A 113,815-nucleotide genomic window follows, 5' to 3' on the forward strand; every position below is an offset into this window, starting at 1 on the left:
TACGACATGGGCGTACGCCCCGGCACGGTCGTCGCCTGGCAGCTCCCCACCCGCCTCGAGACGGCCGTGCTGACCTTCGCGCTGGCCCGGCTGGGCGCCGTGCAGAGCCCGGTCATCCCGTTCTACCGGGACCGCGAGGTCGGCTTCGCGCTGCGCGAGTCCAAGGCGGAGTACTTCGCCGTGCCCGGTGTGTGGCGGGGCTTCGACCACGGCGAGATGGCGCGCCGCCTGGGCGCGAAGGGCGTCTTCGAGGCCTACGACGACCTGCCCGAGGGCGATCCGGCCGTGCTGCCCGCCCCGCCCCGCGACGGCACATCCGTACGCTGGATCTACTGGACCTCGGGGACGACCTCCGACCCCAAGGGCGTGCTGCACACCGACCGTTCGCTGATCGCGGGCGGCTCCTGCCTCGCCCACGCGCTGCGCCTCACCGCCGGCGACGTCGGCTCGATGGCCTTCCCGTACGCGCACATCGCCGGCCCCGACTACACGGTCATGCTGCTGCTGTACGGCTTCCCGGCGGTGATGTTCGAGCAGTTCGCGATGCCGGACGCGCTGGCGGAGTACCGGCGGCACGGGGTGACGGTGGCGGGCGGCTCCACGGCGTTCTACTCGATGTTCCTGGCCGAGCAGCGCAAGCGGCCCGGCGACCCGGTGATCCCCTCGCTGCGGCTGCTCGCGGGCGGGGGCGCGCCCAAGCCGCCGGAGCTGTACCACGCCGTCGTCCGCGAGATGGGCGTCCAGCTCACCCACGGGTACGGGATGACCGAGGTGCCGATGATCACCATGGGCTCGCCCGACGACACCCCGGAGAACCTGGCGACGACGGAGGGACGGCCGCCGAGCGGCATGGAGATACGGATCGCGCCCGACGGGGAGGTGCGGCTGCGCGGGGAGGCGGTCTGCCGGGGCTACCTCGACCCCGCCCAGACGGCCGAGGCCTTCGACGAGGAGGGCTTCCTGCGCACCGGCGACCTGGGGCGGGTGACCGGCAGCGGCCATCTCGTGCTCACCGGCCGGCTGAAGGACGTGATCATCCGCAAGGGGGAGAACGTGTCGGCCAAGGAGATCGAGGACCTGCTGCACACCCACCCGGCCGTGGGCGACGTGGCGGTGATCGGGCTGCCGGACCCCGAACGCGGGGAGCGGGTGTGCGCGGTGGTCGAACCGGCGGCGGACCGGGCGACGGACGCGGGGGCGCTGACCCTGGAGTCAGTGACGGCGCACCTGCGCGCGGAAGGGCTGTCGCCGCACAAGCTGCCCGAGCAACTGGAGGTCGTGGACGCCCTGCCGCGCAACGAGACGCTGCGCAAGGTGCTGAAGTACAAGCTGCGGGAGCGGTTCTCGGCCGCGCCGCCCACGCCGTGAAGAAGGGGCCCTGCGTCCGGGGCTACTCGGGCACCGTGAAGTAGCGGGCGAAGGCCGGGACGACGTCCGTCTCCAGGACACGGCCGTCGGCGTCCGCGTCCAGGGCGGCGGCGACGGCGCGCGCGGCCTGTCCGGGCACGCCCAGGCAGGTCAGCACCCGCACGGTGTCCTCCACGGTGACCGCTCCGTCGGCGCCGGCCACGGCCAGGGCCGCGTGCAGGAACGGGCGGGCGATCTCGCCGAACCGGTCGGGGTTGTCGCGCAGTCGCTTGACCGCGCCGCCGACGAACTCCTCGCGCGTGATGCGCTGGTCGCCGTCGCGGTCCGCCATCCCCGCCATGCCCTGCCAGAACGCCTCGGCGCCGGCGTACAGGGCCTGCCCCTTGTCCGAGCGGGCCGGGGTGTCGAACTCGGTGAGCAGCGCCTGGGCCGCCGCCGCGAAGTCCTCGCGGCTGATGTAGCCGTTGCCGTCCTGGTCGAAGGTGGCGAACCGGCCGGCGATCCTGCGCTCGTACTCGCTGCTGACCATCTCTTCTCGGGCCGCCTTACGTCGTCGCGTGCGGGTGCTTGTCGGCAGGGAGCGTACGACGCCGGCGACGCCCCGGGGGCGGAAAGGCGGCGGTTGTGCCTGAACCGGGGTGAATTCGGGACAAACGTATGGCGTCGACGTGAGGTGACTCACCGTCGGGCGCGAGGACCCTGAGGCGCGCGTCAGGCGGACAGGGGCTCGGTTCCGTCGTCCACGGCCGCCGGGACGTCGCCGTACACGTCGAAGAGGCGGCGCACCCCCAGCGCGCCGAGCACCCGGTTGACGTGGGAGTGCTCCTCGGCTCCGCGCGCCGGAAGGATCAGGCGCAGCCTGCCCCGGCAGGAACGGATGAGGCGGCGGGAGGCGATCAGGACACCGACGCCGCTCGAGTCGCAGAAATGCACCTCGGAGAGGTCGAGGACGAGACTGTGCCGGCCCTCGGCCACTTCGTCGTGCACCCGCTGACGCAGCACCGGTGACGTCACCAGGTCCAGCTCACCGGAAACATGGAGCACGGCCCATCCGCCGCGCTCGACGCCGATCACTTTGAAAGCCACCACCACGCCCTTCAGTCGCCGAAACGGAAGCTGTCCCTTCGCTTCCTCGCAGCGCGGCTGCCCAGCGGCCGTTCCCCGAAACTCCGCACAGAAAACTGCCCAGGAAGAAAAGAGGCCTGATTCAGTCGCTTTCGGTCTCACTTGAACGTACTGCAACAAGATCGTTCGAACTCGATCACGGGCGGAACGGACCGGCCCGGCGGCTGACGCCCCTTTACCACCCCCGGCGCGACGGGGGGCGCACATTGCGACAAAGGGGCGTGCGCCGACCGGTGTGCCGACTACATTCGAGCCGACGGGGGACGCACGCTGGACAAGGACACAGGTCGGCGAGGACGCCGAACGGAGCAGGGGCGAGGGGGTCGCAGGGTGGAAAAGGACACACTGCCCCGCTGGGACCGCACGATGCAGCAGCGACTCGCCCACGGGGAGGCCGCCGCCCTCGGTGAGCTTTATGACCGGTTCGCTTCGCTCGTGCACGGACTCGCCCACCGCGTGCTCGGAGACGAACGGGCCGCCGACGGCATCACCCGCGAGGTCTTCGCCCACGTCTGGGAACACCCCGACGCCTACGACCCCCAGCAGGGCCCCCTGCGCACCTGGGTGGCCTCCCTGACCCACCGCCTCGCCGTGCGGCGGCTGCGCGCCACCGAGACCGAGGCCCTCGGCGACGGCGGCCCCCGCACCGCCGAGCAGCGGGAGGACCTGGAGAACAAGGTCCGGCACGCCTCCGTCGCCGCCCGCGCCGACTACATCGTCCAGTCCATGCCGGCCCCGCTGCGCGCCGCCCTGGAACTGGCCTACTTCCAGCGCCGCGACTACCAACAGACCGCCGCCGACCTCGGCGTCACCGATGACGAGGCCCGCCGCCGCCTCCGCCTCGGCCTGCAACTGCTGTCCACCGCGCACGACGTGACCGCCCCGGACGCAACCGCCCCCGGGGCGCCGCCCGGATACGGGGGCGCGGCATGACCGCCCCGCACGGCGACCGGCACGACGGCACGGACCACGACCCGTACGACGACCCGCGCCACGACCCGGACGGCCCGGCGTCGCCGCCTCCGCCGCTGGAGCACCCGGTGCTGAAGTCGATGCTGGGCGCCTGGGCGCTGGCGGCCTGCTCGGCGGAGGAGACCGCGGCCGTCGAGGAGCACCTCGGCGAGTGCGGGCCCTGCGCCGACGAGGCGCTGCGGCTGCGCGAGGCGGTCGGCCTGCTCCAGCGCCCCGAGAGCCTCGACCTCGACCCCGCCCTGCGCACCCGCGTCCTCGACGCCTGCCTGGACCGGCGCCCGCCCCGCGTCCCGGTGCCCGTCTGGGCGTCGTCGTACGACGCGGAGACCGCGCGCCTGGACGCGCTGCTGCAGGACTTCGGGGACGCCGAGTGGCACGCGCCCGTGCGGCTGCGCTGGTTCCGCGGCGAGGGAGCGACCAGCCGCCGCACGACCGTCGCCGGGGTCATCGCCCATCTGATCGCCGTGGACGGACTGGTCGCCGCCGCGCTCGGCCTGGAGGACCCGCTGCGCTCGGGCGGCGGCCCGGGCCACGACCGCGGGACGGCGGCGGCCGCGAGGGACGACGCGGGCGCCGGCCGCGCGCCGACGGCCGTCCGCACCCCGGCCGCGCGGACCGAGGCCTTCTGGGAGGCCTCGCACTTCCCGCCGACGCGTTCGGTGCGCGGGCCGTGGCGGGAGCAGACCCACGCCGTCGTGCGCACCGTCTCTTTCTCCGGACCGACCCCCGGCGCGCTGCCCGTGTCGTACGGCCACTTCGAACTGCCCATCCGTGACGCACTGCTGGACCGGGCCTTCGAGTGCTGGGTGCACGCCGAGGACATCGCCGACGCCGTCGACTACCCGTACGCCCCGCCCGCACCGCGCCATCTGCACGGCATGATCGATCTCGCGGCGCGGATGCTGCCCAAGGCCCTCGCCGCGCGCCGCCGGGCGGGACTTGCGGCTCCCGGCGCCCGACGGCACCTGGTGAGCGCCGGCAGTCCCGGCCGCAGTCTCCGCCTGGAGATCGAGGGCGAGGGCGGCGGGCAGTGGCTGATCCCGCTGGACTCCCCCGGAGCGGTGGGCTCCGCCGACCACGAGGTGGCCCACGTGGCGCTGGACGACGTGGAGTTCTGCCGGCTGGCGGCGGGTCATGTGCCGCCGGAGGAGGCGGCGGCGGGGCAGTTGGGGGACCGCTCGGCGATCAGGGACGTGCTGTTCGCCGCGGCGAGCCTGAGCCGGATGTAGGACGGGCCGCCCACCGGCCGTCACCGCCGAAGTGAAGGCCGGGCGTTGGGCGGGGCGTCAGGCGAACACCACCGTGCGACGGCCGTTGAGGAGGATGCGCCGCTCCGCGTGCCACTTCACGGCCCGCGCCAGCGCCTGGCACTCCACGTCCCGCCCCACCGCGACCAGCTGGTCCGGGGTCACGTCGTGGCCCACCCGCTCGACCTCCTGCTCGATGATCGGCCCCTCGTCGAGATCGGCCGTCACATAGTGCGCCGTCGCGCCGATGAGCTTCACGCCCCGCGCGTGCGCCTGGTGGTACGGCTTCGCACCCTTGAAGCTCGGCAGGAAGGAGTGGTGGATGTTGATGATCCGCCCGCTCAGCTGCTTGCACAGGTCGTCCGACAGCACCTGCATGTACCGGGCGAGGACGACCAGCTCGACGTTCTCCCCGCGGACGATCTCCAGAAGCTGGGCCTCCGCCTCGGACTTGTTCTCCCGCGTCACCGCGATGTGATGGAAGGGAATGTCGTACGAGGCCACCAGTTCGGCGAAGTCGGTGTGGTTGGACACCACCGCCGCGATCTCCACCGGCAGCGCGCCGATGCGCGCGCGGAACAGCAGGTCGTTCAGACAGTGCCCGAACTTGCTGACCATCAGGACGACGCGCATCTTCTCGTCGGCCCGGTTGATCTTCCAGTCCATGTGGAAGGAGTCGCCGATCGCCGCGAAGCTCGCCCGGAGCTTGTCCACCGTCACCGGCGCCTCCGCCGAGAAGTGGACGCGCATGAAGAACAGTCCCGTGTCATGGTCGCCGAACTGCTGGCTGTCCTCGATGTTGCAGCCGGTCATGAAGAGGTAGCTCGACACGGCGTGCACGATGCCCTGCTTGTCGGGGCAGGACAGGGTGAGGACGTACTGGTCGGCGAGGCTCGCCGAGGCTCGGGTGGACTGCTCACTCATGCAGCACAGGGTCTCACGACGGCCCGCGCGGCCCGGCATCCGTCCGCAGGGCGAGCAGGAAGCACGGGACGGACCGGGTGTTCCGGACGAACCTCGGGTGGACCCGGCAGAACAGACGAACCGGGCAGCGCTATGCCGACCTGGTCAGGATGCGCAGCACCTCGAGCGTGCGCGGGGGCGCGTCCGCGTCCTCGCCGTCGGCCGCCGCCATCCGGACGTGCGCGTCGCGCGCCGCCCGCACCGCCTCCGGCCAGCCGGGGTGGTCGACGTACGCGGAGACCGGCGCGTCCGGCCCGACCTGGTGCATGATCCGCAGCACGCGCAGCACCGCGGTGTCGACGAGCGCCGCCTCCTGGGAGTCACGGAAGATCGTGCCGACGTACTTCTCGGCGGACCAGTTGTCCAGCCAGGTGTCCTCGACCAGGCGGTACACGGCGTCGGTGACGTCACCGTAGCCGTCCACCCCGGCCAGCCAGACGTCCCGCTGGAACACCGGGTCGGAGAGCATGTGCAGCGCGGAGCGCACATTGCTGCGCCAGCGCCACCACGGCATGTCGTTCAGTGGCATGCCGCCCATGGTGGAGGAGCGACGGCCGCGACGGGAAGAGTTCTCCGAACCTTGTTGCACGGTCGTCGATCGTACGTTCTCCGTCCCGCGCGCCTCGCAGGCCCCTGTAATTCACCTCCGCGTCACCAAACGTCGACCAAGGGTCACTCCAGGGTTGGCCGTGTGACGGAATCGTGTGGAGCCATGACCGGCAGGCGACGCACGCGAAGCACCTTCCTCCCCAGGCTCCTCCGCTGCACCGGCTCCACCAGGGCCGCCGTCCTCGCGGCGGGCGCACTGGCGTGCTGTGCGTCGCTCCTCGCCGGCTGCGGGGTCGTCCCCGGTACCACGGGGGGTTCCGGGGACGGCCCGGTCGTCGTCATGACCTGGGCGCCCGAGGGCACCGGCGCGACCAACAAGCCCGGCATGCCCGCCTTCGCCCTCGCCTACGCCCGCTGGGTCAACGCGAACGGCGGCATCGGCGGCCGCAAGCTCACCGTCCTGACCTGCAACGACCACAACACCGCCGTGGACGCGGCGAAGTGCGCCCGGCGGGCCGTCAAGGAGGGGGCGGTGGCCGTCGTCGGCTCCTACAGCCAGCACTCCGACTCCTTCTTCCCGCACCTGGAAGGCGCCGGCATCCCCTACATCGGCGGCTACGGCGTCACCAACGCCGAGTTCACCAGCCCGCTGTCCTACCCGGTCAACGGCGGCCAGCCCGCGCTGCTCGCCGGGCTCGGCAAGGAACTCGCCGGGAACTGCGGTCCGGTCGCGCTGGTCCGCCCCGACACCATCGCGGGCGACGCCCTGCCGCCCATGCTCGACGCCGGCCTGACCACGGGCGGGCACGACTCGGCCGAGGACCAGCGGGCCCCCGAGGACTCCGCCGAGTACTCCGCGCAGGCCGAGAAGGCGCTGAAGGAGGCGACCGGCGACCAGAAGGAGAAGGGCTGCGTGATCCCCGCCCTCGGCGACCGCACCGCCACCTTCATGGACTCCTTCCGCCGCACCCGCGACGACTACGCCGACGTGCGCACCGCCACCGTGCTCGGCAGCGTCGACCAGACGGTCGTCGACTCCACCGGCGGCGCGTCCAGCGCGTTCGAGGGGGCCTACGTCACCGGCTGGTACCCGGTGGCGAGCGATCCGCGCTGGGACGGGATGAAGAAGGTGATCAGCGAGAGCGCCTTCTCCGACACCCGGATCGACGCGGCGGACACCGGCGTGCAGACCACCTGGATCGCGTACGCGGTGCTGCGCACGGCCGTGGAGTCGCTCGGCGACGGCGAGGTGAGCGCCACCACCGTACGGGGCGCCCTGGACGACGGGCTGAGGATCGACACCGGCGAGCTCACGCCGACGCTGCGCTGGCAGTTCAGCGACAAGCTCGCCTCGATCGGCCTTCCGCGCCTGGTCAACGCCCATGTGACCCTGCAGAAGGTGCGGCGGGGCCGGCTGGTCGCGGCGAAGCCCGGCTTCGTGGACGTGACGCGGACGATGGAGAAGGCCGAGGTGGACTGAGGGGCCGCCGAGGTGGGCTGAAGGGCGCTCGCCCCTTGAGCCCGTGGGCGCCGGCAGGCAAGAGCTCCCGCCGGCGTCGCGACCGTCGAGCCGTCAGAGCTGGACGGGCTGGCGCTCCGTCAGGCCGTACTTCCGCGCGATCTCGTTCCACACCTTCGCGGCCCGCGTCTTCTGGGTGCTGGCGGTGCCGCTCGCCTGGTTGCCGGCCTGCGTCTGGGGCGTGCTGCGGGCCTGCCCCTTCTTGCAGTTGCGCTTCTTGTCGCCGGCGACCTGGTCGGCCCAGGCCGCGTAGTGGTCGTCGGCCGACGCCGACGCCTGCCACGCCTTGGTCAGGGCGTCGGTCAGCTCGGCGTGGTTCGGCAGCTGGTCCAGACTCAGGGCGGACAGCTTGGTCACCAGCTGGTTGCGCTGCTGCGCCGCGCCCCGCAGATCGGTGGCCGCCTGCGCCAGATCGGTGCACGCCTTTACGTCGGCCACCGCGCTGATCACCGTGGCCCGGCTGCTGCCGCTGTCCGAGAGCAGCTTGTCCAGCGCGATCGCCTGCTGTTCGGCCCCGTCGGCGGACGCCGAGGCGGAGCCCTCGGTGGCGGGCGCGGACGCGGCGACGGTCTTGTTGTCGTCGCCCTTGTCGCCGCCGTCGCCGCCGGCCCCGAGCAGCGCGCCCGCGCCGACCCCGACGACGGCGATGCCCACGCCGATCGCCGCGATCATCGGCAGCCGCGAGCCGGTACGGCTGTCACGGCCGCGCCCGTGGTCGTCGTCCCGCCGGCCTCGCCGGCCGCCGGAGCCGTCGCCGGGCGGGGTGTAGGACGGCTGGGGGGCGGCGGGGTGGCCGTGCCCGGCGCCCTCGCGCTCGGAGATGCGGGGCATCTGCTGCGTGGAGCCGTCGGCCGGGCCGTCGCCGGCCGGGCCTTCGCGGAAGAGGTTCTCGAACCCGGCGGGCGGCTGTCGGTCCGCGCCGCCCGCGCCCGGACCGTACGGCCCCTGGTCGGTGACGGGCGGAATGTACTGAGTGGCCTCGGCGTCCGGGGAGGCCGCCGCGCGGCCCAGGTAGTGGGTGGACTCCGCCGGCGTCTCGGGCGGCAGCGCGCCGGGACGGACCGGCGGGATGTACTGCGTCGCGCCGTCGTCGCCGGGGCCGGACGGGACGGGCGGTATGTACTGCGTCGCGCCTTCATCGGCGGAGCCCGACGGGACGGGCGGTATGTACTGCGTCGCGCCTTCATCGGCGGAGCCCGACGGGACGGGCGGTATGTACTGCGTCGCGCCGTCGTCGGCCGCAGGGGGCTGCGGGTAGGAGGTGTGGTGATCACCGCCCGGGACCGGGGGCATGTACTGCGTCGCGCCCTCGTCGGCGGAGGCGGGCGGCGGGAAGGAGGCGGGGTGGCCGCCGCCGTGGCCGGACGGGACCGGCGGTATGTACTGCGTCGCCCCCTCGTCGCCGGAGGCGGGCGGAAGTGGGGCTCCGGGCATGCCGTGGCCGTAGGACGGGGCCGGGGCGCCTTCCGGGGGCAGGGGGCCCGCGCCGGCCGGGCGGGGAGCGCCGGCACCGTCGGGGGACTGCTGCGTCCACGCGTCGGGGCTCGCGCCCTGCGGCGCACCCCACTGCTGCTGGTCCGCCGGGAGCGGCCAGCCCTGCCCGGGCTGCTGCTGCTCCGGGCCCCAGGGCTGGCCCCAGGTCTGACCGCCGCCCGGGGCGGACGCCGAGGGCTGCTGCTCGTGCGGGCGGGGTCTGGAATAGGAAGCGTTCGTCATGCCCGGCAGCAGGGGCTCCCCGCCGTCGGAGGGCAGCACGATGCCTTCGTGCGCGGGCCGCGCCGAGGGCTCCTCGCCCTGTCCACTCTGCGTCACCGGGACTCCTACGAATGGGGGACCTTCGTCAATCGTCGGCTCACGCTACCGGGTTCCCCGAATACCGTGCCACGCAGCTCAGGACGTGACGTGCCTCCCAGTGACGTCGGTAACAGAACCGGAGCGCCGTGCGCTGCGTCCGCCGCACACCGCGCGACGAAGGGCCGCTTCCGCTTGTGGCGAGGACCCGTTCACGCCACGGCGCCCCGTCCGTTCAGGCGGCGGTCTGCAGGTCCAGACGTGCTCCGAACTCCCTGACCACCGCCTCCTCCCGGAACGGCTCCAGCCGCTGCTGGAGGTCCTCCAGGTACTCCGCGCCCCGGTTGGAGCGGAGCGTCTCGAGCAGTTCCACGGCCTTCAGGCCGGTCGCGCAGGCCTCCTCGACCTCGCGCTTTTGCACCTGCGCGGTGGCCAACAGCACATAGCCGATGGCCCGGCGGCGGGCCCGGCTCTCCGGATGCCCGGCCAGGGACTGCTCCGCGCAGCGCGCCGCCGCCTCGGCCTGGCCGAGGTCCCGGTGGCAGTGCGCCAACTCGTCGGCCAGGTAGGCCTGGTCGAAGTGCGCGATCCAGGGCGGGTCGTCCCCCGACCCCGGATCGGCCGCGTCCAGCGCCGACACCGCCCGCGCGGACGCCGTCTGGGCCGCCCGTACGTCGCCCATCAGCGCGTGCCCGCGGGCCTCGGCGGCGTGGAACATCGCCTCCGCGCGCGGGGTGACCCGCCCGCGTGCGCCCTCCTGCGCCGCCCTCGCCAGCTGGGCGATCTCCCGCGGGTTCCCGAGCTGCGCGGCGAGGTGGCTCATGGAGGCGGCGAGCACGTAGCCGCCGTAGCCGCGGTCGCCGGCGGCCTGCGCGAGACGCAGGGCCTGGATGTAGTAGCGCTGGGCGAGGCCGGGTTGGCCGGTGTCGACGGCCATGTAGCCGGCCAGCTCCGTCAACCTGGCCACGGCGGCGAAGAGTTCACGCCCGACGGCCTCCCGGTAGGAGCCGGCGAGGAGCCCCGAGACGACGCTGTTGAGGTAGTGCACGACGACCGGGCGCACATGCCCGCTGCCGTACTGGTGGTCGAGGTCGACGAGCGCCTGGGTCGTCGCCCGTACCGCCGCCACGTCGGACAGGCCCACCCGCGGGCCCGCCGTACGCGCCACCTGGGCGTCGGCGGACGAGATCAGCCAGTCCCGGCTGGGCTCGACGAGCGCCGAGGCGGCCACGGACGAACCGGACAGGAAGTCCCGGCGGCCCACGTCGCTGCGCCACAGTTCGCAGACCTGCTCGATGGCGCCCAGCACCGTGGGGGAGAACTGGAGGCCGACGCCGGACGCGAGGTTCTTGCCGTTGGCCATCCCGATCTCGTCGATCGTGACCGTGCGGCCGAGTTTGCGGCCCAGCGCCTCGGCGATGATCGCGGGCGCGCGGCCCCGCGGTTGCTGCCCGCGCAGCCAACGGGCCACGGACGTCTTGTCGTAGCGCAGGTCGAGGCCGTGTTCCGCACCGCACATGTTGACGCGGCGGGCGAGTCCGGCGTTCGAGCACCCCGCCTCCTGGATGAGCGCCTGCAGCCGTTCGTTCGGCTGCCGTGCGACGAGAGGCCTTGCGGCCATGGGCACTACCCCCTGCTGTCTTGGCGGCTCGCGTGCGGCGGCGGCGCCTTACCGCGTTCCGAGTTGACGTCTCTTCCACCGGATGTTTCCGGCCGTGAAGATCGATGCCCCGCTCGCACGGCGAAAATGCGAGGCATGTGAGGATTGCCGGGTGCGGGGCCCTTTCGGATGGAAGCCGACCCCCGAACGTCACTACCCGCTTCCGCGCCCGTTCCTGCCGCGCGCCCCCGCACATGCACCTGTGCGCCCCGAACGGGGGGCCGGTGCTCCTCCCCCGCGCACACGGGCGGGCGTAACCCCTGGTGACGCCCGGAGTTGTGCTCGTCGTGGAAGAGACCATCGCGGGCGCCGAAGCCACCCAGATCCCGAAGCAGCGCGGAGAATCGCTGCTGGAGACCGCAGTTCGCTACGTCGAGGAGCGTCACTGGGAGGTGGTCCCCGGCGTCTGGCTGGAAGCCGTCGACGGGGTGCAGCGCTGTTCCTGCGACGACACCGCGTGTCCGGCGCCCGGCGCGCACCCCGCGCGGCCCGACTGGGCGGCCCAGGCGACGGGCAGCGCGACCGTCGCCCGGCGCATGTGGCAGCAGCAGCCGTCGGCGTCGATCCTGCTTCCCACGGGGCGGACCTTCGACGCGATCTCCGTGCCGGAGACGGCCGGGTTCCTGGCACTGGCGCGCATGGAGCGGATGGAGTCGACGCTGGGGCCGGTGACGCTGACGCCCGACCGGCGGATGCAGTTCTTCGTCCTGCCGGGTACGTCGGCGAAGGTGCCGGGGCTGGTCCGCGCGCTGGGCTGGTCCCCGGCCTCGCTCGATCTCCTCGCGTGGGGCGAGGGTGCGTACGTGGCCGCGCCGCCCACCCGGTTCGGGTCCCGCGGGGCCGTGCAGTGGGCGTGCCGTCCGACGCCGGCGAACCGATGGCTGCCGGACGCGGAGGAGTTGATCTCGCCGCTCGCCTACGCGTGCGGGCGGGAGCGCTGAGGGCGCCTTCGGGTCCACTGAAGTCGGCTGTCACAGCCTAGAGTTCTGGCATGACCTCCGATGCAGTCGTCGCCGGTGCCGCTGTCCGTGTGCGCGGGCTCTGGAAGCGGTTCGGGCAGCAGGTCGCCGTGGCCGGGATCGATCTCGACCTGCCCGCCGGGAAGTTCATCGGGCTGGTCGGCCCCAACGGAGCCGGGAAGACCACCACGCTCTCCATGGTCACCGGGCTGCTGCGGCCCGACCAGGGAAGCGTCGAGGTCGTCGGACACGACGTGTGGCGCGATCCGGTCGAGGTGAAGGCCAGGATCGGCGTGCTGCCCGAGGGACTTCGGCTGTTCGAGCGACTGTCCGGGAGCGAACTGCTCGGCTACAGCGGCCGGTTGCGCGGCCTGCCGGGCGCCGAGGTGGACAAGCGGGCCGGTCAGTTGCTCGACGTCCTCGACCTCGCCGGGGCCCGGCACAAGCTCGTCGTGGACTACTCGACGGGCATGCGGAAGAAGATCGGGCTCGCGGCGGCGCTGCTGCACAACCCCGAAGTGCTCTTCCTGGACGAGCCGTTCGAAGGCGTGGACCCGGTGTCCGCGCAGACCATCCGGGGTGTGCTGGAGCGCTACACCGCCTCCGGCGCGACCGTGGTGTTCTCCTCCCATGTCATGGAACTCGTCGAGTCGCTGTGCGACTGGGTGGCCGTGATGGCGGCGGGACGGATCCGCGCCCACGGCCCGCTGGCGGAGGTGCGCGGCTCTGCCCCCTCGCTCCAGCAGGCGTTCCTCGAACTCGTCGGCGCACACGGCCGGGACGCCGTCGCCGACCTCGACTGGCTGGGCGGCGGCGCCCGGTGACCGGCGTGACCGGCGTCGTCGTACGGCTGAAGCTGTCGCTGGTGCGCAACGGGCTGCGGCAGTCCGGGGGCCGGCGGGCCGTGTACGTCGCCTCCGCGGTCGTCACGCTGCTGTTCGCCGTGCTCCAGTTCGTCGGGCTGGTCGCGCTGCGCGGGCACGCGCACGCGGCGTCGCTCGGGGTGTCGCTGGTGGCCGTGCTGGGGCTCGGCTGGGCGGTGGTGCCGCTGTTCTTCCCCAGCGGCGACGAGACGCTCGACCCGACCCGGCTGGTGATGCTGCCGCTGCGGCCGCGCCCCCTGGTGCGGGCGCTGCTCGCGGCATCCCTGTTGGGCGTCGGGCCGCTGTTCACGGCGTTGACGCTGCTGGGCTCGGCGATCGCCGTGGCGCACGGGGCGGTGGCGTACGGGACGGCCGTGCTCGGCGTCGTACTGGGGCTGCTGGTGTGCGTGGCGCTGGCGCGGGCCGTCGCCGCGGCGAACATCCGGCTGCTGACCAGCCGCAAGGGCCGCGATCTGGCCGTGCTGAGCGGGCTGGTGATCGCGATCGGGGCGCAGGTCGTCAACTTCGGCGCGCAGCGGCTCGGCACGGCCGGGCTCGGGCCGCTCGATCCGGTGGCGCGGGTGCTGGCCTGGGCGCCGCCCGCCTCCGCGATCGGTGCGGTGGACGCGGCGAGCCAGGGCTCGTACGGCGTCGCCGCGGCGCGGCTCGTGGTGACCGCGGGCGCGCTGGCGGCTCTGGTGGCGCTGTGGGCGCGGAGCCTGACCCGGCTGATGACCGCGCCCGACGGCTCCACCCTCCAGGCCGCCGAGCCGTCGGCCGAGGGCCGGCGGTCCGGGCGGGCCCTGGGGGCGCGGCGGCTGCTGCCGGACGGGCGCACCGGCGCGGTCATGGAACGCGGGCTGCGCTACGTCTGGCGCGACCCCAAGACGAAGGCGGCGTGGGTGTCCTCGCTGGCCATCGGGCTGATCGTGCCCGTCTTCAACGCGGTCCAGGGCACCGGCTCGATCTACTTCGCCTGCTTCGCCGCCGGGATGCTCGGCATCCAGATGTACAACCAGTTCGGGCAGGACACGTCCGCGTTCTGGATGATCGCGACGACCGTGTCCTCGACCCGGGACGCGTACGTCGAGCTGCGCGCGCGTGCCCTCGCGCTGCTGGTGATCACCTTGCCGTACGCGACGCTCGTGACCGCCCTGACGACGGCGCTGCTCGGCGACTGGGCGAGGCTGCCCGAGGCGCTCGGGCTGTCGTTCGCGCTGCTGGGCGCGATGCTGGCGACCGGGGCATGGACCTCCGCCCGCTTCCCGTACTCCATCCCCCAGGAGGGCTACAAGAACGTGGCCCCCGGGCAGGCGGGCCTGGCCTGGATCGCCGTCTTCGGCGGCATGGTCGCCGCCGCACTGCTGTGCACCCCGGTCATCGCGCTGACGATCTGGCTGAACGTCAGCGCCGGCGGTGAGGCGTGGACCTGGACCCTGCTGCCGACAGGCGCGGCCTACGGAACGGCGCTCACCCTGCTGGGCCTGCGCTTGGCAGCCCCCCACACGGCGACCCACCTACCGGAGATCCTCACAGCGGTGAGCAAGGGCTGAACCCGGGAACGGGAAGTCGCCACGGGGCCGCCGAAGGCCGCCCCCCCCCACCCCGGTACTCGGGCTCACTTCCGACAAAGGCCAAGCCCAGCCCACCGAGGGGCGCGGGAACTGCGCGACCGGCCCCCCACAACCCGCACCCGCCCACAACCGCCCCGCACCCGGGACCACTTCCGACAAGGGGCACGCCCAGCCAACCCAGGGGCGCGGGAACTGCGCGACCGGCCCCCCACAACCCGCACCGCACCCGCCCACGAGAAGGCCCCCGGCGCTACCGAGCGAGCACCCCTTCCAGGAACGGTTCGATCGCCGACCGCCAGGCCGCCGGCTGGTCATAGTGGACGAGATGCCCCGCGTCGGCGACCTCGGCGTACTCCCCGCGCGGCAGCACCCGCACCATCTCCTGCGCCTCCGCCCGCCCCAGCTCACCGTCGAGCCCGCGCACCACGAGGGCCGGGCACTGCACCTGAGTGAGCTCCTCCCAGTGCGCGTCGAGCACCCACGTCTCACGGGACTTCAGCATCTGCTCGGGCTCGAACACCGGCTCCCAGCCGTCGGCGGACTCGCGCATCACCTCGGCGTAGAACTCGCCCCGCGCCGGATTGGGGCGCTCCACCCAGGGATCGTCCTCGCCGAACCACTTGCGGACGTCGGCGAGGGTGGCGAAGGGAACGGGCCAGGACTTGAACCAGTCGGCCCACTCCCGCTGCGAGGCCGCGCCGAGCGCGGAGGCCCGCATGTCGCAGATGACCACGCCGGCGACGAGATCGGGCCGCTTGGCGGCGAGCTGCCAGGCGGTCAGCGCCCCCATGGCGTGGCCGATGAGGACCGCGGGGGCGAGACCGAGCTGTTCGAGAGCGGCCTCGGCGTCCTCGACATACGCCTCACGGGTGTAGGCGGCGGCCTGCGGGGGCTTCTCGCTCCGGCCGTGACCGCGCTGGTCGAGGGCGATGGCCCGATGCCGTTCGGCCAGCCAGCGGGCGGTGGACGCCCAGTGCGAGGCACGGCCCATCAGACCGTGCAGTAACAGGACGCCGGAGCCCGCCCCCGCCCCCTTGCCCGCGCCTGCCGCGGCCGGCGACTGGGCCGGGATCATGATGTCCGGCGCGTGGTCCGGGGGGTCTCCCTTGGGCGGGTCACCGAACTCCCAGGCGGCCAGGCGTACGCCGTCCGCTCCGGTCACGTCGATGCGTCGCGCCATACGTTCTGGCACCCCCCTAGCTCCGCTGTGCTGCCGCTACCGCTGCCTACCCTCACGCATCACCCTGCGCGCCGTCATTCACTCCGACACTCGCACATTATCGAACTCTTATTCGAGAATTGGTTCTTCCGCGGGCAACACCCCTCGTTCGAGTGACCTCGCTCAAGGATTGATCGCCCCGACCGAGGGGAGATCTTCAGCGGGGGGCGGACCGCTCGGGGAAAACGGTCCGCGGGGAATGACCCTGAGAGCTCGGGGCTCCGGGTCAGAACAGGGGAGGACAGGCCCCGGCGCCACACGGCGCCGGGGCCCTCCTGTCGACTACGGCACACCATCCCGCCCCCCTCACAGGTCATGCCTCACGCGACAGGGTGGCACGCGCGGCGGCGATGCGCTGGGATTCGACACAGGGAATCCCCGATCCGATGACATCCACCCGCGCCTCAACAGCCCCTGTGGTGCCCGGGATTGAAAAGGCCCAGCACTGGCCGAGCACCCGGCGTCGGCGGCGCCTCAGCGCTTGGCGACGAACACGTGGGAGGCGACGTCCGACGCCAGCTCGGCCGCCTCGCCGCCGCTGCCCACGAGGACACCGCCGGCCGACTCCGTCACGCTCACCACCGAGCCGGGCTGCACTCCGGCGCGGCGCAGCGTGTACATCAGCTGCGCGTCCGTCTGGATGGGCTCGCCGATCCGGCGCACGACGACGTTCTTGCCCTCCGTGCCGGGGTCGAGGTCGGCGAGGGACACCATCCCCTCGTCCAGGAACGGGTCGGCGCCGTCCTTCTCGCCCAGCTCCTCGAGCCCCGGGATGGGGTTGCCGTAGGGCGACTCGGTGGGGTGCCGGAGCAGTTCGAGCACACGGCGCTCGACGGCCTCGCTCATCACGTGCTCCCAGCGACAGGCCTCGGCGTGGACCTGCTCCCACTCCAGGCCGATCACGTCGACGAGGAGGCACTCGGCGAGGCGGTGCTTGCGCATCACGCGCGTGGCCAGCCGCCGGCCCTCGTCGGTCAGCTCCAGGTGCCGGTCGCTGGCCACGGAGACCAGGCCGTCGCGCTCCATGCGCGCCACCGTCTGGCTGACGGTCGGCCCGCTCTGGTCGAGCCGCTCGGCGATCCGGGCGCGCATGGGGACCACACCTTCCTCCTCCAGCTCGAGGATGGTGCGGAGATACATCTCCGTGGTGTCGATCAGTCCGGACATACGTGCCCCTCGATTAGCTCTGCCGAAGGCCGGCCGGCTCCGGCGCGTGCGCTGGCCCTGACTTCAATTCTGCCGGATACCACTGACAACCGTGCCGCCCCGCCCGAATGAGCAGCCCCCGAGGGCTGCGCCGTATTGACACCGCACTGGTCCAGACCGCACCGTGATCCGCGACGGCGGACGGGCGCCGACCGCCGTCCACGCGCCTGGCACCTCTCGCATGGCCACGCACCACCTCGCACCCACCCGACACGGCAAGGGGGCCCTTCGGATGAGCGACCGCACGCCCGCCGCACAGTTCTTCGACGCGGCGATCGCGCTGCTCCACCGCGTCCGTGACGAAAACTCGGCGGACATCCAGGCCGCCGGCGCCCTCCTCGCCGACACCGTCGCCTCCGGCGGCCGCCTTTTCGCCTTCGGCGCGGGCCACTCCTCCCTGGCCGCCCAGGACGTCGTCTACCGTGCCGGCGGCCTCGCCCTGATGAACCTGCTCGCCGTCCCGGGCACCGTGGGCGTCGACGTCACCCCCGCCACGCTCGGCTCGGCCCTGGAGCGCGTCGACGGCCTCGCGGCCGCCGTGCTCGACACCTCGCCGGTCCGCGCGGGCGACGCCCTGGTGATCATCTCCCTGTCCGGCCGCAACGCCCTGCCCGTGGAGATGGCCCTCAACGCGCGCGCCCTGGGCGTGAAGGTCATCGGCGTGACCTCTGTGGCGTACACCGAGGAGACGAAGTCCCGGCACGCCTCGGGGACGTTCCTGAAGGACCACTGCGACGTCGTCCTGGACTCGAAGATCGCGGTCGGGGACGCCGAGCTGACCTACGACACCGTCCCGGCGCCCTTCGCGCCCGCCTCCACGGTCGTCACGACAGCCCTGCTCCAGGCCGTCATGGCCACGGCGGCCACGGCCCTGGCCGACCGCGGCGTCGAGCCCCCGCTGCTGCGCTCCGGCAACGTGGACGGCGGCCACGAGTGGAACGGCCGGGTGATGGAGCAGTACCGCGACCGGATCTTCTACCGTCACTGAGCCCGCGCCCCTCGGCAGTCGCCCCGGCAAGACCGGCCGACCGCTCGGGGCCGTGCACAGCCCGACGCGTCAGGCGATCCCGCCCTCGACGCCCCCCGCCGCTCCCTGGGCGCCCGCTTCCGTCGCCGCCGCGAGGTCCAGCGACCCCGCTATGCGCACGGCCACGTCCTCCGCGTACGTCGCGTCGGAGCGTTCGAAGGGGCTGCGGCCCGCGCCCCGGAGGAACGTCACGACGCCCAGGGTGCGCCCTCGGCTGCGCAGCACCGCGCACAGTGCGTGGACGGTGTCCTCGGGCCACTGCCGCGCGCGTGCCCACTCGCGTGCCTCATCCGCCGCCACCGTCCCCGCCGACGCCCGCACCGAGCCGGCCCGCGCCACGCACTGGAGGGCAGGGTGGCCGTCGGCGTAGCGCACGGGCAGCCCCGCGTGGCCGGTGAGCGCGCTCGGGCCGGGCCCGCCCGAGGGAGTGGCCGCGACCTGCACCAGCCGCCGGGCCCCGCTCCCGCCGCCGCTCGCCTCGCCGTCGGCCGCGGGCGGCCCCTCGACGCGGTCGATCACGGCGTGGTCGGCGAACCCGGCGAGCGCGAAGTCGAGGTGCACGGTGGCCGCCTCCGCCGGGTCCTCGCACTCGGCGGCCGCGCGGGACGCCCGGTGCAGCTGGTTGGCGCGGAACCGCAGCAGCGCGGCCTCCTGCTCGCCCAGCTTGGTCTCGGTGACGTCCTGGAACAGCCAGGCCACCCCGAGCGGCACCGGTTCCTCGGTGAGCGGTGACGCCAGCCTCAGGAAGCCGCTCCGCCAGCAGCGCCGCTTCTCGCCGTCCGGTGAGCGCACCCCCACCCACATCTCGGCGGGGGCGGGCGGGGCGCCCTCGGCGAGGACGTGCGTCAGCGCGTTCTCCAGCTCCTCCACGCCCCGCGTGAGCAGTTCGCCCAGCGGGCGGCCCAGGACGGTCGTACGGCCCGTGCCGAGCGCGCGGGCGGCGTGCGCGTTGACGACGGCGGGACGCAGGTCGGCGTCGACGAGGACGACGCCCCAGGACGCGTCCTCGAGCAGCGCCTCGCTGAGCGCGATGGAACGCTCCAGGTCGATCTGCGCGTGCACCTCGCTGAACGCGCAGTAGAGTCCGGCGGGCTTGCCGTCGGTGCCGTGGACGGCGGCGGACTGGGTGCGGACGAGGACCCGGCCGCCGTCCTTGGTCAGCAGCGCGAACTCGTGCACCTGGCGGCCCGGCGCGTGCATCGCGGACGTCAGACGGCTCTCGACCTCCGGGGCGTCCGCCTCCCGGACCGCCCAGCCGGCGAAGCCGCGACGGCCCACGGCCTCCTGCGCGCTCCAGCCGAGGATGCGTTCGGCCTCGCGGTTCCAGTGGGTGACGACCCCGTCGGCGTCGAAGGCGCACAGGGCCGCGTCCATCCCGTCGAGGAGGGCGGCGAGCAGGTCGGAGCCGTCCGGGCCGGGCCGCTCGGGCTCGTCCGGTCCCAACTCGTCGGTGGTCCCACTACGCCGGGAAGCACTCACCTGAACCCCCTGCAGGTTCGCTCACGTGCCCTCATTCAACTTGAACGTGACGCAGCGCACATATGGTTCCCGCAAGTTCGCGGAGGACAAGTTCCTCGGGGAGGAATCGCCGCCGCCGGGAGGAGGGCCGCCACGTCCGCGTCCCGCGCTACCCGGCCAGCCTCAGGTCGACCCACACGTCGCTCTCGCCGTCGAGCGTGTACCGCTCGGTCTCGGCGAACCCGCGCGCCAGCGCGAACCGCAGGCCGTCCTCGTTGGCGGCCAGCACACACGTCTCGACCGCCTCGGTGCCGAGCTCGCGCGCGTGGGCGAGCGCGCGGTCGTAGAGGGCGGCGCCGTAGCCGCGCCGGCGGTACGGGGGCAGCACGCGCGCGATGACGGTGGCCACGGCCTCCTCGACGCCGGCCGCGGGCGGGCGGACGGTCGTGCAGCCGACGAGGACGTCGCCGGCGTAGGCGTTCTCCAGCCGGTAGCGCTCGGCACGCGCGCGTACCTCGTCCAGGGTCAGGGCGGCGGGCGGCACGATCAGATTGTGGACGTGCCGCCACTGCTCGAGCATGGCCTCGCCCTCGACAGGCTCCACGCGCAGGACATCGCTTCGAAGATCGGTCACCCCGGCAGGGAACCGCGCCGCGCCCCGCACGTCAACGCGTTCGGCCACGCCGGGCGGGCGACGGAGGGCGTCGCCGTCGACTTCTCGAAAAAAGACTTGAAGCGGCACCGGGCGCTTTTTAGTGTGGTCGCACCGAGGAAAGGAGGTGGTTCGGAGCATGTATGCACACCGGACGTCGGAGGTGGCTGCGGGCTAGCGGCCCGTCGCCCCGCTTCAGTGCGGTGCCGGACCAGCGCGTGTGAGACGCGCGCAGCCGGCCAGTTCCACGCAGTCACCCGACCCGCGAGTCGCCGGTACGTCCGGCCGGCCCTCCCAAGGGAGGACCAGACTCGCGGGTCGTCTGCGTTCCAGGGGGCGTCGGCCCGCTAGTGGGCGATGTCTCCGTAGCCCTCGATCTCCTGGGGGCCGCGGGCGCCAGGGCCTGTGTAGCGGGCCGAGGGGCGGACCAGGCGGCCCGTGCGCTTCTGTTCGAGGATGTGCGCCGACCAGCCGGCCGTGCGGGCGCAGGTGAACATCGAGGTGAACATGTGCGCCGGGACCTCGGCGAAGTCCAGGATGATCGCGGCCCAGAACTCGACGTTCGTCGCGAGCACCCGGTCGGGCCTGCGGGCGTGGAGCTCCGCCAGGGCGGCCTTCTCCAGGGCCTCGGCGATCTCGAAGCGCGGGGCGCCCAGTTCGCGGGCGGTGCGGCGCAGCACGCGCGCGCGGGGGTCCTCGGCGCGGTAGACGCGGTGGCCGAAGCCCATGAGGCGTTCGCCCTTGTCGAGGGCCTGCTTGACGTAGGCCTCGGCGTCGCCCGTGCGTTCGATCTCCTCGATCATGCCGAGGACGCGGGAGGGCGCGCCGCCGTGGAGCGGGCCGGACATGGCGCCGACGGCCCCGGAGAGGGCGGCGGCGACGTCGGCGCCCGTCGAGGCGATGACGCGGGCCGTGAAGGTGGACGCGTTCATGCCGTGTTCGGCGGCGGAGGTCCAGTAGGCGTCGACGGCGGCGACGTGCTTGGGGTCGGGTTCGCCGCGCCAGCGGATCATGAAGCGTTCGACGACGGACTGCGCCTTGTCGATCTCCCGCTGCGGCACCATGGGGCGGCCCTGGCCGCGGGCCGACTGGGCGACGTAGGACAGGGCCATGACGGCGGCGCGGGCGAGGTCCTCGCGGGCTTGCTCGGCGTCGATGTCGAGGAGCGGCTTCAGTCCCCACACGGGGGCGAGCATGGCCAGCGCGGACTGGACGTCGACGCGGATGTCGCCGGAGTGGACGGGGATGGGGAAGGGCTCGGCGGGCGGCAGGCCGGGGTTGAAGGCGCCGTCGACGAGGAGACCCCAGACGTTGCCGAACGAGACGTGGCCGACCAGGTCCTCGATGTCGACGCCCCGGTAACGGAGGGCGCCGCCCTCCTTGTCCGGTTCGGCGATCTCCGTCTCGAACGCGACGACTCCTTCGAGCCCGGGTACGAAGTCGGACATCAGGCGGCTCCTCGTGATGTGGACGGCTCTTTTTTTTGCGGTGACGGCAGTGCGACGACGGTACGGACGGTGTGCGCGGCATGGGGGTGTGCGCGACGGCGGCGCCGACGGATCCACGGTCCCGTGCGGGGCTCGCGGTCCAGGGCGGTCACCCCGGTGTTGCCCCGTGCGCCGTCGGGTCACCCCACCGGGGCGGCATCTGCACCATATCCCCGAGTGTCACCTTTGGGGAGCCCCTACGGCACTCAGTGCCACCTCCTGTGGCGCGGCCGGTCATACGGCAGGATGACCATGTGAACGCAGCAGACGCCGCCTCCCCCGATCCCGCCTCCATGCGCAAGCAGTACCGGGCCGAGGGCCTGGCCGAGGCCGATCTGGCCGCCACGCCCGTGGAGCAGTTCGCGCGCTGGTTCAAGCAGGCGGCGGCCGAGGCCCACCTGTTCGAGCCGAACGCCATGGTGGTCTCCACCGCGGACGCCGAGGGCCGGCCCAGCTCCCGCACGGTGCTGCTGAAGACCTTCGACGAACAGGGCTTCGTCTTCTACACCAACTACGACTCCCGCAAGGGCCGCGAGCTGGCGGAGAACCCGTACGTCTCACTGCTCTTCCCGTGGCATCCGATGGCCCGGCAGGTCATCGTGCGAGGCGTGGCACGGCGCACGGGGCGGGACGAGACCGCCGCCTACTTCCGCACCCGGCCGCACGGCTCCCAGCTGGGCGCGTGGGCCAGCGCCCAGTCCTCGGTGATCGACGGCCGCGCCGGTCTGGACGCCGCGTACGCCGAGCTGGCGGCCCGCTATCCCGAGGGAGAGCAGGTGCCGGTGCCGCCGCACTGGGGCGGCTTCCGGGTGGCGCCGGAGTCGGTGGAGTTCTGGCAGGGCCGCGAGAACCGCCTGCACGACCGCCTGCGGTACGTCGCGGAGGCGGACGGCAGCTGGCGGCTGGAGCGGCTCAGCCCCTGAGCATCCGCGGCGGCCCGTTCAGCGCAGCGCCTCCTCAAGCAGCGCCGCCCACTGCGCCACCACCCGTTCGCGGCGGGCGCTGTCGTCGGTGAGGAGGTTGGCGAGGCCGAGGCCGCGGGCCATGTCCAGGAGGCCCTGGACGGTCTCGCGCACGCCTGGGCGGGACTCGTCCGCGTCGAGGAGCTGGACGGCGATCCGATGGGTCTCGCGGCCGACGCGGGCCTCCAGTTCGGTCACCCGGGGCCGCAGCGGCTCCTCGTCGGAGGCGGCGACCCACAGGTGGAGGGCGGCGCGGAAGAGCGGGCCGGTGTAGAGGTCGACGAGGGCGGCCACGACGGCCTGGCGATCCCCTGCCGCGCCCTCGGGGAACAAGGCACGCAGGGCGGTGGAGCGTTCCTCGGCGACGTACTCGACGGCGGCGGTGAAGAGGTCCTCGCGGGTGGGGAAGTGGTGCTGGGTGGCGCCGCGGGAGACGCCGGCGCGCTCGGCGACGACGGAGACCGTGGAGCCCGCCCAGCCGTGTTCGGCGAGGCAGGCCACGGCGGCCTCCAGGAGCCGCTGCCGGGTCGCGCGGCTGCGGTCCTGTTTGGGGGCGCGGTCGCCCGGGACACGGTCGGCCGTGCTCACAGCACCCATGCGGGATCCCGTCGTTCGAGGAAGGCCGTCATCCCCTCGCGTGCGTCGGGCTGGGAGAACAGCGAGGCCGTGAGCCGGCTCATCCCGCCCGCGTCCTCGGCGAAGGCCTCCAGCACCTTAACCGTGAGCAGCTCCTTCGTCCTGGCCAGGGCTTGTGGGGCGGCCCGGCGCAGGCCGTCGAGGACGGGGGCGAGTGCCTCGTCCGGGCCCTCCTCGCCCGCGGCGGCGGTGACCAGGCCGATGCGGGCCGCCTCCCGTGCGTCGAACCGTTCGCCGGTGAGGCAGTAGCGGGCCAGGGCGCGCGGGTCGACACGGGGCCGCAGCGGCAGCGCGATGACGGCGGGGGCGACGCCGACGCGGACCTCGGTGAACGCGAACGTCGCTTCGGCGGAGGCGACGGACAGGTCGCAGGTGCCGAGCAGTCCGAGACCGCCCGCCCGGACGTGGCCGTCGACGCGGGCCACGACGGGCTTGGGAAGGCGGACGATCAGCTCCAGCAGGCCGGTGAACGCCTCGGCGGGCGGCGGGTCGCGCAGGTCGGCGCCCGCGCAGAAGGTGTTCCCGCTGTGGGTGAGCAGGACGGCCCGTGCACCGGGGTCGTCGCCGCACCGCTCCAGGGCGTCGGTCAGTTCGGCCACGAGCGCGCGGGAGAGGGCGTTGCGGGTGTGCGGGGAGTCGAGGCTGAGGGTTTCGACGCCTCGCGCGCGGGTGCGGCCGATCAGCGGTGTCATGCGTGTTCCTCCCTGAGCTGCCGGCGCCGCGGCCGGCGCGGCTGCGAGCTGGTCAGTACGACTTGGGCAGGCCCAGGGTCTGGTGGGAGACGTAGTTGAGGATCATCTCCCGGCTCACCGGGGCGATACGAGCCACGCGCGCGGCCGATATCAGCCGGGCGAGGCCGAACTCGCGTGTGAGGCCGTTGCCGCCGAGGGTGTGCACGGCCTGGTCGACCGCCTTCACACAGGCCTCCCCGGCCGCGTACTTCGCCATGTTGGCGGCCTCGCCCGCACCGGCGTCGTCGCCCGCGTCGTACAGACGGGCCGCCTTCTGCATCATCAGGCGGGCCAGTTCCAGTTCGATGTGGGCCTGCGCGAGGGGGTGGGCGATGGCCTGGTGGGCGCCGATGGGGGCGTTCCAGACGGTGCGTTCGCGCGCGTAGCCGACCGCCTTGGCGAGGGCGTGGCGGCCCATGCCGATCGCGAAGGCGGCCGTCATGATCCGCTCCGGGTTGAGGCCGGCGAACAGCTGGAGCAGGCCCGCGTCCTCGTCGCCGACGAGGGCGTCGGCGGGCAGCCGGACCTCGTCGAGGATCAGCTCGAACTGCTTCTCCTCGCTGTGCAGTTCCATGTCGATCATGCGGCGGGTGAAGCCGGGCGCGTCTCGCGGGACGATGAACAGGCAGGGCTTGAGCCTGCCGGTGCGGGCGTCCTCGGTGCGGCCGACGACGAGGGTCGCGTCCGCGATGTCCACGCCGGAGACGAACACCTTGCGGCCGGTGAGCAGCCAGTCCGTGCCGTCGCGGCGGGCCGTGGTGGTGATGCGGTGGCTGTTGGAGCCGGCGTCGGGCTCCGTGATGCCGAAGGCCATCAGGCGGGAGCCGTCCGCGAGTGCGGGCAGCCACTGCTGTTTCTGGGCTTCGGTGCCGAAGCGGGCGATGACCGTGCCGCAGATCGCCGGGGAGACGATCATCATCAGGAGGGGGTTGCCCGCGGCGCCGAGCTCTTCGAGGACGAGCGAGAGTTCGGTGATGCCGCCGCCGCCTCCTCCGTACGTCTCGGGGAGGTTGACGCCGATGTAGCCGAGCTCGGCCGCCTCCCGCCAGAGGGTCCGGTTTCCCGCGTCGGGGTGGTCCTCGGCGAAGGACGCGACGGCCTTGCGGAGGGCTTGGTGCTCTTCGGACTCGATGAGGTCGGTCACTATGGCTCCTTCGTGTGCGGCGTCGTCGTGGCTGGTCGGGCTCGCGCGGCGGAGCCGCATGTCGATACGGCCCCGCGCCCCTAGGGTTCGTTGCTGTCGACCACCGCCAAGAGGGCGCCGACCTCGACCTGCTGCCCTGCCGTCACTTGCAGGGCTGTCACCGTGCCCGTTGTCGGGGATGCGATGACGTGTTGCATCTTCATCGCTTCGAGCCAGATCAGCGGTTCGCCGGTGCGGACACTCGATCCGGTGATGAGACCGTCCGCGACCTTGACGACCGTGCCCGGCATGGGGGCCAGCAGGGAGCCGGGGGCGCGTTCGGCGGTCGGGGCGGGGAAGCGGGGCAGGGCCGTGAGGGTCGTGGCGTTGACGTTGACCTGGTCGCCGTAGCGCGCCACCTCGAACCTGCGCCGGACGCCGTCGGCTTCCAGGACCACCAGGTCCGCGCCGGCGTGCACGACGCGCACGCCGTCCGCCGCCAGGCCGTCCCGGGTGTGGTGGTAGCGGACCTCGTGCTCCTCGCCGCCCAGCGCGTACCGCTTGATCTGCGGCTGTGACGGCAGGTTGCGCCAGCCGCCGAAGCGGGAGCGGCCGTGGGCTTCGGCGAGGGCCGCCGCGAGCGGGGCGTACGGGTCGGGGACCGGCTCGGTGAGCGAGGTGAGGTGGCGGTCGTAGAAGCCCGTGTTCATGCGGGCGGAGGTGAACTCCTCGTGACGCAGGGAGCGGACGAGCAGGTCGCGGTTGGTCACCGGGCCGTGGATCGTGGCCCGCTCCAGCGCCCCCGCCAGGGTGCGGACGGCCTCCGCGCGCGTGGGGGCGTGCGCGACGACCTTGGCGAGCATCGGGTCGTAGTGGACGCCGATCGTGTCGCCGTCCGCGTAGCCGGTGTCCAGGCGGACGGCGTCGGGGACGGCGAGGCGGTGCAGCACTCCGGTCTGGGGCGTCCAGCCGGTCGCCGGGTCCTCGGCGTAGAGGCGGGCCTCGACGGCGTGGCCACGCGCGTGTGGTGGCTCGGGGGCGAGGGCGTGTCCTTCGGCGACGCGGATCTGCTCGGCGACCAGGTCCAGCCCGAACACGGCCTCCGTGACGGGGTGCTCGACCTGGAGGCGGGTGTTCATCTCCAGGAAGTGCGCCCTGCCGTCGGCGACGAGGAACTCGACGGTTCCCGCGCCGACGTAGTCCACCGCGCGCGCCGCCCGGACGGCGAGGGCGCCGAGCTCCCGCGTGAGCGCGTCGGAGAGGCCGGGCGCCGGTGCCTCCTCGATCACCTTCTGGTGGCGGCGCTGGAGCGAGCAGTCGCGCGTGCCGAGCGTCCACACCGTGCCGTGCGTGTCGGCGAGGATCTGCACCTCCACATGGCGGCCGTCGACGACGTACGGCTCGACGAACACCTCGCCGTCGCCGAAGGCGCTTGCGGCCTCCGTGCGCGCCGCTTCAAGGGCGCCGTGAAGGTCCTCCGTGCGGCGTACGACGCGCATGCCGCGGCCGCCGCCGCCGGCGGCCGCCTTCACCAGCACCGGGAGGTCGGCGTCCGTCAGCGCGTCCGCACTCAGCGGGGGCAGGCCCATGAGCGCCTTGGCGCGCGTCTTGGAGGCCATCGCCTCGATCGCCTCGGGCGGCGGCCCGATCCAGACCAGGCCGGCGTCCAGGACCGCGCGCGCGAAGCCGGCGTTCTCCGAGAGGAAGCCGTACCCGGGGTGCACGGCGTCCGCGCCCGCCGCCACGGCCGCCTTCACGATCAGGTCGGCCCGCAGATAGGTGTCGGCGGGCGCCGAGCCCGGCAGACGTACGGCCGCGTCGGCCACGCGTGTGTGCAGGGCGTCGTCGTCGGCGTCCGAGTGCACGGCGACCGTCCGGATGCCCTGCTCCCGGCAGGTGCGGAAGACGCGGCAGGCGATCTCGCCCCGGTTGGCGACCAGCAGAGAAGCGATCACTGGAGTTCCCCTCACATCCGGAAGACGCCGAAGCCGCCGCGCGCGCCCTCGAAGGGCGCGGTGTGGACGGCGGACAGGCACAGCCCGAGGACGGTGCGGGTGTCGCGCGGGTCGATGACGCCGTCGTCGTACAGCCGTCCCGACAGGAACATCGGCAGCGACTCCGACTCGATCTGCTGCTCCACCATGGCGCGCAGGGCGGCGTCGCCGTCCTCGTCGTAGGGCTGTCCCTTCGCCGCGGCCGACTGGCGGGCGACGATGGACAACACCCCGGCGAGTTGCTGCGGGCCCATGACGGCCGACTTGGCGCTGGGCCAGGCGAACAGGAAACGCGGGTCGTAGGCCCGCCCGCACATGCCGTAGTGTCCGGCGCCGTACGAGGCGCCCATGAGCACGGACAGGTGCGGCACGCGCGAGTTGGACACCGCGTTGATCATCATCGCGCCGTGCTTGATGATGCCGCCCTGCTCGTACTCCCTGCCGACCATGTAGCCGGTGGTGTTGTGCAGGAACAGCAGCGGGATGTCGCGCTGGTTGGCGAGCTGGATGAACTGGGCGGCCTTCTGCGACTCCTCGCTGAACAGCACGCCCCGGGCGTTCGCCAGGATCCCGACGGGATAGCCGTGCAGGGTCGCCCAGCCGGTGACCAGGCTCGTCCCGTACAGGGGCTTGAACTCGTCGAAGTCGGAGGCGTCGACGATCCGGGCGATCACCTCGCGCGGGTCGAAGGGTGTGCGCAGGTCGCCTGGGACGATCCCGAGGAGCTCCTCGGGGTCGTACTTCGGAGGGACGGCCGGGCCGGGATCCTCGTACGCCTTGCGGTGGTTGAGGCGGGCCACCACGCGGCGTGCCTGCCGCAGCGCGTCCGGCTCGTCGACGGCGAAGTGGTCGGCGAGGCCCGACACGCGCGCGTGCATCTCCGCGCCGCCCAGCGACTCGTCGTCGCTCTCCTCGCCGGTGGCCATCTTCACCAGCGGCGGCCCGCCGAGGAACACCTTCGCCCGCTCCTTGACCATGATCACGTGGTCGGACATGCCGGGGACGTACGCGCCCCCGGCGGTGGAGTTGCCGAAGACGACGGCGACGGTCGGGATGCCGGCGGCGGACAGCCGGGTCAGGTCGCGGAAGACGGCCCCGCCCGGGATGAAGATCTCCTTCTGGGAGGGCAGGTCGGCGCCGCCCGACTCGACCAGGCTGACGCAGGGCAGCCGGTTGGCGAGCGCGATGTCGTTCGCCCGCAGGGCCTTCTTCAGCGACCACGGGTTGCTCGCGCCGCCGCGCACGGTCGGGTCATTGGCCGTGATCACGCACTCCACGCCCTCGACGACCCCGATGCCGGTGACGAGCGACGCGCCGACGGCGTGGTCGCTGCCCCACGCGGCCAGCGGCGACAGTTCCAGGAACGGCGTGTCGGGGTCGAGGAGCAACTCGACGCGCTCCCGGGCGAGGAGCTTGCCGCGCGCGCGGTGCCGGGCGACGTACTTCTCGCCGCCGCCCGCGAGCGCCTTGGCGTGCTCGGCGGTCAGCTCGTCGAGTTTGGCGAGCATCGCCTCGCGGTGGGCGCGGAAGTCGGGGCCGTGGGGATCCAGCGCCGACGGCAGGACGGTCACAGCAGGACCTCCGGGATGTCCAGGTGGCGGGAGCGCAGCCATTCGCCGAGGGCCTTGGCCTGCGGGTCGAAGCGGTGCCGGGAGGCGGCGCCGGCGCCGAGGAGGCCCTCGACGACGAAGTTCAGGGCGCGCAGCTCGGGCAGGACGTGCCGGGTGACCGTCAGCCGGGCGCTCTCCGGGATCAGCTGCCGGAACCGGTCGACGGTCAGCGTGTGGACGAGCCACCGCCAGGCCTCGTCGGTGCGCACCCACACCCCGACGTTCGCGTCCCCGCCCTTGTCCCCGCTGCGAGCCCCGGCGACGAGCCCCAGGGGGGCCTTCCTCACGGGCCCGGCCGGGAGGGGGCCGGGCAGGGGCGGGCGCGGCACGGCGTCGAGGGCGAGGGTGACGGCCGGCGGGGGCACCGGGACGCGGCGTCCGTCGTCGAGGACGGCCGTGTGCTCCACCGTGTCCTGCGAGACGTAGGCGGCCTCGAACACCCCGTAGGGGGAGCCCCTTCCGGGCGGGGCGAGGACGTGGAAGCCGGGGTAGCTCGCCAGGGCCAGCTCGACGGCCGCGCCGGTCAGCGCGCGTCCGACGACGGCCTCGTCGGGGTCGCGGACGACGAGCCGCAGCAGCGCGCTCGCCCCCTCCTCGGTGTCGGCGTCGGCCCGGTCGGTGCGGACGAGCTCCCAGTCCACCTCCTGCGGGCGCGCCTTCTCGAACACATCCCCCATCTGCTGCCGCACCAGCGCCGCCTTCGCCTCGATGTCGAGGCCGGTGAGCACGAAGACGACCTCGTTGCGGTGGCCGCCGATCCGGCTGAGGCCGACCTTCAGGTCCGGCGGCGGGGCCTCGCCGCGCACGCCGTCGATCCGCACCCGGTCCGGCCCGTCCTGGGTGAGCCGTACGGTGTCCAGCCGCGCGGTGACGTCGGGACCCGCGTACCGGGCGCCGCCGGTCTCGTACAGGAGCTGGGCGGTCACCGTGCCGACGTCGACGAAGCCGCCCGTCCCCGGGTGCTTGGTGATGACGCAGCTGCCGTCGGCGTGGAGCTCGGCGAGCGGGAATCCGGGGCGGCGGACGTCGCCCGCGCGGAAGAAGGCGTGGTTGCCGCCGGTGGCCTGCGTGCCGCACTCCAGTACGTGCCCGGCGACGACGGCTCCCGCGAGCCGGTCGAAGTCGGTCGGAGCCCAGCCGAAGTGGGCGGCGGCCGGCCCTGTGACCAGCGCCGCGTCGGTCACCCGCCCGGTGACCACGATGTCGGCGCCTTCCTTCAGGCAGGCGGCGATGCCGAAGCCGCCGAGGTAGGCGTGGGCGGTGAGGCTGCCGGGGTGGCGGGCGCCGAGGTCGTCGCCCTCGACGTGGGCGACCCGCACCGGGACGCCGAGGCGGCCGGCGAGTTCGCGCACGGAGTCGGCGAGTCCGGCCGGGTTGAGGCCGCCGGCGTTGGTCACGATGCGGACGCGCCGGTCGTGCGCGAGGCCGAGGCACTCCTCCAGCTGGCGCAGGAAGGTGCGGGCGTACCCGGCGGAGGGGTCCTTCAGCCGGTCCCGGCCGAGGATCAGCATGGTGAGTTCGGCGAGGTAGTCGCCGGTGACGACGTCGAGTTCACCGCCGGTGAGCATCTCGCGCAGGGCGTCGAAGCGGTCGCCGTAGAAGCCCGAGGCGTTGCCCACGCGCAGCGGCGCGGTCACCGGACCGGGTCCTTCGCGCCGTCGCCGGACTTCGGCGGGCGGCCGGCGCCGGGCGGGCCCGCGAAGGCCTGCGCGACGTCCAGCCAGAGGTCGGCGTCGGGTCCGTCGGCGCGCAGGGCCAGGTCGGCGCGGTGGGCGCGTTGGGTGACCAGGAGGCAGAAGTCGAGGGCGGGGCCGGTGACGCGGTCGGCGGCGTCCTCGGGGCCGTACGTCCACAGCTCGCCTCCGGGGGCGAGGAGTTCGACGCGGAACTCCTCGAACGGCACGGACAGTCCGTGGACGCCGAAGGAGAAGTCACGGGTGCGGACGCCGAGGCGGACGATGTGCCGGAGCCGGTCGGTGGGTTCGGGTGTCGCGCCCAGCGCGTCCGCCACGTCCCGGGCGTGGGCCCAGGTCTCCATGAGCCGGGCGGTGGCCATGGAGGCGGCGGTCATCGGCGGGCCGTACCAGGGCAGACGCGCGCCCTCCGGAACCGCCGCCAGGGCGTCCTGGAGGGCCGCCCGCCCGTCCCGCCAGTCCGCGAGCAGCTGCGCGGGCGGTTTCCCGGCCCCTTCGTTCGCGCCGTTGTCCACGAAGTCGCCGGGTTCCGCCAGCGCCTTCTCCACCTCGCGGGCGAAGGCGGCCTGGTCGGTCACGGCCAGCACGGAGGAACGGTCGGTCCAGGCGAGGTGCGCGATCTGGTGGGCGACGGTCCAGCCGGGGGAGGGCGTCGGGAGCGCCCACTGATCGGACGTCAACTCTGCTACCAGAAGGTCGAGTTCGTCGCTCTCGGCACGCAGGTCGGCTAGCACGGGCGTGGGGTCGGCCATGGGGGGAGCATGGCAGCGGGGCTATAAACAAGCAAGCATGCTTGCATTATTTGCTGCACGGACACGCGCGCGTGCGGCACGCCGACAGGTGCCGGCCGTGTCGTAGGCACGCGTGACCGCCCGTCCGTACGCGCGCGTGTGGCGCGCCGGCAAGGACAGCCGCGCCTCACGCCTCCGGCACAGCCGTCTTGACGCGCCCCACCTGGGTCCGCACGGCGCCCATGCTCGCCGCGACGACGAGGGCGATCGCGGCGGCCTGCGCGGCGGAGAGCGTCTGGTCGAGGACGAGGAAGCCGGACAGGGCGGCGAGGGCGGGCTCCAGGCTCATCAGGACCGCGAAGGTGGAGGCGGGGAGGCGACGCAGGGCGAGGAGTTCGAGGGTGTACGGCAGGACGGAGGACAGCAGCGCCACCGCGGCCCCGAGCCCCAGCGTCACCGGGTCGAGGAGCCTGGCGCCGGACTCGGCGAGCCCCAGCGGCACGAAGAGCAGCGCGCCCACCGCCATGGCCAGCGCCAGACCGTCGGCCTGCGGGAAGCGGCGGCCCGTGCGGGCGCTGAAGACGATGTACGCCGCCCACATCACGCCCGCGCCCAGGGCGAACGCCGCCCCCACCGGGTCGAGGTCGCCGAATCCGCCGCCGCCGAGCAGGAAGACGCCCGCAAGGGCGAACGCGGCCCAGACGAGGTTGACGGCGCGGCGCGAGGCCAGGACGGACAGGGCGAGCGGGCCGAGGACTTCGAGGGTGACCGCCGGGCCCAGCGGAATGCGGGCGACCGCCTGATAGAAGAGGCCGTTCATCGCGGCCATGGTGACGCCGAAGACGACGACGGTGGCCCAGTCGGCCCGCGAGTGCCCGCGCAGCCGCGGCCGGCAGACGACGAGCAGCACGACGGCCGCCACCAGCAGCCGCAGCGCCACCACGCCCAGCGCGCCCGCCCTCGGCATCAAGGTCACCGCGAGCGCGCCGCCGAACTGCACGGACACGCCCCCGGCGAGCACGAGCCCGACGGGCCCGAGGGATCCCCGGCGACCGCCCGGACCGGCGCCCGCCCCCGTGGAGGCGGAGGCGGACCGGGACGACGAGGTCGACGTGGCGGCGGTGTCGGAGGTGCTCACGGGCGGTCCTGGATCTCGGCTCGGGAAGAGCGCCGACGCCGACGGCGACGACACGGGGCGACGAGGCGCATACGTTCAGCAAGATGTACTTTGCAGTCCACGATAATAGACCAGGACAGGAGTGTGAAGCGGATTAGCCACTGTCACTCCGTCATCTCAGATCCCGGACGCCCTGGACCCCCCGGATGCCCCGGACGCGTCGGACGTCTCCTCACCGGACGCCCCTTCCAACGCCTCCGCCAGCACCTCCGCCAGATGCCGCCCCCGCACCCCCGCCAGCTGTTCCATCTGGGTCCGGCAGGAGTAGCCGTCCGCCAGGACCGCCGCCCCCTGGGGAGCCTGGCGCACGGCGGGCAGGAGCTGCTCCTGCGCGCAGCGCTCGGAGACCTCGAAGTGCCCCTTCTCGAAGCCGAAGTCGCCGGCCAGGCCGCAGCAGCCGCCTGCCAGCTCGCCGGTGAGGCCGGCGGCCGCGCGCAGGCGGCGGTCGGGCGCGTCGCCCAGCACCGCGTGCTGGTGGCAGTGGGTCTGGCCGACCGCCGGGCGGTCCAGGCGCGGCGGAGTCCAGTCGGGGGCGTGGCGCTCCAGGGTCTCCGCGAAGGTGAGGACCCGGGCGGCGAGACGCGCCGCGCGCGGGTCGTCGGGCAACAGGTCCGGCAGGTCGGTGCGCAGAGCGGCCGCGCAGCTCGGCTCCAGGACGACGACCGGGGCCGCCGTCTCCAGCACCGGTTCCATCAGGTCGAGCGTGCGGCGCAGCACCGCGCGCGCGTGGTCGAGCTGCCCGGTGGAGACGTACGTCAGCCCGCAGCAGACGCGCCCCCGGCGGGCCGCCAGCAGCCGCAGGGCGGAGCGGGAGCGGGCGTCGCCGACGGGCCGTCCGCGCATCCGCAGCGTCGGCGGCAGAGCGACCCGCAGCCCCGCCGCCTCCAGCACCCGCACCGCCGCCCGTCCGACGGACGGTGAGAGATGCTCGGTGAACGTGTCCGGCCACAGCACGACGAGATCGCCCGTGCCGTCAGCGGGGCGCCTGCGCCGCCACCAGCGGCTGAACGTCTCCCGCGCGAGCCGTGGGATCGTCCGCTCCGGGGCGATCCCGCCCGTCCGTTTCACCGCCCACGCGACCGGCCCCGTCGAGGCCAGCGCGTTGAACAGCGCCACCGCGCGCGTGCGGCTCGCCCAGCGCAGCCACACCGGGAGCCGGCCCATGCTGTAGTGCGCGGCGGGGCGTCGCCGGCCCGCGTAGTGGTGGTGCAGGAACTCCGCCTTGTAGGTGGCCATGTCGACCCCGACCGGGCAGTCCGAGCGGCAGCCCTTGCAGGACAGGCACAGATCCAGCGCCTCCCGCACCTCCTCCGAGCGCCAGCCGTCGGTCACCAGCTCGCCCGCCAGCATCTCGTGCAGCAGTCGCGCACGCCCGCGCGTGGAGTGCTGTTCCTCGCCGGTGACGCGGAAGGACGGGCACATCACGGCGGGCCCGGAGGCCGTCGTCGTACGGCACTTGGCGACGCCGACGCAGCGCCGGACCGCCGCCGTGAAGTCGCCGCCGTCGTCGGGGTATCCGAAGGCCACGTCGACGGGTTCGCGGGGCAGGGCGGAGAAGCGCAGACCGGAGTCCAGGGGCGCGGGCCGCACCAGCATCCCCGGATTGAGCAGGTCGTCCGGGTCCCACACCCCCTTCGCCCGCTCGAAGAGGGCGACCATGTCCGTGCCGTACATCGCCGGCAGCAGTTCCGCCCGCGCCTGTCCGTCGCCGTGCTCGCCCGACAGCGAGCCGCCGTGAGCCGTGACCAGCTCGGCGAGTTCCTCCGAGAAGCGGCGGAAGCGCGCCACGCCCGCCGCGCCGAGCAGGTCGAAGTCGATGCGGACGTGGATGCAGCCGTCCCCGAAGTGACCGTACGGGGTGCCGCGCAGACCGTGCGCGGCGAGCAGCGCCCGGAAGTCGCGCAGATACGCGCCGAGCCGGGCCGGCGGGACCGCGCAGTCCTCCCAGCCGGGCCAGGCCTCCGAACCGTCCGGCATCCGGGTGGCGGTGCCGCTGGCGTCCTCGCGGACCCGCCACAGGGCCCGCTGCCCGGCCTCGTCCGTCACCACCACGGCGTCCACGACGTCCGCTCCGCGCACGACGGCTTCCGCACGCGCGCGTGCCTCGCCCGCCGAGTCCCCGCCCGTCTCCACGAACAGCCAGGCCCCGCCCCGCGGCAGCCCCGCAGGCGACGGCACCAGGTCGGCCGCCATGCCCTCGACCGTCAGCGGCCCGTACTGAAGCAGCCCGGCCGCGGCCTCGGCGGCGGCCGTCTCGTCGGCGTAGCCGAGCACCGCGAGCGCACGCGCGCGTGGCGCTTCGACGAGGCGGACGACGGCCTCCGTGAGCACGCCCAGCGTGCCTTCCGAGCCGCAGAAGGAGCGGGCCACGTCGGCGCCGTTCTCGGGCAGGAGGGCGTCCAGCGCGTACCCGGAGATACGGCGGGGCAGCTCGGGGAAGCCGGTGCGCAACCGGGCCAGCTCGCCGTCGACGAGTTCCCGCAAGCCGTCCGGCGCCCCGCTCCACCCCCGCCCGAGCCGCAGCCGTCCGCCCCGAGCGGTCACCACGTCCAGCTCGCGCACGCTGTCCGCCGTCGTCCCCCAGGCCACCGAGTGCGAACCGCAGGAGTTGTTGCCGATCATCCCGCCGAGCGTGCAGCGGCTGTGGGTGGACGGGTCGGGCCCGAAGCGCAGCCCGTGCGGCGCGGCGGCCTCCTGGAGCCGGTCGAGGACCAGCCCCGGCTGGACGACGGCGGTGCGCGCGCCCGGGTCCAGGGAGACCAGCCGGTTCATGTGCCGGGTGAAGTCCAGCACCACCCCGACGCCGGTGGCCTGCCCGGCGATCGACGTGCCCCCGCCGCGCGGCACCACGGGCACCCCGCGCTCCCGGCACACCTCCAGCACGGCCGCCACGTCGTCGGCGTCGCGCGGGGCGACGACGCCGACCGGCACGCGACGGTAGTTGGAGGCGTCCATGGTGACCAGCGCCCGGGAGGCGACGTCGAACCCGACGTCACCCCTGACGGCCTTGCGCAGTTCGTCCTCGAGATCCGACATCCGTCTCCGCCGATCAGCCCGTCCGCACCTGGGTTCCTTGGACTATGCCCGCCCCCTGATTCTCGTCTCACCCGACGGACGAGGTTTCGCCCGCGTTTACGGAAACGGCTACGCTCGCCTGCGTGGCTGAGATCCAGATTCCTGCTGACATCAAGCCCGCCGACGGTCGATTCGGCGCGGGCCCCTCCAAGGTGCGGATCGAGGCGCTGGACGCCCTGGCCGCCACCGGCACCTCACTCCTCGGCACCTCCCACCGCCAGGCCCCGGTCAAGAACCTGGTCGGCCAGGTGCGCGAGGGAATCTCCGAGCTGTTCCAGGTCCCGGACGGATACGAGGTGATCCTGGGCAACGGCGGCTCCACCGCCTTCTGGGACATCGCGACGCACGGCCTGATCGAGAACAAGTCGCAGCACCTCAGCTTCGGCGAGTTCAGCTCGAAGTTCGCCAAGGCCGCCAAGCTGGCCCCCTGGCTCGCCGAGCCCACCGTCATCTCCTCCGACCCGGGCACGCACCCCGAGCCCGAGGCCGAGGCCGGCGTCGACGTCTACGCCTTCACGCACAACGAGACCTCCACCGGCGTCGCCGCCCCCATCCGGCGGGTGCAGGGCGCCGACGAGGGCGCGCTGGTCCTCGTGGACGCCACCTCAGGCGCCGGCGGCCTCCCCGTCGACATCGCCGAGACGGACGTCTACTACTTCGCCCCGCAGAAGTGCTTCGCCTCCGACGGCGGCCTGTGGATCGGCGTCTTCTCCCCGGCGGCGATCGAGCGCGCCGAGCGCGTCCACGCCTCCGGCCGCCACGTCCCGGAGTTCTTCTCGCTCCCGACGGCGATCGACAACTCCCGCAAGAACCAGACGTACAACACCCCGGCCCTGTCGACCCTCTTCCTGCTGAACCAGCAGCTCGAGTGGATCAACGGCCAGGGCGGCCTGGACTGGTCGGTGCGCCGCACGGCGACCTCGGCCCGCACGCTCTACGGCTGGGCCGAGGACGTCAAGTACGCCGACCCGTTCGTCACCGACCCGGCCAAGCGCTCGGCCGTCATCGGCACGATCGACTTCACCGACGAGGTGGACGCCGCCGCCGTCGCCAAGGTACTGCGCGCCAACGGCATCGTCGACACCGAGCCCTACCGCAAGCTCGGCCGCAACCAGCTGCGCGTCGCGATGTTCCCGGCGATCGACCCGGCGGACGTCGAGGCCCTGACGAAGTGCGTCGACTACGTGATCGAACAGCTGTAGCCCAGTACGCAAGCACGACGAAGGGCGCTCGGTGACGGCACCGGGCGCCCTTCGCCGCGTCCGCGGGATCCTCTCGGCCCCCGCCTGCCCGCGTAGCGGGTCTATGTCGCCGTGCAGCTCACGCTCGGTACGCCTCCCCCGCCCGGCGCCCCGCCGAAGCCGAGGCTCGCCGAACCGCCCGCCGGGACGCTGCCGTTGTGCGCGGCGTTCGTCGCCGTCACCGTCGCACCGGTCTGGGTGTACGTCGCGTTCCACATGTTCGTCACCTTCTGGGCGCCGGGCCACGTCCAGGTGACCTTCCACGAACTCAGCTGCTTGGCACCGGAGTTGGTGACCTTCACCTCCGCGTTGAAACCGCCTCCCCAGTCGCTGCTGACGCTGTAGACGGCGGTGCAGGCGGGCGTGCCGCCACCCGGGTCACCGGGGTCGCCGGGGTCGCCGCCTCCGGGGCCGGGAGGGAAGCCCGGAGCCTTGACGCTCGCCAGGTAGCCGTCCTTCACGGTGTCCACGGTCGTCCAGTCGTCCTTCAGGATGCCCCCGGTGTCCCCGGAGTTGGGGTTCCATGACCAGAAGGTCCAGTGGAAGGAGTCGCTGCCGTACGCCGACGTCGAGCGCAGGTAGCTCACCAGGGCGGACAGCCAGCGCTGGTCGACGGTGGACTGGAGCGTCGTGCCGAACTCGCCGAGCCAGACCGGGGCGATGTTCTGCTTGAAGATGTAACCCCAGTACCGGTCCCAGATGCCCGGCATGTTCGCGGGGAACGAGGGGTCGCTGAACCAGGGCTGCTGGGCCACGCTGGTGGCGTAGTCGTGCGCGGAGTACACCAGCCGGTCGGCGACGTTCAGACGGACCGGGTACTGGGCGACGCCCATCAGGTTGCCGCCCCACCAGTTGGAGGAGCCGTTGAAGCTCTGCACGCCCTCCACGAAGATCAGCAGCTGCGGGTTGACGGACAGGACCGCGTTCCCGGCCCGCTCGGCGGCCAACCGCCAGTCCCTGGTCGTGTCGCCGCACCCCCAACAGGCCGGATCGTGCGGCTCGTTGTGCAGATCGACGCCGACGACGGCGGAGTTGCCGGCGTAACGGCCCGCCAGCGCCTTGAGGTTGGCGATCCACGTGGACTCGGGGACCGCCTGGGTGTACCAGAGCGCCGACTGGCCCGCCGAGTCCGGCCGGTGGCGGTCCAGGATGACCTTCAGGCCGGTCTGACCGGCGTAGCCGACGATCTTGTCCAGGACCTGCAGCGAGGTCAGGCCCTGGAGGTCGGCGTTCTTGCCGCCGGAGAAGTCGACGCCGACGGGCGTCGCCCCCGGCTTGAGGATGTCGTCGCTGTAGGGGATGCGGAGGGTGTTGTAACCCAGCGTCCGGATCTGGTCGACCATGCTCTTGTAGTCGCGGGTCCACAGGCCGTGGACGACCCGGTTGTCGGTCTCGAAGCCGAACCAGTTGATGCCGGCGACGCGGACCGGCTGACCGGCGGAGTCCAGGAGCCGGCGTCCACTGGTGTGCCAGTAGCCGGCTCCGGCGTCGGCGGAGCGGAGCCCGGCCGCCGCCGTCCCGGCTCCGGCCGCCACGTCGGCGGCGGTGTCGGCGGTGGCCCGCGTGCCGGCCGCCAGCGGTAACACGAGCGCGGCGACCACCGCGCACAGCGTCCTGCGCAAGCTGGTGCGGAACATGTGCCTGCTTCCTCTCGGGAGGTGCGGGCCGGAATCAGTGGGAGCGCTCCCACCCCGCTCTTCCATGGAAGTCAAGGCGCATGAACACGTCAAGATGCGGAACGCCGCGGACTCCGCTCCGCGCGCGATCAGGGGACGGCTCACCCCCCCCCGCCGCTCCCGGGTACCTCCGCCGGCCCCGGGAGAGCCTCCGCCGCCCCCGCTACCCCCGCCGCCGCAGTCGTCGCACGCCGAACACGGCCAGGCACAGCGCCGCCAGGGCCGCCGCGCCCAGCTTCACGGTCCTGCCCGTCCCCTCACCGGCCCCGTCTCCGCTCTTCGAGGACGCCGAACTCCCGCCTCCGGAAGCGGACTTGCCGCTCCCGCCGGCATCGCCGGGAGCGTCCTCGGCCTGCACCGGGCTCTGTTCGCCCTCCGTGCCGTACAGCAGCTTCGAGCCGTCGGCCGAGAAGCTGACGGACTCCCCCTGCCGCTGCAACGGCAGGTCGAGCCGCCCCAGCCGCTCGGGCCGGCCGTCGTTCCAGTCGTAGTCGATGCCGCCGAAGTAACCGCGCACGGCGAGACGCCGGCCGTCCGGGGAGAGGGCGGCGTCGGTGGCCCACAGGTCGATGGGGGCGACGGGCCTGAACACGTTGACGCCGGAGGCGGAGAGCCGGGCCGGACCCTCGTAGAGGTGCCCGCCCTCCTCCTGCTTGTCGATGATGTAGACACGGCCGGTCTTCGGGTGCACCACGAGCGACTCGGCGTCGCGCGGGCCGTCCTGGTACTTCACGACGTACTGCGTGGCGCGGACCTTCTGGTCCTTGAGTTCCTTCGGCTCGGGCAGCCGGTACACCCACACGTGGTCCCACTCGACGCCGTCGTTGTCGCCGATGTCGCCGACGTAGAGCCGGCCGTCCGGCCCGACGGCGATCGCCTCGACGTCGCGCGGGGTGCCCACGCCGGTCATGGTGATCGTCGCGACGGTGCGGCCGGTGGAGCTGTCCACCGCGTAGAGGAAGGCGCCCTTGTCCTGGTCGTTGTGCGTCCAGTAGATCCCGGGGTGCCGGCGGGAGGCGGCCAGGCCGCTGGACTCGGTGATGCGCGGGTCCTCGATCGTGAAGCTCCCGTCGCCGTCGGCGGCGGAGGCGGGCACGGTGAGGGCGCCCACGAGCAGGGCCCCGGCAAGGAGGGCGAACGGTCGACGCATGCCCCAAGACTGCCACCCCGCCCGGTCTTTGCGTCGTCCGTGGCAGGCCTCACACCCCACACGTCACCTTGATCCCTCATGATGAGCGGATGCTCAGGTTGATGCCCGTCGGCGACTCGATGACGATCGGCAGCGCGGGTGAGCACACCTGGCGCTACCGCCTGTGGCGACACCTGTGCGAGACGTACGGCGGCTCGTTCACCTTCGTCGGCCCGCGCGAGACGCTGTACGAGAAGGCAGCGGACGCCCCCACCTCGTACGCGTACGCCGAACCCGACTTCCCGCGCCGGCACCTGGCCGGGTGGGGCGAGGGCTGGCTGCACATGGCGCCGCTGGTCGGCGGGGCCGTGCGGGAGCAGCGGGCGGACGTCCTGCTGGTCTCCCTGGGCCTGATCGACCTCGGCTTCTACACGAACGCCGAGCAGACGGCGGACAACGTCCGCGCGTTCGTCGCCGAGGCGAGGACGGCCCGGCCCCGGGTGCGGGCGGTGCTGCTGCCGGTGATCCCCAACGTCCGCGCCGCGAACGACGCGCCCTTCGCCACGCAGGTCGCCCGCTTCAACGAACTGCTCGCCAAGACGGCCGCGGACCTCGACCAGCCCTCGTCGCCGCTGCTGATGGCGTCGGTCCCGGAGACCTGGGACATCCACACCGACACCTACGACGGCACCCACCCGAACGCGAGCGGCGAACACAAACTCGCCGGCGCGTTCGCGGACGCGCTGCACCAGGCGTGGGGCATGGGCGGCCCCTACGACCCGTAGGACCGGTAACACCCCCAAGGCCCGTACGGGGCGCAGAAGTTCGTAGGCCCGGAGCCCGGCCCCCTACGACCCCTACGCCCCTACAACCCGACGGCACAGCCGGCTGACGCTCAAGTCCTCACCAGGCGAAGGCCTCCGGGGACGGGCCCGGGCCGGGGAAGACCTCGTCCAGGCCGGCGAGGAGCTCCTCGGACAGCTCCAACTCCACCGCGCGGACCGCCGACTGGAGCTGCTCGGCGGTGCGGGGGCCGACGATCGGGCCGGTCACGCCGGGGCGGGTGAGCAGCCACGCCAGGGCGGCCTCGCCGGGCTCCAGGCCGTGCTTGTCGAGGAGGTTCTCGTAGGCCTGCACCTGTGCGCGGACGCCGTCGTCCTCCAGTGCGGCGGCGGCACGGCCGGAGGCGCGGCGGACGCCCTGCGCCTCCTTCTTGAGGACGCCGCCGAGCAGTCCGCCGTGCAGCGGGGACCAGGGGATCACCCCGAGCCCGTACTCCCGCGCGGCCGGGATGACCTCCATCTCGGCGCGCCGCTCGGCCAGGTTGTACAGGCACTGCTCGCTGACGAGCCCGATGGTGCCGCCGCGGCGGGCGGCGATCTCGTTGGCCTGGGCGATCTTGTAGCCGGGGAAGTTGCTTGACCCGGCGTAGAGGATCTTGCCCTGCTGCACGAGCACGTCGACGGCCTGCCAGATCTCCTCGAACGGGGTGTTCCGGTCGACGTGGTGGAACTGGTAGACGTCGATGTGGTCGGTCCCCAGCCGCTTGAGGCTGGCGTCGACCGCGCGCCGGATGTTCAGCGCGGAGAGCTTGTCGTGGTTGGGCCATGCGGCGCCGTCGCCGGCCATGTTGCCGTACACCTTCGTGGCGAGGACGACCTTGTCGCGCCGCTCGCCCCCCTTGGCGAACCAGCTGCCGATGATCTCCTCGGTGCGGCCCTTGTTCTCGCCCCACCCGTACACGTTCGCGGTGTCGACGAAGTTGATACCGGCGTCCAGCGCCGCGTCCATGATCGCGTGGCTGTCCGCTTCGTCCGTCTGCGGTCCGAAGTTCATGGTCCCCAGGACCAGTCGGCTGACCTTGAGTCCGGTACGTCCGAGCTGCGTGTACTCCATGGGGCCCCAGCCAACGCCTTGAAGCCCACTCGAAGCAAGCAAGCGCCCGCCTGCAGACGCCGCGAGGGCAACCCCCCGAGGGGCGCGGGGAACTGCACGACCAGCCCCCACAGACCCGCGGCCGACCGGCGACGGCAAGCACCCCGAGCCGCCCGACCAGCGGAGCTAGAGCGCCGCGGCCACCGCCACGACGACGAACATCAGCACCAGCACGGCGGCCATGATCCGGTTACGGGTTTTCGGGTCCACACCACGAGCCTAACCGGCCCCGTCCAGTGCCCACCGGCCGACCGGGTCGTAGCGGGGCTGCTCCCCCGGCGTCCCGGACCTGGGCAGGTTGCTGCGCACCAGCACCAGCTCGCCCACCGTCCACGTCCGGCCGGCGAAGGCGTCCAGCGTCTCGACGTAACGCCGGACGTCGACGGCGTCCCGGCTGCGGGCCAGCGTCAGATGGGCCTTGTAGCGGCGGTGCTCCCCCATGTCGAGGCCGGCCTTGCGCGCCGCGGCCTCCGCCCGCTCGGCGAGCCGCCGCAGCGCCGCCGTCTCACCGTCCGCCCCGGCCCACAACGCCCGCCCGTGCCCGAACTGCCCGCCGCCGCGCAGCGCGAGAGCGAAAGGCGCGGTGCGATGCGCGGCCCGCGCCAGCCGGGCCGACAGCTCCGATACGACGTCGTCGTCGACCTCGCCGTAGAAGGCGAGCGTGAAGTGCCAGCCGGGCCGTCCGGTCCAGCGCAACGCGTCCGCACCGGGCAGCTTCCGCAACGCGGCCACCTCGTCGGCGAGTTCGAGGGCGACGTCCTCGGGAGGCAGGACGGCGGCGAAGAGTCTCATACGGTCAGTCTGCCCCTGCTCCTGCCCCGGGTTCCGGGCGTGTGTCCCGGACGCCGTACGTATGGTTGTACTGCGCGGCTGCACCCGCCCACGGGACAGCCGGGGAGGAAGCGCCACGATGACCGTCGTCGACGACAGGATCGCCATGGCCGACGCGAACACCCAGCGCCTGGACGAGTGGTTCGAGCGGCTGGAGCAGATGCCCGTCCCCGAAGGATTCCGGGTCGAGATCGTCGGGGGCAGCGTCCACATGACACCTCAGAGGGCCACTCACTGGGAGATCATCTTCCAGATCGCCTTGGCTGTCCGCGAGAAGTCCGGGAAGGGCGTCAGGGTTCTCTCCGACGTCCGCATCGACTTCCCCGGTCAGGAGAACGGCTTCTGCCCGGACGTGGTCAAACTCCGCGACTCCGCCGAGGCTGACGACGAGGGCCGCTGGCGTCACGACGACGTCGAGTTCGTCGCCGAGGTGATCTCCAAGGGCACCGCCGCCAACGACTACGGCCCCAAGAAGACCGCCTACGCCGTCGCCGAGGTGCCCGTCTATCTCGTCGCCGACCCCTACCAGGGCAAGTGTCACCTCTACACGCAGCCCAAGGACGGCGAGTACCTCAGTGAACTGTCCGTGGTCTTCGGTACGGACGTCGACATGACCTCCACGCCCCTCGGCCTGACCCTCAAGACCGACAAGTTCCCCCGCGACTGAACCCGTGCGCGGCCGATCCTGAGGGCCCGCCGAACGTCGGACCGGGGGCTATGCCGCCGCGGCCAGCTCCTCCCGCTCCCGCGGCACGAACCGCACCGTCGGGTGCCCGTGGCGCCAGCCCACCGCGAGCCGCAGACCGCCGATGCGGGTGAGGATCAAGCCGATCGCGACGGCCGCGACGGCGGAGACGGCGCCGCCCGCCGCGAGGCCGGCGCGGACGCCGTACGCGTCGGTGATCCAGCCGGCGATCGGCGCGCCCACCGGGGAGCCGCCCAGGAAGACCATCATGTACAGGGCCATGACCCGGCCGCGCATGGCGGGGTCGGTGCCCATCTGAAGGCTGGTGTTGGCGGTGACGTTGAGCGTCATGCCGAACACCCCGATCGGGGCCATGAGCAAGGCGAACAGCCACAGGGACGGGGCGGCCGCCGCGACCAGCTCCAGCACGCCGAAGGCGATCCCCGCCGCGACCAGCACCCGGAGCCGGGCCGTGCCGCGCCGGGCCGCGAGCAGCGCGCCGATCAGCGAGCCGACGGCCATGAGTGTGTTGAAGAGGCTGTAGGAGCCCGCGCCGGCGTGGAAGACGTCGTCGGCGAAGGCGGTCAGGTAGACGGGGAAGTTGAAGCCGAAGGTGCCGACGAACCCGACCAGGACGATCGGCCAGATCAGGTCGGGGCGCCCGGCGACGTAGCGCAGGCCTTCCCGCAGCTGGCCCTTGCCGCGCGGGGCGCGCTCGACGACGTGCAGCTCGCGGGCGCGCATCAGCAGCAGACCGGTGATGGGCGCGACGAAGGACAGGCCGTTGGCGAGGAACGCCCAGCCGGTGCCCACACCGGTGATCATCAGGCCCGCGACGGCGGGGCCGACGAGCCGGGCGGACTGGAAGTTCGCGGAGTTCAGGCTGACCGCGTTCTGCAGTTGCGCCGGGCCGACCATCTCGGAGACGAAGGACTGGCGGGCGGGGTTGTCGAGCACGGTCGCCAGGCCCATGGCGAAGGCGGCGACGTAGACGTGCCAGACCTGGACGTGTCCGGAGAGGGTGAGCGCGGCGAGCGCGACGCCGGTGAGGCCCATCGCGGCCTGGGTGCCGAGCAGCGTGCGGCGCTTGGACAGCCGGTCGACGAGGACGCCGCCGTAGAGCCCGAAGAAGAGCATGGGCACGAACTGCAGGGCGGTGGTGACGCCGACGGCGGTGGCGGAGCCGGTGAGGCTGAGCACCAGCCAGTCCTGGGCGATGCGCTGCATCCAGGTGCCGATGTTGGAGACGACCTGGCCGGCGAAGAACAGCCGGTAGTTCCTGACCTTCAGGGAGCTGAACATCGAGGACTTGCGGGCGCCTGTGCCGAGCGGGGCCTTGGCGGCGTCGCCCGGTGAGGACGTGCGGGCGCCTTCGGCAGGCGCCGGTGGAACGGTGTCGTGGGTGGTCGGTGCGGGGGCGGAGTCTGCTCCGGGTCCCGAACTCAAACGGGTTCGCCTCCTTCTGGCGTCCTACAGTTGTGCGAGTTTCTCCAGCACGGGGGCGGCGGCGCGCAGCTTCGCCCACTCGTCGTCGTCGAGGCCGTCGACGAGGGTGGCCAGGAAGGCGTTCCGCTTGCGGCGGCTCTCCTCGAGCATGGTTTCGGCCTGCTCGGTCTTGGTGACGACCTTCTGGCGCCGGTCCTCGGGGTGCGGCTCCAGCCGGACCAGGCCCTTGGCCTCCAGCAGCGCCACGATGCGGGTCATCGAGGGCGGCTGCACGTGCTCCTTGCGGGCGAGTTCGCCCGGGGTGGCACTGCCGCACAGGGAGAGGGTGCCGAGCACCGACATCTCGGTGGGGCTCAGCGACTCGTCGACCCGCTGGTGCTTGAGCCGACGGGACAACCGCATCACGGCGGATCGCAGGGAGTTCACGGCGGCAGCGTCGTCGCCATGGGTAAGGTCCGGCATGTTCTTTAGCGTAACTCATTACCCTCGCTAAGGACCACCGCAGGGGTCCCCGAGTGCCCGTGACGCCCGCCACGCAACCTCACCTGTGCCCGAATGTCACTCATACGGGTGATACGTGCGCGGAATGCCTCCCACCGTCCCGATACGTGCCGCGACCCTCGTAGCCATGGGGACCAGTGTGCTCAGCCTGCGAATAGACCACGACCTGCTCGAACGGCTCCGGCACCATGCCGCCAGAAGCGGGATGAGCGTCCAGGACTACGTCGTCCAGACGCTCGTCCGCAACGACTTCGACGAGCGGTTCCAGATCGCAGTCGAGGAGACGGAAAAGTTCTACGGCCTCGCTTGAACCGCGTCGAGCGGATCACGCGAGGCCGCAGGGCTCACACATCGGCCGGCCCGAAGGCCGGGTTCACACCGGTCGGCTCACAGGCCCGTGAGCCCGCCGGCCGGCAGGCCTGTGGACCGGGCGGGACCGGCGGCCCGGCATCAGGTCAGTCCGAGAGCCGGCATCAGGTAGTAGAAGGCGAACACGGCGGCGACGACGTACATCGGCGTCGGCACCTCCCGACCCCGCCCCGCCGCAAGGCGCAGCACGGCGAAGGTGATGAAGCCCATGCCGATGCCGTTGGTGATCGAGTAGGTGAACGGCATCATCACCATCGTCACGAAGGCGGGGACGGCGATCGTGTAGTCCGCCCAGTCGATGTCCCTGACCGAGTTCGCGAGGATCAGGAAGCCGACCGCGACGAGGGCCGGGGTGGCCGCCTGGGAGGGGACCATCGTGGCGACGGGGGTCAGGAAGAGGGCGACGGCGAACAGGCCGCCGGTGACGAGGTTCGCGAAGCCGGTGCGCGCGCCCTCGCCGACGCCCGCCGTGGACTCCACGAAGGCGGTGGTGGCGGAGGAGGAGCTCGCGCCGCCCGCGGCGACGGCGATGCCGTCGACGAAGAGCACCTTGTTGATGCCGGGCATCTGCCCCTGGGCGTCGGTCAGCTTGGCCTCGTCACTGACGCCCATGATCGTGCCCATGGCGTCGAAGAAGCAGGACAGCAGGACCGTGAAGACGAACAGGACGCCGGTCAGCACGCCGACCTTCGAGAACCCGCCGAACAGGCTGAACTGGCCGATCAGGCCGAAGTCGGGGCTGGCCACGGGGTTGCCCGGCCACTCCGGGGTGGTCAGGCCCCAGGACGGCACGTCGGTGACGGCGTTGACGATCACCGCGAGGACGGTCATCGCGACGATCGAGATCAGGATCGCGCCGGGCACCTTGCGGACGATCAGCGCCAGCGTCAGCAGCGCGCCGAGGACGAAGACGAGCACCGGCCAGCCGGTGAGGTGACCGCCGGTGCCCAGCTGGAGCGGGACGGTGGTCTGGGCGACGTCCGGGATGCGGGTGACGAAACCGGCGTCCACCAGACCGATCAGCATGATGAACAGGCCGATGCCGATGGAGATCGCCTTGCGCAGCCCGAAGGGCACGGCGTTCATCACGCGCTCGCGCAGGCCGGTCGCCACGAGCAGCATCACGACGAGACCGGCGAGGACCACCATGCCCATCGCGTCCGGCCAGGACATCCGGGGCGCGAGCTGGAGGGCCACGACGGAGTTCACGCCGAGGCCGGCGGCGAGGGCGATGGGGACGTTGCCCACGACGCCCATCAGCAGCGTGGTGAACGCCGCGGTCAGGCAGGTCGCGGTCACCAACTGACCGTTGTCGAGCTGGTGACCGTACATGTCCTTCGCGCTGCCGAGAATGATCGGGTTCAGCACGATGATGTAGGCCATCGCGAAGAAGGTGGCGAAGCCGCCGCGGATCTCACGGGCGAGGCTGCTGCCGCGCTCGGAGATGCGGAAGTAACGGTCGAGAGCACCGTGCTCGGGCATACTGCCCGGCTCCTGCGGCGCGGGGTCCTTGGCAGTGGCCGAGGGCGACATTGGCGTTTCCTACGAACAGAAAGGGACAAAGACAAACCGTTTCAGTATGAACACATAGATGAAGCCACGCCATCTCCGCGCGTAGACCGACAGGCCTCGTAGGCTGTCCCCCATGGCCCCCTTCCTTACGGGAACTCCCAGACACGAGGCGCCGGAGCCCCTGGAGGGCCCCGTGGTCGGCACCGTCACCGGCGGCACCGTCATCTGGTTCGTCCTCTTCCTCGCCCAGCTCCCCTTCTACGGCTGGTACGAGGACCACGGCCATCTGTGGTGGCTGTGGACCTGCCTGGCCGGCGCGGGCCTCGGCCTCATCGGCATCTGGTACGTGCGCAAGCGGGACGCGGCGATCAAGCGGGAGGCCGCGAGGGCGGGAGACGCGGCGAACGCGACGCGCACCGGGGATGCGGCACACGGCGGAGACGCGACGGACGCGCCGCACACCGAGGGTGCGGTACACCGCGGGGACGCGAGGCACGCCGGGGACGCCGCGGACGCCGCCGGCCTGCGGGGCGTCGACGCGCGCCCCTCGGACAACCCGTAGGACCCGTAATACCGCCGCACGACGGTTGCCCTCCCCCCTCCTCCCAGGGTCGGATCTTTCGGACTTCCGGCGGGTGACCGCCCTGATCCGCACGTACCGTCGAACCCATGACCCACACCGACGCCGACGCCGAGCACGCCGCCACAGCCGCCCCGGCCCGCCCGGCGGTGACCGGACTCACCTCCGCCGAGGTCGCGGAGCGCGTCGAGCGCGGTGAGGTCAACGACATCCCCGTCCGCAGCAGCCGGTCCGTCGGAGAGATCGTCCGGGCGAACGTGTTCACCCGGTTCAACGCGATCATCGGCGTCCTGTGGCTGGTCATGCTGGCGGTCGCCCCGATCCAGGACAGCCTGTTCGGCTTCGTGATCCTCGCCAACACCGGCATCGGCATCATCCAGGAGTGGCGGGCGAAGAAGACCCTCGACTCCCTGGCCGTCATCGGCGAGTCCCGGCCGACCGTGCGGCGCGACGGCGTCGCCGTGCGGGTCGGCACCTCCGAGCTGGTCCTCGGCGACCTCATCGAGATCGGCCCCGGCGACAAGATCGTCGTCGACGGGACCTGCGCGGAGGCGGACGGGCTGGAGGTCGACGAGTCGCTGCTCACCGGCGAGGCCGATCCCGTCGTCAAACACCCCGGCGACGCGGTCATGTCCGGCAGCTTCGTCGTAGGGGGCAGCGGCGCGTTCCAGGCGACCAAGGTCGGCCGCGAGGCGTACGCGGCGCAGCTGGCCGAGGAGGCCTCCCGGTTCACGCTCGTCCACTCCGAGCTGCGTTCGGGCATCTCGACGATCCTCAAGTACGTGACATGGATGATGGTCCCGGCCGCGATCGGCCTGGTCGTCACCCAGCTGATCGTCAAGGAGAACGACCTCAAGGACTCCATCGCGCGGACCGTCGGCGGGATCATCCCGATGGTCCCGGAGGGTCTGGTCCTGCTCACCTCGGTCGCCTTCGCGATCGGCGTCATCCGGCTGGGCCGCCGGCAGTGCCTGGTCCAGGAGCTGCCCGCGATCGAGGGCCTCGCCCGCGTGGACACCGTGTGCCTGGACAAGACGGGCACCCTCACCGAGGGCGGGATGGACGTCACCGAGGTCCGCGCGCTCGACGGGGCCGACGACGCCTACGTACGCCGGGTGCTCGGCGCGCTCGGCGAGGCCGACCCGCGGCCCAACGCCTCACTCCAGGCGATCATCGACGCCTACCCGGACGACGCCGACGGCTGGCGCTGCACCGAGGCGCTCCCCTTCACCTCCGCGCGCAAGTTCAGCGGGGCCACGTTCAGTGAGGGCGACGGGGAGCGGAGCACCTGGCTGCTGGGCGCCCCCGACGTCCTGCTGGCCGCCGACGACCCGGCCCTCGCGGCGACCGAACGGCTCAACGAGCAGGGCCTGCGGGTCCTGCTGCTCGCCCGTGCCGCCGGCGACCTGTCCGACCCGGAGCCGGCCCGGGGCGCGCGGGCCACCGCCCTCGTCGTCCTGGAGCAGCGGCTGCGCCCGGACGCGGCCGACACCCTCGGCTACTTCGCCGAGCAGGACGTCCGCGCCAAGGTCATCTCCGGGGACAACGCGGTGTCCGTGGGCGCGGTCGCCGCCAAGCTCGGCCTGGACGCCCGTACCGTCGACGCGCGCGAGCTGCCCGACGGCCGGGACGACATGGGGCGGGAGCTGGACCGGGCGACCGTGTTCGGGCGGGTCACCCCGCAGCAGAAGCGGGACATGGTCGGCGCGCTCCAGTCCCGCGGGCACACCGTCGCGATGACCGGCGACGGCGTCAACGACGTGCTCGCGCTCAAGGACGCGGACATCGGCGTCGCGATGGGCTCGGGCTCCGAGGCGACCCGGGCGGTCGCGCAGATCGTGCTGCTGGACAACAGCTTCGCCACGCTGCCCTCGGTGGTGGCCGAGGGCCGACGGGTGATCGGGAACATCACCCGGGTGGCGACGCTCTTCCTGGTCAAGACGGTGTACTCGGTGCTGCTGGCGCTGCTGGTGGTGTGCTGGCAGGTGGAGTACCCCTTCCTGCCCCGTCATCTGACCCTGCTGTCGACGCTGACGATCGGCGTCCCGGCCTTCTTCCTCGCCCTCGCCCCGAACACCGAACGCGCCCGCCCGCACTTCGTGCGCCGTGTCATGCGGTACTCGATCCCGGGCGGGGTGCTGGCCGGGGCGGCGACCTTCACGACGTACCTGATCGCCCGCCACCATTACACCGGGCCGGGCGCGCTGGACGCGGAGACCAGCGCGGCGACGCTGACGCTGTTCCTGACCTCGATGTGGATCCTGGCAATCATCGCCCGCCCGTACACGTGGTGGCGGATCGCCCTGGTGGCGGCGCTGGGCGCGGCGTTCCTGGTGGTGCTGGTGGTGCCGTGGCTCCAGGACTTCTTCGCCCTGAAGCTGGTCGGGGTGTCGATGCCGTGGACGGCGGTCGCCGTCGCGGCGGCGGCGTCGGCGCTGCTGGAGCTGCTGTGGCGGTGGCTGGACCGGCGTACCCCGGAGTGATCTTACGCAAAAAGACCTCAAGCAGGTCATTGCACACAAAGGGGTCGTCGATCATAATCCGCGTGTCGGGCTCAAGCCCTGCCTCCGGCATCCTGCCGAACCCGCGATACCGCCGGCCGCCCGGGGAAGAGAGCTGACCAGGTGCTGAGCAGTGGTGGGTACTCGGCCGCGTCGAGGACCGCTGTGGCGGGACCGGCCAAGATGCGCGAGCGGCTTCAGCCGCCGCAAGCCAGGCTCAGCAGATCGCTTCCGCAAAGCGGACAGTGGAGCTCGCAGAAGCAGCCAAGAAGGCAGTCGAGGAGGTGCGCAAGGCCAAGGCAGGCGGAACGAACCCGGCCGACACCCCTGACAACGACAGCGTGCAGGGCGGCCTTCCCTGGTGGCAGGAAGGCGCGAGGTGGCTCGCTAACGCCACCAACTGGCTGAGCATCGGCACCGGTTTCATGTCTGCCATTCTCGGCGTCAGCGGCTTGGGCGCCGGCGTGGTCTTCCCGCCCGCTGTGCCGTACATAGAAGGTTTTGCAGCAGGTTTCGCCTACGCTTCGTTGGGCTTCGCGGGACTGAACACCCTCTTCACCGGGATCGGCTACGGATGGGGCAGCAGCGAGTTCAAGAGCTCCGTAGCTAGCACCGCGCTGGGTGTGCTCACCTTCGGCCAGTCAAAGTGGATCGGCACCCTCGGCGGCACGAAGGCGGCTACCAAGATCACGCAGTTCGGGCACGATCTCATATCACCCGTCACCGGTCTGCTGGGATCTCTATTCTGAACACTTGAAGACGACAGCCCTGCAGGGGGCCGGCGGCCGGCCGACGGCCCCCTGACTACCGATGGGACCTCTTGTGCTTGCCCGGCTTCCCCTGATTTACCCGATCATGATGGCCGCTTTCGCAACTTTACTGCTGTGCCTTGCAGTGGACAGATGGATGAAGGTGCGTAAGTTGACATTGATGCTCTTCGTCCTCTCCATCGCCTCCTGCCTCGGCATGATCGCGGCCGGCAAAGCTCAATGGCAGCACTGGAACGCCAGTCAAATGCTGATTCTGTACTCGTTCACATGGACGGGGCTGACGATTGGGTTTCTGCCATCTCGAACACTTTTACTCCAGTACGGCGAAGAATTTCGAAATGGGATCAAGAGGGAGCAATACCATTACCCTCGCAAATATCAGATATTCATGGTCTCCTCTGTCATCGTCATGTGCTTCCTGGCGTTCATTTTGGCCAACTGAACAATCACTGCGGAGCCCGGGAGATCGGGCTCATCAACGATGTCAGCTATCACCAGGTCGACCACATCCGGTTCATGCGCAAACTGCGCCAGCGCGGCGCACCACAACCAGGTGGCACTGAGCGTTTTCAGTGTTGACGCTCCAGGGCGAGGAGTATTTCCAGTACATGTGATCTGTGCCGACCATTCCTTCGCGACCGTTCGAAGATCAATCCCAGCCTTTGGGAATTAGGGCGTCTGCTGCACCACGACAAGCAGTAGCGTCGTCCACCCGGAGGCCGGGGCTCGCGGCGGCGATGGGGGCTCTCCCGCGCGAGTTCGCTTTGGGCGTGGGGAGCGTGCGATCGCAAGGCGGAAGGTCGCCCTCGTACTGGGCGTACGAGGGCGACCCCGGACAACGGCGAGCGCGCGTGCCAAGCGTTGCGAGCCTGGGGGTGCCTCCAACGCCCTTGAGGCAGTGGGGGAAGGACTTCAGAAACACGCCCTGGTTGCGTTGGTCACCCTTGTGACAGCGCCGCCCCTGCACCGGTCGGGAGACGCGGGGAACTGTGGGCATGTCCGACGAGCGGGGGCCGTCCGGCGGGACGGTCCCCGTCTTCAGTCGAACCAGCGGTCCCTCGCCAGTTCCTCCGTGCGGGACGGGTCTTCCAAAAGGGCTGCCACCTCGAAGCGGCGGGGCCATTGGGTTGTGGACCAGGCCAGGCCGGCGGCTACTCCTTCCAGGGTGGCGGCGTGGAGCACTCCGTCGGGGGTCAGGCGCCAGTCGATCTCCACGCCGTCGACGATCAGTTCCTCGTGTTCGACGTACGAGTGCGGTGTGCTCGGGCCGAGCAAGGTGCGTACCGACGCGGGGACCTCGTGTTCCGTGCCCTCGGAGTCGATCGCGGCCGTCACGGACTCGCTGAGGCGGCGGACCTGGAAGAGTTCCGCCAACTCGGCCGCACGGGAGGGGCGGACGGGGAGCAGGGGGATGCCCTGGGCGAAGGGGAGGAGGTCGGGTGAGTCGACCACCATCGCCTCGGTCGCGTCCACGATCCTCACCTCGCCGTCGACGACGGCCCGCAGGTCGTCGGGGAGGGTGACCTGCTCGGGGTCGAGGTCCGCCAACGCCGTGTACAGGCCGTGCAGTTGGGTCGCGGAGACCTCGCGGTCCGGGTCCGCCAGGCGGTCCAGGAGTTCGGCCGCGCCGCCCGGCTCGTCGAGGAGCGCGGACACCGACGTGCGGACGCCGAGCGCGCGCAGCACCTGCTCGTCGTCGAAGCCGGTCGCGTCCGCCTCGTCGTAGAGGCCGTGGAGCAGCGGGTCGCCGCCCGCGGCCAGCAGGCCTGCGGGGCGGCGGCCGTCGAGCACCGGGTTCCCGCGCAGCCACCACGCCGTGTACGGGCGTACGACCTCGTGGGTGCCGTCGTGGAGGAGGACGCGGACCGGCTGGGTGAGGGCGTCGCGCAGGGGCGGCCGGGCGAGCAGGGCGAGGGCCTCGGGCCACTTGTCGTCGTCGACGAGGTCGAGGTCGCGGACGGCGACGAGCTCGGTGGCGACGGGCGGCACCGGCGCGTCGGGGAACCGGTCGAGGACGTCCTCGCACCACACGTCCACCGCGTCCAGCAGCCCCACGTCGTCCGGCTCGGGGAAGTCGCTCTCGCGGGGCTCCAGTTCGTCCGGGTCGAGGACGACGTCCGTGGCGCGCACGAGCGCGAAGCCGGCCAGCACCCCGCAGGCGGCCAGCGGCTGTTCGCCCCACTTCTCCGCCAAGTCGGCGTCCACCATGCCGAGTTCGTCCTCGCGGATGATGGAGGCGAACGGGCTGCCGGGCAGGACGAGTTCACCGGCGGGGGCGAGCTCGCCGTCCTCGTCGGGCAGGGCGAGCGCCCCCAGCCAGGGTTCGTCGCCGGGCGCGAGGTCCGCGTCCCGGACCAACGCCAGGACGGTGTCGGCGAGTTCCTCGGCGTCCGGGGCGTCCTGGTCGTCGTAGAAGGCTCCGCCGTCGTCGTCCAGGGACGCGGCGACGGCCGCCCGCACCTGCGGGGTGGTGAGGACCGCGCGCGGCGTCGCGGGCAGCGCGCCGAGCTTCTCCAGGAGCGGGTGCGCGGCGTCGGGGTGGGCGACCTTGAGGCCGAGGCGGGCCAGGACGTCCGCGTCGACGCCGGTGGTGTCCGCGGTGGGCAGCAGCACCTGGCGGGGCCCGATGGTCGTGCGCCGGTCGGCCAGCGGCACGGGCAGGCCGGTCAGCCGGTCCGGGTCGACGCCCGCGAGGCTGTCGTAGAGCCGGTGCCACCAGTGCGGGTCCTTCTCAAGGCCCGCCAGCCGGTCGATCGCGTCGGCCAGCGGGATGCGGGGCACGCCGAGGGTGCGCAGCTCGACCCGCCGTTCCAGGCCGGCCGGCAGCAGTGTGGGCAGGACCTCCGCCAGCACGCGCACGGTGTCCGCGCCCGCGCCCTCCACGATCTCCGCGTCCCGTGGGCGCAGCGCCTGCGGAAGCTCGTCCTCCGGCGCCGGCGGTACCGCGGGCGGCAGGAAGGCGGTGCGCGGGAGCCGCTCCAGGATCGCCTGGCGCAGGGCGCCGTCCAGTTCGCCCTTGCCGAGCGGGCCCGGCACCAGGTCGATGATCCCCGCGCCCACCGGCCGCCACGCGGCGAGCAGCCCGGCGTAGGCGTCGGCGGCGCGCTGGACGAGGAAGTCGGTCAGCGGGCCGGGCGCCGCGTGCCGGCGGGTGGTGTCCAGCGGCAGCGAGGCGATGAGCAGCGCGGGCACGCCGAGGGGTTCGTCGCTGGGCGTGGGCGCGTGCACCACGGGACCGGTGCGTGGCCGCGCGGGTGCGCCGTCGCCGTCGACGGGGACGGCCCAGGTCACCGACCAGTACGGTCGCAGCCGTTCCTCCACCGGCCGGTCGGCCAGCAGGTCCGGCGTGAGCGGGCCGTCGGCGGCGGCGATCCGCCAGCGGGTGCTCCCGTCGCGGGAGTCCTCGACGACGGTCAGCTCGCCGTCGGCCGCGCGGCGCAGGGTGCGCGGCTCCTGGTCGTGCACCTCGACGACGACCTCGTGCAGGCCGGGCAGGGCGAGGAGCAGCGCGTCGTCCACAGCGGTCAGGAGCCGCTCGGCGAGGTCGGCGGCGGCCGGGTCGCGCAGGGGCAGGATGACGGCTGTGTCGTACGGGTCGGGCGCGGTGCCCTCGGCGGCGAACGGCAGCCTCAGCAGCGGGACGTGGCCGTCGCGGCGGCGGATCTCGTCGCCGAGGCCGGGGCTGTGGCGGGCGGTGTCCGAGGCCAGGTCGCGGGCCTCCGCGAGCGACCAGCGCACCCCGCCGTGGCGGCCGACGACGGCGGGTTCGTCGGTGACAGCGAGCACGGCTGCGAAGCCGACGCCGAACCGGCCCACCGCCGACTGCCGTGTGTCCCGCTTCGCCGAGGCGCGGAGCGTGGCGAGCGACTCGACGCCGGCCGCGTCCAGCGGGGCGCCGGTGTTCGCGGCGACGAGGACGCCCTCGCGGAGGGTGAGGCGCAGCCGGCCGGGGACGCCGGCCCGCGCCGCCGCGTCGGCCGCGTTCTGCGCCAGCTCGACGACGAGGCGGTCCCGGTAGCCGCCGAGGACGAGGTCCTCCTCGGCGTTGGCGTCCTCCCGGAAACGGGCGGGACTGGTCGCCCAGGCGTCCAGGACACCGCGGCGCAGACGGGCCGTGCCGAAGGGATCCGCTCCCTCGGGCGCCGGCCGCACGAACTTGCTCACGTCGGTTTCCCTCTCGTCGTCTGCGTGAGGAGAAGGTATCGCGCGAGGAAGGGGGTCAGCTTCCGGAGGAGTGCGGGACGCGGACGGCCGCTGTCGCCGGAAGGCGAAGCCGGAGCAGCACCACCGCCGGCGCGTACCGGCGCATGATCCCGCAGTTGCCCCGCCCCGACCCTCAACTCGCGCCGGTGAAAGCGGACTTCACAAGCGCACGAAACGAGCGCGCGAGCACTACGAGTGCCCCAGCTCCGCCGACTCCTCGTCCGTCGTCGCCGGCACCGACCCCGAGTCGGCGGACGGGCGCAGCGGGAAGGGGTCCACCCGTGTCTCGTCGATGACCGGCGGGGCAGGCTGCGGGGGCTTCGGCATGACCGCGGCCTCGGAGTGGCCGCCGCAGCCGTACGCCAGCGACACCACGCGGCCGTCCGCCGGGGAGAACTCGTTGGCGCAGACGCCGAAGGCCTGGCCGAGGGAGCCGCCGATGGGGGTGAGGAAGCCGCAGGTGGCGCAGGTTGCGGGGGCCGCCTGGGCCATGGGCGTCTTGGGGCCGTACGCCTCCTCCCAGCGGTCGGCGGCGGCGTGCAGGCCGTAGCGGGAGAGGACCCGGGCCCGGCGCATGCCGAGTTCCTCGGCGACGGCGGGGATGGAGCCGCGCGCCGGGGCGGACGGCAGCCGCGCGGGCGGGCCCTCCGTCACCTCGGCGTCCTCCGCCTCGACCAGTTCCGCCATCTCGTGCGAGACGGCCGAGTTCGGCGGCGGGGCGTCCTCGCCGGTGAAGCCAGGCTCGAGGCGCAGATCCTCCGCGTCGGTGGGCAGGAGGTCGCCGGGGCCCATGTCGCCGGGGCGCAGGCGCTCGCTCCACGGGACCCACTCGGGGGCGAGGACCGCGTCCGGGCCGGGCAGCAGCACCACCTCGTCGAGGGTGACGGTCTTCGCGCGGGAGGCCCGCGCCACCGTCGCCGCCCAGCGCCAGCCGCGGTACCCGAGTTCCTTGCACTCGAAGAAGTGCGTGACCACGCGGTCCCCGTCGGAGACCACCCCTACGTGCTCCCCGACGACGCCGGGGGCGGCGGCCTCCTCCGCCGCGGCGCGGGCGAGGTCGACGGCCTCGGCGCACAGGCGGTCGGGGGTGCGGCTTCGCGTGGTCGCTGCGCTCACAGGTATCGCTTCTCTCCTACGCCGTCTCTCGAGTGCGCCGGCCTGAAGGCGGGCGGGTGCGGACGGAGCGGACCTGAGGGCCGCGTCGACGTCCGCGCCCGATCGCGCTCGGACGCACCTGCTGTCATCCATTCTGCGGGATGGCCGGGAGGCGCGCGGCCGAGAACAATCGCCACGGCGCGCTACGCACGCTACCTGTTCAGCGCCGCTCGGCCTACACCGACGGGACGTTTCCCACCCTACGACGCCCGCGGGCCCGCTCCGCCACCCCGGCCCCCGCACGCCCATACGCGCGGTATCCGCACTACGTCCGCCCATCTCGGGGCACTATGACGGGGTGGCAACCGCGAGGACGCCCCATGACGCCGCCGGGACGGGCGGGGCCGAGGGGCACAAGGGGTCCGAGGAGGAGAGTCGGGTGAGCGGTTCGGGCCGGGTCGGAGGGTCCGTCCGCGCGGTGGGCCGTGCCCTGCACCTGCCGTTCACCGGCACCGCGCGCGGCATCCGCAAGGCCACCCACGCGCACGGCGCCGGCGAGTCCGGCCTCGGCAAGCTGATCGAACTGCACGGGGTGAACGGCGCCGGCGACGTCATGATCACCATCGCGCTCGCGTCGACCGTCTTCTTCTCGGTGCCGACCGACGAGGCCCGCGGCCGCGTGGCGCTCTACCTCGCCATCACCATGGCGCCGTTCACGGTGCTCGCGCCGGTGATCGGCCCCCTCCTGGACAAGGTGCCGCACGGCCGCCGGGCCGCCATGGCCGGTGCGATGGGCGCGCGGGCGCTGCTCGCGCTGGTGCTGTCGGGCGCCGTCGTCACCGGCAGCATCGAGATGTACCCGGCCGCCCTCGGCGTGCTCGTCGCGTCGAAGGCGTACGGCGTGGTCAGAAGCGCCGTCGTGCCGCGTCTGCTGCCGCCGCGCTTCTCCCTGGTGAAGGCCAACTCGCGCGTCACGCTGGGCGGGCTCCTCGCCACCGGGATCGCCGCGCCGGTCGGGGCCGGGTTGCAGGCGCTCGGCCCGCGCTATCCGCTCTACGGCGCGTTCGTCATCTTCGTCGTGGGGACGTTCCTGTCGTTCTCCCTGCCGCCGAAGGTGGACTCGGCGAAGGGTGAGGACACCGCCCTGCTCGCGGCGGACGAGCAGCATCTGCACGGCCCGCACCGGCAGCCGGTGAAGCGGCCGGGCCTGAGGACCGTCGGCATCGCCGTCACGCACGCGCTGGGGGCGAACACCGCGCTGCGCTGGCTGTCGGGGTTCCTGACGTTCTTCCTGGCGTTCCTGCTGCGCGAGCACCCGCTGACCGGGCAGAGCGCGGCGGTGTCGCTCGGCATGGTGGCCGTCGCGGCGGGCGCGGGCAACGCGCTCGGGACGGCGGTGGGGGCGTGGCTGCGGTCCCGGGCGCCGGAGCTGATCATCGTGACGGTGGTGGCGGTCGTCCTCGGCGCGGCGATCACGACGGCGGTGTTCTTCGGGGCGTTCCTGGTGGCGTGTCTGGCGGCGGTGGCGGGCTTCTCGCAGGCGCTGGCGAAGCTGTCCCTGGACGCGCTGATCCAGCGGGACGTGCCGGAGCTGGTGCGCACGTCGGCGTTCGCGCGTTCGGAGACGCTGCTGCAGATGTCGTGGGTGTTCGGCGGCGCGGTAGGCATCGCGATGCCGCTGAACGGCACGCTGGGCCTGTCGGTGGCGGCCGCGGTGGTCGCCCTCGGCTGGGTCACCACGGCCCGCGGCCTGCTCGTCTCCTCCCGCCACGGCGCCGGCCCACGCGCGCGCGTGGCGTGAACGACCCTGACACGCCGCACCCCACACGCCCCTGACACGCGGGCACGCCGTACCCCACGTAGAGAGACCTCGGGGCCTGCCAGATAGCCTTCCGCCATGACCACGATGCCCCGCGGCGGAGCCGCTGATGTTCACGGCGTTGTGCGACGCCGCCGCGCCGTCGCCGCCGCCGGCGCCGTTTGTGCCGGACTGCTCGTCCTGTCGGCCTGCGACAAGCCGACCCCGCTGTCCACGATCACCGTCGGCCAGTCCTCGGTCAGCGAGGAGGCCACCTGCGGCGGTGAGGGCAAGACGCTGACCACCGAGGCGCTCACGGCGTGCCTGAAGGACACGGACATCAAGTCGATCAAGGTCGACCCGGACGAGACGGTGCGCTTCGGCGTCGACCCGGACGTCGCCGAGAAGCGCTGGACGATCCTGATGAACGGTCAGCCGCTCGTCGAGGACAGCGACAAGACGTACCGCACGATCCCCGGCAGCGTCTTCTTCAACGCCCAGTACGGCGCGCAGGGCGACTCCACGCTCGTCTCCATCAAGGCGGGGGACGGCAAGAAGGAGAGCCAGGCGGTCACCGGGCTGTGGTCGTTCAAGCTGAAGAAGGACGACTGATCGCTTCCGTCGCTCGGCGCGTGCTGGTGGCCACCGCGGTCCCCGTGGAGCGGGACGCGGTGGCACGGGCGTTCGACGGGCCGGGGCGCGAGGTGCGGCTGCCCGGGGCGAGCCTGCTGAGGACGACGTCGGGGCCGTTGACGGTCGACCTGCTGGCCGCCGGCGTGGGCCCCGCCCTCGCCGCCGCCTCCACTTCGAGCGCCCTGACCGCCGCAGCCCTGGGCGACGCCCCCTACGGCCTCGTCGTCTCCGCCGGGATCGCCGGCGGCTTCACGCCCTCCGCGGGAGCCACGGCCGGGCAGGACGAGAGCGGCGCGCCCGTCGGCTCCCTCGTCGTCGCCGACGAGATCACCGCCGCCGACCTCGGCGCCGAGACCGCCGACGGCTTTCTGCCGGTCACCGACCTGGGCTTCGGCGCCGTCACCCACCGGCCGCCCGCCGCCCTCGTGCGGCAGGCCGCGGCCGCCGCCGGGGCGCGCACCGGCACGGTCCTCACGGTGTCCACCGTGACCGGCACCGCCGCCCGCGCCGCCGCCCTGCGCTCCCGCCATCCCCGCGCCCTCGCCGAGGCCATGGAGGGCTTCGGGGTCGCCGAGGCCGCCGCCGCGCACGGCACGCCGGTGCTGGAGATCCGCGCGGTCTCCAACCCGGTCGGCCCCCGCGACCGGGCCGCCTGGCGCATCGGCGACGCCCTGACCGCCCTGACCGGGGCCTTCGGGAAGCTCACGCCCGTCCTCAGGAGTTGGAACGCGTATGACCACGACCGGTGACCCGCTGCGGATCGCGTACTCGCCCTGCCCGAACGACACCTTCGTCTTCGACGCCCTCGCCCACGGCAGGGTGCCCGGCGCGCCCGCGCTCGACGTGACGTTCGCGGACATCGACGTCACCAACGGCATGGCCGAGCGCGGCGAGCACGACGTGCTGAAGGTGTCGTACGCCGTGCTGCCGTACGTCCTCGGCGCCTACACGCTGCTGCCGTGCGGGGGCGCGCTGGGCCGGGGCTGCGGGCCGCTGGTGCTCACCCGGGAGCCGGGGCTCGGCCTGGCCGGCCGCACGGTCGCCGTGCCGAGCGAGAAGTCGACGGCCTACCTGCTGTTCCGGCTGTGGGCGGCGGACCAGGTGCCCGGTGGGGTCGGCGAGATCGTCGTCATGCCGTTCCACGAGATCATGCCGGCCGTACGGGACGGCAAGGTGGACGCGGGACTGGTCATCCACGAGGCCCGCTTCACCTACCGGAACTACGGGCTGCACAAGCTCGCCGACATGGGCGAGCACTGGGAGGACACGACGGGCCTGCCCATCCCGCTCGGCGCGATCATCGCCAAGCGCGCGCTGGGAGCGGCCGCCCTGACCCGGCTCGCCGACTCGATCCGCACATCCGTGCGAGCCGCGTGGGACGCGCCGGATGTCTCCCGCCCGTACGTCATGGCGCACGCCCAGGAGATGGACCCGGCCGTCGCCGACCAGCACATCGGCCTGTACGTCAACGAGTTCACGGCCGACCTGGGCGACGACGGCTACGCGGCGGTGCGCGGGCTGCTGACGCGCGCGGCGGCCGAGGGACTGGTGCCGCCCCTCGGCCCGGACGCGCTCGCTTTCCCCTGAGCCCCGGCGGTTCAGACGTCCAGCTGGTCGGCGACCGCGCGGAGCAGGCCGGCGATCTTCTTGCCGGAGGCCTTCTCGGGGTAGCGGCCCTTCTCCAGCATCGGCGTGATGTTCTCCAGGAGGGTCGTCAGATCCTGGACGATCGAGGCCAGTTCGTCCGGCTTCTTGCGGGTCGCGGCGGCGACCGAGGGGGTCGGGTCCAGGACGACGACGGAGAGGGCCTGGTCACCGCGCTGCCCGGCGACGACGCCGAACTCCACGCGCTGCCCCGGCTTCAGTGCCTCGACTCCGGCGGGGAGGACCGAGGAATGGACGAAGACGTCGCCGCCGTCGTCGCGGGAGAGGAAGCCGAAGCCCTTCTCGCTGTTGAACCACTTGACCTTGCCAGTCGGCAAAGCACACGCTCCCTCGATCGGTCCCGGGCGCTCCTGGACGCCGGTTGAACTGCCGTCATGACACCCTACCGGGGGTCTCTCCAGGCGGGCACGCCTTAAAACGAGCCGAAGCACAGTGCGCCAAGGGGGTCGGGAAACCGCCGGGACGATCACGTTCCGCCGAAGCGGTGACCCTCGTGCCGGACGGTCCCGGGCGGGGCGGGACTACCCTGGAGCGGTGCGTGACGAGACCCAGACGACTTCAGACGCTCCCGGCGCTTCCGGCGCATCGGACACTTCCGGCACTCCCGGTCTTTCCGGCGCTTCCGGTGCTCGTGGTGAGGCCCCCGCACCCGGCGACCGGCTGATCCGGGCCGGGGCGCTCGTGTTCTTCGCCGGCGCCGTGGCCACCCTGGTCACCGTGGCCCCGCTGTTCCTCGGGACGACGCCCTTCCCGACGTTCATGTTCGGGCTGAGCATGCTCATGGGCGTCGGCTTCCTGCTGGCCGGCGCGGGCGTGCTGCGGTCGGTCGCGGCGGGGCGGCGTCAGGCGCGCGCGGGGCGGTAGGCGGCCAGCCAGGCGGGGAACTCCGTGAGGTCCCCGAGGACGACGTCCGCGCCGGCGTCCGTCAGCTCCCGCACGTCGCACGGGCCGGTGGCCACGGCGACGGAGAGGGCCCCGGCGGCCCGCGCCCCACGCACGTCCCCGACATGGTCGCCGACGTACACGTCCGCGCCGTGCTCGCGCAGGGCCGCCGCCTTCCCCTCGGCCCACAGGTCGCCGACGAGCGCGTCGGGCTCGATGCCCAGGTGGGCGAGGTGCAGCTCGGCGTTGGGCTCGTACTTGGCGGTGACGACGACCGCCTTCCCTCCGGCGGCGCGCACCGCCGCGATCGCCTCCCGCGCGCCGGGCAGCGCGAGGGTGGGGGCGATGGCCACGGTCGGGTAGATCTCGCGGTACAGGTCCCCGACGGCGTCGACCTCGTCGGCCGGGAACCAGTTGACCAGTTCGTCGGCGAGCGGCGGGCCGAGACGGGTGACGACGAGGTCGGCGTCCACGGGGCGGCCGGTGCGCTCGGAGAGGGCGGTGTAGCAGGCGTGGATTCCGGGGCGCGAGTCGATGAGGGTCATGTCGAGGTCGAAGCCGACCGTGAGCGTGGGGGTGGTGGCCATGGAGGCCATTGTGCTGGCCGGCGGGCCCGGCGCCCCCGCCGCCCCCGCCGCCCCCGCCCGCACGTGCCTTACTTCCGCCGCTGCGACCGCCACACCAGGAACAGGGCCGACGCCACCGCCGCCCCCCGCACGACCCACGGGAAGGTCTCGTGGATGGCGTCGTTCAGGTGGCCCTCGGCGACGGGCGCGCCCCAGCGGCCCTCCGTACGGCCCCACAGCCACACCACGCCGGACGCCACCGCCAGCCCCGGCAGGACCATGACGGCCCACTTCGTCTCCCGCTCGGTCAGCCGGCGTGAGGCGTAGGCGATCAGCCAGCCCACGATCAGCGCGAGCCAGCTCCCGGCCACCGCGCCGGCGACGAGGCAGCCGGCGGCGAGCAGCAGGAGCGGGTTGCTCCAGCGGCCGCCCCGCAGCAGGGGGGCCAGCCGGCGCCGACGTCCCGCCGGGGCGGCTTCCGCCTCCTCTTGCCTCTCGGGCTCCTCGGGGGCCTGTTCCTTCTCCGTCCGCTTGGGGGGCGGCGGCTTGAGCATGTCGGGGATCTCGACGCCGCCGACGAAGCCGGGGACCTCGTCGCCCAGGTCGAAGGGACTCGGCTCGCGCCGCCGCCACCAGTCCGGGGACTCGACGCCGTCGCCGAGTTCGTGCGCGCCGGCGCGGTGCGGCGGGGACGGGACGTCGGGAGCGGCGGGCGCGGCGTCCGGCTTCTGCCGGGGGCGCGGCACGACCCGGCGGAACCGCCCGGGCCGCTCGCCCCCGCTCTCGTCCTCGCGGTCGCGCTGCGCGGGCACGGAGGGAGCGGCGGCCTCCTCGGGCACGTGAGGGGAGCCGCCGGCCGCGGCGGCCACCAGGTCGTCCGGGCTGCCGAGCCGGTCGAGGATACGGCGGACGGCGGCGGGAGAGTCCACGGGCGACCTGGCGCGCCGTTTGTCGATCTCGTTCCGCAGGTCCGACACGAGCCGCATCCGCGTGGCCGACGACAACTGCCGCTGCTGGGCCACGTCACCGACGCGGCTCAGGAACTCGTACACGACCTGGTCGCTCTCGATCCCCACGAAGTCCCTCCGGGGGGTTGGCCGTTGTCGTCCCCTTTGGTCACGGTACCGTGCCGGCGCGGTGCCGCCCTTCAGACCCCCCGCATCGGCCTGAACAGCCGTGTCCTCGGCCGCCGGACGGGCTGAGCGATGCTCTCCGGGGTCGCCGTCGCACCCACCCGCTAACGTGGGTCAGATGAGCCCTGAGGACGCCCCGGCCCCCCGCTCCCTCGCGGAGGCACTCCGCGGCAGGGACGACGCCTCCCTGGCCGCCCTCCTGCGCCACCGCCCCGACCTCATCACCCCGGTCCCCACCGACCTCACCCAGCTCGCCACCCGTGCCGGCACCCGCGCCTCCGTCGTGCGCGCGCTGGAGCGGCTGGACCGGTTCGCCCTGCAGACCGCGGAGGCGCTCGCGGTGGCCGGGGACCCGGCGGCGTACGACGAACTGCTGGGACTGATGGCGGGGGACAAGCCGGACCGGGCCGTCGTCGAGGCGCTGCCCGGCGCGGTCGCCGCCCTGCGGGAGCAGGCGCTGGTGTGGGGCGCCGACGACCGGCTCCGGCTGGTCCGCACCGCGCGGGAGCTGCTCTCGCCGTCGCCGCAGCACCCGTCCCCCACGGGGCTCGGCCCCTCCGTGCGGGAGGCCACGGCGGGGATGTCGCCGGGCCGGATCCAGGAGATCGTGACGGCGGCCGGGCTGCCGTCGACGCACGACTCCGTGTCGGCGGTGGCCGCGCTGAGCTCCCTCTTCTCCGACCGGCGCAGGATGAAGGCGCTGCTGGCCAAGGCCCCGGCCGACTCCCTCGACGTGCTCGACCGGCTGGTGTGGGGGCCGCCGTACGGGCAGGTGACGGCGGACCCCGCGCCCAGGCTGCGCTGGCTGCTGGACCGGGCTCTGCTGCTGCCGACCTCGCCCGGCACGGTCGTGCTGCCGCGCGAGGTCGCCCTGCACCTGCGGGAGGGCCGGGCCCACCGCGCGGTGGAGCCGGTGCCGCCCGCCGTGGAACCGGCCGTGGTCCACCGCCCACAGGTTGTGGACGCGACGGCGGCCGGGCAGGCGTACACGGCGCTGACGACGGTCGAGGAACTGCTGAAGGACTGGGACGAGGGCGGGCCGACCGTGCTGCGGGCGGGCGGGCTGAGCGTGCGCGACCTCAAGCGCACGGCTGTCGCCCTGGACGTCCCCGAGCCCGTCGCCGCGTTCTGGGTGGAACTGGCGTACGCGGCGGGGCTGATCGCCTCCGACGCCGAGGCCGACGAGCGGTACGCGGCGACCCCGGAGTACGACGAGTGGCGGGAGCGTCCGGCGGCCGAGCGGTGGGCGCGGCTCGCCCAGGTGTGGCTGTCGGCGACCCGGACGGCCGGGGTCGTGGGCGGGCGGGACCTGAAGGACCGTGCGCTGTCGGCGCTGGGCCCCGGGCTCGACCGTTCGGCCGCGCCGGAGGTACGGCGCCGGGTGCTGACGCTGCTGGCCCGGCTGCCCGAGGGCGGCGCGCCGGACGCGGAGACGGTGCTGGCCCGGCTGCGCTGGGAGCGGCCGTTGCGCACCCAGGGCGTCCCGCAGCCGGCCCAGGGGCAGGCGCATCCGCCGCGGGCCGAGGACGACGACCTGCGCTCACGGCTCGCCCGCTGGACGCTGAGCGAGGCGGAGCTGCTGGGCGTGACCGGCCGGGGCGCGCTGTCGGCGCACGGGCGGGCGCTGCTCGGCGCTGACGTGGAACCGGAGGCCGCGGCGGGCGGCACTGCTGTGGGTTCCGCAGCGGCCCGGAACCCCACCACCGCCGTACTCGACAAGGCGGTTGCCCCTGCCGCTGCCGACGCGGAGGCCGCGGCCGCCGACGCCGCCCGGCTGCTCGCCCCGCTGCTGCCCGAGCCGCTGGACCACGTGCTGCTCCAGGCCGATCTGACCGCCGTGGCGCCGGGCCCCCTGCACCGCCCGCTCGCCGACACCCTCGGCGTGCTCGCCGACGTGGAGTCGAAGGGCGGCGCGACCGTCTACCGCTTCACGCCCGCCTCCGTGCGGCGCGCCCTGGACTCCGGGCAGACCGCGTCCGACCTGCACGCCTTCCTCACCGCGCACTCCCGCACGCCGGTCCCGCAGCCGCTCGCGTACCTGATCGACGACGTGGCACGCCGGCACGGCCATCTGCGCGTGGGCGCGGCCTCCGCCTACGTCCGCTGCGACGACGACGCCCTGCTGAACGAGATCCTCGCCGACAAGCGTGCCGCGGCCCTGCGGTTGCGCCGGCTCGCGCCGACCGTGATCGCCGCCCAGGCCGACCCCGCGACACTGCTGGAGGGGCTGCGCGCGATGGGGTACGCGCCGGCCGCCGAGTCCGCGGAAGGGGACGTGGTGATCACCCGGGCCCTCGCCCACCGCACCCCGCCCCGCACGCCTCCCGTGCCCGTCCCGGACGGCCCGCCGGTCCCCGACGCCACCCTTCTCGCCGCCGCGATCCGCGCGATCCGGGCCGGCGACCTGGCTTCCACGGCCCCGCGCAAGGCTCCCGACGCCGCCCCTCTGGCCCCCGGCGAACTGCCCCGCACCGGACCCGCCGAGACCCTCGCCACCGTGCAGGCCGCCGTCCTCACCGGCGAGGCCCTGTGGATCGGCTACGTCAACGCGGAGGGCGCCGCCAGCCAGCGCGTCATCGCCCCGGTGCGGGTGGAGGGCGGCTTCGTGACGGCGTACGACCACACGGCGGACGAGGTCCGCACCTACCCGCTGCACCGGATCACGGGCGTCGCGGAGCTGGCCGACGACTGACCGGGCCGGGGACGCCCTCAGGCGGCCGTCGGCCTCAGCAGTCCCCGACGCCCGCGTCGGCCGGCAGGTCGAAGTGGGCGCGGGCCTCGGCCGCCAGGGCGTCGGAGGACATCGGGTCCTGGACGGCGGACGCGGCGACGACGCCGAAGCGGGCCCGCACCCACTGCGCGACGCCCGCCCCCTCGGGCGGCTCCTCCCGGGACACGATCCGGTAGCCGCCGGCGGCCGACGCGTCCCGCTCCAGCCGCACCACCTGCGGGACCTGCGCGCCGGCGCACTCCACGAGGGCGTCCTCGCGCACCCCGTACTCCACGCACAGCGTGTCGACGTCGGCCCGCACGGCGTCCCCGTACTCCTCCAGTCCGAGCGCCTCCGCCCGGCAGAACCAGCGCGCCTGAGACGCCGGCTCGCCCTCGTCGGCCCCGCGCGCCTCCAGCCCGTCCTCCAGGACCGGCCGTACCCGGCCCCACAGCCCGTCGTCGACCTCGGCCGGCCGCATCGCCCACACGCCGCTGGCCACCAGCACCACCACGGCTCCCGCGCCGGTCGCCCAGCCACGGGCCGACAGCACCGTCATACCCAGACCTCCCTCACCACGGCCACGCCCCGCGCGGCCGCAACCTCTGGTCGTCCCCTGGTCAGACGTCCGAGGGGGGCACAGGGTTGTCCGGCCGTTCCGGGGAAGCGGCCCGCCACTCGGACGCGCGGTGCGGCACACTGGAGGTTTGGCCGTGCGGAAGGGATGCGTACGTGAACGGACCGCTGATCGTCCAGTCGGACAAGACTCTGCTGCTCGAGGTCGACCACGAGCAGGCCGACGAGTGCCGTCGCGCCATCGCTCCGTTCGCGGAGCTGGAGCGGGCGCCCGAGCACATCCACACCTACCGGGTCACCCCGCTCGGCCTGTGGAACGCGCGGGCGGCCGGGCACGACGCCGAGCAGGTGGTGGACGCGCTCGTGCAGTACAGCCGCTACCCGGTGCCGCACGCGCTGCTCGTGGACGTCGCGGAGACGATGGACCGCTACGGCCGGCTGACGCTCAGCAAGCACCCGGCGCACGGGCTGGTGCTGACCACCACCGACCGGCCGGTGCTGGAGGAGATCCTGCGCTCGAAGCGGATCACGCCGCTCGTCGGCGCCCGCCTCGACCCGGACACCGTGGTCGTGCACCCCTCCGAGCGCGGCCAGATCAAGCAGACGCTGCTGAAGCTGGGCTGGCCGGCCGAGGACCTCGCCGGGTACGTGGACGGTGAGGCGCATCCGATCGGGCTCGCCGAGGACGGCTGGGCGCTGCGGCCGTACCAGAAGCAGGCCGTGGAGAACTTCTGGCACGGTGGGAGCGGTGTGGTGGTCCTGCCCTGCGGCGCGGGCAAGACGCTGGTCGGCGCGGGGGCGATGGCGCAGGCGAAGTCGACCACGCTGATCCTCGTCACGAACACGGTCTCGGCCCGGCAGTGGAAGCACGAGCTGGTGAAGCGGACCTCGCTGACCGAGGACGAGATCGGCGAGTACAGCGGCACGAAGAAGGAGGTCCGGCCCGTCACCATCGCCACTTACCAGGTGCTGACGACGAGACGCAAGGGCGTCTACCCGCACCTGGAGCTGTTCGACTCCCGGGACTGGGGCCTGATCGTCTACGACGAGGTGCATCTGCTGCCGGCCCCCGTCTTCAAGTTCACCGCCGACCTCCAGGCGCGGCGGCGGCTGGGCCTGACCGCGACGCTGGTGCGGGAGGACGGCCGTGAGTCGGACGTGTTCTCCCTCATCGGGCCGAAGCGGTTCGACGCGCCGTGGAAGGAGATCGAGGCGCAGGGCTACATCGCGCCGGCGGACTGCGTCGAGGTCCGGGTGAACCTGACCGACTCCGAACGGCTCGCGTACGCGACCGCCGAGACGGAGGAGAAGTACCGCTTCTGCGCGACGACGGCGACGAAGCGGAAGGTGACCGAGGCTCTGGTGCGGCGCTTCGCCGGGCAGCAGATCCTCGTCATCGGGCAGTACATCGACCAGCTGGACGAGCTGGGCGAGCATCTGGACGCGCCCGTGATCAAGGGCGAGACCTCCAACGCGCAGCGGGAGAAACTCTTCGACGCGTTCCGGGAGGGCGAGATCAGCGTGCTGGTGGTGTCGAAGGTCGCGAACTTCTCGATCGACCTGCCGGAGGCGACGGTCGCCATCCAGGTGTCGGGGACCTTCGGGTCACGGCAGGAGGAGGCTCAGCGGCTGGGCCGGGTCCTGCGCCCGAAGGCGGACGGCCACCAGGCCCACTTCTACTCGGTCGTCGCCCGGGACACCATCGACCAGGACTTCGCCGCCCACCGTCAGCGGTTCCTGGCGGAACAGGGCTACGCGTACCGGATCGTGGACGCGGACGAGCTGCTGGCGGACAGCTGACGCCGGGGGCTTCCCACGGGTTCGGCTGACGGGCGTCTCACCTGCGGCGGACGCCCGCCTCCTCCCCGTACTCACCGAGGATGATCACGTCGAAGGCGGCGCCGGCGAAGACCTTCACCGCGCGCAGGGCGTCGCCGAGGAGGTGACGGTGGGCGCCCGCGACGGGAGTGGCGCCGGCCGGGAGGCGGGCTGGGTGAACGGTCGCTGCACTCATGTCTCCATCATGCGAGCCGCTTCCCCGGTGATGCATCGGCTGCGGTCCGGGGCCGCGCCGAGGCGGACACGGACGACGGGATCACAGGCGTCGCCCGTCTCCCCGGGCCCCCGGGACGTCTCGGCGACGGGGCGTCCGCGTCGGCCGTGCGCGGGGGCAGGGGCCGTCAACGGGGGCGTAAATCCATTGGCGTCGCCCGGTGCCCCTCACCTACACTCTCCGCTCTTGCCCGCCTCCCTCACGGAGTGCCGTCGTCCGGCCGGAAACCGGACGGCATCCCGCAGCGCCGGCCGTCCGGCGCGGTTCCCGCAGCGCCCTTCCCGCAGGTCCCTCCGGAGGCACCCCCTTGTCCACGCCCGCCGCACCCCCGCAGGACTCCCCCGACGCCGTCGACGACCCGCTGGGCCGTGAGCGCGCCCACCTCGGCGCCTCGCGTGCCGCGCTGCGGGCCATGCGCGAGGACGTCGAGGCCCTCGACATCAGCGACGTCACCGCGAACTGGGTCAACGCGCAGATCCTGGAGCGCCAGATCGGCGAGCGCATCAAGGCGCTGGCCGACCTCAGCGACATCCCGCTGTTCTTCGGCCGCCTCGACTACCTGCACGCTCCGGGGGCCGAGAAGGCGGAGGGGGCCGAAGGGGAGTCCTTCTACATCGGGCGGCGGCACGTCCACGACCACGACGGCGACCCCATGGTCATCGACTGGCGCGCGCCCGTCTCGCAGCCGTTCTACCGGGCCTCCAAGAACGATCCCATGGACGTCGGGCTGCGCCGCCGCTTCGGCTACACGGGCGGCGCCCTCACCGCGTACGAGGACGAGCACCTCTCCGACCCGGCCGAGGCGGCGGTCGTCAGCAAGCTGCTCCAGCAGGAGATCGAGCGCCCGCGCGTCGGCCCGATGCGCGACATCGTGGCGACGATCCAGCCCGAGCAGGACGAGATCGTACGGTCGGGGCTCTCGGGCAGCGTCTGCGTGCAGGGCGGGCCGGGGACGGGGAAGACCGCCGTCGGTCTGCACCGCGTCGCCTACCTCCTCTACGCCCACCGCGAGCGGCTGGCCCGCACCGGCACGCTGGTGATCGGGCCGAACCGGTCCTTCCTCCACTACATCGAGCAAGTGCTGCCCGCACTGGGCGAGTTGACGGTCCGGCAGGCCACGGTCGAGGACCTGGTCGCGCATGTGGAGGTGCGCGGCGAGGACGAGGCGGCGGCGGCCGTCGTCAAGGGCGACGCCCGTATGGCGCAGGTGCTCCGCCGGGCCCTGTACTCCCACATCACGATGCCGGCCGAGCCCGTCGTCGTGGTGCGCGGCTCCCGCCGCTGGCGGATCCCGGCGTACGAACTGGATTCGATCGTGCGGGAGTTGCTGGAGCGGGACATCCGCTACGGCGCCGCCCGCGAAGCCCTGCCGCAGCGCGTCGCGCACGCGGTGCTGGTCCAGATGGAGCGGGCCGGGGAAGCGCCGGACGACCGGGTGCAGGACGCCGTGGCCCGCAACAGCGCCGTCAAGGCGGCCGTGAAGGCGGTGTGGCCGCCGGTCGACCCGGCGAAGCTGGTCCTGCGGCTGCTGACCGACGCGGAGTTCCTCGCCGCCCACGCCGAGGGCGTCCTCACCGAGGAGGAGCAGAAGACGATCCTGTGGGCGAAGCCGGCCCGCTCGGTGAAGTCGGCGAAGTGGTCGGCGGCGGACGCGGTGCTGGTCGACGAGGCGTGCGACCTCGTCGAGCGCACGCACTCGCTGGGCCACGTGGTGCTGGACGAGGCGCAGGACCTCTCCCCCATGCAGTACCGGGCCGTCGGCCGCCGCTGCTCCACCGGCAGCGCGACCGTGCTGGGCGACCTCGCGCAGGGCACCACGCCGTGGGCGACGAGAAGTTGGCCGGAAGCCCTCGCCCATCTCGGCAAACCCGATGCGGTCATCGAGGAGTTGACGGCCGGCTTCCGCGTCCCGACGGACGTCATCGGTTACGCCTCCCGGCTCCTCCCGCACATCGCGCCGGGCCTGACCCCGGTCGCCTCGGTCCGTGAGAACCCGGGCTTCTTCGCCGTCCGCCAGACCTCGGGGGACGGTGAAGTGGTCGCCGCGTGCGAGGAGTTGCTGCGCCACGAGGGATCGACGGGACTGATCGCGGCGGACGCCCGCATCCCGGCCCTGGCCGAGGCGCTCGGCGCGGCGGGCATCGGCCACCTCGCCCCCGGCGAGGAGACCACCCACGAGACCCGTCTGACGCTGGTCCCCGCGTCCCTCGCCAAGGGCCTGGAGTACGACTACGTGGTCCTGGACGAGCCGCAGGCGGTGGTGGACGGCGAACCCGACGAACGAACGGGCCTGCGCCGCCTGTACGTGTCCCTGACCCGAGCCGTCTCCGGCCTGATCATCACCCACAGGACCCCACTGCCGTCCCAGCTCGGCTAGGGCCTGTCCGGTTTCCGGTCCGCGTCCAGTGCGCCGCGCCACCGCGCCACCGCCGACGTCGACACCGGCTCGGTCCAGCCTCCGGGCCGGGCCGCTCCTCCGATGTGGAAGGCGTCGACGCCGGCGGCGCGCAGGGTGGGCACGTGGTCGAGGCGCAGGCCTCCGCCGACGAGGAGGCGCTGCCCGTAGCCCGGCTCGCCGCCGCGGGAGGCCTCCGCGAGGAGGGTGGGCAGGCCCTCGTCGACGCCTGCCGGGGAGCCGGCCGTGAGGTAGGCGTCCAGGCCGGGCAGGCCGTCCAGCTGCTTGCGCAGGGCGTCGCGGTCGGCGGCGTGGTCGATGGCGCGGTGGAAGGTCCACCGGCAGCCGGCCAGCTCCGCGACGACGCTCTCCACCGCCGGCAGGTCCACCGCGCCCTCCTCGTCGAGGAAGCCGAGCACGAACTCCCGCGCGCCGGCCGCCGCCAGCTCCCCGGCGACCCGGACCAGCCGGGCGAGGCCCTCGGGGCCGCCGGCGGCGAAGCCGTCGGTCAGGCGCAGCATCACGCGCAGGTCGATGTCGACGGCGGCGCGGATCGCCGCGAAGGTCCGCACGGGCGGGGTGAGCCCGTCGGCCGCCATGTCGGCGACCAGTTCGAGGCGGTCCGCGCCTCCGGCCTGGGCGGCGACCGCGTCCTCGGCGTCGAGTGCGATCACCTCCAGAACCGCACGCTTGCTCATGGGTCCCCATTCGTCGGCGTTCACGGGTGGCTACAGGCCCGGGTCGGGTGCAGGCCCGGGTCGGGTGCAGGTTCGGGTCGGGTGCAGGTTCGGGTCGCGCACAGGTCCGGGTCGGCTATAGGTCTAGTCCAATTCAAGGGTACGCCGCCCGCCCGGGACGCGGGCGTCGGCGGCGCCGTCGTCGGCCACGTCGCGTGGCGCGTAAGAATGACGTCCATGACCCCATCGGCCGACGACCGCGAAGCCCCGGCCGCCGGAGGCGGCCTCGACGCCCTGCGCGCCCGCTTCGCCCACGCCCTCCGAAGCGCCCGCGGCCCCGCCCCCGGCCCGGACCCCCTCCCCTACGCCGACGCCCTCCTCGCCCGCTGGCGGGAGCCGCAGCGCCGCTACCACACGCTCACGCACCTCACCGCCGTCCTCGACCACGTCGACGCCCTCGCCGAGCACGCCGGCGACCCGGACGTCGTCCGCCTCGCCGCCTGGTTCCACGACGCCGTCTACCTGCCCGAGCGCTCGGAGAACGAGGAACGCTCGGCCCGTCTCGCCGAGCGCGCGCTCCCCGAGGCCGGTCTGCCGGACGCGAAGACCGCCGAGGTGGCCCGCCTGGTCCGGCTCACCGTCACCCACGCCCCGGCCGACGACGACCCCGACGGCCAGGTGCTCTGCGACGCCGACCTCGCGATCCTGGCCGCGCCGCCGTCCGCGTACGCCGCGTACACGGCCGCGGTCCGCGAGGAGTACCACTTCGTCCCGAACGACGCCTTCCGCGAGGGCCGCGCGGCGATCCTGCGCCAACTCCTCGACCTGCCACGCCTGTTCCACACCCCGCACGGCGTGGAGCACTGGGAGCCGACGGCGCGCCACAATCTCCGCGCGGAACTCGAACTGCTGACGCTGTGACCTACCTCGGAGTAGCGTCGGGCGCGTCCCCCTACCGGAAGGACCGCGCTCGATGAGCGAACAGCCGCCGCTGCCGGGAGCGCCCGCCGAGACGGTCGTGGCGTCCCCTCACGGCGGCACGCTGCGCATCCCCACGCCGCGCCTCACTCTCGAAGGTGTGGCACCGGACGCCGCCGCCGGTCTCCGGGCGGGCGGCGACGGCGGGTTCGCCTGGCTCGGGGGCGCGCCCTTCGAGGGCACCCGGGACGTCTCCGGGATGCTGACCCAGGCGCACGCCGCCGGGGTGTACCGGCCCGAGTTCGGGATGTTCGCGCTCGTGCGGCGCGGTGACGGCCGCGCCGTCGGCAGCATCGCCTTCCACGGACCCCCCGACGACGAGGGCCGCGTCGAGATCGGCTACGACCTCGTCGAGGCCGCCCGTGGGCACGGCTACGCCACCGAGGCGGTCGACGTCCTCACCGCCTGGACGCTGGCCCGGGACGACGTGGGCTGCGTGTGCGCGACGGTCGAGGAGACGAACACCGCGTCCCAGAACGTGCTGCACCGGGCCGGGTTCACCCGCACACGGCTGAACGGCGACGAGCTGCTGCTGTACGTCCGCAGCCGGGGGTGAGACGTGCGGGCGGGCGCTGCTTTCGCACCCCGCCCCGTCAGGCCGGCCGGCCCTTGGGTCTGCGCAGGCCGGCCGCCGTCAGCAGACGGACCACCTCGCGGCTGCTGACCTCGACCGCGCCGGCCGCGACCGCGTCCGCGTAGCGGTGCGACGGGAGGTCGTAGTGGTCCCGTTCGAAGGCGCGCCGCGGCACACCCAACCCCTCGGCGAATGCGTGCAGTTCGTCGAAGGAGAGGTCGCTGACCAGATGGGACCACAGCCGGCCGTGACCGGGCCAGCTCGGCGGGTCGATGTAGACCGTCACCGGGACCTCACGAGGCCTGCGGCCCGCCGACCGCCCGGCCCAGCGTGCCCACCGCCGCGACCCGCACCCCCGCCTTGTGGCACACCCAGTGCGGGTCCGGACCGAGTTCGGGCTCCACGTCGAGCGCGTGCGGGTCGCCCGAGCCGCACACCGGGCACAACGGCCAGCGCCCGTACCGCTCCAGCAGCGCGTCCTGCACGTCCTGCGCGACCAGCCCGGCGACGAACGCCACGCCCTCCGGCCACTGCTCGACCCACCAGCGCCGCTGCACCACGGAGTCCTCGACCATCGAGACGACGTCCGCCGCGGCGACGTCGCCCGCGGCCAGATCGGCGAGCACCAGGGCGCGGGCCGCGTGCAGCGCCTGTTCCAGGGGGTCGACGGGGTTGCCGGAGGAGGGATCCATGCCCCCATTGTGCGCAACTCCCTCCCCCGACCTCGAACCGGAAGTGCTTTTCGACCCCGGTACGGGGACCATGTGCTCACCTGCCCGGCGCACCCGCGGCAGCCCGGCGCCCGCCCTGGCCGCGTCGTGCGAGGCGTCGGCCGGCCGGCACCGGTAAACCGTAGGGGTGTTCGCCCCCGGCCGGCCCGGGCCCGCCCCACCGGTCGCGCCCCCGCGGCGGACCGCACGCCCTGACCGCCGCACGCCCCAGCCGGCCGCATCGACCCCGCACCGGAAAGAGCCCTCCCCATGACCACCTCCTCCCCTCCTCCCGGCCCTCGTGCCCGTCACGACGAACTGCGCTCGCAGCTCGACTCCCTCACCACCGAGGCCTTCCGGCCCGAGCTGGCCGAGATCGACCGGCTCCCCACCCTCGACATCGCCCGCCTGATGAACGGCGAGGACGCCACCGTCCCCGCCGCGGTCGCCGCGCGGCTGCCCGAGATCGCCGCCGCCGTCGACGCCGTCGCCGAGCGGATGGCGCGCGGCGGACGGCTCATCCACGCCGGCGCCGGCACCGCCGGACGGCTCGGTGTGCTCGACGCCTCCGAGTGCCCGCCCACCTTCGCCACCGCCCCTGGCCAGGTGGTCGGACTGATCGCCGGCGGCCCGGAGGCGATGATTCGCTCCGTCGAGGGCGCCGAGGACTCCCGCGAGCTGGCCGAGGCGGACCTCGCCGGCCTCGCCCTCACCCCCGAGGACACCGTGGTCGGCATCTCCGCCTCCGGACGCACCCCCTACGCCCTCGCCGCCGTCGAGTACGCCCGCTCCCGGGGCGCCCTGACCGTCGGGCTGGCCTGCAACCCGGGCAGCGCGCTGGCCGCCGCCGCCGAGCACGGCATCGAGGTCGTCGTCGGACCGGAACTCCTCACCGGCTCCACCCGGCTGAAGGCGGGCACCGCCCAGAAGCTGGTGCTGAACATGCTCTCGACGATCACGATGATCCGGCTCGGCAAGACCTACGGGAACCTCATGGTCGACGTGCGCGCCTCCAACGAGAAGCTGCGCGCCCGCTCCCGGCGGATCGTCGCCCTCGCCACGGGTGCCGCCGACGAGGAGATCGAGGCCGCCCTCACAGCCACCGGCGGCGAGGTGAAGCACGCGATCCTGGCCCTGCTCGCCGGGGTCGACGGACCGTCGGCCGCCCGCCTTCTGGAGGAGTCCGACGGCCGTCTGCGCGCCGCGCTCGCCGCCGCGGGGCGTTGAGCCGCACCCTCGGGGAGTGCGCATCGACCCCACCGTCACCGCCGCCGCCGTCCTGCCCCTCGTGGGCGGCCCGGCCAACGTCGTCTCCGTCGCCCACTGCATGACCCGGCTGCGGCTGGGCCTGGCCGACCCGTCCCGGGTGGACGAGGAGGCGCTGCGGTCCCTGCCCGGCGTCCTCGGGCTCGTCGTGGACGCCGGCTCGTACCAGGTGGTGCTGGGCCCGGGCGCGGTGACGCGGGTGACCTCCGCCCTCGAAGCACTGCTCGCCGCACCCACCGACGGCGAACCCCCCGGTGCGGCGCGCGGCGAACTCGCCGGTGAACTCGCCGCGCGCGGGGACCTGTTGCGGGAGGAGCGGCGGCGGCGCAACGCCACGCCCCTCAAGTCGGCACTGCGCCGCCTCGCGAACGTCTTCGTCCCCCTCATCCCCGCCCTCATCGGCTGCGGCGTCGTCGCGGGAGTCAACGGGCTGCTGGTGAACGCCGGCCTGCTGCCGTGGCTGACGCCCGCGCTGTCCGCCGTCGCCTCCGGCTTCATGGCGCTGATCGCGGTCTTCGTCGGCCTCAACACCGCCAAGGAGTTCGGCGGCACGCCGGTCCTCGGCGGCGCGGTCGCCGCGATCGTGGTGTATCCGGGCGTCGCGAAGCTCACCGTGTTCGGGGTGACGCTCTCCCCCGGCCAGGGCGGCGTCCTCGGCGCGCTGGCCGCCGCCCTGCTGGCGACCCGTGTCGAGAAGTGGTGCCGGGGCCGGGTCCCCGACGCCCTGGACGTGCTCCTCACCCCCACCCTCACCGTCCTCGTCGCGGGCCTCGCCACCCTCTACGGCCTGATGTGGGCGGCCGGCGCGGTGTCCACCGCCATCGGCACGGCCGCGAACTGGCTGCTCACGACGACGGGCCCCTTCGCCGGCCTCGTCCTCGGCGGACTGTTCCTGCCGCTGGTGATGCTGGGCCTGCACCAGGCCCTCATCCCCATCCACGCCACCCTCATCGAGCAGCAGGGCTACACCGTGCTGCTGCCCGTCCTGGCGATGGCCGGCGCGGGCCAGGTCGGCGCCTGCCTCGCCGTCTACGTCCGTCTGCGTCATGACACCTCCCTGCGTACGACGATCCGCTCGGCGCTCCCGGCGGGTCTGCTGGGCGTCGGCGAGCCCCTGATCTACGGCGTCTCCCTTCCTCTGGGGCGCCCGTTCCTCACCGCCTGCGCGGGCGGGGCGGCCGGCGGCGCGTTCGTCGGCTTCTTCGCGATGCTCGGCGACCGCGTCGGCGCGACGGCCATCGGTCCGTCCGGCTGGGCCCTGTTCCCCCTGCTGGCCGGGAACCGCGGCTGGGGCTCCCTGCTCGCCATCTACTCGGGCGGCCTGCTGACGGGCTACGCCGTCGGCTTCACCGCGACCTACCTCTTCGGCGTCCCCGACCGCCCGCGCCCACCGGCCTGACCCCGCTCCGCCCCGGACATGTGCGACCGTGGTTTCGAGAACCACCGCCCCGCGCCGCCCGCGCGACGCAACCTCGGCCAGCAGCAGAAACCGGAGCCGCCCGCCATGAACCACGCCCAGCTCACCCACCTGGGCCGCGCCCTCCGCCTCCTCGGTGAGCACGGCGATGCCCTCGCCGCGGACACCCCGGACGCCAAGCTCCACGAGGTCAAGGCGGACCTGCGGCGCGCCCTGGAGCTGCTGGACGAAAGCGTCACCGCCGCCGCGCCCGCCACCCGGTGCGCCGAGCACCCCGGCGGCCCGGTCGACCAGGCCGCCCCCGACCTCTGCCTGCTCTGCGAGACCCGCCGCCGCGCGGCCCGCCGCGCCGAGTTCAACGGCCCCGCCCCGCACTCATCGAGCCCGGCCGCCCCCACCCCTTCCCGCTACGGCACCCGCGCCGACCGCCCCCAGCCCCAGCAGCGCTGGCTCCCGGAGCTGTGGAACGGACAGGAGTGGCAGCTGTGCGGCACCCCCCGCCGGGACCGCCGCGAGGCCGAGCTCTACCTCGCCGCCCTGCGCCGCGGCTCCCGCCCCGCGATGGCCTACCGGCTGGTGCACGAGTTCACCGACTACGAGGTGCTGCGGATCTGGGGCACCCCGGTCCGCACCGACATCGAACCTCTCGGCAACCTGTAGTCCCTTCTCCGTCCCGTCCCGTCCCGTCGTCCCGTCCCGTCGTCCCGTTCCTTTGCCCCGTCCCTTCGTCCTGTTTCTCCGTCCCGGTCACCGTCCCACCAGCGGCAGCGCCGGGAAGTCGTAGCCCTCCCACAGCCGCCGCGACGTCTCCTCCGGATACGCCCGCACCTCCGGCCGCACGTCCAGCACCTGCGTCAGCCGCCGCTGCCCGTCGTACGCCGGCCAGCCCGGGTCGCCGGTCCGGGCGAAGGACGTCCACGCGGCCTGGAAGCGGGCCGTCAGCTCCTTGGCCTCCGCCGGCACCTCCACCCCCGCGAACAGCAGCGCCCCCAGGTCCGCCTCGTAAGTGCCGAACAGCAGGGGCACGTCCAGGGCGTGGCACGCGCCGAGCCCGCCGCCCATGCCCGGCGCCGGCCAGGTCAGCTCGTAGAGATGGACCCGGCCACCGCCCGCGATCTGCGCCTCGCCCAGCCGCAGGGACGGTATCTGGAACAGCCAGTCCGACTGCACCCGCTCGTACAACTCCTCGGCTCCCGCCTCCGGGTAGGCCGCGCGGTAAGCGGCCTCGCCGCCGTCCGGGGCGAACGTCCGCAGCGCGGCGGCCGCCTGTTCCTCCGTCACCTTGCCCAGGCGGCCCGTCATGGCGACGAACAGGCGGTACTCCTGCGCGTTGTGCCCGACGACCAGTTCCACGTCCCGCCCGGCGCCCGCCGCCAGCGCCTGCCAGGGGGTGGCGGGCAGGACCTCGCCGTCGACGACCGGCGAGAAAGGCGTGGCCGTGGGCGCGACCTGCCCCCAGCGGTCCACCCGCTGCCCCATCTTCGCGCCCACCGCGGCCCCGGCCTCCGTCAGCCGACGCGGGTCCACCGCGGACAGGTCGGCGGCCGTGGGGCGCAGCCCGGCCTCGGCCGCGATGGCCGCCGCCAGGTCGCGGGCCAGTTCGTCGGAGAAGAACGTGCCGGGCACGCTCTGGGCGATCGCCCGCCCGAACAGCCCGCGCGCGCCCGGTGCGGCGAGCAGCGCGGCCACCGAACCGGCGCCCGCCGACTCGCCGAACACGGTCACCCGGCCGGGGTCCCCGCCGAACCCCGCGATGTTGTCCCGCACCCACTCCAGCGCCGCGATCTGGTCCAGCAGCCCCCGGTTGGCGGGAGCGCCGTCCAGCCGCGCGAACCCCTCTATGCCGACGCGGTAGTTGAAGGTGACCACCACGAGGTCGCCGGCGCGGGCTATGTGCTGGGCGTCGTATCCCGGGCTGCCGGAATGCCCGAGCTTGTAGGCGCCGCCGTAGATCCACACCATCACCGGCCGGGCGGCCTCCGCCGGGTCCGTCCCGAGCCCGCCCGTCTCCGGCGTCCAGACGTTCACCGTCAGCCAGTCGTCGCCCGTGGGCTCCTCACGGGTTGCCGCGAGCCCCTGGAACACCGCCTCCTGCGGGGGCGGCGGCCCGAAGGCGTGCGCGTCCCGCACGCCGTCCCACGGCTGCGGCGGGCGTGGGGCCTGGAACCGGGCCTCGCCGACCGGAGGCGCGGCGAACGGGATGCCGCGGAACACCGTCAGGCCGTCCTCACGGCGCCCGCGCACGGCTCCCGCGGCGGTGCGCACGACGAGCTGGGACTCGGCGATCGTCATCCAACACTCCTGTCATCGACTGACTTTGACTGGCTTCGACTGTCATGGACTGCCGTCGGCTGTGATCAGCTGTCGTCTGCGGTGATCCGCTGTCATCGGCCGGCTGTTCATGGAACGACCGGCGGTCGGGGGAAGTGCCGGAAGCGGCCGTCACCCCTCGTGTGAGTGACAGCCGCCTCGCGAAGTCGTATGACATGAACGGGGCCCGAGGCGGACAGCATTCCACCCCGGGCCCCGCGAGGGCTCACCCCGGACTCAGCCGGGACGCACCCCGGACACAGCTCAGCTCAGCTCAGCGTGCGCAGCGCCGACGCGTCGTAGGGAGCCAGGTCGGCGAAGCGGCCGGCGAGGACCTTCGCCGCCCACTGCGGGTCCTGGAGCAGGGCGCGCCCCACGGCCACCATGTCGAACTCGTCGCGCTCCAGGCTGTCGAGGAGGTCGTCGATGCCCTTGACCGGCGAGCCCTCGCCCTGGAACCCCTTGATGAAGTCGCCGTCGAGACCGACCGAGCCGACGGTGATGGCGGTCTTGCCGGTGAGCTTCTTGGTCCAGCCCGCGAGGTTGAGGTCGGAGTCCTCGAACTCCGGCAGCCAGTAGCGGCGGGTGGAGGCGTGGAAGGCATCGACACCGGCCGCGGCGAGCGGGGTCAGGATGGCCTCCAGCTCCTCCGGGGTCTCGGCGAGGCGCGCGTCGTAGGCCTCCTGCTTCCACTGCGAGTAGCGGAAGATGATCGGGAACTCGGGCGAGACGGTCTCCCGCACGGCGGCCACGATCTCGGCGGCGAACTTCGTACGGGCCACCGGGTCGCCGCCGTAGGCGTCGGTGCGGCGGTTGGTGTGCTCCCACAGGAACTGGTCGACGAGGTAGCCGTGGGCGCCGTGGATCTCCACGCCGTGGAAGCCGATGCGCTCGGCGGCGGCCGCGGCCTGTGCGAACGCCCCGATGACGTCGTCCAGGTCGCGCTGGGTCATGGCCTTGCCGGTGACGTCGTCGCCGTCGACGCGGATGCCGGAGGGACCGACGGCGGGCGCGTCCGCGTAGGGCGGCTCGCCGTCCTTGCGCACCATCCCGATGTGCCACAGCTGGGGCACGATCGTGCCGCCCGCCGCGCGCACGGCCTCGGCGACCTTCGCCCACCCCGCGAGCTGCTCCTCGCCGTGGAACCGGGGCACCCGGTCGCTCTGGCCGGCGGAGTCGTGCCCGACGTACGTACCCTCGGTGACGATGAGGCCGACGCCGGCGGCGGCGCGACGGGCGTAGTACGACACGACGTCGTCGCCGGGGACGCCGCCCGGGGAGAACATGCGCGTCATCGGCGCCATCGCGATGCGGTTCGGGACCGTGAGGCCGTTGATCGTGACCGGCCGGGAGAGGATCTCGGCAGCGCGGGTGGAAGTGGGCGGGGTGACGCTCACGTGGGGCTCCTCACGACGTAACCATTGGTATGTGCATATGCATTCAGTTCCTGCGAACGGTTCAACCGGCTGGGACGCCTCCCGCATTCCGGCTCACGACCACCCCGCCCTGTGATCCCGCCCACGCACCCACCGGCCGCCCGCCCCCGGAGGTCGGCCGCGGCAGCCGAAACGCCCGAGGGCGGCACCCCCCGCGTCAGCAGGGGGTGCCGCCCTCGGTCCGAAGGACAGGCGATCAACCGTCAGGTCGATCAGAAGTCCATGTCACCGCCCGGCATGCCGCCGCCGGCCGGGGCCGCGGCCTTCTCCGGCTTGTCGGCGATGACGGCCTCGGTGGTGAGGAACAGCGCGGCGATCGACGCGGCGTTCTGCAGCGCGGAGCGCGTCACCTTCGCCGGGTCGATGATGCCCTCGGCGATCATGTCGACGTACTCGCCGGTCGCGGCGTTCAGGCCGTGGCCGACCTGGAGGTTGCGGACCTTCTCCACGACGACGCCGCCCTCGAGACCACCGTTGACGGCGATCTGCTTGAGCGGGGCCTCCAGCGCGAGCTTCACGGCGTTGGCGCCGGTCGCCTCGTCACCGTCGAGCTCCAGCTTCTCGAAGACCTGGGAGGCCTGCAGCAGGGCCACGCCACCACCGGCGACGATACCCTCCTCGACGGCCGCCTTCGCGTTGCGGACGGCGTCCTCGATGCGGTGCTTGCGCTCCTTGAGCTCCACCTCGGTGGCCGCGCCCGCCTTGATGACGGCCACGCCGCCCGCGAGCTTCGCCAGGCGCTCCTGGAGCTTCTCGCGGTCGTAGTCGGAGTCGCTGTTCTCGATCTCGGCGCGGATCTGGTTCACACGGCCCGCGACCTGGTCCGAGGAGCCGGCGCCGTCGACGATCGTGGTCTCGTCCTTGGTGACGACGACCTTGCGGGCGCGGCCCAGAAGGTCCAGGGTCGCGTTCTCCAGCTTGAGGCCGACCTCCTCGGAGATGACCTCGCCGCCCGTGAGGATGGCGATGTCGCCGAGCATGGCCTTGCGGCGGTCGCCGAAGCCCGGGGCCTTGACGGCGACGGACTTGAACGTGCCACGGATCTTGTTGACGACCAGGGTCGACAGGGCCTCGCCCTCGACGTCCTCGGCGATGATCAGCAGCGGCTTGCCCGACTGCATGACCTTCTCCAGGAGCGGGAGCAGGTCCTTGACGCTGGAGATCTTGGAGTTGGCGATCAGGATGTACGGGTCGTCGAGGACGGCCTCCATACGCTCCATGTCGGTGGCGAAGTACGCCGAGATGTAGCCCTTGTCGAAGCGCATGCCCTCGGTGAGCTCGAGCTCGAGCCCGAAGGTCTGCGACTCCTCGACGGTGATGACGCCTTCCTTGCCGACCTTGTCCATGGCCTCGGCGATGAGCTCGCCGATCTGGGTGTCGGCGGCGGAGATGGAGGCCGTCGAAGCGATCTGCTCCTTGGTCTCGACATCCTTCGCCTGCTCCAGCAGGGCACCGGAGACGGCCTCGACGGCCTTCTCGATACCGCGCTTGAGGGCCATCGGGTTGGCGCCGGCGGCTACGTTGCGCAGACCCTCCTTGACCAGGGCCTGGGCGAGGACGGTCGCGGTGGTCGTACCGTCACCGGCGACGTCGTCCGTCTTCTTGGCGACTTCCTTGACCAGCTCGGCGCCGATCTTCTCGTACGGGTCCTCGAGCTCGATCTCCTTGGCGATGGACACACCATCGTTGGTGATCGTGGGGGCGCCCCACTTCTTCTCGAGGACGACGTTGCGGCCCTTGGGGCCGAGCGTCACCTTGACGGCGTCCGCGAGCTGGTTCATGCCGCGCTCGAGGCCGCGCCGCGCCTCCTCGTCGAACGCGATGATCTTGGCCATGTGAAGTGGTCCCTCCAGGACTGGGGGTGATTCCTTCGGACCGCGCCCGCGCCCGCGACGGACGGCTCGCCGGCCTCGTGGTTCCTTCCCACCCGGCCTGCGGGCCTCACCGACCCGGTCCTTCGTTGTCACTCTCACCTTCAGAGTGCTAACGCCAATGATTAGCACTCGGCCATGGCGAGTGCAAGCGCCTTCGTCGGATACGCCGGGACTGTCGGCCATGCGCGAACACCGCCGGCGCCCCCGGAACCGCCGGGACGGGGCCACGGCGCGGCCGGATCCACGGCCGGGCAGCACGAAGGGCCCGCACCCCCGTCGGCGGGGTGCGAGCCCTTCGTTTGAAACGTTCAGGCGGTGACGCGAACCATGTCGGCCTGCGGGCCCTTCTGGCCCTGCGAGATCTCGAACTCGACCCGCTGGCCCTCTTCCAGGGTGCGGTAGCCGTCCATCTGAATGGCGCTGTAGTGGACGAAGACGTCCGCACCACCGTCGACCGCGATGAAGCCGTACCCCTTCTCCGCGTTGAACCACTTGACGGTGCCCTGAGCCATGCCTAACTCCCCTATTACTGGCCCTTGCACAGATCCACACTTCGCGGATCCGGGTCAGACCTCACCCCCCAGTTGGTTGGGGGCGTGCGCCGGAACGCGTCGACCGCGGCTGAATGTATCTGTCCAACTGCCGTCTGCAACAGGTCAATCGGACGAGAATTCTGGACGCACACCGTCCGGAAAGTGGTGAGAATTCGTCCGAATTCAGGGCAAGTCGGACCGCCCAAACGTTACAAAAGCCGCAGAAGGCGCACACACTTTGGCTACTTCTTGTCGGACGTAAGGCAGAAATCAAAGGCTCCGGATCATTGAATCGGAGGCCGGTTCCCCAACTGTACCGCGCTCAACCACACTGAATTGCCCCCTCCGCTTCTCTTGCGGAGAGGGCAATTCGATGAACTCTCGGTAATCACTGTTACCGACGGTTACTACCGGCGGGTAGGGACCGTCGCTCAGCCACCCGCGACGGCCGGAATGATGGAAACTCCCGCACCCTCGGGCGTCGCCGTCTCAAGGCCCTGCTCGAAGCGGACGTCGTCGTCGTTCACGTACACGTTGACGAACCGGCGCAGCTTGCCCTGGTCGTCGAGAACGCGGGCGGCGATGCCCGTGTGGTTCTTCTCCAGGTCGGCGATGACCTCCCCGAGGGTCCCGCCCTCGGCGGTGACCTCGGCCGCCCCGCCCGTGTAGGTGCGGAGAATGGTCGGGATGCGGACGGTGACGCTCATGCTCAGACCTCCGGTGAAGCAGACTGCTGACAGGCGCGGGGGCCGGTGCCCCGGCGGACGGGACTAGACGAGACCAGCCTCGCGGAACGACTCCAGGTTCGGCCGGATCGTCGCGGTGAGCCCCGTGCCGGCCACCGCGTCCAGGGTCTTCAGACCGTCCCCGGTGTTGAGGACGACGGTCGTCAGCGTCGGGTCCAGCACCCCGTTCTCGATCAGCTTGCGCGTCACGCCCACGGTCACTCCGCCGGCGGTCTCCGCGAAGATCCCCTCGGTCCGCGCCAGCACCTTGATCGCGTCGACGATCTGCTCGTCGTTCACGTCCTCCACCGCGCCGCCGGTGCGCCGCGCGATGTCGAGCACGTACGGGCCGTCGGCAGGGTTGCCGATCGCCAGCGACTTGGCGATGGTGTCCGGCTTCTGCGGCCGCACGACGTCGTGCCCCGCCTTGTAGGCGACGGACACCGGTGAGCACCCCTCCGCCTGCGCGCCGAAGATCTTGTACGGCTTGTCCTCGACGAGCCCGAGCTTGATCAGCTCCTGCAGCCCCTTGTCGATCTTCGTGAGCTGGGAGCCGGAGGCGATGGGCACCACCAGCTGGTCGGGGAGCCGCCAGCCGAGCTGCTCGCAGATCTCGTACGCCAGCGTCTTGGAGCCCTCGGCGTAGTACGGCCGCAGGTTGACGTTGACGAAGCCCCAGCCCTCGCCCGCCGGGTCGCCGATGAGCTCGGAGCAGAAGCGGTTGACGTCGTCGTAGTTGCCCTCGATGCCGACGAGTTCACCGCCGTAGACCGCGGCCATGACGACCTTGCCCTGCTCCAGGTCGTGCGGGATGAACACGCAGGAGCGGAAGCCGGCCCGGGCCGCGGCGGCGCCCACCGCGCCGGCGAGGTTGCCGGTGGAGGAGCAGGAAAGGGTGGTGAAGCCGAACGCGCGGGCGGCCTCCAGGGCCTGGGCGACGACCCGGTCCTTGAAGGAGTGGGTCGGGTTGCCGGAGTCGTCCTTCACGAACAGCTTGCCGGGCTCGACGCCCAGCTCGCGGGCCAGGTTGTCGGCCTGGACGAGCTTGGTCCAGCCGGGGTTGATGTTCGGCTTGTCCGCGACGTCGGCCGGGACGGGCAGCAGCGGGGCGTAGCGCCAGATGTCGGCGGGGCCGGCCTCGATGCGCTTGCGGAGCTCCTCCGTGTCGTAGGAGGAGAAGTCGTAGGCGATCTCCAGCGGGCCGAAACACTCCTCGCAGGCGAAGACCGGGCCGAGGGGGACGCGGTGACCGCACTCCCGGCAGCTCAGCGCCGCGGCGGGGCCGAGATCGACGGCGGGGGCGGCGGTGCCGGTGGAAGCGGTGGTTCCGGTCGCAACAGTCTGCGCAGCCATGTGAGGCGAGGCCCTTTCTCCTCATCTTCCTCACGACGCATCTCGCCGTGAGACGGATTTGGCACCTTCCCGAGCCGGGAGCCCCGCCACGTCGATGTGACAAGAGCCGGCTGGAGGGTTGCCGGGGCTTCATCGGGCCGTGTCCCTCTGCCCCTCTGGATGAGCGGTATGCAGTTGTTGATCCCTGAACGCCGGATTGACCCCGGACATGCGATGGTCATCCGCGTTGTTCAAGACTGTAACCGACACCCCGGACAGTTGAGATAGTCGTCCGAAGCGCGAGACGGATCACACGGTCACCCCCCGTGCACCTGGTGTGATCGCGACAGTGAGGAGCCGCAGACCGTGCTGGAAGAAGTCGGGCGCTGGCTCGCCACCCGCTCCTGGTCGGTGACCGATCGCCCGCTGCACAGAATCCTGGCCGCCAAGCGCGCCACGGGCCAGTCGGTGTCCGTGGTGCTGCCCGCGCTGAACGAGGAGGAGACGGTCGGCGAGATCGTCACGGTCATCCGTCACGACCTCATGCGGCAGGCCCCGCTCGTCGACGAGATCGTCGTCGTCGACTCCGGCTCCACCGACCGCACCTCCCAGGTCGCCGCGGCGGCGGGGGCGCGCGTCGTCCACCGGGACGCGATACTCCCCCGCATCCCGGCGCTGCCCGGCAAGGGCGAGGTGCTGTGGCGGTCGCTGCTGGTCACCACGGGCGACGTCGTCTGCTTCGTGGACGCCGATCTGCGGGAGTTCTCCTCCGACTTCGTGTCCGGAATCGTCGGCCCGCTGCTCACCGATCCCGGCGTGGACCTGGTCAAGGCCATGTACGACCGCCCCCTGGGCGCCGGAGCCGACACGCCCGCCCCCACCGGGGCGGCCGGCCAGGGCGGCCGGGTCACGGAACTGATGGCGCGCCCGCTGCTGAACATGCACTGGCCGCAGCTCGCGGGCTTCGTGCAGCCCCTCGGCGGCGAGTACGCGGCCCGCCGCAGTCTGCTGGAGCGGCTGCCCTTCCCCGTCGGCTACGGGGTCGAGCTGGGGATGCTCGTCGACGCGCTGCACCTGGTCGGTCTGGACGCGCTCGCCCAGGTCGACGTGGGCGTGCGCAGACACCGCCACCAGGACGGGCAGGCGCTCGGCCGGATGGCGGCTGCGATCTACCGCACCGCGCAGCTGCGGCTGGCCCGCGGCCACCTGGTGCGCCCCGCCCTCACCCAGTTCGAGCGCGGCGCGGACGGCTTCGAACCGCGCACCCACCCGGTGGACACCGAGGAGCGGCCGCCGATGGCGGAGATCGCGGAGTACGCCTCCCGCAGGGTGGCGTGAGCGACACCCCCTCGGAGGGCTTCCGTACGTTTGAGCGTTTCCCGTGCGGGCTAGGTTGAGGCGTATGGCTTCCACGGCTTCCCCGCACGACGTCGCTGCCCAGGGTGCTCAGGTGTTGGTCGCGTCCAACCGCGGCCCGGTCTCCTACACGGTCCACGAGGACGGCTCGCTGCAGACCAAACGGGGCGGCGGCGGCCTGGTGTCGGGCCTTTCCGCCATCGGCCCGGAGGCGGGCGCCCTGTGGGTGTGCTCGGCCCTCTCCGACGACGACCGCGAGGCGGTCCGGCGCGGGGTCGGCGAGGACGGCGTGCGGATGCTGGACATCCCCGCCGACGTGCACGCCGACGCCTACAACGGCATCGCCAACTCCGTGCTCTGGTTCGTCCACCACCTGCTCTACCAGACCCCGCTGGAGCCGGTGTTCGACGCCGGCTTCCGACGCCAGTGGGCGTCGTACGAGACGTACAACCACGCCTTCGCCGAGGCGCTCGCCGAGGAGGCGGCGCCGGGCGCGGCCGTCCTCGTGCAGGACTACCACCTGTGCCTCGTCCCCGGAATGCTCCGCGAGCTCCGCCCCGACCTGCGCATCGGCCACTTCTCGCACACGCCGTGGGCGCCCGTGGACTACTTCGGCCTGCTGCCCGCCGACGTCCGCCGGCAGCTGCTGCGGGGCATGCTCGGCGCGGACCGGCTCGGCTTCCTCACCCGCCGCTGGGCGGACGCCTTCACCGCGTGCTGCGACGAGTTCGCCGGCGGCCTCGACGGGACCGAGATCGGCGTGCACGGGCTCGGCGCGGACGCCGACTTCCTGCGCGCCCGCTCCCACGAGCCGGACGTCGACGAGCGCATGGCGGCGCTGCGCGAGGAGATCGGCGCCGCCCCCGACGGCGGCGCCCGCCGGACCATCGTCCGCGTCGACCGCACCGAGCTGTCGAAGAACATCGTGCGCGGCCTGCTGGCCTACCGGCAGCTCCTCGACGACCGACCGGAGTGGCGCGAACGCGTCGTCCACGTCGCCTTCGCCTACCCCTCCCGCCAGGACCTCGCGGTCTACCGCGACTACACCGCCGAGGTGCAGCGGGTCGCGCGGGAGATCAACGAGTCGTACGGCACCCCCGGCTGGACCCCGGTCGTCCTGCACGTCAAGGACGACTTCGCCCGCTCCCTCGCCGCCTACCGCCTCGCCGACGTGGCCTTGGTCAACCCCATCCGGGACGGCATGAACCTCGTCGCGAAGGAGGTGCCGGTCGTCTCCGACGAGGGCTGCGTGCTGGTCCTGTCCCGGGAGGCCGGCGCGTACGCGGAACTCGGCGACGACGCGATCGTCGTGAACCCCTACGACGTGCTGGAGACCGCCCGCGCCCTGCACGAGGCGCTCACCACGCCGCCGCAGGAGCGGGCGGAGCACACCAAGAGGCTGACGGCGGCCGCGACCGCGCTGCCCCCGGCCCAGTGGTTCCTGGAGCAGTTGCAGGCGCTGCGCAACGTCCGGCCGGGTGTTCAGCCCAGCTGATCCGCGAGCGCGCGCAGCAGTCGTACGACGCCTGCCGGGCCGTCGACGACGAGGTCCGCGCGCTCGGAGAGCTCGGTGACCTCGGCGCTGCCGCTGGCCACGAGCAGGCCGGGCACCCCCTCGGAGCGGAGTCGGTCGACGGCGGCGAAGGCGGGGAGGTCGCCGAGGTCGTCGCCGGCGTAGAGGACGCACTCGGCGCCGATCTCCCGCACGTACTCGGTCAGGGCGACGCCCTTGTCCACGCCGGGCGGCCGCAGCTCCAGGACCATGCGGCCCGGCTCGACGATCAGCCCGTGCCGGGCGGCGAGGTCGGCGAGGGGCTTGCGCAGCGCCTCGAAGGCGGCCTGCGGGTCCTCGGCACGCCGGGTGTGCACGGCGACGGCCCGGCCCTTCTCCTCCACCCACGTCCCCGGCCACGCCCCGGCCGCCTCCAGCACGTCCGGCAGTTCGGCGCGGGCGGCGGCGACGCCGGGGTGGGGGTCGGGCGCGCTGACGGTGTCGGTGCGGGCGTCCCAGCGTTCGGCGCCGTAGTGCCCGAGCACCACCAGCCGGTCCAGGCCCGGCACCCCGGCGAAGCCGCCGTTGCGCACGGCCACGGCGGGCGGCCGGCCGGTGACGACCGCGATGGAGGCGACCTTCGGGGCGAGCGCCGCGAGCGCGGGGACGGCGTCGGGGTGCGCCCGGGCGTCGTCGGGGTTCTCGACGATCGGGGCGAGGGTGCCGTCGAAGTCGAGCGCGACGAGGGTGGCGCCGGGACGCGCGAGGATCGCCTCGAGCGCCTCCCGGCCTTGGGGGGTCGTGGGGGTGGGGAGTTGGGTGCCCATACGGTGAGGTTATCCACGGCAGCCGACACCATCCCAGCCCGTCTGGGGGTCCCCCCTCTGGGGAGTTCGAGGACGCGGCCCGTCCAGGGCCGCTCAGGGGGCCGGGGGCACCGGTGACAGCCCGTCCGGCGTTCGAGGACGAGGCCCGTTCAGGGCCGGCAGGAGGTCTGGGGGCGTAGCCCCCAAGGGCGGAGGACACACAGCGGCTCACCGAATCGGCGCACCCCCCGGAGGGATTCTCAGCGCTCCGCCCGGCGGGCCTCCCGGACGCGGCGGAGGCGGTTGACCGTCACCGGGTCGTGGGACAGGGCGCGCGGGTCGTCCAGGAGGGCGTTGAGGAGCTGGTAGTAGCGCACCGGGGACAGCTGAAGCTCCTCACGGATCACCCGCTCCTTCGCGCCGGGCCCGGAGAACCCGCGCCGTTCCAGGGCGAGGATGTCCCGCTCCCTCGCCCCCAGCTCCTGCCCCTCAGGCCGTTCCATGCCCTGCACGGTAGCCGAACCGGCTCAGCCGGCGGAGCTCTCCGCGATCGTCGCCGCCGACTGGAGCTCGCTCAGTACAACGGAGGGGTTGCCGTTCGCGGTGACGGCGGAGCCGATCCGCTGCTTGATGTCGGCGCTGACCGTCGCCCACGAGGTCAGCCCGGCGGGGTAGGCCTCGGCGACCGGCAGCATGTCCAGGAAGGGCCGCAGGTCCGCGTCCTCGGGGGCGTTGCTCATGGTCTCGGAGGCGGAGTTGGTGACCGGCAGCAGGTCGTACTCGCGGGAGAAGGCGAGCACGTTGTCCTCGTCGTAGACGAAGTCGAGGAAGTCGCCGATCTCCTCGGCGTGCTCGTTCTGCTTGAAGGCGGTCATCCAGTCGGCGACGCCGAGGGAGGTCTTGCTCGGGCCGTCGGCGCCCGGCATGGCCACCATGCCGAACTGCACGCCCTTCTTCTTCGCCGCCTTCATCAGCGAGGGATGTCCGTTGAGCATCCCCACCTGGCCGGCGGTGAACGCCGAGAACGCGGCGGCCCGGTTCAGCTTGCCCGGCGCGACCGGCCCGGTCAGGCCCTTGCCGACCAGCTCGTTCTTCAGCCAGGTGACGGTCTCGACGTTCTCGGCGGAGTCGAAGTTGTAGCCGGTGGCGCTCGGGGTGTAGCCGCCCCCGCCGCTGAGCAGCCACTGCAGGGTCTCGGCCTGCGCCTCCTCGGGGCCCAGCGGCAGCGCGTAGGGGTACTTCACGCCCTCGTCCTTGAGCGCCTCGGCGTCGTCGGCGAGCTCGGCCCAGGTGGTCGGCGGGGTGATGCCGGCCTTGGCGAAGAGGGTCTTGTTGTAGAAGAGCAGCCGCGTGGAGGAGGCGAACGGCATGCCGTACTGCACGCCGCGCACCTGGCCGGCGTCGGCGAGCCGGGAGACGAAGTCGGCCTGGACGGGGATGGAGAGCACGTCGTCGGCCTTGTAGAGCAGGTCGGCGGCGGCGTAGTCGGAGTAGGAGCCGATCTGCGCCATGTCGGGCGCGTCACCGGCCTTGACCATCGCCTTGACCTTGGCGTCGACGTCGTTCCAGGAGTACACGCTGACGTCGACGGTGACGTCGGGGTGCTCGGCCTCGTAGGCCTGGACGAGCTTGTCCCAGTACTTCTTCGAGGTGTTGGCGCCGTTGTCGCCGTAATCGGCGGCCACCAGTCTCAGCGTGACGTCTTCGGAGCCGCCGACACCGCAGCCGGCGAGGACCGCCGTCATCCCGAGGGCGGTCGTCACCGCGATCGTCCCCGATTTACCTGCCCGCAGCCGCACTGCCCGTCTCCGCTCCCCTGAGGGCCGTCGCCGCTCAGGGGCTCCGGCCGGCGACCGGCCGGTGAGCACCGGTCGGTCGACATCGTCGAATGAATGTTCCGACCAATTAAACCGCTATCCGGACCGAGGTCTACTCCATAGGTCTACTCCACAGTGGACTAGACCTCTTGAGGCCCGTCGGTCCACACTGTTCCCCGTGAGACATGTCATCGCCCTCGACGTGGGCGGCACCGGGATGAAGGCCGCCCTGGTCGGCGCGGACGGCACGCTGCTGCACCGCGCCCGCCGGGCCACCGGCCGCGAACGCGGGCCCGACGCCGTCGTCGCCGGCGTCCGCGACTTCGCCGCCGCACTGCGCGCCCACGGGGCCGAGCACTTCGGCGAACCCGCGGCCGCGGCCGGCGTCGTGGTCCCCGGCATCGTCGACGAGGCCCGTGGCACCGCCGTCTACGCCGCCAACCTCGGCTGGCGCGACGTCCCGCTGCGCGAACTGATCGCCGCCGACCTGGGCGTCCCGGTCGCCCTCGGCCACGACGTACGCACCGGCGGGCTCGCCGAGGGACGCCTCGGCGCGGGCCGGGACGCGGACCGGTTCCTTTTCGTGGCGCTGGGCACCGGCATCGCCGGCGCCATCGGCCTCGACGGCCGGGTCGAGGCCGGCGCGCACGGCTTCGCGGGCGAGATCGGGCACGTCGTCGTACGACCCGGTGGAACCCCGTGCCCCTGCGGACAGCGCGGCTGCCTGGAGCGGTACGCCTCCGCCGCGGCCGTCGGCGAGGCATGGGCCGCTGCCTGCGGGAACCCGGGGGCGGACGCGGCCCACTGCGCGAAGGCCGTCACGGCCGGCGACCCGAACGCCGTCCGGGTCTGGCGGGACGCCGTGGACGCCCTGGCCGACGGCCTGGTCACCGCGCTCACCCTGCTGGACCCCCACACGCTCGTCATCGGTGGCGGCCTAGCGGAGTCGGGGGAAACCTTGTTCACACCACTGAGGGACGCCGTCCGGCGGCGGCTCACCTTCCAGAAACCGCCGCGGATCGTCCCCGCGTCCCTGGGCGACACGGCCGGCTGCCTGGGAGCGGGACTCCTGGCCTGGGATCTCCTCAAAACAACCGACGCCACGGAGGTAACGCCCTGATGGTCACCCCCCTGGGGGCGCGGGACAGCGCCGACATGCGGCTCCGCCGCGGGGCACGACAAGCCACGCAGCCGCAGCCCGCGGGCGGCCGAAGCACGAAGGTGCTCACCGGCGCCCGGGTCGTGCTGCCCACCGGCACGGTCCCGGACGGAAGCGTCACCGTCGCCGGCACCCGCATCTCCGCCGCGATTCCTGCAGACGCCCAGTTCATCGACGTAAAGGGCCACTGGCTGATCCCCGGCTTCGTCGACCTCCACAACCACGGCGGCGGCGGAGCCTCCTTCTCCGGCCCGGCCGACGACGTGCTGAAAGCCGTCCACACCCACCGTCTGCACGGCACCACCACCCTCGTCGCCTCCACCGTCACCGACGACATGGACGCCCTGGTCCGTCAGGCCGGCCTGCTGTCCGAGCTGGCCGAACAGGGTGACCTGGCGGGAATCCACTTCGAGGGCCCGTTCATCTCACCGTGCCGCAAGGGCGCGCACTCCGAACGGCTGCTGCGCGACCCCCATCCGGCCGAGGTGCGCAAGCTGGTCGACGCGGCCCGCGGCCAGGCGAAAATGGTCACCCTGGCCACCGAGCTGCCCGGCGGCATCGACTCCGTACGGCTGCTGAGGGACCACGCAGTGATCGCCGCCGTCGGCCACACCGACGCCACCTACGAGCAGACCGTCGAGGCCATCGAGGCGGGCGCCACGGTCGCCACCCACCTCTTCAACGCGATGCCCGCCCTCGGCCACCGCTCCCCCGGCCCGATCGCCGCCCTCCTCGCGGACGAACGGGTCACCGTCGAGCTCATCAACGACGGCGTCCACCTGCACCCGGCCGCACTGGAGCTGGCGTTCCGTCACGCGGGCCCGCACCGGGTGGCGTTCATCACCGACGCCATGGACGCCGCCGGCTTCGGCGACGGCCGCTACGACCTCGGACCGCTCGCGGTCGACGTCGTCGACGGCGTGGCCCGGCTGGTCGAGGGCGGCTCGATCGCCGGCTCCACCCTCACCCAGGACCGCGCCTTCAAACGGGCGGTGACGGTCGACCGCATCCCGGTCGAGGACGCCGTCACGGCCCTGTCGGCCACCCCGGCCCGGCTGCTCGGCATGGCCGACACGGTGGGCTCCCTGGAACCCGGCAAGGACGCCGACCTGGTCATCCTCGACGAGAACTTCGACCTCAAGGGCGTGATGCGCAAGGGGGATTGGGTGGTGGATCCCCAACTGGGCTGAAACGTCCGCCCGTCCGCGGACGGCGGCCGACCCGGGGACTGGGCCGGCCGCCGTCTCTTTGGCATGATCGTGCCTCCGGAAAACGGAGAACCGGCTTCCACGGAAGCGGAATCCGCACAAGTCACAGCACGCGAACGGACGGCGAACAGCCGGCCCTCGGGGGAGGTCGGACCAGGTGATCCTCACCGTCACGCTGAACACCGCTCTCGACGTCACCTATCGCGTCCCGGCGCTGCGCCCGCACAGCGCGCACCGGGTGACCCAGGTGACGGAACGGCCCGGCGGCCGGGGACTGAACGTGGCACGCGTCCTGGCCGCGCTCGGCCACGAGGCGACCGTCACCGGTTTCGCGGGCGGCGCCACCGGCCGGGTCGTGCGGGAGCGCCTGACCGGCGTCGCCGACGCGCTCGTACCGATATCCGGCTCCACCCGCCGCACGATCGCCGTCGTCGACGCCCGCACCGGCGACACCACCCGCCTCGACGAGCCCGGCCCCCTCGTCACGCCCGCCGAGTGGACCGCCTTCCTCCAGGCGTACGAGGGGCTGCTGGCCGGCGCGGACGCGGTGGCCCTGTGCGGAAGCCTGCCGCCGGGGGTGCCCGTGGGCGCGTACGCGGGCCTGGTGCGTCTCGCGCGCGCCGCGGGGGTTCCCGTGCTGCTGGACACCGGAGGGGAGCCGCTGCGCCGCGCGGTCGCCGCCCGCCCCGATCTGATCGCGCCGAACGGCGACGAACTGGCCGAACTCACCGGCTCGCACGAGCCGTTGCGGGCCACCCAGGACGCCCGCCGGCGCGGCGCCCGCTCCGTGGTGGCCTCTCTGGGCCCCGAGGGCCTGGTCGCGGCGACCCCGGAGGGCCACTGGCGGGCCGCACCCCCCACCCGACCGCGCGGCGGCCTCACCGACGTCGGCGGTTTCGTCACCGCCGGACTGCTGTCCGGCCTGGCCGAACGCCTCCACTGGCCGGAGACCCTGGCCCGCGCGGTCGCCCTGTCCACGGCGAAGGTCCTCGCTCCGGCGGCCTGCGAGTTCGACCCGGCCGCCTACGAGGACCTGCTCGGCCGGGTCGCGGTGACCGGCGAGGTCAACGCGGCCTGACCGCTACTTCGTGACCTGGCCCTTCTTCAGCCACAACTGGTCGAGCAGCACGTTGCACTTGTCGCCGTTCTCACAGGAGATGGTGAAGGTGTTGGTGCCCTTGTTGAGCGTCGGCCACGTGTAGGTGGTCGTCCAGCCCTTCTCGAGGTCGCCCTCCTTGGCGTGCGTGAAGTTGCCGAGGTTGACCTTGTTGCCGAAGGGCTTGCCGTTGACGGTGAGCGTCATCTCCTGGTCCGCGCCGGTCACGTTGAACCGGGTGAAGAGCGTGTAGTCGCCCTCCGACGGGATGGCGTCGACGGTCCAGGTGACGGAGTTGCCGACCTGGTTGAGGTTGCCCACGTAAGTGCCGCCGTCGGACTGCGCGCCCTTGACGTCGGAGGCCAGTGCGGCGGCACCGCCGAGGCGCAGCGCCTTGGCGTCGACCGTCGGCAGTTCGGCCTCCTGGGAGGGCTCTCCGCTGCCGGACGGGCTGGGTGAGGCGCTCGCGGACGCCGCGGGGCCGGGGGAGGCCGCGGTGTCGTCCTTCTTGTTGTCGTCGGGGTCGCCGTTCGACATGGCCACCGCGATGCCGACCACGACCGCGGCGACGACCGCGACCGCGCCGATCAGCAGCCCCTTGGTGTTGGGGCCGCGACCCCGGCCGCCGCCGGACGGCGCCGGCTGCCGGTTGCCGGTGGGCACGGAACCGCCGCCGGGGAGGGTCTCCGGGGCTGCGTAGTGAGAGTTCGGCTGGCCGTAAGCGCCCTGCTGCGGCACCGTCGACTGCCCGTACTGCGCGGTCGACTGCTGCTGCGGCTGGGCGTACTTACGCTCGCCGACGGCACGCACACGGCTGACCGAGTTCGGGTAGCCGTAGCCCCCGGAGGGCGGCTGAGCTCCGTTGGCCTGACCGTCGGCGTAGAGGTAGCCGAACGGGTCGTCGTCCTCGGGCGTGCTCGCGCCGTTGTTGCCGGGCGTCATCCCTTCGTTCTCCTCAACAGGTGCGGGGCGGATGCGGTCCGCGGGCGGAGTTCTTCATTCCGTTCGGTGCGCGGACCGATTCGTGCGGAGAAAGCCGAGCCTACCCCCATCCCAACCCCCAAACGGGTGACTCGGGTCGCATCAACTCCGCGACCGGTCAGCTGACCTGGGTGTCAGCCCGCCCGTCTGTGCTGTTTGGGACGAGATCGTTTCTCGACGTACATGCGCTCGTCGGCCGACTTCAGGACCTCGTCGGCGGTCATCCCGCAGTGCGCCCAGCCGATGCCGAAGCTCGCGCCCACGCGGACGGCGCGGCCCTCGGCGCGGATCGGCTGGATGATCTCGTTGCGCAGGCGTACGGCGAGGTCCTGGGCGTCGGCGCGGCCGAGACCGTCGGCCAGTATCACGAATTCGTCGCCGCCGAGCCGGGCGACGGTGTCGCCGTCGCGGACCCCGCTCGAGAGCCGCCGGGCGACCTCGATGAGGACCGCGTCGCCGGCGTTGTGCCCGAACCGGTCGTTGATCGACTTGAAGCCGTCGAGGTCGCAGAAGAGCACCGCGAGGCCCTTGGAGCCGTCGTCGCGGGCGCTCTCCTCGGGGGCGACGGTGTGCACGTGGTGGTCGTAGGCGTCGTACGCCTCGGCGCCGGCCGGCCGGTAGTCGAACCCGTGGTCGGGGGCGTCGAAGGCGGGGTGGCCGTAGGCGCTCTCCACGGTGTCCACGGCGTCGGTCGTGGACAGGGCTTCCATGGCGTCGAGGGCGGCGGGGTGGGCGGACTGGGGGCGCCGGCAGAGCCGGGCGGAGAGGCGGGAGCGCAGCTCGGCGGAGTTCGGCAGGCCGGTGAGGGAGTCGTGGGAGGCGCGGTGGGCGAGCTGGAGCTCGCGGCGCTTGCGCTCCTCTATGTCCTCGACGTGGGTGAGGAGGAAGCGGGGCCCGTCGGCGGCGTCGGCGACCACGGAGTTGCGCAGCGACACCCACACGTACGTGCCGTCACGGCGGCCGAGGCGCAGCTCGGCGCGGCCGCCCTCGGCGGAGGTGCGCAGCAGGGTGCCTATGTCCTCGGGGTGGACGAGGTCGGAGAAGGAGTAGCGGCGCATCGCGGAGGCGGGGCGGCCCAGCAGCCGGCACAGGGCGTCGTTGGTGCGCAGGATCCGCCCGTGCTGGTCGCCGCCCATCTCGGCGATGGCCATGCCGGAGGGGGCGTACTCGAAGGCCTGGCGGAAGGATTCCTCACTGGCGCGCAGGGCTTGCTGCTCGCGTCCGAGCCTGACCAGCGCCCGCTGCATATTCGCGCGTAGACGTGCGTTGCTGAGGGCTATCGCCGCCTGGAACGCGTACATCTGAAGGGCTTCGCGGCCCCAGGCGCCGGGCCGGCGGCCGTTGCGCGGCCGGTCCACGGAGAGCACGCCGATCAGTTCGCCGCAGGAGCCGCCGCCGGGTGCGGCGGGCGTGTACATCGGTGCGAAGAGCCGGTCGGAGGGGTGCCACTCGTCCTCGAAGCGCGGCTCGGGGCCGTCGGTGTACCACTGCGGGACGTCGTCGTCGTCGAGTATCCAGCCCTCGGTGTGGGGTATGAAGACCAGGTCTCCCCAGGTCTCGCCCATGGTCAGGCGGCGTTCCCAGGACTCGCGCGAGCCGACGCGGCCGGTGATGAGGGCCTCGGCGGCGGGGTTGCCGGAGAAGGCGGCGACGACCAGGTCGCCGTCGGGGCGCACGAGGTTCACGCACGCCAGCTCGTAGCCCAGTGCGGTGACCACGCCGTCGGCGACGGTCTGCAGTGTGTCGGCCATGCTCCGTGCCGTGTTCATGTCGGCCATGACCTGGTGCAGCTGTCGCAGGGACGCAAGGCGGACATACGGCTCCGACTCGGTCTCCATGCTTCGCCCTCCCCCCGAGACTTCGCAGCGAATCAAGGGTTGTCTTCGGCGTGACGTCGTTGCTGTCGACGCTGTCGTTTCTGTTTCGATCCGCGCGTGACACGTGTCCGGTGTGTGTCGCGCTGCGTCGACGTCGTGACTGTCTTCAGTAACGCCTCCGCCACTGAATCACAGCGCGCTCCCCACTCGGTACACAGGGTCAACAATTCACGCCTCTTGTGACTCAAGTCACATAAGAACGTGAACATTTGAGTGATGATTCTGCGTTTTTCCTGTGTCATTCCTGCGCGCATGACGCAGTGTGCCGCAGAGCCTACGGGAATCGGTCCCCGGACCTACGCCCCCTCTCGGACGGAAGTCCGATGCGGGCCGGCCCCGGCGGTCACTAGCGTGCGGAACGTGCCTTCTCCCATGCCCCCCGAACTGCTCCCGCCCCGCCCCCCGCCGGCTCACCCCGTCCCGGCCACCCCGCCGGCCGCCGGGCATGCTGTGGGGGTGAGCGACGACGAGTTCCGCACCGCCCTGTCCCGGCTCGCCGGCGGGGTCGTCCTGGTGACCGCGCAGGAGCCGCCTCTGGACCCGGACGACCCGCTGGCGCCGCAGGGCGAGTACGCCGGCATGACGGCCACCGCCTTCCTGTCCGTCTCCCTGGACCCCCCACTGGTCCTGGTCAGCCTGCGCACGGGCTCCCGCATGGACGACGTGCTCGACGAGCAGCCCCTGTGGGCGGTGTCCGTACTCGCGGAGAGCCAGCGGCACATCGCCGGCCGCTTCGCCATGAAGGGACGCCTCAGCGACCGCCTCCTCTTCGAGGACATCCCGTACGTGACCGGCGAGGCCACCGGCGCGCCCCTGGTGGGCGGCGCGCTGTCCACCCTGGAATGCCGCACCGAGCAGCGGGTGACGGCGGGCGACCACACCCTGGTGATCGGACGCGTGCTGAGCGCGCGGGTACCGAGCGCGGAAGGCGGACCGCTGCTCTATTTCAAGGGCCGTTACCGGCAGTTGGGCTGACCCGGACTGAACGGTAATTCAGTGGCCCGCCGCGGATCGCCGTCTTAGCGTGCCCGGATGACGACCTCCGCCACCCCCGCCGCGCCTTCCCTCGCGCTCGAGGAAATCACCCGCGCGAATGTGGAAGCCGCGCTCGCCATTCAGGTCCGCCCCGAGCAGGAATTCGCGGTGTCCCCCGTCGCGAAGTCCCTCGCCGAGGCCTACGTGTACCAGGACGTCGCCTGGCCGCGCCTGATCGTCGACGCCGGCCGGCCCGTCGGCTTCCTGATGGCCTTCTTCGACATCGACTGGAAGCAGGACGGCGGCAGCCTGATCCGCTCCGGCCTGTGGCGGCTGAACATCGCCGCCGCCGAACAGGGCCGCGGCCACGGCCGCTTCGCCGTCGAGTCCGTCGCCGCCGAGATCCGCCGCCGCGGCGGCCGCCAGTTGTACGTCACCTGGCACCCCGGCCCGCACGGCCCCGAGCGCTTCTACCAGAACCTGGGCTTCAAGGACACGGGTGAGAAGAGCGAGGGGGAGACGGTGGGCGTGCTGGAACTGGACTGAGAGCGGGCTCACGGGCTGGAGCCTTCGTGGCTGCGCCCACCGTCAGGTCAGGTCAGGTCAGGTCAGGTCAGGACCAGTCCCGGCTGGTCCTGCCGCGCTTGGTCTCCGAGCGCTGCTTCTTCTCCCGCAGCCGGCGCTCGTTGATGCCCCGCGGGATGCGGGTCGGGCGGCGCGGCTTGGGCGGGGGCGCGGTCGCCTCGGCGAGCAGGGCGGTGAGGCGCACCAGGGCGGTCTCACGGTTGCGCCACTGCGAGCGGTGCTCGGAGGAGCGGACGCTGACGACCCCGTCGACCAGCCGACCGGCCAGCCGCTCCAGGGCCCGCGCCTTCCACACCTCGGGCAGCGCCTCGGTCGACGCGAGGTCGAAGCGCAGCTCCACCTGCGAGTCGCTGGTGTTGACGTGCTGGCCACCCGGCCCCGACGACCGCGAGAAACGCCACATGAGCTCGGCCTCGGGCAAAGAGACGGAGCCGCGGATGATGAGTCGCCCGGGGGTCGGACCCCCAGGCCCCCGAGAGGAACCGGACATGACGTCCATGTTCCCGGCTGTGCCCCGTCCACGTCACCCGAATATCCGACGGAATCCCCGAGGGCCGCGGGCCGTCCGTGCGGCCGTCCGTGGAACCGTCGGTAAAGAAAGTAAAGACACGGGAACCTTGGACGTCCCGCACGGCGTTCATAGGGGTAGCTGTAGCTTCGTGGCGCACGAAGCCTCTACGCAACGAGGGAAAGGACTCCCATGGCTGTAAGCCTGTCCAAGGGTGGCAACGTCTCGCTCACCAAGGAGGCTCCGGGCCTGACCGCCGTCACCGTGGGCCTCGGCTGGGACGTCCGCACCACCACCGGCACGGACTTCGACCTCGACGCCTCCGCGATCGCGGTCAACCCCCAGGGCAAGGTCTACTCGGACGCCCACTTCGTCTTCTTCAACAACAAGCAGACCCCCGACAACTCCATCGTCCACACCGGTGACAACCGCACCGGCGAAGGCGCGGGCGACGACGAGGCGATCAACGTCAACCTGGCGGCCCTCCCCGCCGACATCGACAAGATCGTCTTCCCGGTCTCCATCTACGACGCGGAGAACCGCTCGCAGAACTTCGGCCAGGTCCGCAACGCGTACATCCGCATCGTCAACCAGGCCGGCGGCGCGGAGATCGCCCGCTACGACCTGTCGGAGGACGCGGCCACCGAGACGGCCATGGTCTTCGGCGAGCTGTACCGCAACGGCGCGGAGTGGAAGTTCCGTGCGGTCGGCCAGGGCTACGCCTCGGGCCTGGTCGGCATCGCCCAGGACTTCGGCGTCAACGTCTGACCCGACACCCCTGCGGCACCCCGGTGCCCCGCCTGAGCGAGCATCACGTCTCGCGGAGCCCCCGGCCGAAAAGGGCCGGGGGCTCCGGCGTGCCCGGCGGAAGCCACCTCCGCGTCTCCCGAAGGGCGAGACCCCGTCACGCCCGCTCCGGCTTGCCCTCCCCGTACAGCCAGTCCCGCCAGACGGGGCGGAAGTCCTTGTCCGGCGCCTGCTTCTCCACGAAGGCCGTGAACTGCTCCGTCGTGGCGTTGCCGTGACGGTGGGCGGCGGTCCAGCCCTGGACCAGATCGAAGAAGACGTCGTCGCCCACGGTCTGCCGAATCTTGTGGATCACCATCGCGCCACGCTGATAGACGGGCCCCTGCGCCGAGATGTCCTCGGCGCCAGGCGGCACCGCCGGCGGGAAGGACCACAAATCCTCGTACGACTCCTCGCCCTCGTCGTACCGCTCCTGAAAGGTCTGCTCGGCGGTGGGACCGCCCTCGTCCTCCGTCCACAGCCACTCCGCGTAGGTGGCGAACCCCTCGTTGAGCCACATGTCACGCCAGGTCCGCGGCGTCACGGAGTCACCGAACCACTGATGGGCGATCTCATGGACGAGCAGCGAGGCACCGGGCGGGCCGGGGAACACAGGACGGTTCTGCGTCTCCAGGGCGTACTCGACGTCGTCCGGGCGGTCGACGATCGCACCGGCGGAGGAGAAGGGATACGGCCCGAAGTTGAACGCCGCCCACTCCAGTACCTCCGGCAACCGGGCGAGCGCCTCACGACCACGCGCGGCCTGGGTCGAGTCCACGGCTACATACAGGGGCGGCCCGTCCCCGGCAGCGGGCCGGCTGATGTCGTACCGGCCGATGGCGACCGTGGCCAGATAGCTCGCCATCGGCTCCGCGGTGTGCCAGGAGAAGGCGGTGCGCCCACCGGCGGTCCGCTCGCCCCGCAGCTCACCGTTGGAGACGGCGGTGAGCCCCTCGGGCACGGTCACCGTGATGTCGTACGACGCCTTGTCGGAAGGGTGGTGATTGCCCGGGAACCACGCCATGGAGCCGGTCGGCTCGCCCAGCGCCAAGGCGCCGTCGGCCGTACGCAGCCAGCCCTCCTTCGAACCGTCGGGATCAGTGATCACGGCCGGACGGCCCCCGTAGCGCACGGACGTCTCGAACATCGCGCCCTCGGCCAGCCGGGCGGACGGGCGGACGATCAACTCCTGGCCCTCATGATCGAAGGACGCCTCCTTGCCCCCGACCGTGACCCCCTCGACCTCCAGCCCCTCCAGATCGAGATGAAATCCGTCCAGCGCCTGGGTGGCCCGGGCCGTGATCCGGGCGGTGCCGGACAGCCGGCGCGTGGCGGGGTCGTAGGCCAGGTCCAAGGCGTAGTGCGTGACGTCGTAACCACCGTTGCCCGACTTCGGGAAGTACGGGTCCCCCACCCCCGAGGAACCCTCGGCATCGCCCCGGCCCCCTCCGTCGCACGCCCCCAGGCCTAACGCGAGCACCGGAACGACAACCCCCGCAGCAGCGGCCCGGACAAGCCGCACAGTTCGGCACATGCCGGCGATCCTATGCGCAGCCGTTCGACCGGACACCTGATCGCGCCCACCTCATGACACCATCGCCTACGTGCTCGACATCGGCTACGCCCTCTCCAACCGGTTCCCCGACCCCCCGCAGACCGACTACCGCCGCGCGGACGTCCGGGCACTGCGGCACGACCTGTTCTGCGGAGACGTCTACCTCGCCGACACCAAGACGGACCGCGAGCTGTCCACAGCCTGGGGATGGGTGCCCGTACTGGACTTCGCGTGGGCGCTGTGCGACATCGCCGAACACCTCGACCGCGACCCGGCGGGCTCCCGCGCCTCCCGCCCCCAGCACGCGGAGCTGGACTTCACCGAATCCACGGACCGCATGCTCTTCGAACGCCGCTTCGGCTGGGTGGACGTCGAAGCCGACTGGATGCCGGCCGAGGAACCCCCACTGACCTTCTCCCACACCGAACTCCGGCGTGAGGCCCGCGACTTCCTGCACGACCTGATCGCCGACCTCACCGACCTCCACGAAGACCTCGCCGACAACCCCGCGATCTGGACCCTCCAGGCACGCTTCCCCCGTATCAGCTGACCCCGCCTGGCCTCAGGGGTCCTCAGCCCTCCACCCTGATCCCCAGCTCCGCAGCCAACGCCGGTGCCAGGTCCAGTAGTTGGGCCGCACTGATCACCGCGCCCGACAGACGGTCCAGACCGCCCGCGAGACCCAGCTCCGCCGCACCCCGAAAGTCCACGTCCTTCAGGACCGCGGCGGTGAAATCAGCGGCCTTCAGCGCACAGTCCACGAACTCCACCCGCTCCAGCCGCGCACCCCCGAAATCAGGCTCCACCAGCACACAGCCCTCGAACACCACATCCCGCAACCGCGCCTGCCGCAGATTCAGAAAATCGATCTTGCCGCCGCGCACCAACACCCGCTCCAGAACCGCCCCGTGCAACTGGACGCCACCCAGCCGCGCGTCGACGACCTCGACATCCCGCAACGTCGCATCGGCCAGCTCGGTGCCCACACCCCGCACCCCGGTGAGCACCGAATCGAGGAAGCGGGCGTGATGCAGCCGCGTCCCGTCCAACGCGCACTCTCTCAGCGCGCAGTCCATGAAACGCGCCCCCGCGCCGTCCTGCCGCGCGAGATCCGCCCCCACGAACTCCAACCCGTCGTAATCCCCGTCAGGCTCCACCTCCCCTCCCCCGTACGGCTCCAACGCCCCCGGCAGCCGCACCTCCGGCCGCCGAGCACCCTTCACCGCGCTCCCGCCGGCCCCACGCCCCGCACCGGCCCCGCCGACACCTGCCCTCGCCATGCCCCCATCCTGCACCCCACCACTGACAAGCGCCCCGACCAGCACAAACACCGGGATGTCACAAACCAGGGCCCCGAACCGGTCGTATCCACAAGACCCCATCACACCGACCGAAGGAGAGCCCGTGCACCGCATCACCGTCATCGGCGGCGGCCTCGCCGGCCTCACCGCCGCCATCGCCGCCGCGGAGGCGGGCGCCGAAGTCACCCTCCACGAAGCCCACCACACCCTCGGCGGACGAGCCAGGACCACAGACGGCCCCTACCGGACGAACGAAGGCCCGCACGCCCTCTACAACGGCGGCCCCCACTGGACCTGGCTCGCCCGACGCGACCTCATCGGACCCCTCGCCCCCCTGCCACCCCTGGAAGCCACCCGACTCCGCCTCCGCCACCACGGCGCCCTCCGCCGCACACCGCCCCTCGCGACGCTGAAACTCCTGCACCGCGCCACCCGCCACCACCCACCCGTGGACACCGACTTCCTCACCTGGGCGACCGAGCTGGCCGGCGAGGACGGCGCCCGCGCCGCCGCCCACTACAGCGCCGTGGCCCTCTTCCACCACGACCCCGGCGCCCTGTCCGCCGCCTTCGTCCACGAGCGCCTGCGCCGCGCCATCAAACTCCCGCCCGAAGCGCACTACCCGCGCGGCGGCTGGACCACCCTCATCGACCGCATGGCCACCCACGCCTGGAACCTCGGCGTCCGCCTCGAAACCCGGTCCCGCGTCGACACCCTCCCCGACGACACCCCCGTGATCGTCGCCACCTCCCTCGACGCCGCGCGCCGACTGCTCAAGGACGACTCCCTCACCTGGCCCAGCGGCCGCACCACACTCATCGACCTCGCCCTGCGCACCCACCCCCGCTCAACCGGAAGAACCGCCACCCGCGACGCCTTCGCCCTCTCCGACCTCGACGCACCCGGCTGGATCGAACGATTCACCGCCCAGGACCGCACCCTCGCCCCCGCCGGCGAACAACTGATCCAAGGCCAGATCCCGATCGCCCCGCACGAAACCAAAGCCGACGGCATCGCACGCGCGGAACAGCTCCTCGACCTCGGCTTCCCCGACTGGCGCGAACGCCTCACCTGGCGACGCGAGGCGGTCGCCGGCGGCCGCACCGGCGCTGTCGACCCACCCGGCACCCACTGGCGCGACCGCCCCGCCATCGACCGCGGCGACGACGTCTACCTGGCCGGCGACCAAGTGGCCTCACCCGGCGTGCTCTGCGAAGTCTCCTTCACCAGCGCCCTCACCGCCGTCTCCCTCGCCCTCGGCCGCACCCGCCCCGAACGCGAACCCGCATGAGACCGGCGAACGGGCAGACCCCCGAGCGGACCCGCCCCGCATGCGCCCCCGCCCCGGCCGTGATCTTCTGGCCAGGTGATCGTCCACCGGGCAGGTGAGCCCGCGCCGGCCGCCGTCCCCGCCCCCGAGCCCGACCCCCAGCCCACCCCGGACCCCCGCCGCTGGTGGGCCCTGGTGGTCATCGCGCTCGCTCAGCTCATGGTCGTCCTCGACGCCACGATCGTGAACATCGCGCTCCCCTCCGCGCAACACGACCTCGGCATCACCGACGGCAACCGCCAATGGGTCATCACCGCCTACTCACTGGCCTTCGGCGGCCTCCTCCTCCTCGGCGGCCGCATCGCCGACCTCGTCGGCCGCAAACGCACCTTCGTCCTCGGCCTCGTCGGCTTCGCGCTCGCCTCGATCTTCGGCGGCGCCGCCACCGGCCCCGGCACGCTGTTCGCCGCCCGTGCCCTCCAAGGCGTCTTCGCCGCCGTCCTCGCCCCCTCCGCGCTCAGCCTCCTCACCACCACCTTCACCGACCCCGAAGAACGCGCCAAAGCATTCGGCACCTACGGCACACTCTCCGCCAGCGGCGCAGCCATCGGCTTCATCGTCGGCGGACTCCTCACCCAGTACCTGAACTGGCGCTGGTGCCTCTACGTCAACGTCCCCCTCGCCATCGCCGCCGTCTGCATCGCCCTCACCGTCCTGCGCGACCGCCCCGGCCACACCGCCGCCCGCCTCGACGTACCCGGTGTCCTGCTCGGCTGCGGCGGCCTCATCTCCATCGTCTACGCCGTCAGCGAGGCCCAGCCACGCGGCTGGACCGACCCCCTCGTGCCCACCCTCCTCGCCACCGGGATCACACTCCTGACGGTGTTCGTCTGGTGGCAGACCCGCGCACCGGTACCCCTGCTGCCCCTGCACATCGTCCGGGACCGCAACCGCGCCGGCTGCTTCCTCACCATGGCCCTCGCCGTCGTAGGCATGTTCGGCATGTTCCTCTTCATGACCTACTACCTCCAAGTGGTCCTGGAGTACTCCCCCCTGCAAACAGGACTCGCGTTCCTCCCCCTCACCGCCTCCATCGTCACCGGCTCCACCCAGATCTCCGCCCGGCTCATCAACCGCGTCCCACCCCGCATGCTCATGGCACCCGGCATGACCCTCGCGGCCGGCGGCATGCTCGTCCTCACCCGCATGACCGTGGACAGCGCCTACGCCACCCAGATCCTCCCCGCACTGGTGCTCATGGGCCTCGGCATGGGCCTCACCTTCATGCCCGTCTTCTCCACAGCCACCGCCGGCGTCGACCCCCAGGACGCCGGAGTCACATCGGCCACCGTCAACACCTCACAACAAGTAGGCGGCTCGATCGGCACCACACTGCTCAACACCATCGCCACCACCAGCGCCACGGCATACGCCGGCGCCCACCTCACCGACCACACCGACCGAGCACGCATCGCCGCGGAAGCCACCGTGCACGGCTACACCGTCGCCATCTGGTGCGCCGCCGCCATCATGCTCACCGCCGCCCTCGTGGCAGGCCTGATGGTCACCGGCAGACCCACCCGCCACCCCGTCCCGGCCGAACAACCGGCCCTCCCCGAATCGATCACCTGAGACCACCCCCGCCCCGGCCGGAACCGCGGGAAAACCGCGCGATACGGCACCCCGGACCGCCGTACCGTCCCAGGAATGATCGACGTTCCCGACGCACTGGCGACATCACAGGCCAAAGACAACGGCAAGGCGGGACGAGCCTTCATCGCCGCACTGCCCACACTCGCCGCGCACTTCCTCGAACGCTGGGACCTACGCCTCGACGGCGCCCCGATGCACGGCCGATGCGCCCTGGTCCTGCCCGTCACCTCCACCACCGACGGCACCCAGGCCGCCCTCAAACTCCAACCGGTCGACGACGAGAACGCAGGCGAACCCGTCGCCCTGCGGACCTGGGCCGGCCGACCGCTTCGTGGGGGTCGGGGACGTGGGCCAGCATGCGGGCGGGGTCGAGGCGTTCGAGGAGCAGGGCGCCGGTGGGTTCGTCGTGCCGCAGGAGTCGTACGGCTCGTCGACCCCGGCTTCGACCTCTGGCCCGCCCTCGCCGACCGCTTCGACCCGGCCGACGTCCGCTGGCGCTTCGACGCGATGACCGACGTGCTGTCCCTGGACCGCGCCCGTGCCCGCGCCTGGACCCTGGCCCGCATCCTCCAGAACGCCCTCTGGGACATCGACAACGGCGACCGCCCCTCCGCACAGGACCTGGAGATCGCCCACCGCCTCAGCGAGGACCACGCAGGCCCGGGAAGGCGGCCATGACCACGCCGCACACATGAAGAAGCCCAGGCCAAACACTGCTTGACCTGGGCTGCTGAGCCGCCTGTCGGAATCGAACCGACGACCTGCGCATTACAAGTACGCTGCTCTGCCAACTGAGCTAAGGCGGCATTACGCGCTACAAGGCCGCACGCGAAGGCGGGACCACTTTACACAGGCGCTGCTTCACCCAGCCACGGAGTTGCTGTCCCAAAGAACGCCTCGGCGGTTCGGAGCCGGCCGCCGCCGAAAATTTCCGCAAAGTTCACAGGCCCGCAGGTGCTGACAGGGCGACGGCGGCCGGGTACCGTCCTGAGCCAGTTCACTCCGGTGGACTACACCAACCACCTTCCTACAACGGATCGTCCGGCACGTTCCTGCCGGTAGAAGGGGGCCTTCGAGCCATGGCCACTGTCACTTTCGACAAGGCGACCCGGATCTACCCGGGTTCCACCAAGCCCGCCGTCGACGCACTCGACATCGCGATCGAGGACGGCGAGTTCCTCGTCCTGGTCGGCCCGTCGGGCTGCGGCAAGTCCACCTCGCTCCGGATGCTCGCGGGGCTCGAGGACGTCAACGGCGGCGCCATCCGCATCGGTGACCGCGACGTCACACACCTGCCGCCGAAGGACCGGGACATCGCCATGGTGTTCCAGAACTACGCGCTCTACCCGCACATGACCGTCGCCGACAACATGGGCTTCGCGCTCAAGATCGCCGGCGTCAACAAGGCGGAGATCCGGCAGAAGGTCGAGGAGGCCGCGAAGATCCTCGACCTCACCGAGTACCTGGACCGCAAGCCGAAGGCCCTCTCCGGCGGTCAGCGCCAGCGTGTCGCGATGGGCCGCGCCATCGTGCGTGAGCCGCAGGTCTTCCTCATGGACGAGCCGCTGTCCAACCTGGACGCCAAGCTCCGTGTCTCCACGCGTACGCAGATCGCCTCGCTGCAGCGCCGTCTCGGCATCACCACCGTCTACGTCACCCACGACCAGGTCGAGGCCATGACGATGGGCGACCGTGTGGCGGTCCTCAAGGACGGTCTGCTCCAGCAGGTCGACACCCCGCGCAACATGTACGACCGTCCCGCGAACCTCTTCGTGGCCGGCTTCATCGGCTCGCCGGCGATGAACCTCGTCGAGGTGCCGATCGCCGACGGCGGCGTGAAGTTCGGCAACTCGGTGGTGCCGGTCCAGCGTGACGCGATCTCGGCGACCACCGACAAGACGGTCACCGTCGGCGTCCGCCCCGAGCACTTCGACGTCGCCGGCGCGGACTCCGACCAGGGCCTCGCGGTCACCGTGAACGTGGTGGAGGAGCTGGGCGCCGACGCGTACGTCTACGGCACGGCCAAGCTCGGCGGCGACGACTCGAAGGACCTCGTCGTCCGTGTCAGCGGCCGTGACGTCCCGGAGAAGGGCAGCACGCTGCACGTCGTCCCGCGCGCGGGCGAGACCCACGTGTTCTCCACCTCGACGGGCGAGCGTCTCTCCGACTGACGTCGGACCGCCCCACATCTTCAAGAGAAGGGCCCCGCGGTTGCCGCGGGGCCCTTCTCGTCACCGCCGTCCACCCGGCGAACCCCGACACACCGGGCGTTTCGAACGGCACTCGTCAACCCCCTACCCAAAAAGAAGCACACCTTCATCCCCCGACCGAGTGACTTAATGTCGCCGTGTCATTACGGCGCGCTACCCTCACACGCGTGAAGCACTCCGTGAAGCACTCCAGCACCCCTCAGACGCGACGCGGCCGGGGCCCCGCCCGGCGGATCGGTCGCTCCCTCGCCCTCGTCCTGCCCGTCGTCATGGTGCTCTCCGGCACCCTGGCGGTCACCCGGGTCAACTGGTCGGGGGACCCCTCGGATTCGGTGCTCACCGCCTCCGACGCCTCCGCCACCGGGCACCGCACCTCCCACAGCGCCGCGAAGGCCCCGCAGGACATCCTGCGCGACCGGCTGCTGACCGAGCTCCACGACGAGAACCCGGGCGTCGCGCTGACCCACCTCCAGGAGGCGGTGAACGGCAAGCCGTCCCTGGCCAGGCACTGCGCCTCCATCGCCCGAGCCCTCGGCCGTGCGGCGGTCCGTCTCCACGGCCCCGCCCGGGCGCAGTCCTACGCCCGTCCCGTCTGTGACACGTCCTTCGCCTCGGGCGTCATGGCGGCCCACAGCTGAGGCACGACAGCGGGCACACCCCTCCGGGTGAGCCCGAACGCCGCCGGCCGCACCGACCCCTGGCTCGCACCTCTCCGTCGCCTCGGCGCGTCACAGGCGGGACTCCAGGCGGTGGGCTCGGGCGCTGAGGTGGCGGCGTTCGGGGGCACTGATGGTGCGGCGGGCGGCTTCGCGGTAGGAGGCCGCCGCGGCCCCGTGTTCGCCGAGGAGTTCGAGGAGGTGGGCACGGGTGGCGAGCAGCCGGTGGTGGCGGGCCATGCGGTTGTCGGCCTCCAGTGCCCTGACCAGGTCGAGCCCCGCGGCCGGGTCGTGAACCATGGCGACGGCGACCGCGCGGTTGAGGGAGACCATCGGATTCGGCCCGAACTGCTCCAGGAGGTCGTACAAGGCGAGGATCTGGGGCCAGTCGGTGGCGTCGGTGTCCTCGGCCTCGTCGTGCACGGCCGCGATGGCCGCCTGCAGTTGGTAGGGGCCGACCCGGCCGCGGGGCAGGGTTCGGCTGATCAGATCGACTCCCTCTGCGATGGCACGGCGGTCCCACAGCGCTCGGTTCTGTTCCGTCAGCGGCACCACCTCGCCGGAGGGGCCGGTGCGGGCGGGCCGGCGCGCGTCGGTGAGCAGCATCAGCGCGAGGAGGCCCGCGGTCTCGGTGTCGTCGGGCACCAGGCGGCGCAGCATCCGGGTGAGCCGGATCGCTTCGGTGGACAGTTCCGGCGCGGTCAGGCCGGTGCCCTCGGTTCCGCCGGTGGTGGTGTACCCCTCGTTGAAGACCAGGTAGAGCACGTGTCGCACCTCGGCCAGCCGCGCGGTGAGATCGGCGTCTTCAGGCACGGCCAGGGGGATGCCGGACGCCTTGACGGTCTGCTTGGCCCGGCTGACTCGCTGCGCCATGGTCGCCTCGGGTACCAGGAAGGCCGCGGCGATCTGTGCGGTGGTCAGACCGCCGACCGCGCGCAGGGTCAGTGCGATGCGGCTGGCGGGCGACAGTGCGGGGTGGCAGCACAGGAACAGCAGGGCCAGCGAGTCGTCCCGGTCCGTGTCGGGCACGGTGTCGGCGGGGTGGCCGAGCAGTTCGGCCTGCGGAGTGGCCAGGGCGAGGCTGTCCTCGCGGCGTCGGCGGGCGCTGTCGCTGCGGATCCGGTCGACCAGCTTGCGGGAGGCGACGGTGACCAGCCAACCCCGTGGGTTGTCCGGGACGCCGGCCTCGGGCCACTGCAGGGCGGCCGCCAACAGGGCTTCCTGGACCGCGTCCTCGCACGCGTCGAAGCCGCCGTAGCGGCGTACGAGCGTGCCGAGGACCTGCGGCGCCAGCTCGCGCAGCAGGTCCTCGGCGGTGCGGCGCTCGCCGGTCACACGTCCGCCGCGGACTCGTGCAGCACCGGCCACAGCTCGACCGGCTCCACGTCGGCGAACGGCATGTCCGCCGCGATCGCCTGCGCCCGTTCCAGGCTGTCGCAGTCCAGCATGTAGAAGCTGGCGATGTACTCCTTGGTCTCCAGGTACGGGCCGTCGGTGACCGCCGGAGCACCGTCCTCGCGGCGCACGAGCTGCGCGTTGGCCGCGTCCGCCAGGCCGTAGGCGCCGAGGAGTTCACCGCTCTCGCGGTACTTCTTGTTGAACGCCTCCTGCTTGGCGATCGCCGCAGGCCACTCCTCGGCCGGGAAGGAATCCCACTTGGCCTGGTTGCCGTAGATCATCGCGACGTACTTCATCTCGGGTGTCCCTTCCCGTTCGCACGCCCCGTCGGCGCGCTGTCACCCCTCGGTCGGAGCGGGAAACGGCTCCTCGACATCCGACGACGACTTTCTTCGGAATCTTTTTTCGCACCGCGTCGAGCAGGCCCGACACCGAGGCGAAGCAGGTGATCAAGCTACAACCCGGCTCGGTACCGGCGTTGACCCGGCGCTCCTGGGGGCCCGTGCCCGCCTGCCTCCGGGGCAGTTCCTCGGGCCGTCGAGGGCGCCGCGTACAGTGCCGGTCATGACCCATCCGCATGCCGCGTCCCGCCCCACGCAAGCCGTCGTCCTGGCCGGTGGCCAGGGGTCGCGGCTGCGCCCCTACACCGACGACCGGCCCAAGCCGATGGTCGAGATCCCCGGGACGGGTAAGCCGATCATCGGTCACCAGCTGGGCTGGCTCGCCGAGGAGGGCGTCACCGACGTCGTCGTCTCCTGCGGTCATCTCGCCGACGTGCTGGAGAAGTGGCTGGAGACGGCAGACCTGCCGGTGCGTGTCACGACGGTCGTGGAGTCCGAGCCTCTCGGCCGCGGCGGCGGTCTCAAGTACGCGGCTGCCCGCCTCCCGCACCCGGATCGTCCCTGGTACGCCACCAACGGCGACATCTGGACCCGGTTCTCGCTGCGCGACATGGCGGACTTCCACACCGAGCGCGACGCCCTCGCCACCCTCGCGCTGGCCCGTCCGCGCATCCCGTGGGGTGCGGTGAAAACGGACGGCTTCGGTCACATCACGGACTTCATCGAGGCGCCGCCGACGACGTACGAGATCAACGCGGGCGTCTACGTCTTCTCCCCCGAGTTCGCCGGCCTGCTGCCCGAGCGTGGGGATCACGAGCGTACGACGTTCCCGCATCTGGCCCGGGAGCGGCGTCTCGCCGGGTTCCCGATCCCGCAGGGCGCCTACTGGCGGGCGATCGACACGGCGAAGGATCTGACGGAGGCGGCGAAGGAGCTGGCGGCGCTGGGGCGCTGACGGTCCGTCCGTCCTGTTCGACATGACGGTGTCCCCGGTGCTGGAGAGCACCGGGGACACCGTCGTTTCCCCATGGATCCTGGGGAGCTGTGTGTCAGCCGAGGAGCCCGCCCACCAGGCCCGGACGGCCCGTGTCGGACGACGATCCGCCGGTGCTGTCGGAGCCGCCGCTCGTGGAGCCTCCGGTGCTGGAGGAGCCGCCGGAGGTGGGGCCGGAGCTGGTGCTGGGGGCCTGCTGGTCCGGCGTGGAGCGCTGGGGCGGGGCCTGGCCGCCGCCGGTGCCCTGGGTCTGGCTGGGCACGCCGGTGGTGGCGCTCTCGGTGTCGTCCTGGACGGCGTCGGGAGAGCTGTCGGCGCCGGCGGTGGGGGCCGCCGAGGTGGTCTCCCGGGTGGGCTCGGCGGACGGGGAGGCCTTCTTCTTGCTGGGGCGCTGGCCGCCGGACTCCTGCGGGAGCGGGGAGCCGGGCAGTTCGTTGCGAGGGGCCTCACCGGGGCCGGGGACGACGACGCGGTCGGCGTCGCGGACGGCGCCGCCGAGCAGGGAGCCGACGAGCAGGGTGATGCCCACGGTGATCGCGGTGACGAGTGCACCGCGGCGCAGGACGTAGCGGCGCAGGTCCCACAGGTCGGCGCGGGGGCCGAGTCGGCGCCAGGCGCCGGCGGCCAGCCGGCCGTCGACGGAATAGACGGGGGCGCCGGCGATGACCAGGGGCGACCAGGCGGCGAGGTAGATGATGTCGGGCGTCTCGTAGACCGGGGCGGTCTTCCAGCTGACGGTGACGAGGAGTGCGGCGGAGAGCGCCGCGCCGACGAACGCGGCGACGCGCTGCCAGCAGCCGAGGACCGTGAGGACGCCGACGATCACCTGGAGGAAGGCGATGACGAGCCCCGAGCCGACGGGGTGGTGCAGGGCGAACTGCCGCAGCGGCTCGGCGACTTCCCAGGGGTGCAGGGTGTTGAGCCACTTGACCATGGAGCCGCGTTCACCGCCGTCGAAGTAGACGGGGTCGCACAGTTTGCCCATGCCGGTGTAGACGGAGATGAAGCCGAGGAGGACGCGCAGGGGGAGCAGGACCACGCCGAGGTTGAGGCGGCGGTCGGGGTAGAAGGCGTGCCGGGCGGGTTCGTCGCCGTGGCGCCGGGAGCGCGGGGCGGTCTGCGCGGCGACGGCTTCGCCGAACTCCTCGAAGGGGGCGTCGTCGTAGGGCGCGTCGTAACCGGACAGGTCCTGGCCGTGGCCCGGTGGGGCGTATGCGGGCTCGTCGTAGGCACTGCCGACGGTGCGCATGGGGGGCAGGATGCGGTTCTCGCCGGCGCCGGGGGTGCGCTGGGCGCCGACGGTGGGGGTTTCGAGGGTCTGGGCGGTGAGGCCGCCGTCGTAGCCGTCGTAGGTCTCGCCGGGCCCGACGCGGGGGATGACGCGGGTGGCTCCGACGATGTCGGAGGGCGGTTCGCCGTGGCCCACGCTGCCGGCCCGCACGGCCTGGAGGAGGCGGTGGGCGCCGGTGTCGTCCGGGGCCGACCGGCCGCTCCAGACGACGGCCCGGCGGCGCGTTCCGGGCGCGCCGGCCAGGCCCGCTCTGCCCGCGGTCCCGACGACGGGGATGCGGGCGGTGTCCTGGGTGGCGCTCAAGTGCCGGGCGACGCGCGGGGATTGGGTGCGCCGGGCCGACGCGCCCAACTGCACGCGGAAGCTCGCGTGACTGACGATGACCTGCGCCGGATCGCTCGGCACCTTCACCATGCTCAGCGCGGGAGCGTCGTCGAATCCCGACGAGCGGTCCCCCGTGGGTGTGCGGGGTGTTCTGGTGTCCACACTCATCTAACCGAGTGACGTGACGTTAGGACACTGCCTTGACCGACCGGATCTGTCCGGACGCCGTCAAGGCTGCCCACAGCCGCCCGCGCCCCCTGCGGAGCCGCGCACACGGTGTCCGGGGAGCTGCGCCGGCGCACCGCCTTGTACACGCGTGCCTGCCCCCGCCGGCGCGGCGGCAGGCACACACCCGGCTGTCCCCGTCGGCGCGCCGCCGTCTCCCGCGTGCCGGCTATCCCCGTCGGCGCGCGGCCTCGTACAGCACGACTCCCGCCGCCACACCGGCATTGAGGGATTCCGCGCCGCCCGGCATGGGGATGCGCACCCGGAAGTCGCAGGTCTCGCCGACCAGTCGGGACAGGCCCTTGCCCTCGCTGCCGACGACGATGACGACGGGGCCCTGGAGGGCTTCCAGTTCGCCGATCTCCGCTTCTCCGTCGGCTGCGAGGCCGACGACCGCGATGCCGGCCTTCTTGTAGGCCTCCAGTGCGCGCGTGAGGTTGGTGGCGCGGGCCACCGGGGTGCGGGCGGCGGTGCCGGCGGAGGTCTTCCAGGCGCCGGCGGTCATGCCGGCGGCGCGCCGCTCGGGGACGACGACGCCGTGGCCGCCGAAGGCGGAGACGGAGCGGACGACGGCGCCGAGGTTGCGCGGGTCGGTCACACCGTCGAGGGCGACGATCAGCGGGTCCTCGCCCGCGTCGAAGGCGGCGGCGGCGAGGTCCTCGGGGTGGGCGTACTCGTAGGGCGGGACCTGGAGGACGAGGCCCTGGTGGTTGAGGCCGTTCGTCATGCGGTCGAGCTCGGGGCGCGGGGCCTCCATGAGGTTGATGCCGCCGCGCTCGGCCGCGAGCTGCAGCGCCTCGCGCACGCGCTCGTCGTTGTCGATGAACTGCTGGACGTAGAGCGTCGAGGCGGGGACGCCCTCGCGCAGTGCCTCGACGACCGGGTTGCGGCCGACGACCAGTTCGGAGGCCGACTTGCCGCCGCGGCCGCGGGGTGCGGGACGGCGTGTGGCCTGCTTGGCCTTGACGGTGGCGATGCGGTTCTTCTTGTGGCCCTTGCGCATCTCGGCGGGCGGGGTCGGCCCCTTGCCCTCAAGGCCTCGGCGCCGCTGGCCGCCGCTGCCGACCTGCGCGCCCTTCTTGCCGGACATGCGACGGTTGTTGGCTGCCATGACCTACCTGTTTTCCGTGAACTGTGGTGCGTGCGTACATGCAGTGTGCCGCCCGGGGGGCCGGGCGGCACAATCGATCAAGGGTGCTGTCAACGGGGGCCCAGAGACCAGCGTGGTCCCTGCGGGCCGTCCTCGATGACGAGGCCGGACTGGTTGAGCTGGTCGCGGATGGCGTCCGCGGTCGCCCAGTCCTTGCGCCCCCGGGCGGCTTCGCGCTGGTCCAGGACGAGGCGTACGAGGCTGTCGACGACACCGTGGAGGTCCTCGCCCCGGTCGGTCTCGCCCGCCCAGTGTGCGTCGAGGGGGTCGAGTCCGAGGACGCCGAGCATGGCGCGGACCTCGGCGAGGCGGGCCACGGCGGCTTCCTTGTCGTCGGCGGCGAGGGCGGAGTTGCCCTGCCGGACCGTCGTGTGCACGACGGCGAGCGCCTGGGGGACGCCGAAGTCGTCGTCCATCGCCTCGGCGAAGGCCGGCGGGACCTCGGGGGCGGGCTCGACGACTCCCCCCGCCTTCTCGACGACGCGCTGGACGAAGCCCTCGATCCGTGCGAACGCCGACTCGGCCTCGCGCAGGGCTTCCTCGCTGTACTCGATCATCGAGCGGTAGTGCGGTGTGCCGAGGTAGTAGCGCAGGACGATGGGCCGCCACTGCTTGACCATCTCGGAGACGAGGACGCTGTTGCCCAGCGACTTCGACATCTTCTCGCCGCTCATGGTGACCCAGGCGTTGTGCACCCAGTACCGGGCGAAGT

General features: G+C 72.7%; 100 protein-coding genes, 1 tRNA gene, 1 pseudogene and 1 riboswitch (2 of these 103 cut by a window edge). Of the genes and pseudogenes, 45 read left to right on the forward strand and 57 right to left on the reverse strand.

The window, feature by feature from the left end:
* Positions 1–1,368, forward strand: partial view of a class I adenylate-forming enzyme family protein gene (locus ACIOC0_RS14520; protein ID WP_402155349.1) — the 3' portion only. The gene continues 162 nt to the left of window position 1, outside the view; 1,368 of the gene's 1,530 nt are visible here — the last part of the coding sequence; its start codon lies off the left edge, out of view; its stop codon occupies positions 1,366–1,368.
* A gap of 22 nt (positions 1,369–1,390) precedes the next feature.
* On the opposite strand, the gene ACIOC0_RS14525 is transcribed toward ACIOC0_RS14520, so the two are convergent.
* Together ACIOC0_RS14525 and ACIOC0_RS14530 are read right to left on the reverse strand one after the other, a co-directional pair.
* The gene (locus ACIOC0_RS14525; protein WP_402155350.1) at positions 1,391–1,897 is read right to left on the reverse strand and encodes an EF-hand domain-containing protein; all 507 of its coding nucleotides are present in this window, start codon (positions 1,895–1,897) and stop codon (positions 1,391–1,393) included.
* A 182-nt stretch (positions 1,898–2,079) separates the two neighbouring features.
* Positions 2,080–2,460 carry an STAS domain-containing protein gene (locus ACIOC0_RS14530; protein WP_130442101.1) on the reverse strand — a complete coding sequence of 127 codons (381 nt, stop codon included), beginning with the start codon at positions 2,458–2,460 and terminating at the stop codon, positions 2,080–2,082.
* 399 nt (positions 2,461–2,859) lie between these two features.
* On the opposite strand from ACIOC0_RS14530, the gene ACIOC0_RS14535 reads away from it, so the two are divergent.
* A complete protein-coding gene (locus tag ACIOC0_RS14535) occupies positions 2,860–3,426 on the forward strand; it encodes an RNA polymerase sigma factor (RefSeq protein WP_402155515.1) in 567 nt (188 codons plus the stop codon).
* Positions 3,423–4,694 carry a zf-HC2 domain-containing protein gene (locus ACIOC0_RS14540; protein WP_402155351.1) on the forward strand — a complete coding sequence of 424 codons (1,272 nt, stop codon included), beginning with the start codon at positions 3,423–3,425 and terminating at the stop codon, positions 4,692–4,694. The genes ACIOC0_RS14535 and ACIOC0_RS14540 overlap by 4 nt, the downstream gene beginning before the upstream one ends.
* 57 nt (positions 4,695–4,751) lie before the next feature.
* Here the strand turns inward: ACIOC0_RS14540 and purU are convergent, their stop codons facing one another.
* Entirely contained in the window at positions 4,752–5,636 is an 885-nt protein-coding gene (gene purU / locus ACIOC0_RS14545; RefSeq protein ID WP_130442096.1) for a formyltetrahydrofolate deformylase, read from the reverse strand.
* 130 nt (positions 5,637–5,766) lie between these two features.
* The gene (locus tag ACIOC0_RS14550; protein WP_130442094.1) at positions 5,767–6,213 is read right to left on the reverse strand and encodes a hypothetical protein; all 447 of its coding nucleotides are present in this window, start codon (positions 6,211–6,213) and stop codon (positions 5,767–5,769) included.
* Between the two features lie 174 nt (positions 6,214–6,387).
* On the opposite strand from ACIOC0_RS14550, the gene ACIOC0_RS14555 reads away from it, so the two are divergent.
* Entirely contained in the window at positions 6,388–7,704 is a 1,317-nt protein-coding gene (locus ACIOC0_RS14555; protein WP_402155352.1) for an ABC transporter substrate-binding protein, read from the forward strand.
* Positions 7,705–7,797: 93 nt separating this feature from the next.
* Here ACIOC0_RS14555 and ACIOC0_RS14560 read toward each other — a convergent pair whose 3' ends face one another.
* Both ACIOC0_RS14560 and ACIOC0_RS14565 read right to left on the reverse strand, forming a co-directional pair.
* Positions 7,798–9,555, reverse strand: coding sequence for a hypothetical protein (locus tag ACIOC0_RS14560; RefSeq protein WP_402155353.1), 1,758 nt, complete (start codon positions 9,553–9,555; stop codon positions 7,798–7,800).
* Between the two features lie 214 nt (positions 9,556–9,769).
* Entirely contained in the window at positions 9,770–11,155 is a 1,386-nt protein-coding gene (locus tag ACIOC0_RS14565) for a transcriptional regulator (protein WP_352246514.1), read from the reverse strand.
* Positions 11,156–11,472: 317 nt separating this feature from the next.
* Between ACIOC0_RS14565 and ACIOC0_RS14570 the strand changes: the two genes are divergently transcribed.
* The 3 genes from ACIOC0_RS14570 to ACIOC0_RS14580 are packed head-to-tail and all read left to right on the forward strand — an operon-like array spanning position 11,473 to position 14,569.
* Positions 11,473–12,135, forward strand: coding sequence for a bifunctional DNA primase/polymerase (locus tag ACIOC0_RS14570; protein ID WP_402155354.1), 663 nt, complete (start codon positions 11,473–11,475; stop codon positions 12,133–12,135).
* Between the two features lie 50 nt (positions 12,136–12,185).
* Entirely contained in the window at positions 12,186–12,977 is a 792-nt protein-coding gene (locus ACIOC0_RS14575) for an ABC transporter ATP-binding protein (RefSeq protein WP_351091582.1), read from the forward strand.
* Entirely contained in the window at positions 12,953–14,569 is a 1,617-nt protein-coding gene (locus ACIOC0_RS14580; RefSeq protein ID WP_402155516.1) for a transporter, read from the forward strand. The genes ACIOC0_RS14575 and ACIOC0_RS14580 overlap by 25 nt, the downstream gene beginning before the upstream one ends.
* Before the next feature lie 271 nt (positions 14,570–14,840).
* Here the strand turns inward: ACIOC0_RS14580 and ACIOC0_RS14585 are convergent, their stop codons facing one another.
* The gene (locus tag ACIOC0_RS14585) at positions 14,841–15,770 is read right to left on the reverse strand and encodes an alpha/beta fold hydrolase (protein WP_402155355.1); all 930 of its coding nucleotides are present in this window, start codon (positions 15,768–15,770) and stop codon (positions 14,841–14,843) included.
* A 513-nt stretch (positions 15,771–16,283) separates the two neighbouring features.
* Positions 16,284–16,976 (reverse strand): metal-dependent transcriptional regulator, encoded by a 693-nt coding sequence (locus tag ACIOC0_RS14590; RefSeq protein ID WP_351091588.1) that lies wholly within the window; start codon positions 16,974–16,976, stop codon positions 16,284–16,286.
* A 271-nt stretch (positions 16,977–17,247) separates the two neighbouring features.
* Here ACIOC0_RS14590 and ACIOC0_RS14595 point away from each other — a divergent pair, with 271 nt between their 5' ends.
* Positions 17,248–18,003, forward strand: a complete 756-nt coding sequence (locus ACIOC0_RS14595; protein WP_402155356.1) for an SIS domain-containing protein — start codon at positions 17,248–17,250, stop codon at positions 18,001–18,003.
* Positions 18,004–18,072: 69 nt separating this feature from the next.
* Here ACIOC0_RS14595 and ACIOC0_RS14600 read toward each other — a convergent pair whose 3' ends face one another.
* The 3 genes from ACIOC0_RS14600 to ACIOC0_RS14610 form a co-directional block, all read right to left on the reverse strand.
* Complete coding sequence (locus tag ACIOC0_RS14600) at positions 18,073–19,521, reverse strand: PAS domain-containing protein (RefSeq protein WP_402155357.1); 1,449 nt, start codon at positions 19,519–19,521, stop codon at positions 18,073–18,075.
* Positions 19,522–19,669: 148 nt separating this feature from the next.
* Entirely contained in the window at positions 19,670–20,134 is a 465-nt protein-coding gene (locus ACIOC0_RS14605; RefSeq protein WP_402155358.1) for a GNAT family N-acetyltransferase, read from the reverse strand.
* A 365-nt stretch (positions 20,135–20,499) separates the two neighbouring features.
* Positions 20,500–21,600 carry a citrate synthase 2 gene (locus ACIOC0_RS14610; protein WP_130442074.1) on the reverse strand — a complete coding sequence of 367 codons (1,101 nt, stop codon included), beginning with the start codon at positions 21,598–21,600 and terminating at the stop codon, positions 20,500–20,502.
* Positions 21,601–21,932: 332 nt separating this feature from the next.
* Here ACIOC0_RS14610 and pdxH point away from each other — a divergent pair, with 332 nt between their 5' ends.
* Entirely contained in the window at positions 21,933–22,562 is a 630-nt protein-coding gene (gene pdxH, locus ACIOC0_RS14615) for a pyridoxamine 5'-phosphate oxidase (protein WP_402155517.1), read from the forward strand.
* A gap of 18 nt (positions 22,563–22,580) precedes the next feature.
* Here the strand turns inward: pdxH and ACIOC0_RS14620 are convergent, their stop codons facing one another.
* The 9 genes from ACIOC0_RS14620 to ACIOC0_RS14660 all read right to left on the reverse strand — a co-directional run bounded on the left by ACIOC0_RS14620 (position 22,581) and on the right by ACIOC0_RS14660 (position 35,333).
* A complete protein-coding gene (locus tag ACIOC0_RS14620) occupies positions 22,581–23,198 on the reverse strand; it encodes a TetR/AcrR family transcriptional regulator (protein WP_402155359.1) in 618 nt (205 codons plus the stop codon).
* Positions 23,186–23,929 (reverse strand): enoyl-CoA hydratase family protein, encoded by a 744-nt coding sequence (locus ACIOC0_RS14625; RefSeq protein ID WP_402155360.1) that lies wholly within the window; start codon positions 23,927–23,929, stop codon positions 23,186–23,188. Before ACIOC0_RS14625 ends, ACIOC0_RS14620 begins: the two co-directional genes overlap by 13 nt.
* A 52-nt stretch (positions 23,930–23,981) precedes the next feature.
* Positions 23,982–25,112, reverse strand: coding sequence for an acyl-CoA dehydrogenase family protein (locus ACIOC0_RS14630; RefSeq protein WP_402155361.1), 1,131 nt, complete (start codon positions 25,110–25,112; stop codon positions 23,982–23,984).
* A gap of 80 nt (positions 25,113–25,192) precedes the next feature.
* Positions 25,193–27,046, reverse strand: coding sequence for an acetyl/propionyl/methylcrotonyl-CoA carboxylase subunit alpha (locus ACIOC0_RS14635; RefSeq protein ID WP_402155362.1), 1,854 nt, complete (start codon positions 27,044–27,046; stop codon positions 25,193–25,195).
* Positions 27,047–27,057: 11 nt separating this feature from the next.
* Positions 27,058–28,656 carry an acyl-CoA carboxylase subunit beta gene (locus ACIOC0_RS14640; protein ID WP_402155363.1) on the reverse strand — a complete coding sequence of 533 codons (1,599 nt, stop codon included), beginning with the start codon at positions 28,654–28,656 and terminating at the stop codon, positions 27,058–27,060.
* On the reverse strand, positions 28,653–30,332 hold the full coding sequence (locus tag ACIOC0_RS14645; protein WP_402155364.1) for an acyclic terpene utilization AtuA family protein: 1,680 nt from the start codon (positions 30,330–30,332) through the stop codon (positions 28,653–28,655). The genes ACIOC0_RS14640 and ACIOC0_RS14645 overlap by 4 nt, the downstream gene beginning before the upstream one ends.
* Complete coding sequence (locus ACIOC0_RS14650; RefSeq protein ID WP_402155365.1) at positions 30,329–31,141, reverse strand: TIGR03084 family metal-binding protein; 813 nt, start codon at positions 31,139–31,141, stop codon at positions 30,329–30,331. Before ACIOC0_RS14650 ends, ACIOC0_RS14645 begins: the two co-directional genes overlap by 4 nt.
* A gap of 166 nt (positions 31,142–31,307) precedes the next feature.
* Positions 31,308–32,258, reverse strand: coding sequence for an EamA family transporter (locus tag ACIOC0_RS14655; protein ID WP_402155366.1), 951 nt, complete (start codon positions 32,256–32,258; stop codon positions 31,308–31,310).
* A 156-nt stretch (positions 32,259–32,414) separates the two neighbouring features.
* Positions 32,415–35,333, reverse strand: coding sequence for an FAD-binding and (Fe-S)-binding domain-containing protein (locus ACIOC0_RS14660; protein WP_402155367.1), 2,919 nt, complete (start codon positions 35,331–35,333; stop codon positions 32,415–32,417).
* Between the two features lie 122 nt (positions 35,334–35,455).
* On the opposite strand from ACIOC0_RS14660, the gene serC reads away from it, so the two are divergent.
* A complete protein-coding gene (gene serC, locus ACIOC0_RS14665) occupies positions 35,456–36,574 on the forward strand; it encodes a phosphoserine transaminase (protein WP_402155368.1) in 1,119 nt (372 codons plus the stop codon).
* 101 nt (positions 36,575–36,675) lie between these two features.
* On the opposite strand, the gene ACIOC0_RS14670 is transcribed toward serC, so the two are convergent.
* Entirely contained in the window at positions 36,676–38,250 is a 1,575-nt protein-coding gene (locus ACIOC0_RS14670) for a cellulase family glycosylhydrolase (RefSeq protein WP_402155369.1), read from the reverse strand.
* 202 nt (positions 38,251–38,452) lie between these two features.
* Entirely contained in the window at positions 38,453–39,439 is a 987-nt protein-coding gene (locus ACIOC0_RS14675) for a WD40 repeat domain-containing protein (RefSeq protein WP_402155370.1), read from the reverse strand.
* Between the two features lie 89 nt (positions 39,440–39,528).
* On the opposite strand from ACIOC0_RS14675, the gene ACIOC0_RS14680 reads away from it, so the two are divergent.
* Positions 39,529–40,203, forward strand: a complete 675-nt coding sequence (locus ACIOC0_RS14680; RefSeq protein WP_402155371.1) for an SGNH/GDSL hydrolase family protein — start codon at positions 39,529–39,531, stop codon at positions 40,201–40,203.
* A gap of 118 nt (positions 40,204–40,321) precedes the next feature.
* On the opposite strand, the gene ACIOC0_RS14685 is transcribed toward ACIOC0_RS14680, so the two are convergent.
* Positions 40,322–41,314, reverse strand: coding sequence for an aldo/keto reductase (locus ACIOC0_RS14685; protein WP_402155372.1), 993 nt, complete (start codon positions 41,312–41,314; stop codon positions 40,322–40,324).
* A 258-nt stretch (positions 41,315–41,572) separates the two neighbouring features.
* Positions 41,573–42,145, reverse strand: a complete 573-nt coding sequence (gene thpR / locus ACIOC0_RS14690; protein ID WP_402155373.1) for an RNA 2',3'-cyclic phosphodiesterase — start codon at positions 42,143–42,145, stop codon at positions 41,573–41,575.
* A gap of 118 nt (positions 42,146–42,263) precedes the next feature.
* On the opposite strand from thpR, the gene ACIOC0_RS14695 reads away from it, so the two are divergent.
* Complete coding sequence (locus ACIOC0_RS14695) at positions 42,264–42,851, forward strand: Uma2 family endonuclease (protein WP_402155374.1); 588 nt, start codon at positions 42,264–42,266, stop codon at positions 42,849–42,851.
* A gap of 48 nt (positions 42,852–42,899) precedes the next feature.
* Here the strand turns inward: ACIOC0_RS14695 and ACIOC0_RS14700 are convergent, their stop codons facing one another.
* Both ACIOC0_RS14700 and ACIOC0_RS14705 read right to left on the reverse strand, forming a co-directional pair.
* Positions 42,900–44,315, reverse strand: a complete 1,416-nt coding sequence (locus tag ACIOC0_RS14700; RefSeq protein ID WP_402155375.1) for an MFS transporter — start codon at positions 44,313–44,315, stop codon at positions 42,900–42,902.
* Positions 44,316–44,339: 24 nt separating this feature from the next.
* Positions 44,340–44,777 (reverse strand): MarR family winged helix-turn-helix transcriptional regulator, encoded by a 438-nt coding sequence (locus tag ACIOC0_RS14705; protein WP_402155376.1) that lies wholly within the window; start codon positions 44,775–44,777, stop codon positions 44,340–44,342.
* A 166-nt stretch (positions 44,778–44,943) separates the two neighbouring features.
* Between ACIOC0_RS14705 and ACIOC0_RS14710 the strand changes: the two genes are divergently transcribed.
* On the forward strand, positions 44,944–45,126 hold the full coding sequence (locus tag ACIOC0_RS14710) for a ribbon-helix-helix protein, CopG family (RefSeq protein WP_351091634.1): 183 nt from the start codon (positions 44,944–44,946) through the stop codon (positions 45,124–45,126).
* 140 nt (positions 45,127–45,266) lie between these two features.
* Here ACIOC0_RS14710 and ACIOC0_RS14715 read toward each other — a convergent pair whose 3' ends face one another.
* Positions 45,267–46,718 (reverse strand): NCS2 family permease, encoded by a 1,452-nt coding sequence (locus ACIOC0_RS14715; protein WP_402155377.1) that lies wholly within the window; start codon positions 46,716–46,718, stop codon positions 45,267–45,269.
* 112 nt (positions 46,719–46,830) lie between these two features.
* Between ACIOC0_RS14715 and ACIOC0_RS14720 the strand changes: the two are divergent.
* From ACIOC0_RS14720 to ACIOC0_RS14735, 4 genes and pseudogenes are all read left to right on the forward strand, one after another.
* Positions 46,831–47,097 (forward strand): annotated as a pseudogene (locus ACIOC0_RS14720) (DUF2530 domain-containing protein); the annotation flags it as partial.
* 269 nt (positions 47,098–47,366) lie between these two features.
* On the forward strand, positions 47,367–49,760 hold the full coding sequence (locus ACIOC0_RS14725; RefSeq protein ID WP_402155378.1) for an HAD-IC family P-type ATPase: 2,394 nt from the start codon (positions 47,367–47,369) through the stop codon (positions 49,758–49,760).
* Between the two features lie 263 nt (positions 49,761–50,023).
* A complete protein-coding gene (locus ACIOC0_RS14730) occupies positions 50,024–50,527 on the forward strand; it encodes a hypothetical protein (protein ID WP_402155379.1) in 504 nt (167 codons plus the stop codon).
* A gap of 61 nt (positions 50,528–50,588) precedes the next feature.
* Positions 50,589–50,990, forward strand: a complete 402-nt coding sequence (locus ACIOC0_RS14735) for a hypothetical protein (protein ID WP_402155380.1) — start codon at positions 50,589–50,591, stop codon at positions 50,988–50,990.
* Positions 50,991–51,586: 596 nt separating this feature from the next.
* Here ACIOC0_RS14735 and ACIOC0_RS14740 read toward each other — a convergent pair.
* Both ACIOC0_RS14740 and ACIOC0_RS14745 read right to left on the reverse strand, forming a co-directional pair.
* Positions 51,587–54,712 carry a sacsin N-terminal ATP-binding-like domain-containing protein gene (locus ACIOC0_RS14740; RefSeq protein ID WP_402155381.1) on the reverse strand — a complete coding sequence of 1,042 codons (3,126 nt, stop codon included), beginning with the start codon at positions 54,710–54,712 and terminating at the stop codon, positions 51,587–51,589.
* Between the two features lie 228 nt (positions 54,713–54,940).
* Positions 54,941–55,867, reverse strand: coding sequence for a DUF3027 domain-containing protein (locus tag ACIOC0_RS14745; RefSeq protein WP_402155382.1), 927 nt, complete (start codon positions 55,865–55,867; stop codon positions 54,941–54,943).
* Positions 55,868–56,204: 337 nt separating this feature from the next.
* Between ACIOC0_RS14745 and ACIOC0_RS14750 the strand changes: the two genes are divergently transcribed.
* From ACIOC0_RS14750 to ACIOC0_RS14765, 4 genes are all read left to right on the forward strand, one after another.
* On the forward strand, positions 56,205–57,647 hold the full coding sequence (locus ACIOC0_RS14750; RefSeq protein WP_402155383.1) for an MFS transporter: 1,443 nt from the start codon (positions 56,205–56,207) through the stop codon (positions 57,645–57,647).
* 96 nt (positions 57,648–57,743) lie between these two features.
* Positions 57,744–58,256: a DUF2771 domain-containing protein gene (locus ACIOC0_RS14755; RefSeq protein ID WP_351091655.1), complete on the forward strand. Its 513-nt coding sequence runs from the start codon at positions 57,744–57,746 to the stop codon at positions 58,254–58,256.
* Between the two features lie 20 nt (positions 58,257–58,276).
* A complete protein-coding gene (locus ACIOC0_RS14760; RefSeq protein ID WP_402155384.1) occupies positions 58,277–59,026 on the forward strand; it encodes a futalosine hydrolase in 750 nt (249 codons plus the stop codon).
* On the forward strand, positions 59,010–59,864 hold the full coding sequence (locus tag ACIOC0_RS14765) for a 1,4-dihydroxy-6-naphthoate synthase (protein WP_402155385.1): 855 nt from the start codon (positions 59,010–59,012) through the stop codon (positions 59,862–59,864). The genes ACIOC0_RS14760 and ACIOC0_RS14765 overlap by 17 nt, the downstream gene beginning before the upstream one ends.
* 11 nt (positions 59,865–59,875) lie before the next feature.
* Here ACIOC0_RS14765 and ACIOC0_RS14770 read toward each other — a convergent pair whose 3' ends face one another.
* The gene (locus ACIOC0_RS14770) at positions 59,876–60,259 is read right to left on the reverse strand and encodes a cold-shock protein (protein WP_402155386.1); all 384 of its coding nucleotides are present in this window, start codon (positions 60,257–60,259) and stop codon (positions 59,876–59,878) included.
* 343 nt (positions 60,260–60,602) lie between these two features.
* Here ACIOC0_RS14770 and ACIOC0_RS14775 point away from each other — a divergent pair, with 343 nt between their 5' ends.
* Positions 60,603–60,806, forward strand: a complete 204-nt coding sequence (locus tag ACIOC0_RS14775) for a hypothetical protein (RefSeq protein ID WP_351091912.1) — start codon at positions 60,603–60,605, stop codon at positions 60,804–60,806.
* Here ACIOC0_RS14775 and ACIOC0_RS14780 read toward each other — a convergent pair.
* The gene (locus ACIOC0_RS14780) at positions 60,785–61,420 is read right to left on the reverse strand and encodes an HAD family hydrolase (RefSeq protein WP_402155387.1); all 636 of its coding nucleotides are present in this window, start codon (positions 61,418–61,420) and stop codon (positions 60,785–60,787) included. The genes ACIOC0_RS14775 and ACIOC0_RS14780 overlap by 22 nt on opposite strands.
* 59 nt (positions 61,421–61,479) lie before the next feature.
* Positions 61,480–62,466, reverse strand: a complete 987-nt coding sequence (locus tag ACIOC0_RS14785; protein WP_402155388.1) for a hypothetical protein — start codon at positions 62,464–62,466, stop codon at positions 61,480–61,482.
* A gap of 175 nt (positions 62,467–62,641) precedes the next feature.
* Here ACIOC0_RS14785 and ACIOC0_RS14790 point away from each other — a divergent pair, with 175 nt between their 5' ends.
* On the forward strand, positions 62,642–65,215 hold the full coding sequence (locus ACIOC0_RS14790) for a helicase-associated domain-containing protein (RefSeq protein WP_402155389.1): 2,574 nt from the start codon (positions 62,642–62,644) through the stop codon (positions 65,213–65,215).
* Positions 65,216–65,249: 34 nt separating this feature from the next.
* Here the strand turns inward: ACIOC0_RS14790 and ACIOC0_RS14795 are convergent, their stop codons facing one another.
* A complete protein-coding gene (locus ACIOC0_RS14795; RefSeq protein WP_402155390.1) occupies positions 65,250–65,792 on the reverse strand; it encodes a hypothetical protein in 543 nt (180 codons plus the stop codon).
* Positions 65,793–65,965: 173 nt separating this feature from the next.
* On the opposite strand from ACIOC0_RS14795, the gene ACIOC0_RS14800 reads away from it, so the two are divergent.
* Positions 65,966–67,609 (forward strand): DNA repair helicase XPB, encoded by a 1,644-nt coding sequence (locus tag ACIOC0_RS14800; protein ID WP_402155391.1) that lies wholly within the window; start codon positions 65,966–65,968, stop codon positions 67,607–67,609.
* A 37-nt stretch (positions 67,610–67,646) separates the two neighbouring features.
* Here the strand turns inward: ACIOC0_RS14800 and ACIOC0_RS14805 are convergent, their stop codons facing one another.
* The gene (locus tag ACIOC0_RS14805; protein ID WP_402155392.1) at positions 67,647–67,823 is read right to left on the reverse strand and encodes a hypothetical protein; all 177 of its coding nucleotides are present in this window, start codon (positions 67,821–67,823) and stop codon (positions 67,647–67,649) included.
* Positions 67,824–68,169: 346 nt separating this feature from the next.
* Between ACIOC0_RS14805 and ACIOC0_RS14810 the strand changes: the two genes are divergently transcribed.
* On the forward strand, positions 68,170–70,239 hold the full coding sequence (locus ACIOC0_RS14810) for a HelD family protein (protein WP_402155393.1): 2,070 nt from the start codon (positions 68,170–68,172) through the stop codon (positions 70,237–70,239).
* Here ACIOC0_RS14810 and ACIOC0_RS14815 read toward each other — a convergent pair.
* Positions 70,236–70,955, reverse strand: a complete 720-nt coding sequence (locus ACIOC0_RS14815) for a copper homeostasis protein CutC (protein ID WP_402155394.1) — start codon at positions 70,953–70,955, stop codon at positions 70,236–70,238. The two genes, ACIOC0_RS14810 and ACIOC0_RS14815, sit on opposite strands and share 4 nt — an antisense overlap.
* Positions 70,956–71,171: 216 nt before the next feature.
* Here ACIOC0_RS14815 and ACIOC0_RS14820 point away from each other — a divergent pair, with 216 nt between their 5' ends.
* Together ACIOC0_RS14820 and ACIOC0_RS14825 are read left to right on the forward strand one after the other, a co-directional pair.
* Positions 71,172–71,855, forward strand: coding sequence for an HD domain-containing protein (locus ACIOC0_RS14820; protein WP_402155395.1), 684 nt, complete (start codon positions 71,172–71,174; stop codon positions 71,853–71,855).
* 52 nt (positions 71,856–71,907) lie between these two features.
* Positions 71,908–72,468, forward strand: a complete 561-nt coding sequence (locus ACIOC0_RS14825; RefSeq protein WP_402155396.1) for a GNAT family N-acetyltransferase — start codon at positions 71,908–71,910, stop codon at positions 72,466–72,468.
* A 37-nt stretch (positions 72,469–72,505) separates the two neighbouring features.
* Here the strand turns inward: ACIOC0_RS14825 and ACIOC0_RS14830 are convergent, their stop codons facing one another.
* Complete coding sequence (locus ACIOC0_RS14830) at positions 72,506–72,772, reverse strand: DUF4031 domain-containing protein (protein WP_351091684.1); 267 nt, start codon at positions 72,770–72,772, stop codon at positions 72,506–72,508.
* A gap of 7 nt (positions 72,773–72,779) precedes the next feature.
* Complete coding sequence (locus ACIOC0_RS14835) at positions 72,780–73,178, reverse strand: hypothetical protein (RefSeq protein WP_402155397.1); 399 nt, start codon at positions 73,176–73,178, stop codon at positions 72,780–72,782.
* A gap of 288 nt (positions 73,179–73,466) precedes the next feature.
* Here ACIOC0_RS14835 and murQ point away from each other — a divergent pair, with 288 nt between their 5' ends.
* The 3 genes from murQ (at position 73,467) to ACIOC0_RS14850 (ending at position 76,539) form a co-directional block, all read left to right on the forward strand.
* A complete protein-coding gene (murQ, locus tag ACIOC0_RS14840) occupies positions 73,467–74,423 on the forward strand; it encodes an N-acetylmuramic acid 6-phosphate etherase (RefSeq protein ID WP_402155398.1) in 957 nt (318 codons plus the stop codon).
* A gap of 16 nt (positions 74,424–74,439) precedes the next feature.
* Complete coding sequence (locus ACIOC0_RS14845) at positions 74,440–75,861, forward strand: PTS transporter subunit EIIC (protein ID WP_402155399.1); 1,422 nt, start codon at positions 74,440–74,442, stop codon at positions 75,859–75,861.
* A 105-nt stretch (positions 75,862–75,966) separates the two neighbouring features.
* Positions 75,967–76,539 carry a hypothetical protein gene (locus ACIOC0_RS14850; protein WP_402155518.1) on the forward strand — a complete coding sequence of 191 codons (573 nt, stop codon included), beginning with the start codon at positions 75,967–75,969 and terminating at the stop codon, positions 76,537–76,539.
* Between the two features lie 87 nt (positions 76,540–76,626).
* Here the strand turns inward: ACIOC0_RS14850 and ACIOC0_RS14855 are convergent, their stop codons facing one another.
* The 6 genes from ACIOC0_RS14855 to thrC form a co-directional block, all read right to left on the reverse strand.
* On the reverse strand, positions 76,627–78,171 hold the full coding sequence (locus ACIOC0_RS14855) for a carboxylesterase/lipase family protein (RefSeq protein ID WP_402155400.1): 1,545 nt from the start codon (positions 78,169–78,171) through the stop codon (positions 76,627–76,629).
* A gap of 287 nt (positions 78,172–78,458) precedes the next feature.
* Positions 78,459–79,586 carry an NADH:flavin oxidoreductase gene (locus tag ACIOC0_RS14860; protein ID WP_402155401.1) on the reverse strand — a complete coding sequence of 376 codons (1,128 nt, stop codon included), beginning with the start codon at positions 79,584–79,586 and terminating at the stop codon, positions 78,459–78,461.
* A 251-nt stretch (positions 79,587–79,837) separates the two neighbouring features.
* Complete coding sequence (groL, locus tag ACIOC0_RS14865) at positions 79,838–81,460, reverse strand: chaperonin GroEL (RefSeq protein ID WP_402155402.1); 1,623 nt, start codon at positions 81,458–81,460, stop codon at positions 79,838–79,840.
* A gap of 347 nt (positions 81,461–81,807) precedes the next feature.
* Positions 81,808–82,011: a cold-shock protein gene (locus tag ACIOC0_RS14870; protein ID WP_004986573.1), complete on the reverse strand. Its 204-nt coding sequence runs from the start codon at positions 82,009–82,011 to the stop codon at positions 81,808–81,810.
* A gap of 452 nt (positions 82,012–82,463) precedes the next feature.
* Positions 82,464–82,739 (reverse strand): MoaD/ThiS family protein, encoded by a 276-nt coding sequence (locus ACIOC0_RS14875; protein ID WP_130441963.1) that lies wholly within the window; start codon positions 82,737–82,739, stop codon positions 82,464–82,466.
* A gap of 63 nt (positions 82,740–82,802) precedes the next feature.
* Complete coding sequence (gene thrC, locus ACIOC0_RS14880; RefSeq protein WP_402155403.1) at positions 82,803–84,110, reverse strand: threonine synthase; 1,308 nt, start codon at positions 84,108–84,110, stop codon at positions 82,803–82,805.
* Between the two features lie 18 nt (positions 84,111–84,128).
* Positions 84,129–84,276: riboswitch (SAM riboswitch) on the reverse strand.
* Between the two features lie 179 nt (positions 84,277–84,455).
* On the opposite strand from thrC, the gene ACIOC0_RS14885 reads away from it, so the two are divergent.
* Complete coding sequence (locus tag ACIOC0_RS14885; RefSeq protein WP_402155404.1) at positions 84,456–85,427, forward strand: glucosyl-3-phosphoglycerate synthase; 972 nt, start codon at positions 84,456–84,458, stop codon at positions 85,425–85,427.
* Positions 85,428–85,491: 64 nt separating this feature from the next.
* The gene (locus tag ACIOC0_RS14890; protein ID WP_402155405.1) at positions 85,492–86,940 is read left to right on the forward strand and encodes a trehalose-6-phosphate synthase; all 1,449 of its coding nucleotides are present in this window, start codon (positions 85,492–85,494) and stop codon (positions 86,938–86,940) included.
* Here ACIOC0_RS14890 and otsB read toward each other — a convergent pair.
* The 3 genes from otsB to ACIOC0_RS14905 all read right to left on the reverse strand — a co-directional run bounded on the left by otsB (position 86,928) and on the right by ACIOC0_RS14905 (position 89,488).
* Positions 86,928–87,764, reverse strand: coding sequence for a trehalose-phosphatase (gene otsB / locus ACIOC0_RS14895; RefSeq protein ID WP_402155406.1), 837 nt, complete (start codon positions 87,762–87,764; stop codon positions 86,928–86,930). The genes ACIOC0_RS14890 and otsB overlap by 13 nt on opposite strands.
* A 239-nt stretch (positions 87,765–88,003) precedes the next feature.
* Positions 88,004–88,246: a DUF3263 domain-containing protein gene (locus tag ACIOC0_RS14900; protein WP_402155407.1), complete on the reverse strand. Its 243-nt coding sequence runs from the start codon at positions 88,244–88,246 to the stop codon at positions 88,004–88,006.
* A 24-nt stretch (positions 88,247–88,270) separates the two neighbouring features.
* Positions 88,271–89,488 carry an extracellular solute-binding protein gene (locus ACIOC0_RS14905; protein WP_402155519.1) on the reverse strand — a complete coding sequence of 406 codons (1,218 nt, stop codon included), beginning with the start codon at positions 89,486–89,488 and terminating at the stop codon, positions 88,271–88,273.
* A gap of 250 nt (positions 89,489–89,738) precedes the next feature.
* On the opposite strand from ACIOC0_RS14905, the gene ACIOC0_RS14910 reads away from it, so the two are divergent.
* The 3 genes from ACIOC0_RS14910 to ACIOC0_RS14920 all read left to right on the forward strand — a co-directional run bounded on the left by ACIOC0_RS14910 (position 89,739) and on the right by ACIOC0_RS14920 (position 93,005).
* Positions 89,739–90,680, forward strand: coding sequence for an ROK family protein (locus ACIOC0_RS14910; RefSeq protein WP_402155408.1), 942 nt, complete (start codon positions 89,739–89,741; stop codon positions 90,678–90,680).
* A gap of 101 nt (positions 90,681–90,781) precedes the next feature.
* Entirely contained in the window at positions 90,782–91,909 is a 1,128-nt protein-coding gene (gene nagA, locus ACIOC0_RS14915) for an N-acetylglucosamine-6-phosphate deacetylase (protein WP_402155520.1), read from the forward strand.
* Between the two features lie 175 nt (positions 91,910–92,084).
* Positions 92,085–93,005, forward strand: a complete 921-nt coding sequence (locus tag ACIOC0_RS14920; protein WP_402155409.1) for a 1-phosphofructokinase family hexose kinase — start codon at positions 92,085–92,087, stop codon at positions 93,003–93,005.
* A 3-nt stretch (positions 93,006–93,008) separates the two neighbouring features.
* Here ACIOC0_RS14920 and ACIOC0_RS14925 read toward each other — a convergent pair whose 3' ends face one another.
* Together ACIOC0_RS14925 and cdgB are read right to left on the reverse strand one after the other, a co-directional pair.
* Positions 93,009–93,965: a carbohydrate-binding protein gene (locus tag ACIOC0_RS14925; protein WP_130441947.1), complete on the reverse strand. Its 957-nt coding sequence runs from the start codon at positions 93,963–93,965 to the stop codon at positions 93,009–93,011.
* Positions 93,966–94,138: 173 nt separating this feature from the next.
* A complete protein-coding gene (gene cdgB, locus ACIOC0_RS14930; RefSeq protein WP_402155410.1) occupies positions 94,139–95,842 on the reverse strand; it encodes a diguanylate cyclase CdgB in 1,704 nt (567 codons plus the stop codon).
* Positions 95,843–96,337: 495 nt separating this feature from the next.
* Here cdgB and ACIOC0_RS14935 point away from each other — a divergent pair, with 495 nt between their 5' ends.
* Both ACIOC0_RS14935 and ACIOC0_RS14940 read left to right on the forward strand, forming a co-directional pair.
* Entirely contained in the window at positions 96,338–96,856 is a 519-nt protein-coding gene (locus ACIOC0_RS14935; protein WP_165430443.1) for a flavin reductase family protein, read from the forward strand.
* Positions 96,857–96,913: 57 nt separating this feature from the next.
* Positions 96,914–97,402, forward strand: a complete 489-nt coding sequence (locus ACIOC0_RS14940; RefSeq protein ID WP_402155411.1) for a GNAT family N-acetyltransferase — start codon at positions 96,914–96,916, stop codon at positions 97,400–97,402.
* A gap of 67 nt (positions 97,403–97,469) precedes the next feature.
* On the opposite strand, the gene arfB is transcribed toward ACIOC0_RS14940, so the two are convergent.
* Positions 97,470–97,931, reverse strand: a complete 462-nt coding sequence (gene arfB, locus ACIOC0_RS14945; protein ID WP_402155412.1) for an alternative ribosome rescue aminoacyl-tRNA hydrolase ArfB — start codon at positions 97,929–97,931, stop codon at positions 97,470–97,472.
* A 210-nt stretch (positions 97,932–98,141) separates the two neighbouring features.
* Between arfB and ACIOC0_RS14950 the strand changes: the two genes are divergently transcribed.
* Entirely contained in the window at positions 98,142–98,717 is a 576-nt protein-coding gene (locus ACIOC0_RS14950) for a TerD family protein (RefSeq protein ID WP_067120719.1), read from the forward strand.
* Between the two features lie 136 nt (positions 98,718–98,853).
* Here ACIOC0_RS14950 and ACIOC0_RS14955 read toward each other — a convergent pair whose 3' ends face one another.
* The gene (locus ACIOC0_RS14955; RefSeq protein ID WP_402155413.1) at positions 98,854–100,269 is read right to left on the reverse strand and encodes a M1 family metallopeptidase; all 1,416 of its coding nucleotides are present in this window, start codon (positions 100,267–100,269) and stop codon (positions 98,854–98,856) included.
* A gap of 70 nt (positions 100,270–100,339) precedes the next feature.
* On the opposite strand from ACIOC0_RS14955, the gene ACIOC0_RS14960 reads away from it, so the two are divergent.
* The gene (locus ACIOC0_RS14960; RefSeq protein WP_402155414.1) at positions 100,340–100,840 is read left to right on the forward strand and encodes a hypothetical protein; all 501 of its coding nucleotides are present in this window, start codon (positions 100,340–100,342) and stop codon (positions 100,838–100,840) included.
* A gap of 22 nt (positions 100,841–100,862) precedes the next feature.
* Here ACIOC0_RS14960 and ACIOC0_RS14965 read toward each other — a convergent pair whose 3' ends face one another.
* Complete coding sequence (locus tag ACIOC0_RS14965; RefSeq protein WP_402155415.1) at positions 100,863–101,570, reverse strand: pentapeptide repeat-containing protein; 708 nt, start codon at positions 101,568–101,570, stop codon at positions 100,863–100,865.
* Positions 101,571–101,694: 124 nt separating this feature from the next.
* Between ACIOC0_RS14965 and ACIOC0_RS14970 the strand changes: the two genes are divergently transcribed.
* From ACIOC0_RS14970 to ACIOC0_RS14980, 3 genes are all read left to right on the forward strand, one after another.
* Entirely contained in the window at positions 101,695–102,882 is a 1,188-nt protein-coding gene (locus ACIOC0_RS14970) for an FAD-dependent oxidoreductase (RefSeq protein ID WP_402155416.1), read from the forward strand.
* 174 nt (positions 102,883–103,056) lie between these two features.
* On the forward strand, positions 103,057–104,493 hold the full coding sequence (locus tag ACIOC0_RS14975) for an MFS transporter (protein ID WP_402155521.1): 1,437 nt from the start codon (positions 103,057–103,059) through the stop codon (positions 104,491–104,493).
* A 75-nt stretch (positions 104,494–104,568) separates the two neighbouring features.
* Positions 104,569–105,192 (forward strand): hypothetical protein, encoded by a 624-nt coding sequence (locus ACIOC0_RS14980; RefSeq protein WP_402155417.1) that lies wholly within the window; start codon positions 104,569–104,571, stop codon positions 105,190–105,192.
* Between the two features lie 55 nt (positions 105,193–105,247).
* On the opposite strand, the gene ACIOC0_RS14985 is transcribed toward ACIOC0_RS14980, so the two are convergent.
* Positions 105,248–105,320: transfer RNA gene (locus ACIOC0_RS14985), tRNA-Thr, on the reverse strand.
* Positions 105,321–105,593: 273 nt separating this feature from the next.
* Here ACIOC0_RS14985 and ACIOC0_RS14990 point away from each other — a divergent pair.
* Positions 105,594–106,685, forward strand: a complete 1,092-nt coding sequence (locus tag ACIOC0_RS14990; RefSeq protein WP_351091721.1) for a sn-glycerol-3-phosphate ABC transporter ATP-binding protein UgpC — start codon at positions 105,594–105,596, stop codon at positions 106,683–106,685.
* A 218-nt stretch (positions 106,686–106,903) separates the two neighbouring features.
* Complete coding sequence (locus ACIOC0_RS14995; RefSeq protein WP_402155522.1) at positions 106,904–107,362, forward strand: hypothetical protein; 459 nt, start codon at positions 106,904–106,906, stop codon at positions 107,360–107,362.
* Positions 107,363–107,452: 90 nt separating this feature from the next.
* Here the strand turns inward: ACIOC0_RS14995 and ACIOC0_RS15000 are convergent, their stop codons facing one another.
* Both ACIOC0_RS15000 and ACIOC0_RS15005 read right to left on the reverse strand, forming a co-directional pair.
* A complete protein-coding gene (locus ACIOC0_RS15000) occupies positions 107,453–108,715 on the reverse strand; it encodes an RNA polymerase sigma factor (RefSeq protein WP_402155418.1) in 1,263 nt (420 codons plus the stop codon).
* On the reverse strand, positions 108,712–109,074 hold the full coding sequence (locus tag ACIOC0_RS15005) for a YciI family protein (RefSeq protein ID WP_402155419.1): 363 nt from the start codon (positions 109,072–109,074) through the stop codon (positions 108,712–108,714). Before ACIOC0_RS15005 ends, ACIOC0_RS15000 begins: the two co-directional genes overlap by 4 nt.
* A gap of 268 nt (positions 109,075–109,342) precedes the next feature.
* On the opposite strand from ACIOC0_RS15005, the gene ACIOC0_RS15010 reads away from it, so the two are divergent.
* On the forward strand, positions 109,343–110,074 hold the full coding sequence (locus ACIOC0_RS15010) for a nucleotidyltransferase family protein (RefSeq protein WP_130441919.1): 732 nt from the start codon (positions 109,343–109,345) through the stop codon (positions 110,072–110,074).
* A gap of 94 nt (positions 110,075–110,168) precedes the next feature.
* On the opposite strand, the gene ACIOC0_RS15015 is transcribed toward ACIOC0_RS15010, so the two are convergent.
* The 3 genes from ACIOC0_RS15015 to cysS all read right to left on the reverse strand — a co-directional run.
* On the reverse strand, positions 110,169–111,896 hold the full coding sequence (locus ACIOC0_RS15015) for a DoxX family protein (RefSeq protein WP_402155420.1): 1,728 nt from the start codon (positions 111,894–111,896) through the stop codon (positions 110,169–110,171).
* 226 nt (positions 111,897–112,122) lie between these two features.
* Positions 112,123–113,064 (reverse strand): 23S rRNA (guanosine(2251)-2'-O)-methyltransferase RlmB, encoded by a 942-nt coding sequence (rlmB, locus tag ACIOC0_RS15020; protein WP_402155421.1) that lies wholly within the window; start codon positions 113,062–113,064, stop codon positions 112,123–112,125.
* Between the two features lie 89 nt (positions 113,065–113,153).
* Positions 113,154–113,815 carry the 3' portion of a cysteine--tRNA ligase gene (cysS, locus tag ACIOC0_RS15025; protein WP_402155422.1) on the reverse strand. Its footprint extends 739 nt past the window's final position, so the window shows 662 of its 1,401 coding nt (coding positions 740–1,401); its start codon lies beyond the right edge, outside the window — the gene reads right to left on this strand; it ends in the stop codon at positions 113,154–113,156.

Source organism: Streptomyces sp. NPDC088254, assembly GCF_044740925.1.
Classification (GTDB): domain Bacteria; phylum Actinomycetota; class Actinomycetes; order Streptomycetales; family Streptomycetaceae; genus Streptomyces.

Bases quoted from the DNA above. Each gene is read 5' to 3' on its own strand.
- ACIOC0_RS14525 (WP_402155350.1), bottom strand. From the start codon at position 1,897: ATGGTCAGCAGCGAGTACGAGCGCAGGATCGCCGGCCGGTTCGCCACC.
- ACIOC0_RS14535 (WP_402155515.1), top strand. From the start codon at position 2,860: ATGCAGCAGCGACTCGCCCACGGGGAGGCCGCCGCCCTCGGTGAGCTT.
- ACIOC0_RS14540 (WP_402155351.1), top strand. From the start codon at position 3,423: ATGACCGCCCCGCACGGCGACCGGCACGACGGCACGGACCACGACCCG.
- purU (WP_130442096.1), bottom strand. From the start codon at position 5,636: ATGAGTGAGCAGTCCACCCGAGCCTCGGCGAGCCTCGCCGACCAGTAC.
- ACIOC0_RS14550 (WP_130442094.1), bottom strand. From the start codon at position 6,213: ATGGGCGGCATGCCACTGAACGACATGCCGTGGTGGCGCTGGCGCAGC.
- ACIOC0_RS14555 (WP_402155352.1), top strand. From the start codon at position 6,388: ATGACCGGCAGGCGACGCACGCGAAGCACCTTCCTCCCCAGGCTCCTC.
- ACIOC0_RS14565 (WP_352246514.1), bottom strand. From the start codon at position 11,155: ATGGCCGCAAGGCCTCTCGTCGCACGGCAGCCGAACGAACGGCTGCAG.
- ACIOC0_RS14575 (WP_351091582.1), top strand. From the start codon at position 12,186: ATGACCTCCGATGCAGTCGTCGCCGGTGCCGCTGTCCGTGTGCGCGGG.
- ACIOC0_RS14585 (WP_402155355.1), bottom strand. From the start codon at position 15,770: ATGGCGCGACGCATCGACGTGACCGGAGCGGACGGCGTACGCCTGGCC.
- ACIOC0_RS14590 (WP_351091588.1), bottom strand. From the start codon at position 16,976: ATGTCCGGACTGATCGACACCACGGAGATGTATCTCCGCACCATCCTC.
- ACIOC0_RS14595 (WP_402155356.1), top strand. From the start codon at position 17,248: ATGAGCGACCGCACGCCCGCCGCACAGTTCTTCGACGCGGCGATCGCG.
- ACIOC0_RS14610 (WP_130442074.1), bottom strand. From the start codon at position 21,600: ATGTCCGACTTCGTACCCGGGCTCGAAGGAGTCGTCGCGTTCGAGACG.
- pdxH (WP_402155517.1), top strand. From the start codon at position 21,933: ATGCGCAAGCAGTACCGGGCCGAGGGCCTGGCCGAGGCCGATCTGGCC.
- ACIOC0_RS14620 (WP_402155359.1), bottom strand. From the start codon at position 23,198: ATGGGTGCTGTGAGCACGGCCGACCGTGTCCCGGGCGACCGCGCCCCC.
- ACIOC0_RS14625 (WP_402155360.1), bottom strand. From the start codon at position 23,929: ATGACACCGCTGATCGGCCGCACCCGCGCGCGAGGCGTCGAAACCCTC.
- ACIOC0_RS14650 (WP_402155365.1), bottom strand. From the start codon at position 31,141: ATGGCCGACCCCACGCCCGTGCTAGCCGACCTGCGTGCCGAGAGCGAC.
- ACIOC0_RS14660 (WP_402155367.1), bottom strand. From the start codon at position 35,333: ATGTCGGATCTCGAGGACGAACTGCGCAAGGCCGTCAGGGGTGACGTC.
- ACIOC0_RS14670 (WP_402155369.1), bottom strand. From the start codon at position 38,250: ATGTTCCGCACCAGCTTGCGCAGGACGCTGTGCGCGGTGGTCGCCGCG.
- ACIOC0_RS14675 (WP_402155370.1), bottom strand. From the start codon at position 39,439: ATGCGTCGACCGTTCGCCCTCCTTGCCGGGGCCCTGCTCGTGGGCGCC.
- ACIOC0_RS14680 (WP_402155371.1), top strand. From the start codon at position 39,529: ATGCTCAGGTTGATGCCCGTCGGCGACTCGATGACGATCGGCAGCGCG.
- ACIOC0_RS14685 (WP_402155372.1), bottom strand. From the start codon at position 41,314: ATGGAGTACACGCAGCTCGGACGTACCGGACTCAAGGTCAGCCGACTG.
- thpR (WP_402155373.1), bottom strand. From the start codon at position 42,145: ATGAGACTCTTCGCCGCCGTCCTGCCTCCCGAGGACGTCGCCCTCGAA.
- ACIOC0_RS14695 (WP_402155374.1), top strand. From the start codon at position 42,264: ATGACCGTCGTCGACGACAGGATCGCCATGGCCGACGCGAACACCCAG.
- ACIOC0_RS14705 (WP_402155376.1), bottom strand. From the start codon at position 44,777: ATGCCGGACCTTACCCATGGCGACGACGCTGCCGCCGTGAACTCCCTG.
- ACIOC0_RS14710 (WP_351091634.1), top strand. From the start codon at position 44,944: ATGGGGACCAGTGTGCTCAGCCTGCGAATAGACCACGACCTGCTCGAA.
- ACIOC0_RS14715 (WP_402155377.1), bottom strand. From the start codon at position 46,718: ATGTCGCCCTCGGCCACTGCCAAGGACCCCGCGCCGCAGGAGCCGGGC.
- ACIOC0_RS14725 (WP_402155378.1), top strand. From the start codon at position 47,367: ATGACCCACACCGACGCCGACGCCGAGCACGCCGCCACAGCCGCCCCG.
- ACIOC0_RS14735 (WP_402155380.1), top strand. From the start codon at position 50,589: ATGGGACCTCTTGTGCTTGCCCGGCTTCCCCTGATTTACCCGATCATG.
- ACIOC0_RS14755 (WP_351091655.1), top strand. From the start codon at position 57,744: ATGACCACGATGCCCCGCGGCGGAGCCGCTGATGTTCACGGCGTTGTG.
- ACIOC0_RS14765 (WP_402155385.1), top strand. From the start codon at position 59,010: ATGACCACGACCGGTGACCCGCTGCGGATCGCGTACTCGCCCTGCCCG.
- ACIOC0_RS14780 (WP_402155387.1), bottom strand. From the start codon at position 61,420: ATGGCCTCCATGGCCACCACCCCCACGCTCACGGTCGGCTTCGACCTC.
- ACIOC0_RS14790 (WP_402155389.1), top strand. From the start codon at position 62,642: ATGAGCCCTGAGGACGCCCCGGCCCCCCGCTCCCTCGCGGAGGCACTC.
- ACIOC0_RS14795 (WP_402155390.1), bottom strand. From the start codon at position 65,792: ATGACGGTGCTGTCGGCCCGTGGCTGGGCGACCGGCGCGGGAGCCGTG.
- ACIOC0_RS14805 (WP_402155392.1), bottom strand. From the start codon at position 67,823: ATGAGTGCAGCGACCGTTCACCCAGCCCGCCTCCCGGCCGGCGCCACT.
- ACIOC0_RS14815 (WP_402155394.1), bottom strand. From the start codon at position 70,955: ATGAGCAAGCGTGCGGTTCTGGAGGTGATCGCACTCGACGCCGAGGAC.
- ACIOC0_RS14820 (WP_402155395.1), top strand. From the start codon at position 71,172: ATGACCCCATCGGCCGACGACCGCGAAGCCCCGGCCGCCGGAGGCGGC.
- ACIOC0_RS14825 (WP_402155396.1), top strand. From the start codon at position 71,908: ATGAGCGAACAGCCGCCGCTGCCGGGAGCGCCCGCCGAGACGGTCGTG.
- ACIOC0_RS14835 (WP_402155397.1), bottom strand. From the start codon at position 73,178: ATGGATCCCTCCTCCGGCAACCCCGTCGACCCCCTGGAACAGGCGCTG.
- murQ (WP_402155398.1), top strand. From the start codon at position 73,467: ATGACCACCTCCTCCCCTCCTCCCGGCCCTCGTGCCCGTCACGACGAA.
- ACIOC0_RS14850 (WP_402155518.1), top strand. From the start codon at position 75,967: ATGAACCACGCCCAGCTCACCCACCTGGGCCGCGCCCTCCGCCTCCTC.
- ACIOC0_RS14855 (WP_402155400.1), bottom strand. From the start codon at position 78,171: ATGACGATCGCCGAGTCCCAGCTCGTCGTGCGCACCGCCGCGGGAGCC.
- groL (WP_402155402.1), bottom strand. From the start codon at position 81,460: ATGGCCAAGATCATCGCGTTCGACGAGGAGGCGCGGCGCGGCCTCGAG.
- ACIOC0_RS14870 (WP_004986573.1), bottom strand. From the start codon at position 82,011: ATGGCTCAGGGCACCGTCAAGTGGTTCAACGCGGAGAAGGGGTACGGC.
- ACIOC0_RS14875 (WP_130441963.1), bottom strand. From the start codon at position 82,739: ATGAGCGTCACCGTCCGCATCCCGACCATTCTCCGCACCTACACGGGC.
- thrC (WP_402155403.1), bottom strand. From the start codon at position 84,110: ATGGCTGCGCAGACTGTTGCGACCGGAACCACCGCTTCCACCGGCACC.
- ACIOC0_RS14890 (WP_402155405.1), top strand. From the start codon at position 85,492: ATGGCTTCCACGGCTTCCCCGCACGACGTCGCTGCCCAGGGTGCTCAG.
- otsB (WP_402155406.1), bottom strand. From the start codon at position 87,764: ATGGGCACCCAACTCCCCACCCCCACGACCCCCCAAGGCCGGGAGGCG.
- ACIOC0_RS14900 (WP_402155407.1), bottom strand. From the start codon at position 88,246: ATGGAACGGCCTGAGGGGCAGGAGCTGGGGGCGAGGGAGCGGGACATC.
- ACIOC0_RS14905 (WP_402155519.1), bottom strand. From the start codon at position 89,488: ATGACGGCGGTCCTCGCCGGCTGCGGTGTCGGCGGCTCCGAAGACGTC.
- ACIOC0_RS14925 (WP_130441947.1), bottom strand. From the start codon at position 93,965: ATGACGCCCGGCAACAACGGCGCGAGCACGCCCGAGGACGACGACCCG.
- cdgB (WP_402155410.1), bottom strand. From the start codon at position 95,842: ATGGAGACCGAGTCGGAGCCGTATGTCCGCCTTGCGTCCCTGCGACAG.
- ACIOC0_RS14940 (WP_402155411.1), top strand. From the start codon at position 96,914: ATGACGACCTCCGCCACCCCCGCCGCGCCTTCCCTCGCGCTCGAGGAA.
- arfB (WP_402155412.1), bottom strand. From the start codon at position 97,931: ATGTCCGGTTCCTCTCGGGGGCCTGGGGGTCCGACCCCCGGGCGACTC.
- ACIOC0_RS14950 (WP_067120719.1), top strand. From the start codon at position 98,142: ATGGCTGTAAGCCTGTCCAAGGGTGGCAACGTCTCGCTCACCAAGGAG.
- ACIOC0_RS14955 (WP_402155413.1), bottom strand. From the start codon at position 100,269: ATGTGCCGAACTGTGCGGCTTGTCCGGGCCGCTGCTGCGGGGGTTGTC.
- ACIOC0_RS14965 (WP_402155415.1), bottom strand. From the start codon at position 101,570: ATGGCGAGGGCAGGTGTCGGCGGGGCCGGTGCGGGGCGTGGGGCCGGC.
- ACIOC0_RS14980 (WP_402155417.1), top strand. From the start codon at position 104,569: ATGATCGACGTTCCCGACGCACTGGCGACATCACAGGCCAAAGACAAC.
- ACIOC0_RS14990 (WP_351091721.1), top strand. From the start codon at position 105,594: ATGGCCACTGTCACTTTCGACAAGGCGACCCGGATCTACCCGGGTTCC.
- ACIOC0_RS15005 (WP_402155419.1), bottom strand. From the start codon at position 109,074: ATGAAGTACGTCGCGATGATCTACGGCAACCAGGCCAAGTGGGATTCC.
- ACIOC0_RS15010 (WP_130441919.1), top strand. From the start codon at position 109,343: ATGACCCATCCGCATGCCGCGTCCCGCCCCACGCAAGCCGTCGTCCTG.
- ACIOC0_RS15015 (WP_402155420.1), bottom strand. From the start codon at position 111,896: ATGAGTGTGGACACCAGAACACCCCGCACACCCACGGGGGACCGCTCG.
- rlmB (WP_402155421.1), bottom strand. From the start codon at position 113,064: ATGGCAGCCAACAACCGTCGCATGTCCGGCAAGAAGGGCGCGCAGGTC.